General features: G+C 69.6%; 110 protein-coding genes and 2 pseudogenes (2 of these 112 only partly in view). 54 read left to right on the forward strand and 58 right to left on the reverse strand.

From position 1 onward, the window contains the following. Positions 1-983, forward strand: the 3' portion of a protein-coding gene (locus ACWDU4_RS05825; RefSeq protein WP_450112916.1) for an MFS transporter. Its footprint begins 622 nt before the window's first position; only the last 983 of its 1,605 coding nucleotides appear in the window; its start codon lies off the left edge, out of view; its stop codon occupies positions 981-983. 4 nt (positions 984-987) lie between these two features. Here the strand turns inward: ACWDU4_RS05825 and ACWDU4_RS05830 are convergent, their stop codons facing one another. After that, complete coding sequence (locus ACWDU4_RS05830; protein WP_450112917.1) at positions 988-1,923, reverse strand: ABC transporter substrate-binding protein; 936 nt, start codon at positions 1,921-1,923, stop codon at positions 988-990. 107 nt (positions 1,924-2,030) lie between these two features. Between ACWDU4_RS05830 and ACWDU4_RS05835 the strand changes: the two genes are divergently transcribed. Together ACWDU4_RS05835 and ACWDU4_RS05840 are read left to right on the forward strand one after the other, a co-directional pair. Next, positions 2,031-3,050 (forward strand): sucrase ferredoxin, encoded by a 1,020-nt coding sequence (locus tag ACWDU4_RS05835; protein WP_450112918.1) that lies wholly within the window; start codon positions 2,031-2,033, stop codon positions 3,048-3,050. 59 nt (positions 3,051-3,109) lie between these two features. After that, positions 3,110-3,322 (forward strand): DUF4287 domain-containing protein, encoded by a 213-nt coding sequence (locus tag ACWDU4_RS05840; protein ID WP_450112919.1) that lies wholly within the window; start codon positions 3,110-3,112, stop codon positions 3,320-3,322. Between the two features lie 9 nt (positions 3,323-3,331). Here ACWDU4_RS05840 and ACWDU4_RS05845 read toward each other — a convergent pair whose 3' ends face one another. Beyond that, positions 3,332-3,520 (reverse strand): hypothetical protein, encoded by a 189-nt coding sequence (locus tag ACWDU4_RS05845; protein WP_450112920.1) that lies wholly within the window; start codon positions 3,518-3,520, stop codon positions 3,332-3,334. A 272-nt stretch (positions 3,521-3,792) separates the two neighbouring features. Here ACWDU4_RS05845 and ACWDU4_RS05850 point away from each other — a divergent pair. The 6 genes and pseudogenes from ACWDU4_RS05850 to ACWDU4_RS05875 all read left to right on the forward strand — a co-directional run. Beyond that, positions 3,793-3,936, forward strand: a pseudogene (locus ACWDU4_RS05850) (SRPBCC family protein); the annotation flags it as partial. Positions 3,937-4,015: 79 nt separating this feature from the next. Next, complete coding sequence (locus ACWDU4_RS05855; protein ID WP_450112921.1) at positions 4,016-4,300, forward strand: hypothetical protein; 285 nt, start codon at positions 4,016-4,018, stop codon at positions 4,298-4,300. A gap of 2 nt (positions 4,301-4,302) precedes the next feature. Continuing rightward, positions 4,303-6,000: an alpha/beta hydrolase gene (locus ACWDU4_RS05860; RefSeq protein WP_450112922.1), complete on the forward strand. Its 1,698-nt coding sequence runs from the start codon at positions 4,303-4,305 to the stop codon at positions 5,998-6,000. Next, complete coding sequence (locus ACWDU4_RS05865; RefSeq protein WP_450112923.1) at positions 5,997-6,569, forward strand: hypothetical protein; 573 nt, start codon at positions 5,997-5,999, stop codon at positions 6,567-6,569. Before ACWDU4_RS05860 ends, ACWDU4_RS05865 begins: the two co-directional genes overlap by 4 nt. A 5-nt stretch (positions 6,570-6,574) precedes the next feature. Continuing rightward, positions 6,575-6,991, forward strand: coding sequence for a YbaB/EbfC family nucleoid-associated protein (locus tag ACWDU4_RS05870; RefSeq protein ID WP_450112924.1), 417 nt, complete (start codon positions 6,575-6,577; stop codon positions 6,989-6,991). A gap of 105 nt (positions 6,992-7,096) precedes the next feature. After that, positions 7,097-8,476: an MFS transporter gene (locus ACWDU4_RS05875; protein ID WP_450112925.1), complete on the forward strand. Its 1,380-nt coding sequence runs from the start codon at positions 7,097-7,099 to the stop codon at positions 8,474-8,476. A gap of 70 nt (positions 8,477-8,546) precedes the next feature. Here ACWDU4_RS05875 and ACWDU4_RS05880 read toward each other — a convergent pair whose 3' ends face one another. Continuing rightward, positions 8,547-8,825 carry a hypothetical protein gene (locus tag ACWDU4_RS05880; RefSeq protein WP_450112926.1) on the reverse strand — a complete coding sequence of 93 codons (279 nt, stop codon included), beginning with the start codon at positions 8,823-8,825 and terminating at the stop codon, positions 8,547-8,549. Positions 8,826-8,986: 161 nt separating this feature from the next. Next, positions 8,987-9,616: a TetR/AcrR family transcriptional regulator gene (locus tag ACWDU4_RS05885; RefSeq protein WP_450112927.1), complete on the reverse strand. Its 630-nt coding sequence runs from the start codon at positions 9,614-9,616 to the stop codon at positions 8,987-8,989. Between the two features lie 253 nt (positions 9,617-9,869). Between ACWDU4_RS05885 and ACWDU4_RS05890 the strand changes: the two genes are divergently transcribed. After that, entirely contained in the window at positions 9,870-10,682 is an 813-nt protein-coding gene (locus ACWDU4_RS05890; RefSeq protein WP_450112928.1) for a thioesterase family protein, read from the forward strand. 18 nt (positions 10,683-10,700) lie between these two features. Here ACWDU4_RS05890 and ACWDU4_RS05895 read toward each other — a convergent pair whose 3' ends face one another. After that, positions 10,701-11,492, reverse strand: coding sequence for a 3-oxo-5-alpha-steroid 4-dehydrogenase (locus ACWDU4_RS05895; RefSeq protein WP_450112929.1), 792 nt, complete (start codon positions 11,490-11,492; stop codon positions 10,701-10,703). A 191-nt stretch (positions 11,493-11,683) separates the two neighbouring features. Between ACWDU4_RS05895 and ACWDU4_RS05900 the strand changes: the two genes are divergently transcribed. After that, a complete protein-coding gene (locus tag ACWDU4_RS05900) occupies positions 11,684-13,150 on the forward strand; it encodes an O-acetyl-ADP-ribose deacetylase (protein WP_450112930.1) in 1,467 nt (488 codons plus the stop codon). On the opposite strand, the gene ACWDU4_RS05905 is transcribed toward ACWDU4_RS05900, so the two are convergent. The 3 genes from ACWDU4_RS05905 to ACWDU4_RS05915 form a co-directional block, all read right to left on the reverse strand. After that, entirely contained in the window at positions 13,147-13,623 is a 477-nt protein-coding gene (locus tag ACWDU4_RS05905; protein WP_450112931.1) for an SRPBCC family protein, read from the reverse strand. The genes ACWDU4_RS05900 and ACWDU4_RS05905 overlap by 4 nt on opposite strands. Before the next feature lie 2 nt (positions 13,624-13,625). Further along, the gene (locus ACWDU4_RS05910; RefSeq protein WP_450112932.1) at positions 13,626-13,967 is read right to left on the reverse strand and encodes an ArsR/SmtB family transcription factor; all 342 of its coding nucleotides are present in this window, start codon (positions 13,965-13,967) and stop codon (positions 13,626-13,628) included. 68 nt (positions 13,968-14,035) lie between these two features. Beyond that, the gene (locus tag ACWDU4_RS05915; protein ID WP_450112933.1) at positions 14,036-14,656 is read right to left on the reverse strand and encodes a hypothetical protein; all 621 of its coding nucleotides are present in this window, start codon (positions 14,654-14,656) and stop codon (positions 14,036-14,038) included. 196 nt (positions 14,657-14,852) lie between these two features. On the opposite strand from ACWDU4_RS05915, the gene htpG reads away from it, so the two are divergent. Next, a complete protein-coding gene (gene htpG, locus ACWDU4_RS05920; RefSeq protein WP_450112934.1) occupies positions 14,853-16,790 on the forward strand; it encodes a molecular chaperone HtpG in 1,938 nt (645 codons plus the stop codon). A gap of 60 nt (positions 16,791-16,850) precedes the next feature. Here the strand turns inward: htpG and ACWDU4_RS05925 are convergent, their stop codons facing one another. From ACWDU4_RS05925 to ACWDU4_RS05935, 3 genes are read right to left on the reverse strand one after another with little or no spacing between them, the layout of a single operon-like run. Then, complete coding sequence (locus ACWDU4_RS05925; RefSeq protein ID WP_450112935.1) at positions 16,851-17,522, reverse strand: AIM24 family protein; 672 nt, start codon at positions 17,520-17,522, stop codon at positions 16,851-16,853. A gap of 36 nt (positions 17,523-17,558) precedes the next feature. Further along, positions 17,559-18,743: a PrsW family intramembrane metalloprotease gene (locus ACWDU4_RS05930; RefSeq protein ID WP_450112936.1), complete on the reverse strand. Its 1,185-nt coding sequence runs from the start codon at positions 18,741-18,743 to the stop codon at positions 17,559-17,561. Continuing rightward, a complete protein-coding gene (locus ACWDU4_RS05935; RefSeq protein WP_450112937.1) occupies positions 18,740-19,399 on the reverse strand; it encodes a hypothetical protein in 660 nt (219 codons plus the stop codon). The genes ACWDU4_RS05930 and ACWDU4_RS05935 overlap by 4 nt, the downstream gene beginning before the upstream one ends. Before the next feature lie 143 nt (positions 19,400-19,542). On the opposite strand from ACWDU4_RS05935, the gene ACWDU4_RS05940 reads away from it, so the two are divergent. Continuing rightward, on the forward strand, positions 19,543-20,883 hold the full coding sequence (locus tag ACWDU4_RS05940; RefSeq protein WP_450112938.1) for a WS/DGAT domain-containing protein: 1,341 nt from the start codon (positions 19,543-19,545) through the stop codon (positions 20,881-20,883). A gap of 267 nt (positions 20,884-21,150) precedes the next feature. Here ACWDU4_RS05940 and ACWDU4_RS05945 read toward each other — a convergent pair whose 3' ends face one another. From ACWDU4_RS05945 to ACWDU4_RS05955, 3 genes are read right to left on the reverse strand one after another with little or no spacing between them, the layout of a single operon-like run. Then, positions 21,151-22,281, reverse strand: coding sequence for a winged helix DNA-binding domain-containing protein (locus tag ACWDU4_RS05945; RefSeq protein ID WP_450112939.1), 1,131 nt, complete (start codon positions 22,279-22,281; stop codon positions 21,151-21,153). Positions 22,282-22,327: 46 nt separating this feature from the next. Further along, positions 22,328-22,711: a nuclear transport factor 2 family protein gene (locus tag ACWDU4_RS05950; RefSeq protein WP_450112940.1), complete on the reverse strand. Its 384-nt coding sequence runs from the start codon at positions 22,709-22,711 to the stop codon at positions 22,328-22,330. A 56-nt stretch (positions 22,712-22,767) separates the two neighbouring features. Beyond that, a complete protein-coding gene (locus ACWDU4_RS05955; RefSeq protein WP_450112941.1) occupies positions 22,768-23,673 on the reverse strand; it encodes a sigma-70 family RNA polymerase sigma factor in 906 nt (301 codons plus the stop codon). Positions 23,674-23,750: 77 nt separating this feature from the next. Here ACWDU4_RS05955 and ACWDU4_RS05960 point away from each other — a divergent pair, with 77 nt between their 5' ends. The 3 genes from ACWDU4_RS05960 (at position 23,751) to ACWDU4_RS05970 (ending at position 25,719) form a co-directional block, all read left to right on the forward strand. Continuing rightward, positions 23,751-24,209, forward strand: coding sequence for a carboxymuconolactone decarboxylase family protein (locus ACWDU4_RS05960; RefSeq protein WP_450112942.1), 459 nt, complete (start codon positions 23,751-23,753; stop codon positions 24,207-24,209). Positions 24,210-24,424: 215 nt separating this feature from the next. Continuing rightward, entirely contained in the window at positions 24,425-24,994 is a 570-nt protein-coding gene (locus ACWDU4_RS05965) for a mismatch-specific DNA-glycosylase (protein WP_450112943.1), read from the forward strand. A gap of 122 nt (positions 24,995-25,116) precedes the next feature. Next, positions 25,117-25,719, forward strand: a complete 603-nt coding sequence (locus ACWDU4_RS05970) for a methyltransferase family protein (protein WP_450112944.1) — start codon at positions 25,117-25,119, stop codon at positions 25,717-25,719. A gap of 97 nt (positions 25,720-25,816) precedes the next feature. On the opposite strand, the gene ACWDU4_RS05975 is transcribed toward ACWDU4_RS05970, so the two are convergent. Continuing rightward, on the reverse strand, positions 25,817-27,514 hold the full coding sequence (locus tag ACWDU4_RS05975) for a fumarate hydratase (RefSeq protein WP_450112945.1): 1,698 nt from the start codon (positions 27,512-27,514) through the stop codon (positions 25,817-25,819). Between the two features lie 120 nt (positions 27,515-27,634). Between ACWDU4_RS05975 and ACWDU4_RS05980 the strand changes: the two genes are divergently transcribed. Next, positions 27,635-28,366 (forward strand): CPBP family intramembrane glutamic endopeptidase, encoded by a 732-nt coding sequence (locus ACWDU4_RS05980; protein ID WP_450112946.1) that lies wholly within the window; start codon positions 27,635-27,637, stop codon positions 28,364-28,366. A gap of 43 nt (positions 28,367-28,409) precedes the next feature. Here ACWDU4_RS05980 and ACWDU4_RS05985 read toward each other — a convergent pair whose 3' ends face one another. Both ACWDU4_RS05985 and ACWDU4_RS05990 read right to left on the reverse strand, forming a co-directional pair. Continuing rightward, positions 28,410-28,760, reverse strand: coding sequence for a PLD nuclease N-terminal domain-containing protein (locus ACWDU4_RS05985; RefSeq protein ID WP_450112947.1), 351 nt, complete (start codon positions 28,758-28,760; stop codon positions 28,410-28,412). Positions 28,761-28,929: 169 nt separating this feature from the next. Then, positions 28,930-29,151 carry a maltose regulon activator MalT gene (locus tag ACWDU4_RS05990; protein ID WP_450112948.1) on the reverse strand — a complete coding sequence of 74 codons (222 nt, stop codon included), beginning with the start codon at positions 29,149-29,151 and terminating at the stop codon, positions 28,930-28,932. A gap of 191 nt (positions 29,152-29,342) precedes the next feature. On the opposite strand from ACWDU4_RS05990, the gene ACWDU4_RS05995 reads away from it, so the two are divergent. Continuing rightward, positions 29,343-30,068 carry a DUF1906 domain-containing protein gene (locus tag ACWDU4_RS05995; RefSeq protein WP_450112949.1) on the forward strand — a complete coding sequence of 242 codons (726 nt, stop codon included), beginning with the start codon at positions 29,343-29,345 and terminating at the stop codon, positions 30,066-30,068. 85 nt (positions 30,069-30,153) lie between these two features. Here the strand turns inward: ACWDU4_RS05995 and ACWDU4_RS06000 are convergent, their stop codons facing one another. The 4 genes from ACWDU4_RS06000 to ACWDU4_RS06015 form a co-directional block, all read right to left on the reverse strand. Then, positions 30,154-30,645 (reverse strand): hypothetical protein, encoded by a 492-nt coding sequence (locus tag ACWDU4_RS06000; RefSeq protein WP_450112950.1) that lies wholly within the window; start codon positions 30,643-30,645, stop codon positions 30,154-30,156. Positions 30,646-30,878: 233 nt separating this feature from the next. Continuing rightward, positions 30,879-31,415 (reverse strand): nuclear transport factor 2 family protein, encoded by a 537-nt coding sequence (locus tag ACWDU4_RS06005; RefSeq protein WP_450112951.1) that lies wholly within the window; start codon positions 31,413-31,415, stop codon positions 30,879-30,881. Positions 31,416-31,455: 40 nt separating this feature from the next. Further along, a complete protein-coding gene (locus tag ACWDU4_RS06010) occupies positions 31,456-31,794 on the reverse strand; it encodes a hypothetical protein (RefSeq protein ID WP_450112952.1) in 339 nt (112 codons plus the stop codon). Positions 31,795-31,879: 85 nt separating this feature from the next. Beyond that, the gene (locus ACWDU4_RS06015; protein WP_450112953.1) at positions 31,880-32,656 is read right to left on the reverse strand and encodes an Rv1157c family protein; all 777 of its coding nucleotides are present in this window, start codon (positions 32,654-32,656) and stop codon (positions 31,880-31,882) included. Between the two features lie 270 nt (positions 32,657-32,926). Between ACWDU4_RS06015 and ACWDU4_RS06020 the strand changes: the two genes are divergently transcribed. Next, on the forward strand, positions 32,927-34,342 hold the full coding sequence (locus tag ACWDU4_RS06020; RefSeq protein WP_450112954.1) for a mannosyltransferase: 1,416 nt from the start codon (positions 32,927-32,929) through the stop codon (positions 34,340-34,342). On the opposite strand, the gene ACWDU4_RS06025 is transcribed toward ACWDU4_RS06020, so the two are convergent. Then, positions 34,281-34,574 (reverse strand): 4a-hydroxytetrahydrobiopterin dehydratase, encoded by a 294-nt coding sequence (locus tag ACWDU4_RS06025; protein ID WP_450112955.1) that lies wholly within the window; start codon positions 34,572-34,574, stop codon positions 34,281-34,283. The genes ACWDU4_RS06020 and ACWDU4_RS06025 overlap by 62 nt on opposite strands. Before the next feature lie 15 nt (positions 34,575-34,589). On the opposite strand from ACWDU4_RS06025, the gene ACWDU4_RS06030 reads away from it, so the two are divergent. After that, positions 34,590-35,006: a (deoxy)nucleoside triphosphate pyrophosphohydrolase gene (locus ACWDU4_RS06030; protein ID WP_450112956.1), complete on the forward strand. Its 417-nt coding sequence runs from the start codon at positions 34,590-34,592 to the stop codon at positions 35,004-35,006. Between the two features lie 39 nt (positions 35,007-35,045). On the opposite strand, the gene ACWDU4_RS06035 is transcribed toward ACWDU4_RS06030, so the two are convergent. Together ACWDU4_RS06035 and ACWDU4_RS06040 are read right to left on the reverse strand one after the other, a co-directional pair. After that, a complete protein-coding gene (locus tag ACWDU4_RS06035) occupies positions 35,046-35,222 on the reverse strand; it encodes a hypothetical protein (protein ID WP_450112957.1) in 177 nt (58 codons plus the stop codon). Between the two features lie 148 nt (positions 35,223-35,370). Continuing rightward, a complete protein-coding gene (locus ACWDU4_RS06040; RefSeq protein WP_450112958.1) occupies positions 35,371-36,783 on the reverse strand; it encodes an FAD-binding oxidoreductase in 1,413 nt (470 codons plus the stop codon). 113 nt (positions 36,784-36,896) lie between these two features. Here ACWDU4_RS06040 and ACWDU4_RS06045 point away from each other — a divergent pair, with 113 nt between their 5' ends. The 8 genes from ACWDU4_RS06045 (at position 36,897) to ACWDU4_RS06080 (ending at position 46,522) form a co-directional block, all read left to right on the forward strand. Continuing rightward, on the forward strand, positions 36,897-38,021 hold the full coding sequence (locus tag ACWDU4_RS06045) for a helix-turn-helix transcriptional regulator (protein WP_450112959.1): 1,125 nt from the start codon (positions 36,897-36,899) through the stop codon (positions 38,019-38,021). Positions 38,022-38,278: 257 nt separating this feature from the next. Further along, positions 38,279-40,174 carry a translational GTPase TypA gene (gene typA / locus ACWDU4_RS06050; RefSeq protein ID WP_450112960.1) on the forward strand — a complete coding sequence of 632 codons (1,896 nt, stop codon included), beginning with the start codon at positions 38,279-38,281 and terminating at the stop codon, positions 40,172-40,174. Between the two features lie 92 nt (positions 40,175-40,266). Then, positions 40,267-42,096, forward strand: coding sequence for an ABC transporter family substrate-binding protein (locus tag ACWDU4_RS06055; RefSeq protein ID WP_450112961.1), 1,830 nt, complete (start codon positions 40,267-40,269; stop codon positions 42,094-42,096). After that, positions 42,096-42,974: an N-acetyl-1-D-myo-inositol-2-amino-2-deoxy-alpha-D-glucopyranoside deacetylase gene (gene mshB / locus ACWDU4_RS06060; RefSeq protein ID WP_450112962.1), complete on the forward strand. Its 879-nt coding sequence runs from the start codon at positions 42,096-42,098 to the stop codon at positions 42,972-42,974. The genes ACWDU4_RS06055 and mshB overlap by 1 nt, the downstream gene beginning before the upstream one ends. A 75-nt stretch (positions 42,975-43,049) precedes the next feature. Next, entirely contained in the window at positions 43,050-44,426 is a 1,377-nt protein-coding gene (locus tag ACWDU4_RS06065; protein WP_450112963.1) for a glutamate decarboxylase, read from the forward strand. Positions 44,427-44,510: 84 nt separating this feature from the next. Next, positions 44,511-44,666 carry a hypothetical protein gene (locus tag ACWDU4_RS06070; protein WP_450112964.1) on the forward strand — a complete coding sequence of 52 codons (156 nt, stop codon included), beginning with the start codon at positions 44,511-44,513 and terminating at the stop codon, positions 44,664-44,666. 32 nt (positions 44,667-44,698) lie between these two features. Beyond that, entirely contained in the window at positions 44,699-45,124 is a 426-nt protein-coding gene (locus ACWDU4_RS06075) for a hypothetical protein (protein WP_450112965.1), read from the forward strand. Positions 45,125-45,217: 93 nt separating this feature from the next. Beyond that, complete coding sequence (locus ACWDU4_RS06080) at positions 45,218-46,522, forward strand: YncE family protein (protein WP_450112966.1); 1,305 nt, start codon at positions 45,218-45,220, stop codon at positions 46,520-46,522. Here the strand turns inward: ACWDU4_RS06080 and ACWDU4_RS06085 are convergent. The 5 genes from ACWDU4_RS06085 to ACWDU4_RS06105 all read right to left on the reverse strand — a co-directional run bounded on the left by ACWDU4_RS06085 (position 46,519) and on the right by ACWDU4_RS06105 (position 51,705). Further along, a complete protein-coding gene (locus ACWDU4_RS06085) occupies positions 46,519-47,199 on the reverse strand; it encodes a uracil-DNA glycosylase (protein WP_450113036.1) in 681 nt (226 codons plus the stop codon). The two genes, ACWDU4_RS06080 and ACWDU4_RS06085, sit on opposite strands and share 4 nt — an antisense overlap. 52 nt (positions 47,200-47,251) lie before the next feature. Next, positions 47,252-48,235 (reverse strand): esterase/lipase family protein, encoded by a 984-nt coding sequence (locus ACWDU4_RS06090; protein WP_450112967.1) that lies wholly within the window; start codon positions 48,233-48,235, stop codon positions 47,252-47,254. 254 nt (positions 48,236-48,489) lie between these two features. After that, a complete protein-coding gene (locus ACWDU4_RS06095; protein ID WP_450112968.1) occupies positions 48,490-49,518 on the reverse strand; it encodes an esterase/lipase family protein in 1,029 nt (342 codons plus the stop codon). A 115-nt stretch (positions 49,519-49,633) separates the two neighbouring features. Next, entirely contained in the window at positions 49,634-51,211 is a 1,578-nt protein-coding gene (locus ACWDU4_RS06100; protein ID WP_450113037.1) for a PH domain-containing protein, read from the reverse strand. A gap of 14 nt (positions 51,212-51,225) precedes the next feature. Next, entirely contained in the window at positions 51,226-51,705 is a 480-nt protein-coding gene (locus ACWDU4_RS06105) for a PH domain-containing protein (RefSeq protein ID WP_450113038.1), read from the reverse strand. A gap of 147 nt (positions 51,706-51,852) precedes the next feature. On the opposite strand from ACWDU4_RS06105, the gene ACWDU4_RS06110 reads away from it, so the two are divergent. The 8 genes from ACWDU4_RS06110 (at position 51,853) to ACWDU4_RS06145 (ending at position 61,392) form a co-directional block, all read left to right on the forward strand. Beyond that, positions 51,853-52,050: a hypothetical protein gene (locus ACWDU4_RS06110; protein ID WP_450112969.1), complete on the forward strand. Its 198-nt coding sequence runs from the start codon at positions 51,853-51,855 to the stop codon at positions 52,048-52,050. 99 nt (positions 52,051-52,149) lie between these two features. Then, on the forward strand, positions 52,150-54,819 hold the full coding sequence (locus ACWDU4_RS06115; RefSeq protein WP_450113039.1) for a bifunctional FO biosynthesis protein CofGH: 2,670 nt from the start codon (positions 52,150-52,152) through the stop codon (positions 54,817-54,819). Then, positions 54,816-55,598 (forward strand): hypothetical protein, encoded by a 783-nt coding sequence (locus tag ACWDU4_RS06120; RefSeq protein WP_450112970.1) that lies wholly within the window; start codon positions 54,816-54,818, stop codon positions 55,596-55,598. The genes ACWDU4_RS06115 and ACWDU4_RS06120 overlap by 4 nt, the downstream gene beginning before the upstream one ends. A 101-nt stretch (positions 55,599-55,699) precedes the next feature. Beyond that, the gene (fdxA, locus tag ACWDU4_RS06125) at positions 55,700-56,023 is read left to right on the forward strand and encodes a ferredoxin (RefSeq protein WP_450112971.1); all 324 of its coding nucleotides are present in this window, start codon (positions 55,700-55,702) and stop codon (positions 56,021-56,023) included. An 11-nt stretch (positions 56,024-56,034) separates the two neighbouring features. Beyond that, on the forward strand, positions 56,035-57,132 hold the full coding sequence (dapC, locus tag ACWDU4_RS06130) for a succinyldiaminopimelate transaminase (protein ID WP_450112972.1): 1,098 nt from the start codon (positions 56,035-56,037) through the stop codon (positions 57,130-57,132). A 136-nt stretch (positions 57,133-57,268) separates the two neighbouring features. Continuing rightward, positions 57,269-58,912 (forward strand): L-glutamate gamma-semialdehyde dehydrogenase, encoded by a 1,644-nt coding sequence (gene pruA / locus ACWDU4_RS06135; RefSeq protein WP_450112973.1) that lies wholly within the window; start codon positions 57,269-57,271, stop codon positions 58,910-58,912. Between the two features lie 53 nt (positions 58,913-58,965). Then, the gene (locus ACWDU4_RS06140; RefSeq protein WP_450113040.1) at positions 58,966-59,868 is read left to right on the forward strand and encodes a proline dehydrogenase family protein; all 903 of its coding nucleotides are present in this window, start codon (positions 58,966-58,968) and stop codon (positions 59,866-59,868) included. Between the two features lie 99 nt (positions 59,869-59,967). Beyond that, positions 59,968-61,392 (forward strand): acyl-CoA synthetase, encoded by a 1,425-nt coding sequence (locus ACWDU4_RS06145; protein WP_450112974.1) that lies wholly within the window; start codon positions 59,968-59,970, stop codon positions 61,390-61,392. 11 nt (positions 61,393-61,403) lie between these two features. Here the strand turns inward: ACWDU4_RS06145 and ACWDU4_RS06150 are convergent, their stop codons facing one another. Next, the gene (locus tag ACWDU4_RS06150; protein WP_450112975.1) at positions 61,404-61,841 is read right to left on the reverse strand and encodes a carboxymuconolactone decarboxylase family protein; all 438 of its coding nucleotides are present in this window, start codon (positions 61,839-61,841) and stop codon (positions 61,404-61,406) included. 147 nt (positions 61,842-61,988) lie between these two features. Between ACWDU4_RS06150 and ACWDU4_RS06155 the strand changes: the two genes are divergently transcribed. Further along, complete coding sequence (locus ACWDU4_RS06155; protein ID WP_450112976.1) at positions 61,989-63,014, forward strand: NADP-dependent oxidoreductase; 1,026 nt, start codon at positions 61,989-61,991, stop codon at positions 63,012-63,014. Continuing rightward, the gene (locus tag ACWDU4_RS06160; protein ID WP_450112977.1) at positions 63,011-63,421 is read left to right on the forward strand and encodes a YrdB family protein; all 411 of its coding nucleotides are present in this window, start codon (positions 63,011-63,013) and stop codon (positions 63,419-63,421) included. The genes ACWDU4_RS06155 and ACWDU4_RS06160 overlap by 4 nt, the downstream gene beginning before the upstream one ends. Here ACWDU4_RS06160 and kynU read toward each other — a convergent pair. The 7 genes and pseudogenes from kynU to ACWDU4_RS06195 form a co-directional block, all read right to left on the reverse strand. Next, positions 63,375-64,598, reverse strand: coding sequence for a kynureninase (kynU, locus tag ACWDU4_RS06165; protein WP_450112978.1), 1,224 nt, complete (start codon positions 64,596-64,598; stop codon positions 63,375-63,377). The two genes, ACWDU4_RS06160 and kynU, sit on opposite strands and share 47 nt — an antisense overlap. Continuing rightward, the gene (locus ACWDU4_RS06170) at positions 64,595-65,629 is read right to left on the reverse strand and encodes a hypothetical protein (RefSeq protein WP_450112979.1); all 1,035 of its coding nucleotides are present in this window, start codon (positions 65,627-65,629) and stop codon (positions 64,595-64,597) included. Before ACWDU4_RS06170 ends, kynU begins: the two co-directional genes overlap by 4 nt. A gap of 1 nt (position 65,630) precedes the next feature. Further along, positions 65,631-66,503, reverse strand: a complete 873-nt coding sequence (locus tag ACWDU4_RS06175) for a tryptophan 2,3-dioxygenase (RefSeq protein ID WP_450112980.1) — start codon at positions 66,501-66,503, stop codon at positions 65,631-65,633. 54 nt (positions 66,504-66,557) lie between these two features. Continuing rightward, positions 66,558-67,367 carry an enoyl-CoA hydratase gene (locus tag ACWDU4_RS06180; RefSeq protein WP_450113041.1) on the reverse strand — a complete coding sequence of 270 codons (810 nt, stop codon included), beginning with the start codon at positions 67,365-67,367 and terminating at the stop codon, positions 66,558-66,560. A 444-nt stretch (positions 67,368-67,811) separates the two neighbouring features. Continuing rightward, positions 67,812-68,981: pseudogene (locus ACWDU4_RS06185) on the reverse strand (DUF222 domain-containing protein); the annotation flags it as partial. A gap of 74 nt (positions 68,982-69,055) precedes the next feature. Continuing rightward, the gene (locus tag ACWDU4_RS06190; RefSeq protein ID WP_450112981.1) at positions 69,056-69,814 is read right to left on the reverse strand and encodes a hypothetical protein; all 759 of its coding nucleotides are present in this window, start codon (positions 69,812-69,814) and stop codon (positions 69,056-69,058) included. Positions 69,815-70,051: 237 nt separating this feature from the next. Further along, the gene (locus ACWDU4_RS06195) at positions 70,052-70,936 is read right to left on the reverse strand and encodes a LysR family transcriptional regulator (protein ID WP_450112982.1); all 885 of its coding nucleotides are present in this window, start codon (positions 70,934-70,936) and stop codon (positions 70,052-70,054) included. Positions 70,937-71,032: 96 nt separating this feature from the next. On the opposite strand from ACWDU4_RS06195, the gene mqo reads away from it, so the two are divergent. Next, positions 71,033-72,538, forward strand: a complete 1,506-nt coding sequence (mqo, locus tag ACWDU4_RS06200; RefSeq protein WP_450113042.1) for a malate dehydrogenase (quinone) — start codon at positions 71,033-71,035, stop codon at positions 72,536-72,538. A 14-nt stretch (positions 72,539-72,552) separates the two neighbouring features. Here the strand turns inward: mqo and mhpA are convergent, their stop codons facing one another. The 5 genes from mhpA to ACWDU4_RS06225 are packed head-to-tail and all read right to left on the reverse strand — an operon-like array spanning position 72,553 to position 78,461. Further along, positions 72,553-74,145 (reverse strand): bifunctional 3-(3-hydroxy-phenyl)propionate/3-hydroxycinnamic acid hydroxylase MhpA, encoded by a 1,593-nt coding sequence (mhpA, locus tag ACWDU4_RS06205; RefSeq protein WP_450112983.1) that lies wholly within the window; start codon positions 74,143-74,145, stop codon positions 72,553-72,555. Further along, the gene (locus tag ACWDU4_RS06210) at positions 74,142-74,501 is read right to left on the reverse strand and encodes a DoxX family protein (RefSeq protein ID WP_450112984.1); all 360 of its coding nucleotides are present in this window, start codon (positions 74,499-74,501) and stop codon (positions 74,142-74,144) included. The genes mhpA and ACWDU4_RS06210 overlap by 4 nt, the downstream gene beginning before the upstream one ends. A gap of 5 nt (positions 74,502-74,506) precedes the next feature. Then, positions 74,507-76,393 carry an acyl-CoA synthetase gene (locus ACWDU4_RS06215; protein ID WP_450112985.1) on the reverse strand — a complete coding sequence of 629 codons (1,887 nt, stop codon included), beginning with the start codon at positions 76,391-76,393 and terminating at the stop codon, positions 74,507-74,509. Then, positions 76,390-77,331 carry a fumarylacetoacetate hydrolase family protein gene (locus tag ACWDU4_RS06220; RefSeq protein WP_450112986.1) on the reverse strand — a complete coding sequence of 314 codons (942 nt, stop codon included), beginning with the start codon at positions 77,329-77,331 and terminating at the stop codon, positions 76,390-76,392. Before ACWDU4_RS06220 ends, ACWDU4_RS06215 begins: the two co-directional genes overlap by 4 nt. Next, the gene (locus ACWDU4_RS06225) at positions 77,328-78,461 is read right to left on the reverse strand and encodes a VOC family protein (RefSeq protein ID WP_450112987.1); all 1,134 of its coding nucleotides are present in this window, start codon (positions 78,459-78,461) and stop codon (positions 77,328-77,330) included. The genes ACWDU4_RS06220 and ACWDU4_RS06225 overlap by 4 nt, the downstream gene beginning before the upstream one ends. Before the next feature lie 136 nt (positions 78,462-78,597). On the opposite strand from ACWDU4_RS06225, the gene ACWDU4_RS06230 reads away from it, so the two are divergent. Beyond that, entirely contained in the window at positions 78,598-79,254 is a 657-nt protein-coding gene (locus tag ACWDU4_RS06230) for a TetR/AcrR family transcriptional regulator (protein WP_450112988.1), read from the forward strand. Between the two features lie 21 nt (positions 79,255-79,275). Here ACWDU4_RS06230 and ACWDU4_RS06235 read toward each other — a convergent pair whose 3' ends face one another. Both ACWDU4_RS06235 and dapD read right to left on the reverse strand, forming a co-directional pair. Then, the gene (locus ACWDU4_RS06235; RefSeq protein ID WP_450112989.1) at positions 79,276-80,685 is read right to left on the reverse strand and encodes an amino acid permease; all 1,410 of its coding nucleotides are present in this window, start codon (positions 80,683-80,685) and stop codon (positions 79,276-79,278) included. A 64-nt stretch (positions 80,686-80,749) separates the two neighbouring features. Beyond that, complete coding sequence (gene dapD, locus ACWDU4_RS06240) at positions 80,750-81,703, reverse strand: 2,3,4,5-tetrahydropyridine-2,6-dicarboxylate N-succinyltransferase (protein ID WP_450112990.1); 954 nt, start codon at positions 81,701-81,703, stop codon at positions 80,750-80,752. 92 nt (positions 81,704-81,795) lie between these two features. Here dapD and ACWDU4_RS06245 point away from each other — a divergent pair, with 92 nt between their 5' ends. Then, entirely contained in the window at positions 81,796-82,704 is a 909-nt protein-coding gene (locus tag ACWDU4_RS06245; protein ID WP_450112991.1) for an SMP-30/gluconolactonase/LRE family protein, read from the forward strand. An 89-nt stretch (positions 82,705-82,793) separates the two neighbouring features. Then, the gene (gene dapE, locus ACWDU4_RS06250) at positions 82,794-83,879 is read left to right on the forward strand and encodes a succinyl-diaminopimelate desuccinylase (protein ID WP_450113043.1); all 1,086 of its coding nucleotides are present in this window, start codon (positions 82,794-82,796) and stop codon (positions 83,877-83,879) included. On the opposite strand, the gene ACWDU4_RS06255 is transcribed toward dapE, so the two are convergent. From ACWDU4_RS06255 to ACWDU4_RS06290, 8 genes are all read right to left on the reverse strand, one after another. After that, a complete protein-coding gene (locus ACWDU4_RS06255) occupies positions 83,856-84,674 on the reverse strand; it encodes a sugar phosphate isomerase/epimerase family protein (RefSeq protein WP_450112992.1) in 819 nt (272 codons plus the stop codon). The two genes, dapE and ACWDU4_RS06255, sit on opposite strands and share 24 nt — an antisense overlap. Next, positions 84,671-86,398, reverse strand: coding sequence for an FAD-dependent oxidoreductase (locus tag ACWDU4_RS06260; protein WP_450112993.1), 1,728 nt, complete (start codon positions 86,396-86,398; stop codon positions 84,671-84,673). The genes ACWDU4_RS06255 and ACWDU4_RS06260 overlap by 4 nt, the downstream gene beginning before the upstream one ends. After that, on the reverse strand, positions 86,395-87,495 hold the full coding sequence (locus tag ACWDU4_RS06265; protein ID WP_450112994.1) for a Gfo/Idh/MocA family protein: 1,101 nt from the start codon (positions 87,493-87,495) through the stop codon (positions 86,395-86,397). The genes ACWDU4_RS06260 and ACWDU4_RS06265 overlap by 4 nt, the downstream gene beginning before the upstream one ends. Then, entirely contained in the window at positions 87,495-88,313 is an 819-nt protein-coding gene (locus ACWDU4_RS06270) for an aldo/keto reductase (RefSeq protein ID WP_450112995.1), read from the reverse strand. Before ACWDU4_RS06270 ends, ACWDU4_RS06265 begins: the two co-directional genes overlap by 1 nt. Then, complete coding sequence (locus ACWDU4_RS06275) at positions 88,310-90,265, reverse strand: oxidoreductase (protein ID WP_450112996.1); 1,956 nt, start codon at positions 90,263-90,265, stop codon at positions 88,310-88,312. The genes ACWDU4_RS06270 and ACWDU4_RS06275 overlap by 4 nt, the downstream gene beginning before the upstream one ends. Positions 90,266-90,445: 180 nt before the next feature. After that, positions 90,446-91,336, reverse strand: coding sequence for a shikimate dehydrogenase (locus ACWDU4_RS06280; RefSeq protein WP_450112997.1), 891 nt, complete (start codon positions 91,334-91,336; stop codon positions 90,446-90,448). After that, complete coding sequence (locus tag ACWDU4_RS06285) at positions 91,336-92,709, reverse strand: MFS transporter (protein ID WP_450112998.1); 1,374 nt, start codon at positions 92,707-92,709, stop codon at positions 91,336-91,338. The genes ACWDU4_RS06280 and ACWDU4_RS06285 overlap by 1 nt, the downstream gene beginning before the upstream one ends. 169 nt (positions 92,710-92,878) lie before the next feature. Next, on the reverse strand, positions 92,879-93,772 hold the full coding sequence (locus ACWDU4_RS06290) for a LysR family transcriptional regulator (RefSeq protein ID WP_450112999.1): 894 nt from the start codon (positions 93,770-93,772) through the stop codon (positions 92,879-92,881). 145 nt (positions 93,773-93,917) lie between these two features. Between ACWDU4_RS06290 and ACWDU4_RS06295 the strand changes: the two genes are divergently transcribed. The 9 genes from ACWDU4_RS06295 (at position 93,918) to ACWDU4_RS06335 (ending at position 100,097) form a co-directional block, all read left to right on the forward strand. Next, positions 93,918-94,613: an SDR family NAD(P)-dependent oxidoreductase gene (locus tag ACWDU4_RS06295; RefSeq protein WP_450113000.1), complete on the forward strand. Its 696-nt coding sequence runs from the start codon at positions 93,918-93,920 to the stop codon at positions 94,611-94,613. Between the two features lie 64 nt (positions 94,614-94,677). Further along, positions 94,678-95,502, forward strand: coding sequence for an LOG family protein (locus ACWDU4_RS06300; RefSeq protein ID WP_450113001.1), 825 nt, complete (start codon positions 94,678-94,680; stop codon positions 95,500-95,502). After that, positions 95,499-96,047, forward strand: a complete 549-nt coding sequence (locus tag ACWDU4_RS06305; RefSeq protein ID WP_450113002.1) for an LOG family protein — start codon at positions 95,499-95,501, stop codon at positions 96,045-96,047. Before ACWDU4_RS06300 ends, ACWDU4_RS06305 begins: the two co-directional genes overlap by 4 nt. A gap of 4 nt (positions 96,048-96,051) precedes the next feature. Then, positions 96,052-96,966: a dihydropteroate synthase gene (gene folP, locus ACWDU4_RS06310; RefSeq protein WP_450113003.1), complete on the forward strand. Its 915-nt coding sequence runs from the start codon at positions 96,052-96,054 to the stop codon at positions 96,964-96,966. Further along, positions 96,963-97,913, forward strand: a complete 951-nt coding sequence (locus ACWDU4_RS06315) for a glucosyl-3-phosphoglycerate synthase (RefSeq protein ID WP_450113004.1) — start codon at positions 96,963-96,965, stop codon at positions 97,911-97,913. The genes folP and ACWDU4_RS06315 overlap by 4 nt, the downstream gene beginning before the upstream one ends. Before the next feature lie 54 nt (positions 97,914-97,967). Continuing rightward, positions 97,968-98,288: a DivIVA domain-containing protein gene (locus tag ACWDU4_RS06320; RefSeq protein ID WP_450113005.1), complete on the forward strand. Its 321-nt coding sequence runs from the start codon at positions 97,968-97,970 to the stop codon at positions 98,286-98,288. Continuing rightward, positions 98,239-98,847 carry a DNA-3-methyladenine glycosylase I gene (locus ACWDU4_RS06325; RefSeq protein ID WP_450113044.1) on the forward strand — a complete coding sequence of 203 codons (609 nt, stop codon included), beginning with the start codon at positions 98,239-98,241 and terminating at the stop codon, positions 98,845-98,847. Before ACWDU4_RS06320 ends, ACWDU4_RS06325 begins: the two co-directional genes overlap by 50 nt. Before the next feature lie 135 nt (positions 98,848-98,982). Beyond that, positions 98,983-99,150 (forward strand): DUF3117 domain-containing protein, encoded by a 168-nt coding sequence (locus ACWDU4_RS06330; protein WP_003931055.1) that lies wholly within the window; start codon positions 98,983-98,985, stop codon positions 99,148-99,150. A gap of 113 nt (positions 99,151-99,263) precedes the next feature. After that, positions 99,264-100,097, forward strand: a complete 834-nt coding sequence (locus ACWDU4_RS06335) for a putative RNA methyltransferase (protein ID WP_450113006.1) — start codon at positions 99,264-99,266, stop codon at positions 100,095-100,097. Between the two features lie 15 nt (positions 100,098-100,112). On the opposite strand, the gene glgA is transcribed toward ACWDU4_RS06335, so the two are convergent. Further along, positions 100,113-101,291 (reverse strand): glycogen synthase, encoded by a 1,179-nt coding sequence (gene glgA / locus ACWDU4_RS06340; protein ID WP_450113007.1) that lies wholly within the window; start codon positions 101,289-101,291, stop codon positions 100,113-100,115. 131 nt (positions 101,292-101,422) lie between these two features. On the opposite strand from glgA, the gene glgC reads away from it, so the two are divergent. The 3 genes from glgC (at position 101,423) to ACWDU4_RS06355 (ending at position 106,961) form a co-directional block, all read left to right on the forward strand. Continuing rightward, positions 101,423-102,637: a glucose-1-phosphate adenylyltransferase gene (gene glgC, locus ACWDU4_RS06345; RefSeq protein WP_450113008.1), complete on the forward strand. Its 1,215-nt coding sequence runs from the start codon at positions 101,423-101,425 to the stop codon at positions 102,635-102,637. Between the two features lie 206 nt (positions 102,638-102,843). Beyond that, positions 102,844-104,121, forward strand: a complete 1,278-nt coding sequence (locus tag ACWDU4_RS06350; RefSeq protein WP_450113009.1) for a hypothetical protein — start codon at positions 102,844-102,846, stop codon at positions 104,119-104,121. Positions 104,122-104,129: 8 nt separating this feature from the next. Continuing rightward, positions 104,130-106,961 (forward strand): FtsW/RodA/SpoVE family cell cycle protein, encoded by a 2,832-nt coding sequence (locus ACWDU4_RS06355; RefSeq protein ID WP_450113045.1) that lies wholly within the window; start codon positions 104,130-104,132, stop codon positions 106,959-106,961. A gap of 45 nt (positions 106,962-107,006) precedes the next feature. On the opposite strand, the gene ACWDU4_RS06360 is transcribed toward ACWDU4_RS06355, so the two are convergent. From ACWDU4_RS06360 to ACWDU4_RS06380, 5 genes are all read right to left on the reverse strand, one after another. Then, the gene (locus ACWDU4_RS06360) at positions 107,007-107,990 is read right to left on the reverse strand and encodes a rod shape-determining protein (RefSeq protein ID WP_450113010.1); all 984 of its coding nucleotides are present in this window, start codon (positions 107,988-107,990) and stop codon (positions 107,007-107,009) included. Positions 107,991-108,133: 143 nt separating this feature from the next. Next, the gene (locus ACWDU4_RS06365) at positions 108,134-109,777 is read right to left on the reverse strand and encodes an ABC transporter permease (RefSeq protein WP_450113011.1); all 1,644 of its coding nucleotides are present in this window, start codon (positions 109,775-109,777) and stop codon (positions 108,134-108,136) included. Next, entirely contained in the window at positions 109,774-110,691 is a 918-nt protein-coding gene (locus tag ACWDU4_RS06370) for an ATP-binding cassette domain-containing protein (RefSeq protein WP_450113012.1), read from the reverse strand. Before ACWDU4_RS06370 ends, ACWDU4_RS06365 begins: the two co-directional genes overlap by 4 nt. Next, complete coding sequence (locus tag ACWDU4_RS06375; RefSeq protein WP_450113013.1) at positions 110,688-111,392, reverse strand: TetR family transcriptional regulator; 705 nt, start codon at positions 111,390-111,392, stop codon at positions 110,688-110,690. Before ACWDU4_RS06375 ends, ACWDU4_RS06370 begins: the two co-directional genes overlap by 4 nt. 140 nt (positions 111,393-111,532) lie before the next feature. Continuing rightward, positions 111,533-112,079, reverse strand: the 3' portion of a protein-coding gene (locus ACWDU4_RS06380; RefSeq protein ID WP_450113046.1) for an O-methyltransferase. Its footprint extends 65 nt past the window's final position; the window shows 547 of its 612 coding nt (coding positions 66-612); its start codon lies off the right edge, out of view — the gene reads right to left on this strand; it ends in the stop codon at positions 111,533-111,535.

Consider the following 112,079-nt stretch of genomic DNA (forward strand, 5'->3'; position numbering starts at 1 on the left):
GGGGTGCGGTGCTCTCGGTCGTGGGCATGGGCGGGATCGTGCTGGGAATTCTGGTGTGGCAGGAGGGCGGTGAGGCGGTCGCCGCGCTCCTGGTGATCGGTGCCGCGGCATTGGGCGCTCTGGCGTACTGGCTGATCCGCCGGAAGCAGCGTGGGGAACCGGCCCTGCTGGATCCGGACCTGTTCCGGTCCAAGGTTTTCCGGCTAGGCGTCACGCAGCAGATGCTCCAGCAGATCGCCCTCGGTGGCACGATGATCGCGCTGCCGATCTACCTGCAGATGGTGCTCGAGTACAACGCGATGCTGGCCGGCCTGTCCCTCGCACCGCTGTCGCTGAGCATGTTCGCGGTGGCCCTGCTCGTGGGGAAGAAGGCGGGCGATCGACCCCCGGCCGGGATCATCCGGTGGGGTTTCGTCCTGGTCACCGTCGGCATCGCGATCCTGATCCCGCTGGTGCCCAGGGCGGACTTCGGGTGGGCGCTGGTGGTGCCGCTCGTCATGGCAGGTTCGGGGCTGGGGATGCTGGTGTCTCAGCTGAACAACTACACGCTCGCCCCGATCTCGGAGGAGCGGGTCAGCGAAGCCGCCGGAACCAACTCCGCGGCCGGGTCGTTCGGGCTCTCGTTCGGGCTGGCCTTCGCGGGCGCCATCATGCTGGCGACGCTGTCGATCACCTTCACCGCGATGGCGCAGTCGAGCACCGTGCTCCCGCCCGCCGACCAACAGCGCGTGGCGAAGGTGCTCGAGGACGACGCGCAGGTCATGAGCAACGCGGAACTCGAGGCCCTGCTCGTGGGCCAGCCCCCGGCGGTCCAGGACGAGATCGTCCGCATCAACACCGACGCGCGCCCCATCGCCCTGCAGGCGGCACTGCTCGTTCCGATCGTGGCCGGCCTTCTCGGGCTGCTCAACTCGTTCCGCATGGTGCGGGAGCCGGACTCCCCGTCACCCACTGGCGGTGACGGGGAGTCCGGCGCGGCGTGACGGCTCAGTTGCTCTTGGTGGGCGCAGCCGACAGGATGCCGTCGAGGTCGGCGAGGACCGTCATGCCGCCGAGCGGGCCGACGCCGGTGATCCAGTACGACATGTCGACGACGTGCATGTTCGGGAACAGTGCCCGGTCGGTCACCACCGCGGGGACCGATGTCGGGTCGGCCGGCTTCGCGCTGGTCACCAGGACCAGGTCGGCCTTCGCCTCGCTGGCGAGTTCGGGGGACAGGTCGACGGAGATCGAGTTCTGCCAGTCACGGGGCGGGATGGTGAACCCGGCGCATTCGAGGGTGCTGCCCGCGAACGAGGTCGGGCCGTAGAGGGTCAGGACGTCCTCGCGGGGGCGGATCAGTTGCGCCGCTTTGCCTGCGGTGCCGTGCTCGGTCGCGACCTCCTCGCAGCGCGCGGTGTAGCCGTCGAGCAGCGTCTGGGCCTCGGACCCCTTGCCGAGGGCGTCGGCGACGAAGCGAACATTGTCCTGCCACGGATCGGCCTGCGACGCCATGTACACGGTCGGGGCGATCGCGGCGAGCTGGTCGTACAGGTCCGCGTGCCGGGTCTCGGTGCCGAGGATCAGGTCCGGCTTCAGTGCGGCGATCTTCTCCACGTTGGGTGCGGCGACCGTGCCGGTCAGCGCGACCGACGACGCCTTGTCGCCGAGGTATGCGGGCACTCCGGTCGCTTCGCTGAGAACCGCTGCGCCGACCGGGATCACACCCAGTGCGATGGAGGTGTCGAGGTGCACTGGTTCGAGGACCACGACGCGCTGCGGATCGGCGGGGACCTCGGTCGAGCCGTGGGCGTGCGCCACCGTGCGCACCGAGGTCGCCTGATCGGTCGAATCGTCGTCGGCACTGCCGCAGGCGGTCAGTGCCACTGTCGCGGCGAGCACGCCGATCAACACTCGACCCGCCCGCGTGGCATCCTGTCTCATTCGCACTCCTGACTGCACTCGCTGCCCCGCCCGGTCGGTGCCGCGCGGCCGCCGAAATGGCGTCCCTTAAGATTGGTAAGGCTAACTTACCGAGTGGGGGAAATGCCGTGTCTGCTCGCCCCGACGGCGCCTGCGCCGTGCCGTGCACCTCGCGCGGCCGGTCGCACGGGGCCGAATCCGACATCGACCTTGCCGCAATGGGATCGGTGATCGAGAATCCCCAGGTGAGTCGCCGGCCCGACGCGTGTTCGTGGCGGTCGTCCGCGGTCGGCGAGCCGATGGTCGCGCGCGCCACCCTCACCCGGTTGTGGGTGCTGATCGAGCATCCCGGGCCGTGGCCGAAGACCGCACCGACCGGAGTCCTGCCCGACGCCCTGCTCGACCGGATCGCGGCACTCGACGGCCCCGCCCGGCTCGTGCTGATCCGTCGCCCCCGCCGTCGGCGCGTCACCGAACCGCGCTGGATTCTCGCCTGGTCCGACGGGGTGAGCCATTGGATGCGCCAAGGGGTCGTCGCCGGCTACGAGGACCTTGCCGACCTGTCGTTCGAGACGAGCGCCGCCGGGACGGAACCGGACGTCGGAGAGGCGCGTACCAGTCCGCTGTTCGTGGTGTGCACCCACGGGAAGAAGGACGCCTGCTGCGCCGAGCTGGGCCGGCCGATCGTCAGCGCCCTGTCCGAGGTCGACGGCGCGGACGTGTGGGAGTGCACCCACATCGGAGGAGACCGGTTCGCCGCCAACATGATCGCATTGCCGGAGGGGCTGTACTTCAGCCGACTCGGCGCGGAGTCGGCACGGGCCGCGGTCCGTGACCATCTCGCCGGTCGCATGTCGCCGACCCACCTGCGGGGCCGGGCCGCGTTGCCGCAGCCGGCGCAGGTCGCCGAACACGTGATCCGGGAGGCGACGGGTGTCTTCGCCCTCGGCGCGCTCGAAAGCGTCTCTGTGGCAACCACAACCGACTCCGGCACCACGGTCGACATGCGCATCGCATCGCGGGACTTCCGCGTCGTGGTGCGGCCCGGACCGCCGGAGCAGCCGTTCCGGCACGGCTGCATACCGGATACCGCGGCCACCTGGCACCGATGGATCGTGGACAGGTTCGACGAACGCACGGTCGGATAGGCGGACCGCATGCGTCGAGGTGCTTCGCGATCGGGTCCGTTGCCCTACTGTTGGCGACCATGAGCGAGCAGGTGAAGGGACCCGCGTCGTATTTCCCGTCGATCGAGGAGAAGTACGGGCGTCCGATCGGTGAATGGCAGGCGTTGATCCGGGCCAGCGACCTGACCAAGCACATGGAGCTGGTGAACTGGCTCAAGGCCGAACACGGGCTCGGTCACGGCCACGCGAACGCACTCGTCGCGTACACGCTGAAGGAAGACGCCGCCGGTTAGGCCGTCGGGTCAGGCCGTTCGGGAGGCGCGGCCCGCGTCCGATTCCGGAGTGATCAGTTGGACGGGTGCGTCCGCGCTCATGGTGCGGATCACCGTCCGGGTCAGGCCGCGGACGGTCCGGGCCTGAAGTTCGAGCGCCGCGTCGGCTGCCGACAGGGCGATCAGCACGGGACCGCCGATCCACAACGGAATTCTCATCAACACTCCTCCTTGGGCCGAGGGACGGCCCGCCGACCCAGGAGGGGGAGGGTGGGCCGGCGAGCCTTCGCCGCTCGCGGAGGGGCGACACGACGCAACGCGAGCGTAAATGATGATCCTTAATACTCGCGAGTACCCGACCAGCGGGTATTCATGAACGGACGTCCAGACCGGCCGGTCCACTCTGTGCAGGAATCCGTCGTCGTGTCGTCGCCGGACGGCCGCGTCGGAATGGGGTTGACTCTCCGCATGGCCGCCGAAACCTTCCTCGTGGAACCACCGTCCGGTGGCAGATGACCGGCCCGAAATCGTGGTTCTTCAAGGTGTTCGGGTTCGTGATGAGCATGGACAAGATGGTCGGCAAGGACTTCGAGAGGGGCCTCGCGAAGCTGAAGGCCGTCGCCGAGGCCGCGTAGTCGCGCCCCACCCCCACAACCGGTTGCTACCCTTCGAACACTGGGGTGGGCGATCGGGGGGATCGTGGGGGAAATTCTTGTGGCCGACGTGGCGGCGTTGCGTGCGCTGGCGGCATCGTTGCGGGCGGACGCGGACACCGTCGTCGGCCTCGACCCGTCCGGGTCCTGCGCCGATGCCGCCGCCGCGATGCCCGACTCCGCGGTCGGGGCGGTTCTCGCCCGCGCGGCCGATCCGATCCTCGCCGGATACCGGCGCACCGCCGACAGGATGCGGACGATGGCGGCCACTGCCGACGACACCGCCGCCGGGTACGAGGCCGCGGATGGGGCACTGCGGGACCGGCTGAGTGGAACGGGCCCGTAGCGGTGGCCGCCACGCTGACGCAGCTGCGCCGCTGGCAACCCGGTGCCCTCGCTGTCGCCGGTGGCCGGATCGAGAGGGTGAACCGCGAGTTCGACGACACCGTGGCGCCGCTGCGGCGCCGCGTCGACGCCGCCACGACCCACTGGTCGGGATCGGCGGCGACGGCGGCGACGGCACACGTACTCGCGGCACGAGAGGTGGGCGATCACACCGGAACCGCCGTTCGGGCCGTCGCCGACGCCCTCACCGATGCGGCGGGCGCGCTCGGACCGGCGGCTGCGACTGCCCTCGCGATCGCGGACGACGCGACGATCGCCGGCTTCGCGGTCGCGGACGACGGGCGGGTCACCGCCCCGGTATTCGCCAGTGGCGTCCCCGTGCTCGATCTGCTGTTCCAGGCGCAGCTCCGGGAGCAGGCCGGGGTGCTCGAGTCCCGGCTGGCCCCCGCGCTGGACGCAGCCGGCGAGGCCGACGTCCGCGCCGCCGCCGCTCTCGCTACGGCGCTCGCCGAGCTCGACCCCGCCTCGGGCGCGGCGCCGGGTACCCGGATCGCCGCGATCCTCGACGGCCGCGCCGCCCTGCCCGACCAGCCGCGGGCCCTGCGGGACCTCTGGGCGACGCTGACACCCGCCGAGAAGGACGGACTGTTCGCCCTCGACCCGGCGATCGGCAACCGGGACGGCCTGCCCGCCGTCGACAAGCACCACTACAACTCGATCCACCTCGACGACCTGCGTGAAGGTGCCCGGGTCCGGCTCGACGACCTGGACCGGCGGCACCCGGACTGGGCGCGCGGCGAGGACGTGCCGCCGGACGAGGGAGTGGTCGACGAGCCGACGCAGCTACGCCGGCGCGAGTACGAGGACTGGTGTGAGTCGCGGGACGGCGTGGCGGACGAGGTCGCCGGTTACGACGCCGTCGCCCGACAGATCGAGGCGGGCGGTGACACGCTCTACCTGCTGGGTATCGACGACGAGGGGCGAGCGGCGATCGCCGTGAACAACCCGGACACCGCGATGAACGTCGCGACCTTCGTGCCCGGAACCGGATCGACACTGTCGGGTATCGGTGGCGACGTCGAGCGCTCCCAGAGCATGCTCGACGCCGCGAACCTGGCGGATCCCGCGGCGACAGCCGTGATCACCTGGTACGGCTACAACGCGCCGCAGAGCATCGTGCCCGACGCCGCCCTGCGAAGTTTCGCCGATGCCGGGGCGCCGCGTCTGGACGCGTTCCAGGACGGGCTGCGGGCCGCGCACGACGGTCCGCCCGCACATGCCGTGGTGATCGGGCACAGTTACGGCACCACCGTCATCGGCACCGCCGCCGCGCACGGAAGTTCGCTGGGCGTAGACGAACTCGTGTTCGTCGGCAGTCCGGGTGTCACCGTGCCGGACGTCGACCACCTACGGCTCGACGGCGTCGACCCGGCCGGCAACCATGCCAGGGTGTACGTCACCGCGGCGAAGGGCGACCCGGTGCCCCTGATCGGGGACATGTTCGGGAACGCGGCGCATGGGCCGAATCCCGCGCGCGACGCGTTCGGCGCGCAGGTGTTCGAGGGCGATCCCGGCACCCCGTGGCATCTGCCGATCCTCGGGGACATCGGCATCGACCCGGGCAGCCACAGCGACTACTGGGACAGCGGCAACCCGTCGCTCGAAGCGATGGGACGGATCATCGTGGGGCAGGAACCATGACAACACATCGGCTGCGAGCCGGGGCCGTGCTCGCGGTGCCGGCGCTTGCGCTGGCGCTGGTCGCCGGGTGCGGAGGGAACGACAGGACGGAGGACGCGGTGGAGACCGCACTGACCCGGGAGGTCGCGCAGCAGCGGCTCTTCGCGCACCTTGACGACACGCTCGCGGCGCTGCCCCCGGGGACGTCGTTGACCCGGGCGCACCCCGAACTGAGCACCGGAACCTTCGGGCCGGCGCACACCATCCCCTGCGACGACTCCAACACCGTCAGGGACGGGCAGTTGTTCCTCACCGCCACGTACTGGGTGAGCGGGGTTCCCCGGGGTGAGGCGAACCGCTACCACGACATCCTGGTGCGGTTGTGGACCGACCGGGGATGGCCCATGACGGACCGGTCCCGCACAGACACCCGCGGCGTCAACGGCGAGTCCCCCGACGGGTTCCGGCTCACCGCCGACGTCAATTCGCGCGGAGACCTGGCGGTCGCCGTCGTCTCGCCGTGTTTCCCGCGGACGGACGGTGCGCAGCCCGGCCCCGTGGCCGGTCCCGACGTCATCGAACGGCGGTGACCGGCATGGTGTCCCCGTCACCCGACGGCGAGTTGGCGGAGCTGGCCGTGACGGCGAGCCGGGTGCAGCAGGCCGTCGAGCGGGTGCGCGGGCGAGCGCACGCTCCGGACGGCGCGGTGCGTGTCGAAGCCGGGGTGGACGGCAGGATGTCGGCGTTGGACATCCACCCGGATGCACTGCACCTGGGCGCCGATCGGCTCGCGCGGCTGATCGTCGAGGTGCACGCCGCCGCCCAGGCGGAGGCGGTGGCCGCCGCCGAACCGCTCCGGGAGCAGCTGCTCACCGACCGTCGCGTGGCCCGGGTCCTCGCCCGGCTGGAGGGGCGGGGCGCACCGGAACCCGATCCGGGTCCCGATCCGGACCCCGACCGCTACTACGCCACCTTTTCGGTGTTCGGGACGGACCCGGACCGGCAGCGGTAGCACCGGGCCGTACGCTGACGGCATGGCCGAATGCCCTTGTCGCGCACGCGGCGACAGACGCCGCCACCTGGCGGAATGCGGGATCGACGAGATCGGCGTGACCCGATGAACACCGACCCGAGCACACCCGGCGCGAAGTCCCGCAGCGAGCGTCTCGACGAGCTGCCCTTCACCCGCCGCCACGGCCGGTTGCTCGTCGGGTCGGGGATCGGGTGGGCGCTCGACGCCATGGACGTCGGCCTGATCTCGTTCGTGATGGCCGCGTTGGCGGTGCAGTGGAATCTGAGCAACACGCAGCTCTCCTGGATCGGGTCGATCGGGTTCGTCGGCATGGCGGTCGGGGCGAGCCTCGGTGGCCTGCTCGCGGACCGGTTGGGCCGGCGCCAGGTGTTCGCGGCGACGCTGCTCGTCTACGGGCTGGCAACCGGTGCCGCCGCGCTGGCCGGGTCGGTGGCGGTCCTGATGGCCCTGCGGTTCGTCGTCGGACTCGGTCTCGGTGCCGAACTGCCGGTCGCGTCGACGTTGGTCAGCGAGTACGCGCCGCGAAAACTGCGCGGCCGCATGGTCGTTGCGCTGGAGGCGTTCTGGGCGGTCGGCTGGGTGCTTGCCGCGCTGATCGGCTACTTCGTGGTGCCGCTCGGCGACGACGGGTGGCGGTGGGCGCTGGCGGTCGGCCTGGTGCCGACGGCCTACGCGGTGGTGGTCCGGCTCGGGCTGCCCGAATCGGTGCGGTTCCTCGAGAGCCGCGGCCGGGACGCCGAGGCGGAGGTCGCGGTCCGGGACTTCGAAGCCGCGGCCGGCGTCGAGGCGCCGGTCTCCGCAACCGTGTCGGACGCGTCGCAACCGCCGGACACCTCGCAACCGCCCGAACCCGCGGAACCGACGGAAACACCGGTGCGCGAGTCGATCTGGTCGGCCCGGCTCCGGCGCCGCACGACCGCACTGTGGGCGATCTGGTTCTGCGTCAACCTGTCCTACTACGGCGCGTTCATCTGGTTGCCGAGCCTGCTGGTGAACCAGGGATTCGATCTGGTCAAGTCGTTCCAGTACACGCTCGTCATCACCCTCGCGCAGCTCCCCGGATACGCGGTCGCGGCGTGGCTGATCGAGGCCTGGGGCCGACGCAGCACCCTGGCGACCTTCCTCGCCGGCTCCGCGGTGGCGGCCGGACTCTTCGGACTGGCGGACACGCCCACCCAGATCGTTGCGGCGGGGATGGCGTTGTCGTTCTTCAACCTCGGCGCCTGGGGCGCCCTGTACGCGATCGGGCCGGAGCTCTACCCGACGCCGGTCCGCGGCTCGGGCACCGGAGCGGCCGCAGCCTTCGGTCGGATCGCCTCGATCCTGTCACCGCTCATGGTGCCGTGGCTGCTCGACGCCGGCGGGAACGCACTGGTGTTCACCGTGTTCGCCGTGGCCTTCGTGCTGGCCGCCGGGGCCGCGCTTGTGTTGCCGGAGCGCCGGGGCGTCGCCCTCGAGGACTGATGCCAGGAGGAGTCACCGAAACGACGGGGTTCGCTTGGCGAGGAAGGCGTTTGCGCCCTCGTTGCCGTCTTCACCGCTGAACAGCGCCGCGACGGTCCTCGCCTCGTCGTCCGGTTGGGCGGCCAGGTCGCGGCTCGACGCAGAACGTCGCGCCACGCGCCCCGATCACCGCGACCCGGACGGTGCCCTCGTCGGCTCCGCGTGCGATGCGCCAGGCGGCCTCTCGAATCGCTTGTGCCGCAGCCATGTCCAGCGCATTGCCCGACTCCCGGATCAGGGTGATCCGTGCGACGCGTCCCTCCAGCGCCCACTCCACCCGCTCGTTCATTACCTCGGACGCCGTACTCATGTTGCTTCCTCCGGTCGGCGCTGCCTCTCTGTAGGCGCACGTTACCGTCCGGTAGTTCGGTTATTCAACCCTAGGGTCGAGAAAGTTGCCGAAGGGCTGAACGGGGCGGGAGTGGGCACGGGGGTGCCCCTGCTGTTGGTGGTTCGGGTGCGGGTGATGGTTCAGGCGCGGACGAACAGTCGCAGCGCCTCGTCGACGACGGCGTCGCCGATCCGGCCGTCCGGGTCGGCGTCCGGGCGAAGCCAGATCGACGCATGGTTGAGGATGCCGTGCAGGCAGTGCAGCGCCACCGACGGATCCGGGCAGTCGAACTCGCCCGCCTCCAGTCCACGGTCGACCACGTCGCGGAAGATCTGGTCGTGGCGGTGCCGCATCGTCTTGATCGCCTCGATGTGCTCGCTCGGCCAGGGCGCGGGGAAGGAGAACAGCTTGCCGACCTCGGGGTAGAGCACGGTCAGAATGTGCAGCTGCTCGGTGACGAGCGCGCGCAGCCGGTCGGTCTCGGTGCGGCCGGCCGCGGCCTCGAGTGCCTCGCCGAGGCGCGTCAGGACATCGGTGGTGAGCTTCTCGAGTGCCGCGGAGACCAGGGCGTCCTTGCTCGGAAAGTAGTGGTAGAGAGTGGCTTTCGCGATGTCGGTGCGCTCGGCCACGTCCTCGAAGCGCATGCCCTGATAGCCGCTGCCGGACAGGATCTGCAGGGCCGCGGCGATCATCTCCGCCTTGCGCCGGTCGCGTCGGCGCGCCACCCGCCCTCCCGGAGCGGTGGCGTGCGCGTCCACGGTCGAAGTCACCGCCCGATCATAGCCGGGGGAGTGCTGGGCCAATCCTCGGCGAACGCCATCGGGGGCCGGGTGGGTGACGCGCTCCCGAGGCCGCATCGGTGCGCTTGTCGCTGGGGTTCGTCGTTTCCGGTTGTCGTCCGTCGGGACGTTCTATCGACCCGATAGGCTAGAGTTCGACCCCGGGGTCGAGAAATTGCGGATGGGTCGACACCCGACCGGACGTTCGGCCCGGATCGCAGCCACTTACCGGAAGGGGATCTCGGTGACCGATTCGACAGGACCCGGGTCCAGCTATTTCGAGCGCGTCGGTGCCCACCGTTTCGTGCCGACCGTGCACGCGGGCGGGGCCTGGGCGGACGACGAACAGCACGTCAGCCCCCTTGCCGGGCTGGTCGTGCACGAGATCGAGAGGGTGCGGGCGCAGCAGGCGCGGCCGGACCTGCTGATGAGCCGCGTCAGCTTCGACATTCTCGGGCGTATCGGATTCGAGGAGTTCGACATTCGTGTGGATGTCGTCCGGCCGGGCCGCACGGTCGAGCTCGTCCAGGCGACGGTGGACATCGGCGGCCGCTCCGTGCTGGCGGTTCGGGCATGGTTCCTGTCCGCCCAGGGCATCGCGGAGGTTGCGGGCGGTGAACCGGAACCGCTTCCGGCGCCCGAATCGCTGCCCGTGTGGTCGCTCACCTCGGTGTGGAAGGGGGGCTACATCGCCTCGATCGACACCCGGGCGGTCGGGGAACCGCGGCCCGGGCGCGCCGCCGCGTGGGTGTCCACGCCCATGGATCTCGTCGCCGGCGAGAACGCGAGTGACCTGGCGTCCTACATCGCGCTGGTCGACACCGCCAACGGCATCGCCGTCCGGCAGGATCCCGCGGACTGGATGTTCCCCAACATGGACCTGACCATCCACCTGTACCGCCAGCCGGAGGGGCGGTGGACGGGGCTCGACACCGGCGTGACCTTCGGGCGGACCGGGCAGGGGCTCACGAGTACGGTCCTGCACGACGTTCGTGGACCCGTCGGATGTGCCCAGCAGATCCTCACTGTTCGTCCGCAGCCGGAGCTGCAGGGGTGACTGAACGCGGGGCGCCCGTCACACCAGGTAGGGGACGAGGGCCTTGCGGTCGGTGGGGTAGTCGGTGAACTTCTCCTGGTACCACCGGTGGGTGGCCAGTGCCCGGGGGATCAGGTTGCCCGCGGTGATGAGCAGGATGACGACCCCGGGTAGTGCCCAGGTCAGCAGCGCGAACCCGGACCAGGCGATCAGCTCGCCGAGGTAGGCGGGGCTGGTGACGTAGCGGAAACCGCCGCCGAACGGGACCCGGTACTCGGCGGCTCCGGGATTGTGTCTGTCGCGCAGGTTGCGCACGATCGACTCGGAGCTGACCAGCAGTGCGAAGCCGCACAGGTAGACGGCGAGACCGATCAGGAACCGGGGGTCGGTCAGCCAGTCGGTGGTGTACTGCCCGAAGTAGTCGTGGCTGAAGAGTGCGCCGTTGAGGTAGCCGTGCATGGCAGTCACCAGCATGCCCATCACGATCACCGAGACGTTGAAGGTGCTGCGCTTGCCGGGCACCTGACGGATGGCGAGCGGGAAGAACCAGCCGCGGTTCGCGTAGTGCAGCAACCAGATTCCGGCGAGAACGAGGGACGCCGGCTCGAACCGGTTCGGCCCGGTCAGGTAGAAGACCAGGAACACCACGGTCGCGGGGATCTCCATCAACCACCAGCCGAGCTTGGGGTTGAGGTTGAACCCGAGGTTGGTCGACGAGAACCGCCCGTACGAACTCTGGGCGAAGAAGCCGCCGATGATCACGAACGCGGCGAACGCGAACGCGGCGGTCAGGACGGTGTCGTAGACGGTGTTACCGGTGTACCAGTGCATCGAGGTCCTTCGGTGGTGACGTCGGGCGGATCGGCCGACGAATTTGTAACGTGTTCTACCACGTGGCACGAGGGTTGGTGTCGCAATCGGTTAACTGAACAACCGGTCCCGGCGCGGGTGCTTGCGGGCAGGCGCGACCGTGACCTAGGGTTAGATCAATATTGATTTATTCTGTACGGCTAGGGGATGGCATGAACCTGACAACGCAGCAGGCCGATCGCGCGGCGGGCGTTCTGCTCGGCACCGCCGCGGGCGACGCACTCGGCGCCGGATACGAGTTCACCCATCCGGCTCCGGGGACACCGATCGACATGATCGGCGGTGGCACATTCGCCTGGGCGCCGGGAGAGTGGACCGACGACACCGCGATGGCGGTCGCGATCGCCGAGGTCGCCGCCACCGGAGCGGACATCGGCCGCGGCACCGGGCTGGACGCGGTCGCCGCGCGGTTCGTCGCCTGGTTCGACTCGAATCCCCCGGACGTCGGGAACCAGACCCGCGCCGTGCTGTCGGCGCGGCCGGGCAGCGCGGACGCCATGCGCGCCCGGGCCCGGGCGATCCCCGGACGCAAGGGCGGCAACGGTTCCCTGATGCGCACCGCCCCCGTCGCCTTGGCCCACCTCGGAGACGAGCGGGGCTGCGTCGACGCGGCGGCCGCCGTCGCGGCGCTGACCCACGACGACCCGCAGGCGATCGAAGCGTGCCGGATGTGGACGCACGCCATCCGGCACGCCGTCCTGCACGGCAGCTTCGACGGCGTCCGTGGCTACCTGAAGACCGCGCCGGCCGAGGTAGCCGCCGAGTGGGGGCCGCTGCTCGATATGTCCGAAACCGGCTCGCCCGCAGACTTTTCCAACAACGGATGGGTGGTGCACGCCCTGCAGACCGCGTGGTGGGCGATCACCTCCACCGATCCCGCCGCCCCCGACCACCTCCCGCGCGCACTGGAGGCGGCGGTGCGGGCCGGCGGCGACACCGACACCACGGCCGCGATTGCCGGTGGTCTGCTCGGCGCGCGGTGGGGTGCCTCCGCCGTTCCGGACCGGTGGCGCCGGATACTGCACGGCTGGCCCGGTTACACCGCCGCAGACCTGGTGCGGATGACCGAGGAGACGGTTGCCGACGGGCCGGCCCGGCGGTCCGGGCCGGTGATCGACGTGGTCGAGGGCGACATCACCGCGGTGCCTGCGGATGCGATCGTCAACGCCGCCAACTCGACCCTGCTCGGCGGCGGGGGCGTCGACGGCGCGATCCACCGCGCCGGCGGGCCGCGGATCCTGGCCGAGTGCCGGCAGTTGCGTGCCACCACCCTGCCCGACGGTCTCCAGGTCGGCGCCGCGGTGGCGACCACCGCGGGAAACCTGCCTGCGCAGGCCGTGATCCACACCGTCGGTCCGCGGTACTCCGGCCACGAGGACCGCTCGGCGTTGCTGCGGGCCGCGTACACCCGCAGCCTCGCGGTCGCGGACACCCTCGGGGCCGGCAGCGTCGCGTTCCCGCTGATCTCCTCGGGCGCCTACGGGTGGCCGCTCGAGGACGCGGTCCGGCAGGCCGTCGCCGCCGTCACCGGCGCGGACACCGGTGTCGAGCGGGTGCTTCTGGTCGCCTACGACCACGCGACCGCGGAACGACTGCGCCGCGCGCTGCGCGTGAGCTAGGCGGTCCGCGCCAGCAGCGCGTCGAGGGCCGCGTAGCTGGCGTTCATGCCCTCCTCCATGCCGGACCCGAGCATGCCGTCCCGGTCCTCGGCGGTGAGGAACAGCGATTCGACGACGATCTTCGTGCGTCCGTCGCCGAGATCGACGAAGTCGACGGCGTCGATGGACGCGTGGGTGGGCATGCCGTCCCACTCGAAGGAGTACACGAGCCGTTCCTGCGGGACGACTTCGCGGAACCGGCCCTCGAAGCCGTCGCTGCCGCCCTCGTGGTGCTCGACGAATCGCCAGTGTCCACCTACCTCGAGTTCCCATTTCTCCACGTCGAGGGGGTTGCCTCGACCCCACCACTGCGCGATCAGGTCCGGTTCGGTGTAGGCGGCCCAGACGCGGGCGCGTGGCGCGTCGAAGACCCGCTCGACGCGGCAGTCGCGGTCGCCGGACGTGGTGACGGCGGCGTGATGGGTGCTGGTCATGACTACTCCTCGTGGTTGGGCTCGGCCGTACGGTCGAGGAACTGTCCGAGATGGTCCAGGCGGCCGGCGAGAGCGCGGCGGTGGCGGTTGAGCCACGCGATTTCGAGGTCGAGGGGGTTGGCCCCGAGTCGGCAGTGCCGTACCCGGCCCCGCTTCTCCGTCACCACCAGCCCGGCCTGCTCGAGGAGGTGGACGTGTTTCGTGATGCCGGTGAGGGTCATCTCGAAGGCATCCGCCAATTCGGTGATCGTCGCGTCCGATCGGTCGAGGCGTTCGAGGATCCCGCGCCGGGTGGGGTCCGAGAGTGCCGCGAACGTCGCGTCGAGCGGCTGATACTGAACCATCTAGTTCAGTGTCTTTCCGAAACCTGCCCGCTGTCAACCCCTCGGGCCGACAAGCGGGCAGATGCCGATCAGGCCATCTCGGGTACGTGCAGGTGCGCGATGGCCAGTTCGAACTCGCACACCTCGAGCACGGTCGCGCCCATCTCGCGGGTGGCCGCGGCGCGCATCGACTCCGACTGCTCCCTGTTCCGGTCCATCGCCTCGCGGCTGTCGAACGTCACCGACACCACCGCGCGGCCGGCGGCGTGGTCGACCATCATGCTGGCGCTGCAGAACCCCTCGAGGTCCTCCATCATCGGAAGCGACGTCAGCTTGAACACGTCGATCGCACGTGACATGTGACCGGGCTCGAGCTTGAGCCATGCGACGCGAACGCAGGAGCCCCGGCTCGAGTGATGGTCCCGGTGCAGGGCGGCGATGTCCCAGCGTTCGACTGTGGCGGTGCCGTGGAACATCTCGGTCGCACGGTCACGCAGTTCGCGGACCGGTCCCTCGCTCGCGCGCAGCGCGTCCTCGTCCATCCAGGAACTGGTGGCGATGCAGCGGCCGCTGTCGCGGTCGACGAGGAGGGAGAGCCCCGCGCAGCCCTCGTAGTCCGCGAGTGCGGGCATGACGGTGTCGCTCATGTGCTTGATGCCGGCGTCGATGAAGGACGGGTGCGCCTGGATCGTGGTTGAACGTGCGTACACGGTCTATCCCTTCCTTGAGGCGGCGCCCCGGCGGCGCCACCGGTTGCCCCCGACCTTCACCTTCCTCCCCACCCATGCCCGAGGCAATGGGTTCGGAGCCCCCTGTTCCACTACCGGGCGGTAGGTCCGCCGACCGGGTCCTGAGCGTAAAATCCCGGCGAACATGTGCCCGTCGGCAGTCGTAAGGGGAATCGGATTGAACGCGCACACCGGAGAACGTGAGCAGCTGGAATTCCAGGCGGAAACCCGCCAGTTGCTGGACCTGATGGTCCACTCGATCTACTCGAACAAGGACTCCTTCCTACGGGAGCTCGTGTCCAACGCCTCGGACGCGCTGGACAAGGTGCGGCTGGCGGCGTACCAGAACAAGGACCTGGGCGCGGACACCTCCGACCTGCACATCGAGATCGCCGTGGACCCCGGCGCCCGCACCCTGACGATCCGGGACAACGGCATCGGCATGTCCCGCGACGAGGTCGTCGATCTGATCGGCACCCTCGCCAAGTCCGGCACCGCGGAACTACGCCGAAAGCTCAAGGAAGCCAAGGACGCCGCCGCGAGTGAGGAACTGATCGGACAGTTCGGCATCGGCTTCTACTCGACGTTCATGGTTGCCGACAAGGTCACCCTTCTGACCCGCAAGGCCGGCCAGGAGCAGGCCACCCGCTGGGAGTCCAGCGGTGAGGCGACCTACACGATCGAGACCGTCGACGACGCGCCGCAGGGCACGTCGGTGACGCTGCACCTCAAGCCCGCCGACACCGAGGACCACCTCCACGACTACACCGCCGAGTGGAAGATCAAGGAACTGGTCAAGCGGTACTCGGACTTCATCGCGTGGCCGATCAGGATGGACGTCGAACGCCGCACCCCGGCCACCGACGACGCACCCGAACAGGTCACGGTGGAGACCCAGACCCTGAACTCGATGAAGGCACTGTGGGCCAAGTCGAAGGACGAGGTCACCGAGGAGGAGTACACCGAGTTCTACCGGCACATCGCCCATGCCTGGGACGAGCCGCTCGAGACCATCCCGATGAAGGCGGAGGGCACCTTCGAGTACCAGGCGCTGCTGTTCATCCCGAAGCACGCGCCGTTCGACCTGTTCATGCGCGACGGCAAGACCGGCGTCCAGCTGTACGTCAAGCGGGTGTTCATCATGGACGACGCCGACGAACTGCTGCCCGAGTACCTGCGGTTCGTCAAGGGCGTCGTCGACGCCCAGGATCTCTCGCTCAACGTCTCCCGCGAGATCCTGCAGCAGGACAGGCAGATTCGCGCGATCCGGCGGCGCCTGACCAAGAAGGTGCTCACCACGATCAAGGAGATCCAGGCCACCCGGCCCGACGACTACCGTGCGCTGTGGGCGGAGTTCGGCCGGGCACTCAAGGAAGGCCTGATCGCCGACGTGGACAATCGCGATGTGCTGCTGCAGATCTCGTCGTTCGCGTCCACTGCGAGCGACGAGGAGCAGACCACCCTCGCCGAGTACGTCGAGCGGATGAAGGACGGCCAGAAGCAGATCTACTTCGCGGCCGGTGAATCCCGTCAGCTGCTGGAGAACTCGCCGCACCTCGAGGCATTCAAGGCCAAGGGGCTCGAGGTCCTGCTACTCACCGACCCGGTCGACGAGGTGTGGACCTCGCAGGTGCCGGAGTTCGAGGGCCTGACCTTCCAGTCCGTCGCCAAGGGCGAGGTGGACCTCGACGCGGAGGAGGACGAGGAAGCCGCCGAGGCCGCGCGCGAGGAACGGGAGAAGGACTTCGCGGACCTGCTGGGCTGGCTGACCGAAACCCTTGGCGAGCAGGTCAAGTCGGTGCGCCTGTCCACGCGGCTGACCACCTCTCCCGCCTGCATCGTCGGCGACGACTTCTCCATGTCCCCGGCGCTCGAGCGGATGTACCGGGCTTCCGGACAGCCCGTCCCGGTCACGAAGCGGATCCTCGAACTGAACCCCGAGCATCCGCTGGTGCTGGCGCTGCGCACGGCCCGGGCGGAGCGTCCCGAGGACGACGCGGCCGCCGAGACCGCGGAACTGCTGTACGGCATGGCGCTGCTCGCGGAGGGCGGCGAACTCGCCGACCCGGCCCGCTTCACCACGCTGCTCGCGAACCGGCTGGCCGCGAGCGTGTGACCGCACGCGCGGGGCCGGTCGGTGAGAACCGGCCGGCCCCGCGCCGCTGGGCCCCGGGCGTCACTGCTTGGGGATCGGAGGATGCCCTTCCGACGCCTGCACCACCACGACTCCGTCCCCGGTGAGTTCCAGCTGGTATGCCTCACCGGAACCCCGGCCGATCGCCGCGCCGAGCTTTGCGGTCTTGCGGATCCCGGACTTCAACGACGTGGACCACAGGACCGCGCTCTGCACGTCCACGTAGGTGGGCCGGTCGACGTTCAGAACGACGGGCATGCCGTACACCGTCAGCGCGAGCGTGCCACGACCGCTGAACGTGGTGTTGAACAGTCCGCCGCTGAGCATCGATGCGCCCTCGACCCGCTGGATGTCCCACTCCAGCGAACTCTCGAACGCGAGCACGTTGTCGCCGTTGACCGTCACCGACTCGTCCTCGAGTTCGACGAGGAAGATCACATCGGCGTCGCGGGCGAGGAAGACGTCACCGCTGCCGGACACCTTCATCAGCGGCATGCCCTCGCCGGTGAGTGCCTTCTTGAACAGCTTTCCGATTCCGCCGCTGCCCTGGTAAGCGAAGTCGACGTCGCCCTGGTAGGCGACCATCGATCCCTGTCGGGCGAAGAAGTGCCCGCTGGTGCCGGCCAGATCGACCTTGAGCATCCACTGGTTCTGCAGCACGAAGGTACCGGGCGCACCGCTTCGTTCGACGTTGTTCATCAGGTCACTGCGCATGTCTGGCCTCCGGGTTGGTGTGAGCGGTGAGTGGGGTCAGCGCGGTGTCGAGGGGACGCCGGCACGAATCCGCCCCACCTCTGCGCGGGCGAACTCGACGGCGGCGGTGTCCCGGCCGTGCGAGGTCGCCAGTGCGTCCGCGAGGTCTGCGACGGACTCGAGCACGTACCCGTTTCGCCTGCGGTCGCGGCGGGTGGCCCCGGATCTGCGGAACGCTCTGCGCGCCTTGTGGTCACCGCACATCGCGTCGCGTTCCGGTTCGGTGACCACTCCGTGGTCGACCTCGGGTGCGAGGACGTCGCGCATGAACTCCCGTTCTCGGGGAACGGTCATCCGGAACACCCGGACGACGATGCACAGCGCAACGACGATGACGATCGCCCACGCCGGAATCATCAGGGCGACGTTCCCCTGCACGAGGACCGCCATCGAGTTCCAGACCCCGTGCAGCAGCATCGCGGTGGCCATCAGGGTGAGCCCGCGCCCGACCTGCCGTGGTTCGGCGGGCCGGCCAAGCAGATACACCAGCCCGGCACAGAAGACGGCGCTGTAGAGGATGTGGGCGGCGACACCGACACCCATCCGCAGCCACACGGTGCTCATCGCCGCGGCGACCTGGTTGGCGCCGAACTGGGTGCCCGCCGAGTTCAGCGCGTACACGATGTCCTCGGCGATCTGGAAGCCGAGGCCGAGGAAGGCGCCCACGATGAAGCCGTCGAACGCGGTGCGGATCAGGCGCGGCGCCAACGCGATCAGCAGGACGAGGCCGATGCCCTTGGCGACCTCCTCGGTGAACGGCGCGGTCAGACCGGCACCCCAGTCCAGCGCCCAGGACTGCCCGAACGCCTTCGCGTACAGCGCGCGCAGCGCGTCGTTGGCGCCGGCGGCCAGGACCCACGTCGCTGCGAACGCACCCCAGGCGAACGCGGCGACAGCCAGTTTCACCGGTTGCCGGGCGTAGCGATCGATGTGATGGGTGAACCACCAGAAGATGGCCCCGTAGACCACGAACAGCACCACCGACACGACGATCGCGCGCCCGTACGCGCCCGCGGCGCTCGCCAACACCGTAACGAAGGTGAACACCCCGCTGGACACGAGCAGCAGGTACACCCAGAAGGCCGCGTTGCGCGGCTGGTAGAAGGTGAACGCCCGGCCCCAACCCGAGTTCTCGATCGCGGCCGCACGTCGTTCGTGCAGATCCTCGATCACGGTGGTCATCGGGTGCCCTCCTCGGTGTGTCGAATGCTCGAGATCATCTGGGCGATCTGTTCGGCCTGATGATGCTCGGTGTCCGGCGGGCCGACCGCGACAACCTCGATGCCGCGGCCCTCCACGACGAATGCCGCCAGCGCCCCGTCGAGCTTGGGGCCCGCGTAGCGTGCGACCAGTCCGCGCTCGCCGGAGTCGGTGGTGATCGCCACCGGTGCCCCGTCGATGCGGATGTTCTCGTCGAGTGCTTCGGTGGTGTCCTTGATCTGCTGGAGGAGGGCACGCGCGTCACCGGAGAAGTCACCGGTGCGCACGGTGAACGACAGGTCGCCGTCCTCGACCCTCGCGGACCGGGGGTACCCGGTGGCGGGGGCGTCACCGACCCGGACACCGGATGTGATGCCCCATCCGGCGGCGGGGACGAACGTGATGTCGCCCGCGACTGCCATCACGTCGCCGGCGACGACCCTGTCGTCATACGCGACCGCGCTGTTGATCGCGGGCAACACGGCTCCCATGACGAATGCGAGGGCGAGCACCACGAACGCCGGGAGGAACGTGGCCCCGTCCAGGCCGAGCCGGCGGCGGTCCACCGGCACCCATCTGTCCCCGGGGTCGTAGCCGCCGTGGGGCGGCGTCGAACTCGGGTGGACTCCTTGGATCATCTCGCCTCCGTGACCTGAACAGATGGCTGCAACGTTAGGCGTTGGCGGACGTTCCGTGCATTCGACACCACGCGACGGTTCGCCCACTGCATCCGGCGGGTCGGCGCGGTCCCGCGCGCTGCTATCGTCGGCCGGTGCCGCGGATGAGCGCCCCCGATGTGCAGTCGTACTGGATCTCCCACAAGATTCCCACCGACCAGTTCCTGCTGTACTGCTTCGCCGATGCCACGGCGCCGCTCACGGAGATCGGGGAGGGCGTGATCGAGCGGGCCTCGGCGGTCCCGGATCTGCGGCTGAGAGTCCGTGAGGTCCCCGGTCGTGTCGACTTTCCGCATTGGGTACCGATGGTCCCCGATGCCACGCTCGTCCGGCTGCACGAGGGGCCGACGGACTGGGACAGTTGCCGCACGGACGTGGCGGCACTGCTCACCGACCGGCTCGATCCCCTCGAATCGCCCTGGCGGCTACACCTTTTCGGTCCGGTGACCGGTGCGCCCGAGTGCGGTGACTCCCGCACCGTGGTGGCGGTGCTGCAGGTCGCGCACGCACTCGGCGACGGCCGGCGCGCGTCCGCGGCGGCCCGCGAACTGTTCGGCGCGGCCCCGCTCGTGACCGGCCCGCCCGTTGCGCCGTGGCGCCCCCGCCTCGCCTGCGCAGGGGCGGTGCTGCGCCTGCCCGTCCAGGTCGGGCAGATGCTGAGGCGGGCCCGGCCCGCCCACCTGGCCCACCGGCAACTCGAACAGGACACCGCGGCCGGACTGGTCCCGCCACCGCCCCCGAGCCGGCCGAAGCTGCCCACCAACAGCGCGCCCGACGAGCGACGCAGCATCGACACGGTGGTGGTCCCTGCGGAGTACCTGCGCGGCCCCGGAATCAGCGTCACCGTCGGCGCGATGACCGCGATCTCGCTGGCCCTGTCGCGGTACCTGGGCGAGCAGGGATCCGACCCCGGGTCCGGACCGGCCGCCGAGGTGACGGTCGCGAAGCCGGGGGAGCGATTGGCCCGCAATCACTTCCGCAACGTCTCGGTGGATCTGCATCCCGAGATCGAGGACCTCGCGCAGCGGGCCGCCGCGATCGCCACGGCGCTGCGCCTGCGCCGGATGCGCGCCGACCACCCGTCCGGCGCGGCGGAGGACCGCGCGCTGGCCGTCGTCCCCGCTCCGCTGCTGCGGCACGGCGTCGAGCACTTCGACTTCACCGCGGTGCCCGAGGAGGTCACCGGCCACACGGTGGTCTCCAGCGTCGACCGCGGCCCCGCTGACCTCGTGCTCGGCGGCGGGCGGGTGGTGTTCACGGCCGGTTTCCCGGCGCTGTCGAACTTCATGGGGCTGACTCACGGCGTACACGGCATCGGGGATCGGGTCACGATCTCGGTCGCCACCTCGCCCGCGGTGCTTGACCTGGACCGATATGTCCGTCTGCTGCGCGAGGCGGTCGGGCGGGTACACGCCGCGCTGACCGGGTACACACCCGTTCGGTGACGCTTCGAGGGCAGCGAAATCGTGGCGAACTCGCCGCCGTCCCGCTACTGTGGCCGGTGCCGGAGTTGACCCGGCGCCTGCACCAAGCGAACGGAGTCCGACATGTCGACCCTCATCTACGATGCGCTGCTTCCCTACATCGGGGACAAGACCGCTGCTGAGCTGGCCAACCTGCTGGCCGTCGGACCGTAGTCGAGTTCGGCGCCTCGGACACCCCGGGCCCGGTGGAGCGAAATGCTCCACCGGGCCCGTTCGTGTTCACACCGGTCACCGGCTCTCCGTGGCGGTGACACCGCCGAACTCCACGCCCCGGAACAGGGCGAGCGCCGCCCCCTGTTCCTCGACACCCGAATTCAACGGTTCCGCCACCGTCTGCCAGGGAGTCACCTCGATCGCCAGCCTCCGCCCAGACGTCCGCGGGCGCCACTCGCCGACGATCTCGCCGCCGACCGCGATCGCACCCGGCCGGCCGAGGGTGGGCCACAGTGCCTTGCGCCGAGCCTCGTCGGGGACGAGGAGGTCGCGATCCTTCAGCTGCAGGTACGGGTCGAACGGCCCGAGCAGGCGCACGGATCGGTCGGCCGGCGGGGCCAGCAGTGCGTCGGCGTCGCCGGCCAGAATCGACCGGGTGGTGCCCTCCACCGACACCTCCACGGTGTCCGTCGGCCAGTTCCGCGTGACGTCCTTGACCGGGGCGTCGACGTACGCGGCGACGGTCCGCGGGTCGCTCGGCCCGAGGAAGCGCAGGTATCCGCGAATGACGTCCAGGCGGGGGTCCGCGTCGGGGCCGAGACGGGCATACGGTTTCCGCCGCCAACCCGGGATGCGTTCGAGAACCGGCGGAGAGGTGCCCGGACGCAGTTCGAGTCCGGCATGCAGCGCCGCGAGCCGGAACGGCATCTCGTACACGTGGGTGGTGTTGCACGGTCGGCAGAACCGCAGGTACGGCTCGCTCATCCGGGCGGTCAGTTCCGTCGACATGACGCCCTTGACGGTGGGCTCACGCACGATGTCGCGCATCGCGTCGGCGACGGCACGCAGTGCGTCGATCGCCTGGATCCCTGCGGCCTTGAGCGGCCGGTTCGCGTCGAAGATGCGCTTGCCCGCGTCCGCCTCCGACAACGGCGCCGTCGCCACCGCCACCCCGGGCAGGTCTGCCCGGCGGTAGCAGTGCGGCGCCCCGCGCAGCGTCCACGCGAGCGCGAGGTCGCCGGGGAAGGTGTCCGGGGTGCCCCGCAGCCGCAACGCCCAGGCCGCGCCGTCCGGACCGGTGTTCTGGATGCCGAGGTCGAGCAGGTCGCAGTCGGTGGCGTCGGCGGCGACACCCGGCTGCCGGTCGAGTTGCTGGGCGTGCCAGCGATACGAGAGCACCTGCGCGCGCGTCACCTCGGTGGCCATGGCGAGAGTGTAGGAGCGGTCACCGACAGGCGCCGGGCCCCGCAGCTCAGCGGTTGTCGACCTGGTACGACTCGATCCGCTGGATCTTCCCGTCGCGAAAGTGGAAGTGGTCGCTGAAGATCCCCCGCAGTTCGCCGCCGTCCGCGAACCGGGCCTCGACGGTGCCCAGAAGAACCACGACGTCGTCCTCCTCGACCATCCGGATCACCGTCAGCGTCGGCTTGCCGGTGAACGCGTCGTTGTCGATCTCCCGGTCGAAGGCGTCCTTGCCGGTGATCGAGAAGTCGCCGGGCATCTCCCAGACGACGTCGTCGGCGAGCAGCGACAGGATCGCCTCGTGGTCGCCCGAGCGGAAACCGTCGACATACGCCGCGACGGCCCGTTTGTTGGGCGACAGCGACGGATCGGATTCGGACATCTCCGGTTCCATGACACTCCTTCGCAGGTCGTGGCGCGGTCCGTTCCATCGTGGCACCGGACGTGGCGTCACACGTCCGGTGCGGCCAAATCGATGTCCAATCCGGCGATCACTGCGGGGTCGGCGACGACGTCGAGTTCGACGATCCGATCCCCGACGATGGTGAACGTGAACACCGAGCGCGGTTGCCCGCCCGGTGCCCACGCCGCCCCGACCCTGCCGTCGACGGTGACGACCTGGGCGTGCCGGGCGCGACCGCGGAACGATTCGGCCACCGCGTGCGCACCGTGCAGCCGGGCGGACAGGGCCGGTGCACCGTGTGCCAGCGCGGCGCTTGCCGCGGTGACCGCGGCGTCGTCCGCGCGCAGCACCACGTCGGGATCGAGCAGCGCGAGGAGATCCTCGAACCGGCCCTCGCGCGACGCGGAGAGGAACGCTTCGACCACGCGACGGCGGCGGAGCCGATCGGGGTCCGGGGCACTGGCGCCCTGGACCCGGCGCCGGGCGCGGCTCGCGAGTTGCCGGGTAGCCGCGGGGGTGCGGCCCACGATCCGGGCGATCTCGTCGAACGGCACCGCGAACATGTCGTGCAGCACGAACGTCAGACGCTCGGCCGGGGTCAGGGTGTCCAGGACGACCATCATCGCGATCCCGATCGAATCGGCGAGAACCGCTTGATTCTCCGGTGACGATTCGGGGCGCGTCTCGGGTGTGGCCGGTACCGCGGGCCCGTCCAGGGCCACCTCGTGGCGTGAGGTGCGCGAGCGCAGCATGTCCAGGCAGACCCGGCTCAGCACGGTGGTGAGCCAGCCCCCGAGGTTGTTCACCGCGTCGGTGTCCGATCGGCTCAGCCGCAGCCACGTCTCCTGCACCGCGTCCTCGGCCTCGGCGCTCGAGCCGAGCATGCGGTATCCCACCGCCCTCAGGTGCTCGCGGTGCTCCTCGAAACGCCGGGCCAGAAATTCGTCGCTCATTGCTGTCACATTCTCTCGTGCCGATCCGTCAGTGCAATGACGAACACGAAACAACCTTTGTGACAGGAGCGACGACGATGCAGGCACGAATGAACAACCCCGCACTGGTCCTTCCCGGCGCCGTGGCGGCGCTGCAGGCGGTGGGGCACACGACCGAGAACACCGGACTCCCGGCGAGCACGGTGCACCTGGTGCATCTGCGGGCGAGTCAGATCAACGGCTGCGGCGTATGCGTCGACATGCATCCGAAGCTGGCGATGAAGGACGGGGAGACGGTCGAGCGCCTGTTCGCGGTGGCGGCGTGGCGGGAGTCGCCGTACTTCACCGACGCCGAACGCGCCGCCCTCGCACTCACCGAGGCGGTCACGCGGCTCGCCGATCGGCCCGACCCGGTGTCGGACGACGTGTGGGACGACGCCGCCGACCACTACGACGAGCAGCAACTGGCGGCCCTGATCATGCAGATCTCGTTGATCAACGTCTGGAACCGGCTCAACGCCTCGGTCAAGCAGGTCGCCGGGGCCAGTTGGGGCTAGGACATGTCTCCCAATCCCCGATTCGGCGCCCCCGGCGCCCAATCGCCGCCCTGCTGCGTTGTCGTCGGCGCCGATACAACAGCGGTATCGGCTTCTCCTCCGCCTTGCCGGACGACGATTGTTTCGCCAGGGGCATCCGAGAGGGATTAGGAGACACGCCCTAGGGGCAGGTCCCCCCCGCCGGCGTCGCGGACCAGGAGTGCTGTACTCGGGGAATGGGTTTCACACGCGAGCAGCTCGAGTCGTTCCGCGACGCCGAGGTGCCGGATCTGATCGGCCCCACCTGCCGGCTGCTGTTCGTCGGCATCAATCCGGGCCTGTGGACCGCGGCGACCGGTGCGCACTTCGCGCGTCCCGGCAATCGCTTCTATCCAGCGCTGCTGCGCGCAGGGATCATCGACCGGCCGATCGATCCCACCGCGGGGATGTCGAGCGCAGATCGGGACCTGCTGGTGTCCCGCGGCGTCGGCATCACGAATCTCGTTGCGCGCGCGACCGCCCGGGCCGACGAGCTGACTGCCGAGGAACTCCGGGCCGGTGGCGAGCGGCTGCGTGCGCTGGTCGCGGATGTGCGCCCACGCGTCGTCGCGGTCGCCGGCATCACCGCGTACCGGGCCGCATTCGGTGTGCGCAAGGCCGTCAAGGGGCGTCAGCCGGACGATGTCGAGGGGGCGGAGTTGTGGGTCGTGCCCAACCCGAGCGGGCTCAACGCCCACGACACCGTCGACTCCCTCGCGGTCGCGTACCGGGCGGCCGCCGTCGAAGCAGGCGTGGTCCCGGCCTGAGACACCGTCGCAGCGGCCCGCTCGGTCGGGGCCGATCGGGTTCCCGGCATCACTCGGACAGGTCGATCGACGGGGTGAATCGACTTACGCTCAGTTGATGCAGGAGCGGGAGCGGGCAGCCGGTGGCTGACCCGGGATCGGCCCTCCCACTGTTCGCGGCCGATCCGGTCGCGGCGGTGGTGCTCGCGCTCGCGTTCCTCGCCTTCCTGTTCTCCGAGTACCGGATCGGACGCACGCACCCGGATTCGGGCCCGACACGCGACGCGTGGTCGGGTGTTGCCGTGGGACTCGGGCTCGCGACGGCCTACCTCGGTGGGGCGGTGTCGAGCGTTCTGTTCCACGCCACCGTGATCACCGCCGGCGCCTGGTGGTTCTTCTGTGGCGGCCTTGCGGTGGCCGTGGCAGGACAGACGATGCGGCTGCGGGCCGTGTACGAGCTGGGGTCGTCCTTCACCTTTCGCGTGCAGACCACGCCGGATCAGCAGGTGGTCGACACCGGTCTCTACCGCCGAATCCGGCATCCGTCCTATGCCGGTGCGCTGGCGTGCGCCTTGGGATTCACTGTGGCCTACACCAATTGGCTTGCGCCGCTGACGGTGTTCGCGCTCGCCGGCGCGTACGTCATCCGCATTCCGCATGAGGAGCGGGTACTGGTCGAGGGACTCGGTGAGCCGTACCGGCGGTACATGGACCGGACGAAGAGGCTCATTCCGTTCGTGCTGTGACCCGTCGTCTCGGCCACGCGGCGCGAGTGCCGGCGAAGACGGCGAAGGCCCGGTGGAGTGAATACCCCACCGGGCCTTCGTTATTGGCTGTGTCGGTTCACAGACCGGGGCGCTTGCCGATCGTCAGCGTGACCTCGCCGGTGTGGGCGAAGAAGTCGTTGCCCTTGTCGTCGACGACGATGAACGCCGGGAAGTCCTCGACGTCGATCTTCCAGACCGCCTCCATGCCCAGCTCTTCGTACTCGATGACCTCGACGTTCTTGATGCAGTCGAGCGCAAGGCGCGCGGCCGGGCCGCCGATCGAGCCGAGGTAGAACCCGCCGTGGGAGTTGCACGCGTCGGTGACCTGCTTGGACCGGTTGCCCTTGGCCAGCATGACCATCGAGCCACCCGCAGCCTGGAACTGCTCGACGTACGAGTCCATCCGCCCGGCCGTGGTCGGGCCGAAGGAACCCGACGCCATCCCCTCCGGGGTCTTGGCCGGACCGGCGTAGTACACCGGATGATCCTTGAGGTACTGCGGCATCTCCTCGCCGGCGTCGAGGCGTTCCTTGATCTTCGCGTGCGCGATGTCTCGGGCGACGACCAGCGGGCCGGTCAGCGACAGCCGGGTCTTGACCGGGTGCTTGGACAGCTCGGCCAGGATCTCCGGCATCGGCTTGGTCAGGTCGATCTTGACCGCGGCGCCCTTGCCGGTGCCGGAGACGCCGGAGGTCTCGGCGTCGAGTTCGGTGTCAGTGACCTCCGGCAGGAACCGGCCCGGGTTGAACTCGAGCTGCTCGAGGAACACGCCCTCCGGCGTGATCTTCGCCTTCGCCTGCCGGTCCGCCGAGCAGGAGACCGCGATCGCGACGGGCAGCGAGGCGCCGTGCCGGGGGAGACGGATGACCCGGACGTCGTGGCAGAAGTACTTGCCGCCGAACTGGGCGCCGATGCCGATCTTCTGGGTCAGCTCGAAGACCTGCTTCTCGAGCTCGTGGTCGCGGAAGCCACGACCGGTCATCGCGCCCTCGGTGGGCAGCTCGTCCAGGTAGTGCGCCGAGGCGTACTTCGCGGTCTTGAGCGCGAACTCCGCGGACGTGCCGCCGACGACGATCGCCAGGTGGTACGGCGGACAGGCCGCGGTGCCGAGCGAGCGGATCTTGGCCTCGAGGAACTGCATCATCGAGTCCGGGTTCAGGATGGCCTTCGTCTCCTGGTACAGGTACGACTTGTTCGCCGACCCGCCACCCTTGGCCATGAACAGGAACTTGTAGGCGTTCTCGTGGCCCTTGTGTGTGTCCGCGTACAGCTCGATCTGTGCGGGCAGGTTGTTGCCGGTGTTCTTCTCGTCCCACATGGTGATCGGGGCGTTCTGCGAGTACCGCAGGTTCAGCTTCGTGTACGCGTCGTACACGCCGCGGGCGATCGCCTCGTCGTCGTCGCCGGGCGTCAGCACGTGCTGGCCGCGCTTGCCCATCACGATCGCGGTACCGGTGTCCTGGCACATCGGCAGCACGCCCGCGGCGGAGATGTTCGCGTTCTTGAGCAGGTCGAGTGCGACGAACTTGTCGTTGTTCGACGCCTCGGGGTCGTCGAGGATGCTCGCGACCTGCTTGAGGTGATCCGTCCGCAGGTAGTGCGAGATGTCGTGCAGCGCGGTCTCCGTCAGGAGCCGCAGCGCCTCGGGTTCGACCTGCAGGAAGGTACGCCCGTCCGGGCCCTCGACAGTGGACACCCCTTCGGTGGTCAGCAGCCGGTACTCGGTGGGATCTTCCCCGATCGGCAGCAGGTCCTCGTAGAGGAAGTCGGCCATCATCTCTCCTGGGAATCGGCGTGTGAAGTCGGGAACCAGGCTAAACCTGCAGTCCGAGCGCGCTGGAGGCGGGGATGATACGGCCGATTCCACACCCGTGGGGTCCGTACACTCGACGGGGTGCCTCACACGCTCGCCGTCCACCGCCCGCGCTTCCACGCATACCTCGATGTCGCGGTCGTCGTCGCCGTACTCGTCGGTACGAACCTGATCGCCCACTTCACCACCGTGTGGGCCTCGGTCGCGGCGGTGCCCATCTCGGCCGCGGTGCTGCTCGGTCTCGGGCGCGGACGGGGCCTCGGCTGGGCCGAACTGGGGTTGTCCCCGCGGCACTGGCGTAAGGGTGCGCTCTACGCGCTGGGCGCGGTCGCTCTCGTCCTCGTGGTGGTGGCCGTCGCCATCGCGCTGCCGTTGACCAGGCAGTTCTTCCTGAGCAACCGGTACGCGACCGTGTCCGGCGCGTTGATCGCGTCCATGATCATCATCCCGCTGCAGACGGTCATCCCCGAGGAGCTGGCGTTCCGAGGGGTGCTGCACGGAACTCTGGACCGGGTGTGGGGTGCCCGCGGCGTGTTCGCGGCAGGCTCACTGCTGTTCGGGCTCTGGCACATCGCGTCCTCGCTCGGCCTGACCAGTGGCAACCAGGGCCTGACGGGGATCCTGGGCGGCGGTGTGCTCGGTCAGGTCGTCGGCATCGCCGGCGCCGTCGCCGCCACCGCGGTCGCCGGTGTGGTGTTCACCTGGCTGCGTCGCCGCAGCGGCAGCCTGCTCGCGCCGATCGCCCTGCACTGGTCGCTCAACGGGGTCGGGGCCCTCGCCGCCGCGCTGGTCTGGCACGTGACCACTTCCTGACGGCTACGAGACCGGCCTGACGGCCACGAGACCGGCCTGACGGCTACGGCTCGCGAGCATCCTGGTGTGCGGCCTCCCGCTGTTCGGTCGCCCGCTCGACGCACCGCCGGCGGAACTCCTCCTCCTCGTCGACGATCGCCTGTGCCGCCGCCCGCTCGCGTTCGCGCGCGAAGTACACCGCCGGATGCATCCGCTGATCGGGGAGGGGGACCGGCCCGCGGGGGCGCCCCAGCAACAGCCACAGCGCCGGTCCGAACACGGGTAGCAGCGTCACCAGCAGGAGCCAAGCGGTGCGCGGCAGTGCCCGGACCTGCCACGGTGCGTGGGTGACGACATCCACGATCGGGTGGATCCAGACCAACGCGGCGATCAGCACCGACGCGGCGAACAGCATGGCGAACCTTCTTCCCCAGTACGTGCGGCGCACAGTCGGCGCCTGTCGACACGGGTCGGCACCGACAAGGCCGAGAACCCGTGTGACCCCCGCTGGGGAGGTTACGTGGTGCGTGCCGCCGCAAGACGGACTTCGTGAGGGGAACTTAGGAATTGCTCAGAATTGAGCGTCACTCCTCCAGTCGGACCCACCGTCCGAACGGTGGCGGACCCTCGCCGTGCACCTTGATCCGATGCCGAGGGTCGTCCGGTGCGATGTGCATCCACTCGTAGCCGTGGAGCACGTGTTCCTCGGTGGTGTCGCGCTTCGCGACGACGAGATCACCGTTGGGACGCTGCTCGAAGGTGAACGGGCTCTCGGGTGCGATGACCCACCATGCCTCTTTTGCCATGACGCCTCGCCGTCCTCGGGAGGTTGTGCGGCCGATCTGCCGCCGTCCGGATACGACTCGAGCCTACCGCCGATGGCGGCGGCGAGGCCTGCCCACCGTGGTTCCGGTGGGGCAGGAGAGCACGGGTGCGACTGGCAAGCACCACTGTGGTGTGGTGCAATTCACGAAACCGCTCTACGAATCGAGGCGCCGTGCAGGTATCCCGTCGCGAACTTTTCAGATACGCGGCCGTGGGGTCGGCAGCGCTCGGCGCCGCGGCGCTCGGTGCACCCGGCGTCGTCGCGGCCGCGTCCCCGGCGCGCGGCACCCTCGTCGACTACTCCGGCGGCGTCCCCGACGCCGCCGCGATTCGGGCGGCCGGTCACACCGGTGCCATCCGCTACGTCTCCGACCGCAGGCCCGAGGCGCAGTGGATGCTCGGCAAGCCGATGCGCGCCGACGAGGCGTCGGCGCTCGCCGCAGCCGGCCTCGAGGTGGTGTCCTGCTATCAGTTCGGCAAGGGCCCGACCGCGGACTGGCGCGGTGGCTTCGACGCCGGAGTCGAGCACGCCACCCGGGGCCTCGAACTCCACCGGGCCGCCGGGGGTCCCGAGGGACGCCCGATCTACGCCTCCATCGACGACAAGCCGAGCTCCGCCGACATCACGGCGATGATCGTGCCTTACATCCGCGGCTGGGAGTCGATCGTCGGGGCCGAGAACACCGGTGTCTACGCGAACTCCGGCACCATCGACCGGCTGCTCGACGCGGGCGCTGGGGCCTACTTCTGGCAGCACGACTGGGGGACCCCCGAGGGCTACGTGCATCCCGAGGCGCACCTGCACCAGTTCGAGATCGACGAACGCGCCGTCGACGGTGTGGGCATCGACCTCAACGCCATCCTCAAGCCCGACTACGGGCAGTGGTCGCTGGCCTGACAACCGGTTCGGGTCGGCGCACCGGCGGGCCGGTTCGTGAGCCCGCCGGCGAGCCGGTTGGTCAGCCAGCCGGCGGGCCGGCCAGTCAGCAGAGTGGCTTGGCGATGTCGTAGATCCGTTGGGCCTGCTCAGGTGTGGCCTTGGTGCCGTTGTTTCCCGCTCGGACCTCGAGTTCCGACACCACGGTCGCCTCGTCGACACCGGCGTCGATGGCGGCGCAGGTCTGGGCGTAGATGTCCTCGATCGCCGAGTCGTCACGGCCCTCGGCCAGGCTCGGGTACGCGGCCTTGAAGGCGGTCGTGAACGTGCCTGCCTTGACGGTGTCGACCGCACCCTGTGCGCGGGTGACGAGGCTGCCTGCGGCGGACTGGGCGGACGAGATGGCGCCCTGGGCGGCGCTCTGCGCCGAGGTGATGGCACCCTGCGCGGCGCTCGCCGCGGACTCGACCGCGGACGAGGCGCGGTCCAGGGCTCCGGTGGGCGTCGTGGTCGTGGACTCGTTGTCGTTGTTCGACGTGCACCCCACCAGGGCAAGTGAAATGGCAGAGGCGGTCAGAACTGCAGCTGCGATTTTCATGGGTCGAGCGTAGACCCCGAAGTAACGGGAAGCGCGGAGGTTTACGACGTACAGAACAGACGCGTCGTCACCGACGACCAGATCATGGAGGTCAGCCGATGGAATTCATCATCAATCTTCTGTATGCCGTTGCAGCCAACATCTACGACGGTGTCTCCGCTGGATCGAGCAGCAGTGGCGGGGAGACCCCGAACCCCTGAGTCGGGGTCGTCCCGGCCTGCTTCCGGTCGTCGTCAGCCGCCGATCTTCGCCAGCCACTGCCGGGCCTCGTCCGGCAGTGCGTCGGCGGATTCGGCGGCGCGGCACCACTTCTTGGCCATCTTCAGGAACTTCATCGGGTTGTAGACGTCCTCCTCGCACGACCAGAGTCCGTCCCCGGCGTAGTGCAGGATCGTCAGGTTCGACGCCCCGTGTGTGGACCCGTCGCCGGGGTCGCACATCGGGTTGTCGATCTCGCAGATCACCCACCCGCGCTGCTCGTCGATCGTGTACCAGAGCGCTGGGAAGGCGGTCATGTGGTTGCCGGGGAAGCTGTTCATCGTCCGGATGATCCAGGGGCGGATCTCCTCGCGGCCGGTGAAGTTGCCGTAGGCGTGCTCGATGTACGTCGCGTCCTCGGTGAACATGTCGGCGAACAGGTTCCAGTCGCCGGTCCGCTTCGCCTGCTCGACCGTGCGCTGGTAATCGGCGAACGCCTGCTCCAGCTCGTCGCGTGTCCAGCGGCCGTTCGCGGACGGGGTGGTGGCGGTGTCGTTGCCCGACAGGGTCACATGTCCTCCGTGGTCTTCTGCCGAAACCGCTTGCTGCGGATCAGGTTTGGGTGTGCGCCAGCGGTGAGCGCGCGAGTTCGGGCTCCTCGGCCAGTACGTGCAGAGGCCGCTCGCCGGGCTCGCCGCCGTCGGTCCGCCAGGACAGAACCGACCAACGCGACAATCCGGACAGAGCCGAGCCGAGGCTGGCGAACGAACCGGAGGACAGTGCGGAACCGGCGGACCCGATGGAGCCTATCGACAGGATCGAGCCGACGCTGCCGATCGAGAGAATCGAATACGCGGACCCGATGGACAGGATCGATCCCTCCGAGCGGATGGACAGGATCGAGCGCCGGGACCGGACGGATTTGATGGAATTCCGACTGGGGGAGGCCATTCCCCGGTTTACCACGGTGGCAGCGAATACAGAAGGACCCCTCGCCGGGCGAGGGGTCCTTCCGAGGATTTCGGGCTGTCGGACGTCAGGGGACGTAGACCGTGCCGACCGTCGGCAGGAAGCTGCAGGTGGCCGGTGCGGCGCCCTCGACCTCGGTGGTGAGGCCGCCGGAGACCACGGCGAGCACGCGGCCCTGGCCGGTCTGGGCGATCGCCGAGAGGGTTGCCGGGCCGTCCGGGTTGATCTGGGACGCGGTCGTCAGTGTGGCGCGACCGGTCTTCGGGTGGTCGATGTTGACCCAGTCGACGACCAGCGGGTTCGGCTGCTCCGCGGTGGCCTTGCTGGTGCCGAGCGCGGTGAACACGAATCCGGCCTCGCCGGCCTTCGGTCCCGGTGGGGGCAGGTGCGCGGGGCCGGGGACGGCCAGGGCCGCGCCGACCGAGTCGGACTTGCCGCCGATGCAGCCCTTGCCGATGGTGGGGTAGAGGAACTGGGAGATGACCGGGCCGCTCTCCGGGGGGAGCTCCGGTCCGCCGCCGCCGCTGCCGTCCAGGAACGTGATGACGCGCTGCAGGGTGGACTTGGTCTCCGGGGGCAGGTTCGACGCCTCGAGCAGGGCCTTCGCCTGGGCGAGGAGATCGGCCTGCGGGTTCGCGACATCGGTCACACCGAGCTCGATCGGGCCTGCGGCCGCACCGACGATGGCCGGGGCGAGCGAGGCGAGGGCCTCGATGTCCAGGCCCGCGGGGATCTGGGGAACCGCGGGAGCGGGCTCGGCGGAGGCGGTCGCCGGTAGCGCGACCGCGGCAGCGGTAATCGCCAGCGCGATGATCGATATGCGCGTTCCTCGCGTACGAAGCACGGTGTCCCCATCCTTGTTGTCAAGCGTCGGCGCCGGAGCAGCCGACTGGCCCGGCAGGCCCCTCGGTGTCAAAGGGTCACTCTATGCAGGGCATCTGGCGTTGTACAGCGTTTCGTAGGACCGTCCCGTCGGTTGGCGATGGGGCGGTACTCCCGCGGCAGTGTAATCACTCCGCGGTGTGGCGATCCCGACATTGTGGTGTGGCGATGCTGACAGCCCGAACTCTAACGTGTGACTCAAGTGAACAGTGGGGTTGTTGATGCAACTGTTATGCGCGCTGATCGCCCGTCCGAGGTGCGGCCGGCGGCTGCCGTAGGCTCGCCGACGACCATGCGGGATTCGGCCCGCAGGCCCGCGATCAGCAGGCACACGAACTTCCAGGAGAATTCCAGCACCGTGTCCGAGACGACCCCCGCGCCCGCGGTCCGCACCCCCCGCACGGGACCCCGGGTCGAGCGGGTGCTGCGCGCGGCGCCACTGCTCCTTCTCGTCTCTGTCCTGGTTCGGATGGCGTGGGCCTTCCTGACCCCCAACGGGATGAACCTGGTCGACCTGCGGGTGTACGTCGACGGGTCGGCGGCACTGCTGCGCGGTGACCTGTACGACTTCACCTACTCGGAGCTGACCCCCGACTTCCCGCTGCCGTTCACCTACCCGCCCTTCGCTGCGATCGTCTTCTTCCCGCTGCACTATCTGCCGTTCGGGGTGGTCGGTGTGCTGTGGCAGCTCGCGACGATCGGTGCGCTGTACCTGCTGATCCGGATGAGTCTCGAGCTGCTGCTCGGCGCCTCGACGTCCTGGACGCGGGGGCTCGACCGGCGCTGGACGTCGATCGCTCTCCTGTGGACCGCGGCCGGGATCTGGACCGAACCGGTGCGCACCACCCTCGACTACGGCCAGGTCAACGTGTTCCTCGCACTCGGGGCGATGGTGGCGGTGCGCTCGACCCGCTGGTGGCTGGCCGGTGGCCTGGTCGGCTTCATCGCCGGGATCAAGCTGACGCCTGCGGTCACGGGCGTGTACTTCGTGCTGCGCCGGCGGTGGAAGGCCGCGGTGTTCTCCGCCGTCGCGTTCGCAGGAACGGTCGGCCTCAGCTACCTCCTGGTCGGGGCCGAGGCGCGCACGTACTTCGAGCACCTGCTCGGTGACGCCTCGCGGATCGGTCCCGTCGGTTCGGTCTGGAACCAGTCGCTGCGCGGCGCGTTGAGTCGCGTCGCCGGACACGACGTCGGCAACGGGTGGGTGTGGCTGGCCGCGATGGCGGTCGCGGCGCTGCTCGCGTGGCTCGCCTGGCGCTCCCTCGGACGCGACGACCTGCTCGGCACGCTGGTGATCGTCCAGCTGTTCGGGCTGCTGCTCTCGCCGATCTCGTGGTCGCACCACTGGGTGTGGCTGATTCCGATGCTGATCTGGTTGGTGCACGGGCCGGTGGCGGATCTGCTGGGATCGAAGATCCTCGCCGGATTCTGGCTGGTCTCCACTCTCGTCGGAGTCCCGTGGGTACTGAGCTTCTTCCAGGACTCGATCTGGCTGATCTCGCGGCCGGGGCTGCTGGCGTGGCTCGGTGCGGTGGACGTCGTCGGGACGTTCGCCTTCTACCTTTGGGTGACCTACGCCGGTCGGCTCAGCCGCCGGTCGGAGCCAGCCGATCGATCTCCCGGGCCAGCGCCACGTCCAACTCCGTGATTCCGCCCTTGAAGTGCGTGGAGCAGCTGAAGGTGACCTTGCGCCAGCGGATGTCCATGTCGGGGTGGTGATCGCGCGCCTCGGCGGCTTCGGCGACCCGGTCGACGAGGGCGATCGCGTCGGGGAAGGTGGGCAGTTCGACGGTCCGGACGATCGCCGCGCCCTCGCGCCGCCACTGCGGCAGGTCGGCGAGGGCGGCGGTGACCTCGGCGTCGGTGAGCAACTCGGCCATGGTCATGATGGTCCCATGCACACGGGCCTCGGGGACAGGGATCGGCGGCGCGAGGTGGCCGCGGCCGCGCTGGTCGACGCGGGCCGGCTGCTGCTCGCGCAGCGGGTCACCCCACCGGAACTGGCGGGCAGGTGGGAACTGCCGGGCGGCAAGATCGAGCCTGGGGAGACGCCCGCGGAGGGGCTGCGAAGGGAACTGCGTGAGGAACTCGGCGTCGAGACCGCCGTCGGCGCGCGGATCGGAGTCGATGTGCCACTGCCGAACGGGATGGTGCTGCGGGCCTACGTGGTGGAACTGAAGTCGGGTGTGCCTGCGGCACTCGAACACGCCGCGGTGCGCTGGGTCGACGCCGGCGGCCTGGCCGCCGCCGACCTCGTGCCCAACGATCGCGCGTGGCTGCCGGAGCTGCTCGCCCTGCTCGATCCGCGGTAGGTCCCCGACCCGCGGTGGTCCCGGCACGTGGAGGTGGGCTCAGGCGGCGCGGGCCTTCTTGAGCCCCTTCTTGAGTTCCTTGCCGGTGGCGCCCTGGTTCTCGAGCTTCTTCATTCGCATGATCACGACCGGGCACTTGACGCACCGGGTCTTGCTGCGGCAGCACTTCTTCTTCGGTTTCAGGCTCGACACGTTCTTCGCCTTGACCTTGCCCATCGGCGTCCGAGCCCTTCCGCTTCGACAACGAGGATCTCCCCGCGGAAGGTTAGCGTAACCTCAGTCGCCGCGGCCCGTGGGTGGTCGGCCCCCGACGGGTTCCCGGCCACCCACGGGGGTGGGACACCACCGCGGACGATGTGACCGCTCAGCGGCCGTGGACCGGGTGGTTGCCGCGGATCACGTACGACGGATCGACTGCGGCCTTCAGTCGGCGCAGCGAGTCCATGGTGGACGAGTCGAACGCGCGCTCCAACGACTCGTCCGGTCCGAGCAGCGTCGGGACGGTCGGACCCGCGGACCAGGGAGCGAGCTCGTCGAACAGAATCGCCATCGCCTGCGCCGCGGCGGCGAGCAGTTCGGGCACGGGTGCGAGGGTCAGCGTCATCACCGCGAACTCGGCACGGTCTCGCCGCAGGTCGACCGCGCCGGCACGGCCCGACCGCGCCGCGCCACCCAGATGACGGAACTGGATCTGGGTGAGCGGGAGCAACCCGGCCGTGCCGGTCCGTTCGACCACGAGATCGATGACGCCCTCGTCGAGCGCGGTGAGCAGCATCGACGAGTGCACGCCCGGGGACGGGTCGGTCGGCTCCTCGCAGATCGCGCCGACGTCACCGGGTTGCAGCGGCCGGGTCGTGTCGCGCAGGACGGTGCCCGCGGCGCGGACCGGTGCCAGGTGAGCCGCCAGCGCGCCATCCGAACCCAGCAGCACCGTGTCGACGAAGCAGAAGGACTGCCCGCGGATCTCGTCGGGCAACTCCGGGATCGGCGGGAAGTGCATGATCGACGCCCACACGGACAGTTCGTCCGGAGCGCTCACGGTGAGGGCGGACACGGCGCGCAGCACCGATGCGGCGTCGGTGGCGGGGAACGCCAGTCGCCCACCGGTGATCTCGGGCGCTGGGAACAGGTCGATCTCGACGGCGGTCACGATGCCGAACTCGCCGCCCCCGCCGCGCAGCGCCCACATCAGCTCGGGGGATTTGTCGTCGCTGATCCAGCGGTGCACGCCGTGCGCGTCGACCAGTTCCACCGCCGACAGCGACCCCGAGCCCGGTCCGAACGGACGGGTGAACCACGACAGGCCGCCGCCGAGGCAGAAACCGACAACGGAGACATCGGGATTCGAGCCGACCAGTCCGGTCAGGCCGGTGCCGTCGAGCGCGGACTGCAGCGCACCCCACTTCACGCCCGCGCCGACGCGTGCGGTCCGTGCGGTGGTGTCGATCCAGATGTCGTCGAGGGCCGAGGTCCGGATCAGCAGCGTGTCGTCGAGGGCCCGGTTCGCGCCGTGGCCGCCGGGCTGCGCGGTCACCCGCACGTGGTTGGCGGCGGCGAAGCGGACGGCCTCGACGACGTCGGCGGTGGTCGCGGCGGTCACGACCGCGGCGGGTCGTTGGGTGATGCTCACGTTCCACGCCTGCGCCACCGTCGCCCAGTCGGGGCTGTCCGGCAGGTCCAGCCGGCCGTCGAGGTCGGCGGCGAGCCGGTCCCACGGGACGGAAGCCAGGCGGGCCCGGGAGCGGTGGGTGTCGAGGTCGATCGGTGTGGATGTCATGGCCGAAAGCGTGCGGCGCCGCGACCGCCCGGAACATCCCCCGGGACGGGGCACGTGTCACCCCAGACTTCTGGGGTGTCGGAAACGGGCGAGGCGCGGGAGAATTCGACGCCATGGCGACCATGCGCGCGGAAACGGTCCGCTCCCGGCTCGACGCTCTCTCGCGGGCCGGTCAGAACTGGCAGGATTTCGGTCACGGCGCGATGGAGATTCTCACCAAGGCCGTGCCGTTCGACGCGGCGTGTTTCGGCACGATCGATCCGGCGACCTCGATGGTGACCGGGTCGGTCAAGGCGGGACTCGACAACCCGTGCGAGGTCGAGTTCGCGTACCACGAATACGTCGAGGACGACGTGAGCCTGTTCAGCGACCTGGCCCGCAGCAACGTCGGCGTGAGCATCCTGCACGAGGTGACCGGCGGCGATCCGCGGCGCAGTTCCCGCTTCCGTGAACTGTTCGAGCCGATGTTCGACCTCGGGCACGAGATGCGGGTGATGATGCGGACCGGCGGCGACGTCTGGGGCGGGCTGGCGATCTACCGAAGGGCCGGGGGCAGCGGGTTCAGCCCGGCCGAGGCCGACTTCATCGACGGCCTGACGGGGATACTCGCAGTCGGGGTGCGGGCCGGACTGATCGCCGACGCCGCGCCGGGCACCGATGTTGTCGGCGCCGAGAACGGGCCCGCGGTGCTCACCTTCGATCACGAGAACACCCTGTGCCAGGCCACGCTCGCCGCGCAGGTACGGGTGGAGGAACTGGGAGGGGATCTCTGGACGGACCTCCCGCAACCGGTGGTGGCGACGCTGGCGGGGGCTCGGGCGCTCGCGACCGGCCGGAGCTCCGCGGTGCCGCGCGTGCGCGTCCGCTCACGGACGGGGCAGTGGCTGGCCGTGCACGCCGCCCCGCTCGCCGGGCGGGCGGGTCACCCGATGCAGGTCGTGGTCACGATCGAACCGGCCGGCGCGCCCGAGGTGGTCCCGCTGGTCGTGGCGGCGTTCGGGCTCACGCCTCGGGAACGGGACGTCGTGGACGGGGTGCTGCGCGGGGCGAGCACCGGCGAGATCGCCAAGGCGCTGCACCTGTCGCCGTACACGGTGCAGGACCACCTCAAGGTCATCTTCGACAAGGCCGGCGTCTCGAACCGCAAGGAACTCACCGCACGGGTGTTCTTCGACCACTACGCATCGCGTAAGAATTCCCGCCTGGGGCCGTCCGGATGGTTCGTGTCGGAACCCTGACGGTGACCGTGTCGCAGATCACTATCCCCAGGTCAGCGGTGGTTGCGGCGGGCCGCGATGTGGGGGATCGGGGCGCGAGCGGGTAGGGTGTTCGCTGGCCGCAGTCCCTGCACCGGCGCGGATGTCGTGATCGTTTCGCACGACGTTCGTTGTGCCCGGGGGTCGCGAATGGGAATCACGCATGCGCGTAGCGGCAGCCAGAAGCCGTACGACGCCAAATTCGTGTGGCCCCGTCAGCAGCCAGGAGAACGCCCCGCGTGAGCACCACCAATTTCCGTAACGTCGCCATCGTCGCGCACGTCGACCATGGCAAGACCACCCTCGTCGACGCCATGCTGCGCCAGTCCGGCGCCTTCGCCGAGCGCGCCGAGCTGGTCGACCGCGTCATGGACTCCGGTGACCTCGAACGCGAGAAGGGCATCACCATCCTCGCGAAGAACACCGCTGTTCATCGCCACAACCAGGACGGCACCGTCACCGTCATCAACGTCATCGACACCCCCGGCCACGCCGACTTCGGCGGCGAGGTCGAGCGCGGCCTGTCCATGGTCGACGGCGTCGTCCTGCTCGTCGACGCGTCCGAGGGCCCGCTGCCGCAGACCCGCTTCGTTCTCCGCAAGGCGCTGTCCGCGTCGCTGCCGGTCATCATCGTCGTGAACAAGACGGACCGCCCGGACGCCCGCATCGAAGAGGTCGTCACCGAGGCGCAGGACCTGCTCCTCGACCTGGCATCCGACCTCGACGACGAGGCCGCCGCGGCCGCCGAGGCGCTGCTGGACCTGCCGGTCCTGTACGCGTCGGGCCGCGAGGGCAAGGCGTCGATGAACCAGCCGGAGAACGGTCAGGCCCCCGACACCGAGAACCTGGACGTGCTGTTCGACGTGCTGATGGAGCACGTGCCTGCACCCAAGGGCGACGCGTCCGCACCGCTGCAGGCGCACGTCACCAACCTCGACGCCTCCGACTTCCTGGGCCGCCTCGCGCTGGTCCGTATCCACAACGGTGAACTCCGCAAGGGCCAGCAGGTCGCGTGGATGCACGCCGACGGAGTCAAGAACGTCAAGATCACCGAGCTGCTCAAGACGGTCGGCGTGAGCCGCGAGCCCGGTGAGGTCGCGGTCGCAGGCGACATCGTCGCGGTCGCCGGCATCCCGGAGATCATGATCGGCGACACCCTCGCCGACACCGAGAACCCGGTCGCGCTGCCGACCATCACCGTCGACGAGCCCGCCATCTCCGTGGTCATCGGCACCAACACCTCTCCGCTCGTGGGCCGGGTCAAGGGCCACAAGCTGACCGCGCGCATGGTCAAGAGCCGCCTGGACTCCGAGCTGATCGGCAACGTGTCGCTGCGCGTCCTCGACATCGGCCGCCCGGACGCCTGGGAGGTGCAGGGCCGCGGCGAGCTGGCGCTGGCCATCCTCGTCGAGCAGATGCGCCGCGAGGGCTTCGAGCTGACCGTGGGCAAGCCGCAGGTGGTCACCCGTCAGGTCGACGGCAAGCTGCACGAGCCGTTCGAGGAGCTGACGATCGACACCCCCGAGGAGCACCTCGGCGCGATCACCCAGCTGCTCGCGAACCGCAAGGGCAAGATGGTCCAGATGACCAACCACGGCACCGGCTGGGTCCGCATGGAGTTCATCGTCCCGTCGCGCGGCCTGATCGGGTTCCGCACCGACTTCCTCACCGAGACCCGCGGCACCGGCATCGCCAACGCCGTCTCGCACGGCTACGCCCCGTGGGCGGGCGAGATCCGCGCCCGCCACACCGGCTCGCTGGTCTCCGACCGGAGCGGCACAGTGACGCCGTTCGCGATGATTCAGCTGTCGGACCGCGGCACGTTCTTCGTCGACCCGGGCGCCGACACGTACGAGGGCATGGTCGTGGGCATCAACCCGCGTGCCGAGGACCTCGACATCAACGTCACCAAGGAGAAGAAGCTCACCAACATGCGCTCGGCGACCGCCGACGTCACGGAGACCCTCGCGAAGCCGATCGAGCTGACGCTCGAGTCCGCGATGGAGTTCTGCGCCGGCGACGAGTGCGTCGAGGTCACCCCGGAGGCGATCCGCGTCCGCAAGGTGCACCTCAACGCGACCGAGCGCGCCCGCGAGCGTTCGCGCGCGAAGTCCCGCGACAAGGCCGCGCTGTAGAGTTGCGCTTCGCGTCTGTGAGTGATCTGCACCCTCATCGGGGTGGAGATCACTCACGGGCGGCGCAACCGCACACACGAAGGGACGGGTGAGTGCGAGGGATTCTGTCGATCGCGACCGCACTGGTCGCCGGTCTCGCTCTCGCGGGCTGCACGGCGAATCCGCCGCCTCCGGTGGAGAGCACCGACAGCCCGAAACCCACCACAACGGTCACGACGAAGAACACCGTCGTGGTCTCGATCGACGAGATCGGGCAGGGTTTCAACCCGCACCTGCTCTCCGACCAGTCGCCGGTGGGCGCGGCGGTGACGTCGATGGTGCTGCCGAGCCCGTTCCGGCCGGTCCCGAGCCCGACGGTGCCGGGCGGTACGGACTGGGTGCCGGACGAGTCGCTGCTGGTGTCCGCGGACGTGACGTCGCAGGACCCGTTCACGATCACCTACCAGCTCCGCAACGAGGCGCAGTGGTCGGACAGCGCGCCGATCGCCGCGGAGGACTTCCGGTACCTGTGGCAGCAGATGGTCAGCCAGCCCGGCGTGGTCGATCCCGCCGGATACGCGCTGATCGACGACATCGCGTCGTCGGCGGGAGGCAAGACCGTCACCGTCACGATGCGGGCCCCGTACCCGGCGTGGCGGGAACTGTTCACCGACCTGCTGCCGTCGCATCTGGTGAAGGACACCCCGGGCGGGTTCGCGCGCGGCCTGTCCGAGAACATCCCGGTTTCCGGTGCGCAGTTCCACATCAAGAGCGTCGACCGGGGACGCGACGAGATCCTGCTCGAACGCAACGACCGGTTCTGGGGCCGGCCCGCCACCCCCGATCAGATCCTGATGCGGCGCGGCGGCTCGAACGCGCAGCTCACCGACTCGATCCGGGCCGGTGACGCGCAGGTGGTGCAGGTGCGTGGCGCGGGCTCCCTGCAGTGGCAGCTCGCGGCGGTTCCGGGCGTGCGGTCCGGGACCACTTTCCAGCCGCGGGTGCTGGACCTGACATTCAACGGCCGCACCCCGGCCGTCGCGGACCAGCGGGTGCGCCGGGGCCTGCTCGGCCTCCTGAACACCGACCTGCTCGCGTCCGTCGGAACCCCGTCGGGTGCGAATGCGACGGTCGCCCGGGCGCAGGTGCTGGCACCGTCGGCGCCCGGCTACGTGCCGACCGCGCCCCCCGCCCCCACCCGTGAGCAGGCTCTGGGCCTGCTCGCCGAGGCGGGATGGGTACTGGCACCGGCCGATCCGGAGGCGCCGGCACGGCTGGTCCGCGACGGCGTCCCGCTGACGCTGACGATCGGCGCGACCCAGGGAGACGACACCGCGATCGCTGTCGCGAACACCGCGGCCGACCAGCTACGTGGTGCGGGGGCGCAGGTCACCGTCACGACGATGCGGGCCGAGGAACTGTACGGTCGCGCGCTGGTCGACGAGCGGGTGGACGCGGTCGTCGGCTGGGCGCGCGCGGGCGCGGACCCGGCGACGGCGCTGGCGTCCCGATACGGTTGCCCGCCGCCGGCGGCGCCGGAAGCGGTCGAGGAATCCGACGAGGCGAGTGGTGCGGAGCCCGGGGTGACGGCCTCGGAGACTCCGGACACGTCGGTCGCCGAGGCGCCCGCCCCGACCACTGGGGAGGAGGCCGGCGACACCACCGAAGTGGTGCCGAATCCGGCTGCGCCGAGCAATGTTTCGGGATTGTGCGACCCGGGCCTGCAGCAGGGGATCGACGACGCGCTGCGTGGCGTCGGCGACGTCGGGCAGCTGATCGCCCACGCCGAGCCCCGGCTGTGGGAGCTGGCCGCGGTGCTGCCGGTGCTGCAGGACACGACGGTGGTTGCCGCCGGGCCCGACGTGGAAGGGGTCTCGCTCGCCGGGGCGATCGAGGTCGGCATCTTCAGCGATGCCGCGGACTGGTCGAGGAAGCAGAACTGATGACGGACGAACGGCCGCGACTGCTGCTGGTGCACGCCCACCCCGACGACGAGACCCTCACGACCGGCGGCACGATCGCCCGGTACGCCGCCGAGGGTGCCGAGGTGACCGTGGTGACGTGCACGCTGGGCGAGGAGGGCGAGGTGATCGGCGACGCCTGGGCGGAGCTGGTCGCCGACCGCGCCGACCAGCTCGGCGGGTTCCGGATCCTCGAGCTGACGACCGCGCTCGGCCGGCTCGGGGTGGCGCAGCCCCGGTTCCTCGGCGGCGCGGGACGCTGGCGGGACTCCGGCATGGCCGGTACCCCGGCGGCGGCGAATCCGCGGGCCTTCGTGAACGCGGACCGTGCCGAGGTGGTCGACGCACTCGTCGCGGTGATCCGCGAGCGGCGTCCGCAGGTCGTGATCTGCTACGACCCGCGGGGTGGCTACGGGCACCCGGACCACATCCGGGTGCACGAGGTGGTCACCGCCGCCGTCGAGGCCGCGGCGTCGCCGGACGGCACCGCGGCCGGTGAACCGTGGAACGTGGCGAAGCTGTACTGGACTGTCACCGAGGCGACCTCGCTGACCGAGGGGCTCGAGTGCATCACCGAGATCCCGGAGTCCTGGCGGCTCCCGGAGCCGGGTGAGCTGCCCTGTGTGCCGGACGAGCAGGTGACGACCGTCGTCGACGTCCGCGCCCAGCTGGCGGCGAAGGTGGCTGCCTTCGAGGCGCACGCCACGCAGGTGACGGTGTCGCCGACGGGTACCGAGTTCGCGCTGTCGAACAACATCGTGCAGCCGATTCCGGTGGACGAGCACTACGTGCTGGCGCGCGGCGTGCTCGGTGAGGTCGGTGCCGACGGTCGCGAGCACGACCTGTTCTCCGGCGTGTGATCGTCCGGTTCGCGGGTTAGGCTGAGGTCGGTTTTCCGCAGTGTGTGAGCTTCACCCACGAAGGGACACGAACCGATGGCGCTGCACCGGGTCGGCGATCGCGCCGATATCGTAAACGACATCTACTCGACGCCACTCAGTGAGGCAGTTCTCCCGAAATATCAAATGCCGCAAGGATCTTCGGATCCCCGGATCGCCTATGCGCTGATTCACGGCGAACTGGCCCTCGACGGCAACTCCTCGCAGAATCTCGCGACTTTCTGCTCGACGTGGTCCGAGGACGAGGTGCACCGGCTGATGAACGAGTGCCTCGACAAGAACATGATCGACAAGGACGAGTACCCGCAGACCGCGGAGATCGAGTCCCGGTGCGTGCACATGCTCGCCGACCTGTGGAACTCGCCGGACGGGCGCACAACCGTCGGATGCTCGACGACGGGCTCCAGCGAGGCCGCGATGCTCGGTGGCCTGGCGCTCAAGTGGCGGTGGCGGGAGCGGCGCCGAGCCGAGGGCAGGGCGACCGACCGGCCGAACCTGGTGTGTGGTCCGGTGCAGGTGTGCTGGGAGAAGTTTGCCCGCTACTTCGACGTCGAACTGCGGCAGGTGCCGCTCGAGGAGGGCGCCACCGGGATGCGTCCGAATCAGCTGCGGGACTACGTGGACGAGAACACGATCGGCGTCGTCGCGATCCTCGGTGTCACCTACACCTGCGACTACGAGCCGGTCGCGGAGATAGCCGCCGCGCTGGACGCGATCGAGGCCGAGCACGGCTGGGACATCCCGGTGCACGTCGACGCCGCGAGTGGCGGCTTCATCGCGCCGTTCGTTCAGCCGGAACTGGTGTGGGACTTCAGGATCGATCGGGTGGCGTCGATCAATTCGTCCGGCCACAAGTACGGTCTGGCACCGCTCGGCGTCGGGTGGGCCGTGTGGCGCAGCGCCGACCTGCTGCCGGAGGACCTGGTGTTCCGGGTCAGCTACCTCGGCGGCGACATGCCGACGTTCGCGCTGAACTTCTCCCGTCCGGGCGGTGAGATCGTCGCGCAGTACTACCTGATGTTGCGGCTCGGCAGGGAGGGCTATCGCCGGATCCAGCAGGCATGCTCGGACACCGCCCAGTACCTCGCCGGCCGGATCCGGGGGATGGGGCCGTTCACCATCCTCTACGACGGCACGGGTGGCCTGCCCGCGGTCTCGTACACGCTCACCGATCCGGCGACCGCCGGGTTCTCGCTCTACGACCTGAGTGACGCGTTGCGGCTGCGGGGGTGGCAGGTGCCGTCCTACCCACTGCCGCCGCACCGGGAGGAAACCGTGATCCAGCGTGTGCTGGTGCGGCACGGCGTCTCTCGTGACGAGATCGCGTTGCTCGCCGGCGACATCGAGGCGGCGATCGCGCGGCTGCGTGACGGCACCCCGGACGACAGCGAGCGGACCGGCTTCCATCACTGACCGCGAACGCGTGACCCGCGGCGCCCGCCGCGCCTAGGCTGTGATCCACGTCATGGTTTCCGGGGTGGGGCTGGAGGTACGGGTGTGAACTGGAGCGTGCAGAACCAGATCGTCGCGTTCGTCGACTCGTTGCGGCCGAACTCGCAGATGCACCACGAGATGTACATGAACGCGCTCTACGGGTTCGTGGACATGCAATCGCACCTGCTGACGATGCTCGGGTACCCGCCGGTGCCCTGACGCCGGGTGCCCGGCGCCTACGATCTTCAGTCATGACCGTCGGCCCCGTCTCCGCCTCGCCCGTCGCCGGACGCGGCATCCTCGACCGCTTCATTCTCGTGCTGCTGGTCTTCGACGGGTTCCTGACCGCGATCCTGGCGGTGCTGTTCCTGCCCGCTCGGCTTGGCTCGGCGCCGTTCCCGGTGAGCGTGCTGGCGGCGGCGGTGGTGAACGTCCTGCTGGTTCTCGGCGCTCGGACGGTGACCGACCGGCCCGGCCGGTACGCGCTGCCGCTCGCGGGGTGGTTCGTCGGGTTCCTGGTGTGCATGGTCGGCGGACCCGGCGGCGACTCGCTGCTGCTCGCCGACTGGCGGGCGCTGTTGCTGCTCGTCGGCGGTCTGGTTCCGCCGATGGTGCTGCTGTTCAAGTGGAGCGCCGACGCGGCGGTCGCGCGCGGGCAGGCGGCCCGCGCCCGCTGACCCCGGGGTCGCCCGACCGGATTCGCGATTGTTCCTCCGCACCTCGGGGGTGCCTGCTAGCGTGCCGCCGACATCGGGACGAGGAGGGCACACGTGGGGACAAGGTGGTTGGCCGGTCGCGGGATCACACGGGCGGCGACGATCGCCGTCTGCGCGCTCGGCGCGGTGGCGGGTACGGCGCAGGCGGCTCCCGCGCCCGCCGGACTGACGGAGGTGCTCTTCGTCGGCAACAACTGGGAGGGCACCGCGGATGTCGTCCAGTCGACCGGCGCCTACTCGAAACTCGGTCGCGTCAACATGATCCCGGACAAGCAGGAGCGCCTGAACGAGATCTACGCCAACCCGATCAAGCTGGGGTACTTCCTCGGAATCCGGGAACTGGTCGGCGAGGGGCACGACCAGTACGTCGACGACATGTACACCACCCCGGACGGAACCGCGGTCGTGGCGTCCCGCCCCAGTTTCGCCGACGTCGTCTCGATCGATCTCACGACCGGGAAGGTCAACTGGCGATTTCCGGTGTCCGGCTACCGAGCCGATCACATGGCGGTGTCCCCGGACGGCACCCAGGTGGCGGTGTCGGCGTCGACGAGCAATACCGTCCACGTGCTCGACATCCGCACCGGGCAGCAGATCGGATCGTTCCGGACCGGTGACAAGCCGCACGAGAACGTCTACACCGACGGCGGACGGTACCTGTGGAACATGGCGATCGGAGACGTCAACACCGCAACCGACGCGCCGGAGCAGGACGACACCAAGGGTGACCGCAAGATCACCGTTGTCGACACCGCGACCTGGCAGGTCGTGAAGGTGATCGACATGCGCGACCGGCTCGACGCGTTCGGCCGCGACGACCTCTCCGACTCGGTGCGCCCGGTGGCGTTCAGCCCCGACGAGGGCACCCTGTATTTCCAGGTGTCGTTCTTCAACGGTTTCGTCGAGTACGACGTCGCCTCGGACAAGATCACCCGGATCAAGGAACTGCCCAAGAACCCGGCCACCAACCCCGACCGCACCACCTGGGTGAACGACTCTCGCCACCACGGCATGTCGATCAATCCCGACGGCAGCAGGCTGTGCATCGCCGGGACGATGGACGACTACGTGACGACCGTCGACACCGCGACGCTGCAGGAGACCCCGACGGTCCCGGCGGGCAAGCCGTACTGGGCGACGGTGAACGGCGACGGCACGCACTGCGTCATCTCCGAGAGCGCGAACGACACGATCAGTGCGATCGACTTCGCGACCGGGCAGAAGGTGGCGACGGTGGAGGTCGGGGACCATCCGCAGCGGGTGCGCCTCGGGCATGTCCCGGCAGGCTGGACGGGTACTCCCGGACCGGACCCCGAGGGCGGCGGCTCCCTGGACGGGCTGGGCAGCAGCGGCTCCTAGGGGAGCAGTCCGGCCGCGTGCCCGGCGTCGCGCAGGACCTCCTCGAGCATCGCCGGGGTCAGCCGGCCGGTGAAGGTGTTCTGCTGGCTGACGTGATAGCAGCCGAACAGGTGCAGGGGGCGTTCCCCGGCGAGCTCGACGTGCGCGCCGTGCCCGAACTTCGGGCGCGGTCGTGGCACCGTCCACCCGCCCGCGGTGAGGGCGGGAAGCAGTGCCTGCCAGCCGAATCCGCCGAGTACGACCACTGCCCGCACCGTCGGGGTCAGGAGTCGTAGTTCCTCGTCGAGCCACCGGCGGCAGGTGTCGCGTTCGGCGGGGGTCGGCTTGTTGTCCGGTGGAGCGCAGTGCACCGGGGCGGTGATCCTGGTGCTGCGCAACACGAGTCCGTCGTCTCGTCGGACGGCGGTCGGCTGGTTCGCCAGTCCGACGGCGTGCAGCGCCGCATACAGCACGTCCCCGCTGCGGTCGCCGGTGAACATCCGCCCGGTGCGGTTCGCGCCGTGCGCGGCCGGGGCCAGTCCGACGATCAGCAGTGCGGCGTCCGCCGGGCCGAATCCGGGAACGGGTCGCCCCCAGTATGTTTCGTCGCGAAAGGCGGCACGCTTCTCGGCGGCGGCCTTCTCCCGCCAGGCGACCAGTCGCGGACAGCGTCTGCAGTCGACGAGTTCGGCGTCCATCGCGGCGAGGGTGCCCTGGGCTTCCACGGGTCCGACGCTACCCGGGGGGTGCTCAGCAGGGGGGAGTGCCGGGCAGTGTCGGGTCGAGTGCCCTGCGGACGAGGAAGAGCGCCGCTCCGTCGTCGAGGAGGCCGGTGGACGAAGGTATGCCGGGGAGGACCCTCGAGTGTGAGATCGCGAGGTTCGGGTTGCCGCAGGCGTCCTGAACCGTCGTCTGCTGGACGGACCTTTCGGTCCCGGGAGCCGGATTCAGGAACGAGCTCTCGAACGGCAGGATGCGATCGTCTTTCGTCGATGCGATGACGGTGTACTCGATCCCCGGGAGCGTCTCCGGTCCGGCATTGAGTTCGGCCAGGAATCGTGACCCCGGAGTCTGCTCCTGGATGGCGATCGCGTGGCCCAGGAGCGTGCCTGCGGCCGGAATGTTCCCCCAGGAAGTGGTTCCGTGGTTGCTGGGTCCCAGCGTGACCAGCGTGTGCACCACGTTGTTCGCGGGGTTCGCCGGGTCGGCTCCGCCCTCGGCGAGGAGGTAGCGTCGGGCCATCGTGCCGCCCTGGGAATGCCCGACCACATCGACCTGCGCGGAGCCGGTCTTCTCCCGAACCGCGTCGATGAACCGGGCGAGCTCCTTGGCCGACTCCACCATCGAGCCGAAACCCCACCCGCTCGGTCCCGGGATGCCGGCGATCCACATCGAGGGTGCGTATCCGTAGTTCAACGCGAAGACGCAGTAGCCGTCGGCTCGGAGCGACTGGACGAGCGGTCCGGGCAGGTTCGGATTCTCCAGGTTGCCCCAGGTCTCCTGCATCGGTACTCCGGTGCCGTGCACGAGCACGACCGGCCGGGGATGTCGCGGCGACGGCGTGCAGTCCTCGTTCGCGCCCGGCAGGTTTCCCTGCGCTTGCTTCGGCCCGAGGGCGCGGCCCGGGGCCGCGGCCTGGGCCGAGGCGGTCGCCGTGGGGACGATCGTGGTACCGACGACGAAAGTTGCGATGGCCGCGACGGTCGTCGCGGCCACGCGGAGTCGGTATGTCACGCGAGTGCTCCTGAGAAGTGATCGTGAAACGGTGCCGCCGTCATCTTTAGCAGTACTAATGATTAGGTGCCAGAGGGAGCGGTGTTTCGTCGATCACTCTTCATCGCCCGCGGTCGCGGCTCAGCCGACGAGGTGGGCGTGGACTCAGGAGGTGGGCGTGGACTTGCGCCTCACGGTCCCAGCCGTCGCCCGCGCCGGGGCGACCGCCAGGATGCCGCGACTTTCGATGAGTCCGACGCCACCCGGGGCGGCGCTCAGCAGGGGGGAGTGCCGGGCAGTGTCGGGTCGAGCGCCTGGCGGACGAGGAACTGGGGGACCGGATGGTCGAGCAGTCCGACCGAGTTGCCCAGACCGGGAGGGAAGTACCTGGCGTGTGAGACCGCCAGGTCGGGGTCGCCGCACACCTCCTGAACCGTCATCTGGTGGACGGATTGTTCGGTGCCGGGAGCGGGAAGGAGAAACGAACTCTCGTAAGGGAAGACTCGGTCGTCCTTCGTCGTCGCGATGACGGTGTACTCGATCCCAGGGAGTGTCTCCGGCGCGGCATTGAGCTCGGTGAGGAATTCCGAGCCCGGCGTCTGCTGCTGACCGGCGATCGAGGCACCCGCACGCTTGGCGTCGGCCGGATTGTCGGCCCAGAAGGTCGTTCCGTGGTTGCTCGGCCCGAGGCTGACGAAGGTGTGCACCTTGTTGTTCGCGGGATTCGCCGGGTCGGCCCCGCCCTCGGCGAGCAGGTACCGGCGGGTCAGGGGACCGGCCTGGGAGTGTCCGACGACATCGACCTGTGTGGAGCCGGTCCGCTCGCGCACCCCGTCGATGAAGTCGGCCAGGTCCTTCGCCGACTCTGTGATCGAGCCGTGCCCCCACCCGCTGGGTCCGGGGATGCCGGCGACCCACGTCGAAGTGGCGTAGCCGTAGTTCAACGCGTAGAGGCAGTACCCGTCCGCGCGAAGCGCTTCGACCAGCGGTCCAGGCAGGCTCGGATCGTGCACGTTGCCCCAGGTCTTCTGCATCCTCAGCGCGGTGCCGTGGACGAGAACGACCGGGCGCGGATGCTCCGGAGACGGCGTGCAGTCCTCGTTCACTCCCGGCAGTACGCCCTGTTCGTGGGGTTGGCTCATCACGGACCCCGTGACGTTCTTGAACGACTCGACGAACTCCGTTGCGGATGACCCTGTCGAGGACTGGGCGGAGACCGTCGCCGTGGGGACGATGGCGATACCGAGGGCGACGACCGCGACAGCCGCGATGCCAGTTGTGGTGGACCGTAGCCGGTTGGTCACGCGAATACTCCTGAGAACGATCGAGGATGGCGGAATGGTGCAGGGGCCATCTCTATCAGCCTCTGGCAGTTCCGCGCGGCAGAATCCGGCGAACCGGTCACTCGCGGTCTCGGTGTCACCGTTCGCGGCGCGGAACTCCGGTGCTGTTGGTCCAGATGTCTCCTGCCCCCGGCGTCACCGTCTCGATCAGTGTCCACGCCCGCTCGGCGGACATGTCCAGGACGTCGTAGTGCCCGGCGCCTGCCGGGGTCGCCGCGACCACGGTGGCCACGCCTGCACGTCGCTGGAAGAACGTCTGCCGCACCGTCCACCCCACGATCCCGTTCGCCTCCAGGGCGTGCCTGCTGCGGTCGAGGGATCCGTGACGGGTGACGAGCCACCCCGGCGGCGTGGCGTGGCCGAGTCCTCGGTACCGGTCGTGGGCGAGTCCGGCCGCGGCGACTGCGAGCACCGCGAGCACCGTCCACACCGGCCATCCGATCGGGGCGCCGGCCGCGGCCGCCACCCCGGCCACGGCGGCGAGCGCGGCCACCGGGACCAGCGCCCGGGTGTAGCGGCGGCGGCGGGCGGCCGCACCGTGCCGAGTCAACGGGACCGTCGCCGTCGCCGGTCCCGTGCCGCGCAGCACGAGGGCCTCCATCCGCTCGGCCTCACCGCGCGGGGCCTGCGGCAGCAGCATCGAGGAGTGCTGTTGCCCGGCGGAAATGCCGGTCATCACCGCGTCGAGGCGGGCTGCGCCGGCCAGGCGCAGCAGGAGGGGCTCGCGGAGGCTGGTACCGCGCAGGCGCGCGCGATCGAGGGTGGTCTGCCGGGTGCGGAGCAGTCCGTGGCTGACGTGCAGCACGTGCCCGTCGTCGGTCACCCGCAGGTCACCGAATGCCAGCAGGTAGCGGACGCAGGCGAGCGCACTGGCCACCGCGAGCAGCGCGACGAGTCCGATCGTCACCACGGTGACGACACCGAATCCGAGCAGCCAGTTCAAGCCGTTCTCGACCGTGTCGGAGGTGGTGAGGCGCTCACTGAAGCCGTACTGGAACACGACGCCCGCGGCGGCGGCGACGGTGAGCACGCCGGTGGTCGACAGTGGTGCGTAGCGCACCCACGACGGCGACCAGTGCGCGATCTCGACCGCCGGGGCGGGCGCCGCGGTCGCCTCGTCCTGGGCGGCGGCGGCCGCCGGGTCCGGGTGCCGGGCGAGCAGCAGTGCCTCACGCAGCGCCGGAACCAGCCGGGCGTCGAGGGCGTTGAGTTCGAACCGGGTCGAATCGCCTGCCCGCTCGGCTCGTTGCCCGGTGCCGATCCGGACCACGGACAGGCCCAGGATCCGGTGCAGCAGACCGGCTTCCACGTCCACCGAGCGTATCCGGTTGCGCGGAACGGAGAGCAGCTTCTTCTGGAACACCCCGGTCCGTAGCTGCACGTGCACCGGGCCGATCCGGTAGCTGGTGGTCAGCCAGCGTGCGATCGCGTACGCCACCAGCACCGTCAGGGCGATCAGCCCCCACGCATGGTTTCCGCTCTGACTGCCGACGACCACCGAGGCCAGCAGTACCGGAAGGAGCTTGACCGCCTCGTTGACGGGATGCACCAGCAGCATCCGCCTGTCCAACCGCAGCCAGGGCTGATCCTGCTCGGCGGCCAGCGCCTCGGGACCCGAGTCCTCCGGCGGCGCGGTGCCAGGGGCAGGCGGCATCGGGTGTGCACCGGTCACGTCGCGTCTCCCACGTTGCGGCCCGCGATCTCGGTGAGCCGGGTGACGGTCGCGTCGGCGACGGGAGAGTCGAGCGCAGTGATCGTCACCGCACCCGCCGACGACGCCGTGGTCACCGTCACCGTCGCCAGTCCCAGCATCCGGTCGATCGGCCCGCGCTCGGTGTCGACGGTCTGGATCCGCGAGATCGGCGCGATGCGGCGTTCCTGGGTGAACCAGCCGGTCCGTGTGTACACGGCGGTGTCGCTGATCTCCCAGCGGTGCACCCGGTAACGCCATCCGGGGACGATCGTCACGTGCACCAGCGCGGCGGCCGCCGTCACCAGGAACACGACGATGTGAGGCCATGTCGTCCACTCCCGGGCCACGAATCCCCACACCACCTGCGCCGCGAAGACCGGAATCCAGATCAGGACCGCATTGATCGCCCACAGCAGCGGCGCCCGTCGCGACGGCCGCCACTGCGGGTCGGACATGGTGACGAGGGAGGTCGGGGGAGTGCTCACCCCTTCACCCTGCCCCACCGGGCGGCGCGGCGCGGCGCCCGGCCGGGCGTGTCCGCCGAACCCGTGCACGGGGTGGGAAGTGGCCTAGCCTGGAATCAGCGGCGGAAGGAGCGTGGCGTGGAACGAACCGAGAACCCCATGTTCGACGGCGAGATGACGGACGCGGACCGTGCTGGTCAGGCGGACCCCGTCCTGCCGGAGGACGAACGCGAGCACTCGCCGGACCTCGAGACCGTCGGCACCAAGGAGGTCAACGTGGCCGACGCGGTCGAGCAGGCGCGCGACGTACCCGACGACGAGGAGTACCCCCGCTAGCGGACAACCTGCTGTGGCGCATGTCTCCGGAGATGGCGCATGATCGACGGCGTGACTGTTGACGACCACGCCTCTCCCACGATGTTGCCTGCCCCGACCATGCCGGCCTCGATCCCGGCGGCGTCACGGGAATTGCCGGCACCGCCGGCGTCGCGGGAATTGCCGGCACCGCCGGCGTCGCGGGAATTGCCGGCACCGCCGGCGTCGCGGGAATTGCCGGCACCGCCGGCGTCAGGGGAATTGCCGGCACCGCCGGCGTCGGCGATGCGGCGCGCGCTCCGTCGGGCCCGGGACGGCGCAACCCTCAACGTCGACGAGGCGACCGTCCTGCTGCACGCGCGTGGTGCCGATCTCGAGGACCTGTGCACCTCGGCGGCCCGGGTCCGTGACGCCGGACTCGAGGCGGCGGGCAGGCCGAAGACGGTCAGCTACTCGCGCAAGGTGTTCATCCCGCTGACGAGGCTGTGCCGCGACAAGTGCCACTACTGCACCTTCGTCACCGTGCCCGGCAAGCTGCGGGCCGAGGGACACGGGATGTACCTGGATCCGGACGAGGTGCTCGACATCGCCCGCCGCGGCGCCGAACTCGGCTGCAAGGAGGCGCTGTTCACCCTCGGTGACCGGCCCGAGGAGCGGTGGCCGGAGGCGCGGGAGTGGCTCGAGTCCCGCGGCTACGACTCCACGCTCGACTACGTGCGGGCGATGTCCATCCGGGTGCTCGAGGAGACCGGCCTGCTGCCGCACCTGAACCCGGGCGTGATGAGCTGGGAGGAACTCTCGAGGCTCAAGCCCGTCGCGCCGTCGATGGGGATGATGCTCGAGACGACGTCGACCCGGCTGTTCACCGAGAAGGGGCAGTGCCACCACGGCAGCCCCGACAAGGATCCGGCGGTGCGGTTGCGGACCCTGACGGACGCGGGCCGGCTCTCGGTGCCGTTCACCACCGGTCTGCTCGTCGGGATCGGCGAGACGATGACCGAGCGGGCCGAGACGATCATGGCGATCCGCAAGTCGCACAAGGCGTTCGGTCACGTCCAAGAGGTGATCGTGCAGAACTTCCTGGCCAAGGACGACACCGCGATGCGGGACACGCCCGATGCCGGGATCGAGGAGTTCCGAGCCGCGATCGCGGTTTCCCGTCTGGTGCTCGGCCCGGCGATGCGGATCCAGTCGCCGCCGAACCTGGTCTCCGGTGACGAGTGCCTGGCGCTGATCGCGTCCGGTGTCGACGACTGGGGCGGTGTCTCACCCCTGACCCCGGACCACGTCAACCCGGAACGGCCGTGGCCGAACCTCGACACGCTCGCCGCGATCACCGCGGAGGCCGGATACACGCTCGTCGAACGAACCGCCGCGCAGCCGCAGTACGTCCTCGCCGGGTCCCCGTGGATCGACCCGCGAATCGCCGGGCACGTGCAGGCGCTCGCCGACCCCGACACCGGCATGGCCCGCGCGGACGCGATCCCGACCGGCCTGCCGTGGCAGGAGCCGGACGAGATGTGGGAGTCGAGCGGCCGGATCGACCTGAACACCGGGATCGACACCGACGGCCGCAACACCGAGACCCGCAGCGACCTGGGCAGCGCGTTCGGAGACTGGGAGACCGTCCGTGAGCAGGTGCTCTCGCTCAGCGCGCCGCAGAAGGTGGACTCGGACGTGCTGACGGCCCTGCGCAACGCCGAACGCGACCCGGCGGGCTGCTCCGACGACGACTACCGCGCGTTGGCGACCGCCGACGGCGCCGGGCTCGAGGCGCTGGTCGCACTCGCCGACAACCTGCGCCGCGACACCGTGGGCGACGACGTCACCTACGTGGTGAACCGGAACATCAACTTCACCAACATCTGCTACACCGGCTGCCGGTTCTGCGCGTTCGCGCAGCGCAAGGGCGACGCGGACGCGTTCACGCTGTCGGCGAAGGAGGTCGCGGACCGGGCGTGGGAGGCGCATGTCGCCGGCGCCACCGAGGTGTGCATGCAGGGCGGCATCGACCCGGAACTGCCGGTCACCGGATACGCCGACCTGGTGCGCGCGGTCAAGGCGCGGGTGCCGTCGATGCACGTGCACGCGTTCAGCCCGATGGAGATCGTCAACGGCGCCTCCCGCGGCGGGCAGTCGGTGCGGGACTGGCTGACCGAACTGCGTGCCGCCGGCCTGGACACCATCCCCGGCACCGCCGCCGAGATCCTCGACGACGAGGTGCGCTGGGTGCTGACCAAGGGCAAGCTCCCGACGAGCACGTGGATCGACGTGGTCACCACCGCCCACGAGGTGGGCCTGCGGTCCAGTTCGACGATGATGTACGGGCACGTCGACCAGCCGCACCACTGGGTCGGGCACCTGAACGTGCTCCGCGGAATCCAGGACCGCACCGGAGGATTCACCGAGTTCGTGTTGCTGCCGTTCGTGCACCAGTCGTCCCCGCTGTACCTGGCCGGGGCGTCCCGGCCGGGACCGACGATGCGCGACAACCGTGCCGCGCACGCCCTCGCCCGGGTGATGCTGCACGGCCGCATCCCCAACATCCAGACCAGCTGGGTCAAGCTGGGCATCGAGGGCACCCAGGCGATGCTGCAGGGCGGCGCCAACGATCTCGGCGGCACCCTGATGGAGGAGACGATCTCCCGGATGGCCGGCTCGCAGCACGGTTCGGAGAAGACCGTCGCCGAGCTGCGGGCGATCGCCGAGGGCATCGGCCGGCCGGCCCGGGAGCGTACGACCGGATACGCGGCGACAACCGGTGACGGGGTGAGGGCGGTGGTGTCATGAGCGAGAGCGATCCGATCGGGGATGCCCGCGTCGTCGCAGTGCTGGACCGGGCGGCGTGGGGTGTGAACCCGGTGCTGGATCTGGCGTCGGCGGACCCGTTCGGGATCAAGGCCCGTACTTTCGTCCCGCCCGCTCCGGGCGGCGGACCCGTCGACCGCGTGCTCGACGGGGTGGCCTGGCTGCTCGACTTCGCGGAGGTGCCCGGCACCGCGTCGTGGGAACGCGCAGGCGACGAACGGCGGGCCCGGTGGTGGCTGACCCGGCTCGGGCTCCTCAACACCGTCGTCGTGGCGTTTCCCGGTGTGCTCGGCCCGGTCGCCAAGAAGCTGCCTCTGCAGGACCTGCTCGGCTTCGCAAATCAGACGCTGGTGCTGATCGCGGTGGCCCGGGAGCTCGGCGTCACCGACCGGACGGCGCAGGTGGATCTGCTGGCCTCGGTGCTCTGCAACCGGGAGATCGACGCCAGGACCCTGCTGTCGCGGGAGGAGCAGGACCGGCCCGAGGAGTCGCGGGGCTGGCGACCCCTCGCGGCGCTGGGTGGCATGTGGTCGACCGCGCGGGTGCTGCGGGCGATCCCCGACGAACTGCACAAGCGTCCGCAGCCGTCGCGGCCGTGGCGCGCCCTCGGGAACCTGCCCCTCGTCGGTGCGATCGCCGACTACCTGGGCGAGCGTGGCGCCCTGTTCGACGCCGCGGTCCAGGGCAAACGGTGGGTCGACGGGCACACCGTGCGAACCGCGGTCGCGGGTAGCGGAGCACGGGGAACGACCACCGTCTGAGGGCACCCTAAGCCGGTGCTCGTCTCCGGCAGGGGTGATACTGGTAACCCTGGTGCGCGACGTGCGCCCGGTAAGAGGTCCGTGTCAGAAAGGCAGCGGCAGTGCCCTACACGATTGCAGAACCGTGCGTGGATGTGCTCGACAAGGCGTGCATCGAAGAGTGCCCCGTCGACTGTATTTACGAGGGTGGCCGCATGCTCTACATCCACCCCGACGAGTGCGTGGACTGCGGCGCCTGTGAGCCGGTCTGCCCGGTCGAGGCGATCTTCTACGAGGACGATGTCCCGGACCAGTGGAACGGCTACGTCTCCGCGAACGTCGACTTCTTCGTCGAACTCGGTTCGCCCGGCGGTGCCGCCAAGCTCGGCAAGGTCGACTACGACCCGCCGTTCATCAAGGCGCTGCCGCCCATGGGCGAGCACTGAGGTCTTCGAACGTGCCACGTAACGCCGTCTCGCGCGGTCTGCCCGACTTCCCGTGGGATTCACTCGCCGACGCGAAGGCGAAGGCGCAGTCCCATCCGGACGGGATCGTCAACCTGTCCGTCGGCACTCCGGTCGACCCGGTCGCACCTCTGATCCGCGACGCGCTGGCGTCGGTGTCCGAGGTTCCCGGGTATCCGACCACCTGGGGCGAGCCGTCGTTGCGTGAGGCCGCGGTCGCGGCCCTGGCGCGGCGCTACGGCGTCACGGGCATCGACCCGGCGGCGGTGCTGCCCGCGATCGGCACCAAGGAGATGATCGCCTGGATGCCGACCCTCCTCGGGCTCGGTCAGGGCGATCTGGTGGTGATTCCCGAGGTCGCGTACCCGACGTACGAGGTGGGTGCGCTGCTCGCCGGCTGTCGGGTGCTGCGCGCGGACGGACTGACGCGGCTCGGGCCGGAGAAGCCCGAGTTGATCTTCATCAACTCCCCGTCGAATCCGACGGGCAAGGTGCTCGGCATCGACCACCTGCGCAAGGTCGTCGAGTTCGCCCGCAGCCGCGACGCGATCGTCGTGTCCGACGAGTGCTACCTCGGGCTGACGTGGGAGGCCGAGGCGTACTCGGTGCTCGACCCGCGGGTCTGCGACGGCGACCACACCAACCTGCTGGCCGTGCACTCGCTGTCGAAGACGTCGAACCTTGCGAGCTACCGGGCCGGGTTCGTCACCGGCGATCCGGCGCTGGTCGCGGAACTGCTCGAGGTTCGCAAGCACTCCGGCATGATCATGCCGCTGCCGGTGCAGGCCGCGATGACCGCCGCGCTGAAGGACGACGCACACGAGAACGAGCAGCGCGAGCGGTACCGTCGGCGCCGCGAGATCCTGCTGGGCGCCGTCCGCGGTGCCGGATTCACCGTCGACAACTCCGAGGCCGGCCTGTACCTGTGGCTGACCCGCGAGGAGGCGTGCCGCGACACCGTCGACTGGTTCGCCGAGCGCGGCATCCTGGTCGCCCCCGGCGACTTCTACGGTCCCGGCAGCCGCCGCCACGTGCGGATGGCACTGACCGAGACCGACGAGCGCATCGCCGCCGCCGCCTCACGCTTGTAGCAGCTTCGCCGCTCGTGCGCGGTGTGCGAATCCTCGGACTCGCCCACCGCGCACGAGAGCGGCAGGCGCCTTACGCTGGATCTCAAGTTCCTCGGCGACCGGGGTGCCCGGTCGCCACTTCGGGGCAGGAGGCAGCATGGACGCCGTCACCGGGGTTCCCTCGCCGGTCAACGAACCGGTCCACTCGTACGCTCCCGGTAGCCGCGAGCGCACGATCCTCGTTTCCGAACTCGCCGAGCTGGCCGGTGCCCCCGTGGACCTGCCGCACGTGATCGGCGGGGTGCACCGGATGGGTCGCGGGGAGCGGATCGACGTGGTGCAGCCGCACCGCCGGTCCGCGGTGCTCGGGACGCTCACCGATGCCACCCACGAGGACGCCGACGCCGCCGTGACCGCCGCGGTCGCCGCGGCCCCGGGCTGGCGGGCGCTGCCGTTCGACGAGCGGGCCGCGGTGCTGCTGCGGGCGGCGGATCTGCTGTCCGGGCCGTGGCGGGAAACCCTCGCTGCCGCAACGATGCTCGGGCAGTCGAAATCAGTGCAGCAGGCCGAGATCGACGCGCCGTGCGAGCTCGTCGACTTCTGGCGGTTCAACGTGCACTTCGCGCGGCAGATCCTCGCGGAGCAGCCGATCTCGGGCCCCGGGGTGTGGAACCGGATGGAGTACCGGCCGCTCGAGGGCTTCGTGTACGCGATCACGCCGTTCAACTTCACCGCGATCGCCGGGAACCTGCCGACCGCGCCGGCGCTGATGGGCAACACGGTGGTGTGGAAGCCGTCGCCCACCCAGACGCTCTCCGCCTACTGGACGATGAAACTGCTCGAGGAGGCCGGGCTCCCACCGGGCGTGATCAACCTGGTCACGGGGACCGGCCCGGCGGTCTCGGACGTCGTACTCGGAGATCCGCGGCTGGCGGGGATCCACTTCACCGGCTCGACTCGCACCTTCCAGCACCTGTGGCGGGAGGTCGGCGCGAACATCTCCCGCTACCGCGGCTATCCGCGGCTGGTCGGGGAGACCGGCGGCAAGGACTTCGTCGTGGCGCACTCGTCCGCGAACCCGGACGTGTTGCGCACGGCCCTGATCCGCGGCGCGTTCGAGTACCAGGGGCAGAAGTGCTCGGCCGCCTCCCGCGCCTACGTGCCCCGCTCGGTGTGGGACGAGATGGGCGAGGACTTCCTCGCCGAGGCCGACGAACTCTCCTACGGCGATGTCACGGACCTGTCGAATTTCGGTGGCGCACTGATCGATCGGGCCGCCTACGAGAAGAGCGTCGCCGCGATCGAACGCGCCCGTGGTGCCGCGGGCGTCAAGGTCGCCGTCGGTGGCACCTGCGACGACGCAGTCGGCTGGTTCGTCCGGCCGACCGTGCTGCTCGCCGACGACCCGGGTGACGAGGCGTTCGCCACCGAGTACTTCGGCCCGATCCTGTCCGTGCACGTCTACGACGACGCTGCCCCGGAGGCGTTCGAGGACCTGCTCTCGGTGGTGGACCGGACCGCACCGTACGCGCTGACCGGGTCGGTCGTCGCGGACGATCGGGCCGCCGTCGAGAAGGCTTCGGCGGCACTGCGGTTCACCGCGGGGAACTTCTACATCAACGACAAGCCGACCGGGGCTGTGGTGGGGCAGCAGCCGTTCGGCGGGGCGCGGGCATCGGGCACCAACGACAAGGCGGGGTCCCCGCTGAACCTGCTGCGGTGGACGTCGGCGCGCACGCTCAAGGAGACGTTCGTGCCGCCGACCGATCACCGCTACCCGCACATGGGGCCGGAGACGTGACCGTGGTCAATCCGCTACGGCCCGCGATCCTGGCCGCGGCACGCTCGCCCCGGATGAAGGCGGCCATCACCCACGCTCCCGGCACCCGGTCGCTGGTCACCCGGTTCGTCGCCGGGGAGTCGAGGTCCGACGCCCTCGCCGTCACCCGTGAGCTGCTTGCGTCGGGTCGGTCGGTCAGTGTGGACCACCTCGGCGAGGACACCATCGACCTCGGGCAGGCCCGGGCCGTCGTCGCCGAGTACCGGGCGCTGCTGCGCGAACTCGGCGACCTGCCGCAGGTGGGTGATGCGGAACCACGCCGGCTGGAGGTGTCGGTCAAACTGTCCGCGCTCGGTCAGGCCCTGCCGTCCGGCGGAGAGCAGGTTGCCCTCGACCACGCCCGCGAACTGTGCGAGGCCGCGAAGGCGGCCGGGGTGTGGATGAGCGTCGACGCCGAGGACCACACCACCACCGACTCGACGCTGGCGATCGTCACCGCCCTCCGCGCCGACTTTCCGTGGCTCGGGGCGGTGCTCCAGGCCTACCTGCGGCGCACCGAGGGTGACTGCCGCGACCTCGCCGGGCCGGGGTCGCGAATCCGGTTGTGCAAGGGCGCATATCGCGAACCTGCGTCGGTGGCCTTCCAGAGCGCTGCAGAGGTCGACGCGTCCTACCGGCGATGCCTGACCGTCCTGATGGACGGTCACGGCTACCCGATGGTCGCCTCCCACGACCCGGCGATGATCGAGGCAGCGGGGGAGGAGGCGCGCCGCGTCGGACGAGGCGCCGACGAGTTCGAACACCAGATGCTGTACGGCATCCGGGACGTCGAGCAGCAGCGGCTCGCCGACGCCGGGGCACGGGTGCGGGTGTACGTCCCGTACGGCGGACAGTGGTACGGCTACTTCATGCGCCGCCTCGCCGAACGTCCCGCGAACCTGACGTTCTTCATGCGTCAGCTGGTGAGCCGGGACTGACGGGCATGTGAGACGTGCCCGCCGGCGGGCATGTGAGACGCGCCCGCGGGCGGGCATGTGAGACGCGCCCGCGGGCGGGCATGTGAGACGCTGGCGGGCGTGCTGCTGCGTTCGCTGAACCCCCTCGCCGTCGCCCAGGGCGACGATGTGCCCGACGCCGTGCGGATCGACGGTCACACCCTCTCCCGTAGCGACATCGTCGGCGGGGCAGGCGCGCTGGCCCGCCGGATCGCCGGCGCGAGGCGGCTCGCGGTGCTGGCCGAGCCGACGGCGTCGACGGTCGTCGCGATCGTGGCCTGCCTGTTCGCCGGCGTCACCGTCGTGCCCGTGCCCCCGGATTCCGGCCCGGCCGAGCTCGAGCACATCCTGACCGACTCGGGCGCGCAGGCATGGCTCGGCAAGGCACCGGAGGGCGGTGACATTTCGCCGAGTTCCCGGGCAGGCACGCTTCCGGTGATTCCGGTGCGGCTGCACGCCCGCGACTGGCACGGCCACCCGGAGCCCGATCCGGCGTCGATAGCATTCGTGCTCTACACCTCCGGCACCACCGGCGCCCCGAAGGGGGTGCTGCTGTCCCGCCGGGCCATTGCCGCGGGCCTCGACGCGCTCGCGCAGGCCTGGCAGTGGACCGAGAAGGACACCCTCGTCCACGGACTGCCGCTGTTCCACGTGCACGGACTGATCCTCGGTGTGCTCGGACCGCTGCGTGTCGGCAGCCGCCTCGTGCACACCGGCAAGCCGACGCCCGCCGCATACGCGGAGGCGCGCGGCAGCCTGTACTTCGGGGTGCCGACCGTGTGGTCCCGGATCGCACTGGACGAGGAGTCGGCGCGGGCGCTGTCCGGGGCGCGGCTGCTGGTCTCGGGGAGTGCACCCCTGCCGGTGCCGGTGTTCGAGAAGCTGTCCACGCTGACCGGCCTCACCCCCATCGAGCGGTACGGGATGAGCGAAACGATGATCACCCTGAGCACCCGCGCCGACGGCGAACGCCGCCCCGGGTGGGTCGGCCTGCCCGTCGAGGGCGTGCAGACCCGCATCGTCGGAGAGGACGGCGAGCCGGTCCCGCACGACGGCGAGTCGATCGGCGGACTCCAGGTGCGCGGTCCGATGCTGTTCGACGGCTACCTGAACCGGCCCGATGCCACCGCCGAATCCTGGACCGAGGACGGCTGGTTCGTCACCGGAGACGTCGCCGCGATCGACGCAGGCGGATTCCACCGGATCGTCGGCCGGGCGTCGACGGACCTGATCAAGTCCGGGGGCTACCGGATCGGTGCCGGTGAGGTGGAGACCAGCCTGCTCGGGCACCCGAGCGTCGAGGAGGTCGCGGTGGTCGGTCTGCCCGACGACGACCTCGGGCAGCGGATCGTCGCCTTCGTCGTCGGCGAGGACGTCGACCCGGACGCGCTGATCACGCATGTCGCCGCGGAGCTGTCGGTGCACAAGCGGCCGCGGGAGATCCGCGTGGTCGACACGCTGCCCCGCAACGCCATGGGCAAGGTGCAGAAGAAACTGCTGAGCTGACTCGGGCCCGGTCAGGGCGCGACGGGATAGTGGCTGGTGATCGCGACCCGGTTCCACGCGTTCATCACCACGGCGAGCCAGCTCACCGCCGAGGCCTGCGCGTCGGTCAGGGACCCGTCGTCCCAGGCACGATCCTCCGGCACCGTCAGCCGGGTGACCTGCTCGGCCAGTGTCAGGGCGGCCCGCTCCTGCGCGGTGAAGTACTGCGACTCCCACCACGCCGCGAGCACCGCCAGACGGTCGGCCGTTTCCCCCTTGGCGACGGCGTCACGGGTGTGCATGCGCAGGCAGAACGCGCAGCCGTTGATCTGCGCGACCCGGATCTTGACCAGTTCCGCCAGGAGCGGATCCAGCCCGGCCTCCAGCGCCGCGGCGTCGGCCTGCTCACTGAGGGCGGTCAGCTGCTTGTATGCGGCCGGATGCTGCTTGCTCAGGTTCACGGAACTCATCGTCTTCCTTCCCTAAAGGATCGGCGACCGGGGCGATCGGCGATCGGCGACCGGGCGATCGGCGAGCGTGGGAGCGGCGAGTTCGAATCGCGATCGACCAGCGAGTCTCGTACATCTCCCGGTGGCGGCGGACTAGCCTCGACAGACATGAGCCTGCCTGCAGAGAACACTCGCATTGTGCTCGCCTCCCGCCCCGTCGGCGAGCCGAAGTCGTCCGATTTCCGGGTCGAGTCGGTGCCGTTGCCCGCGCCGGCCGACGGTCAGTTGCTGCTCGAAACCCTGTACCTGTCGCTCGACCCGTACATGCGCGGCCGGATGAGCGACGCGGAGTCGTACGCCGACCCGGTCCCCGTCGACTCGGTCATGGTGGGAGGCACCGTGTGCCGGGTGCTCGCCTCCAATGCCCCCGGATTCGCTGTCGGCGACGTGGTGTTGTCGTTCTCCGGATGGCAGACCCATTCCGTCGAGGACGCCTCCCACGTCCGCAAGCTGGACCCCGCCGCGGCGCCGGTCCGGACCGCGCTCGGCGTGCTCGGCATGCCCGGGTTCACCGCATACGCGGGTCTGCTGCAGATCGGCAAGCCCAAGGCCGGGGAGACCGTCGTCGTCGCGGCGGCCACCGGCCCGGTCGGGTCCGCGGTCGGGCAGATCGCGAAGATCAAGGGCGCCCGCGCGGTGGGGATCGCCGGCGGCCCCACCAAGGTCGCGCACTTGCGGGAGCTGGGCTTCGACGCGGCGATCGACCACCGCGCACCCGATTTCGCGGATCAGCTCGCTGCGGCCTGCCCCGACGGCATCGACGTCTACTTCGAGAACGTCGGCGGCGCCGTGTGGGACGCGGTGCTGCCGCTGCTCAACACCTACGCGCGGGTTCCGGTGTGCGGCTTGGTTGCCCAGTACAACGCCACCTCCGCGCCCGCCGGTCCGGACCGCGCCCCGGCCCTGATGGGCCGCATCCTCACCAAGAGCCTGACCCTGCGGGGCTTCATCCAGTCCGAGTTCGTCAAGGACCACTACCGGCACTTCCTCGCCGAGATGTCGGAGTGGGTGCGCGACGGACTCGTGAAGTACCGGGAGGACGTCGTCGACGGGCTCGAGAACGCTCCCGACGCGTTCATCGGGATGCTCGGCGGGAAGAACTTCGGGAAGCTGCTGATCAAGGTGGCGGAATGACGCACACCGCGGGCGAACACCCGCACCCGACCATCGGCCCCCTCGACGCCGCGGCGTTCCTTCTGGAACTGACGATGCTCACGATCCTCGCGCTCGCCGGCGCGGCCGTCGGCGAAGCCACGCCCGCCCGGATGGCGGCCGCCGTCGCGTTGCCGGTGATCGCGGCCGGAATCTGGGCGGTGTGGATGGCGCCGACCGCCACCCGCCGGCTCTCGAACCCGCGCCGCCTGGCGGTGCAGGTACTGCTGTTCGCGGTGACCGGGGTACTCGCGTCGGCGTTCCTCTCGCCGTGGGTGGGGGGAGTGTTCTTCGTGGCCGCGACAGCCGTGTTCGGAACACTCGCCCGGCGGGAGTCCCACGTCAGCCGAGCCGGCGCAGTTCGTCGGCGATCGCCCGCACCCCGGTGAGCACCTCGAGGTAGGAGGTGCTCAGCGGGCTCGGGCCCAGCCGCAACCCCTCGGGCGCACGGAAGTCGGGGATCACGCCGCGATCCCACAGCCGCGGCAGCATTTCCCGGAACCGGGGATGGTCGATGGTGACGTGGCCGCCGCGCCGGGAGGCGTCGAGAGGGGAGGCGATCCGCACCTCGGGGAGCAGGGTGCGGGCCAGCTTGAGGGTGTACTCGGTCAGGCGAATAGATTTTGCGCGCACGGCGGTGATGCCCACCCGGTCGATCAGGTCGATCGTCGACTGCATGGCGATCATCCCGAGTATCGCGGGGGTTCCGCTGATCACCTGTCGAATCCCATCGGCGGGAAGGTATCCCGCCGCCATTTCGAACGGGTCCCGGCGCCCCATCCAGCCCCAGATCGGTTGCCGGAAGTCGCGCTGGTGTTCGGTACGGACATAGGCGAACGCCGGTGATCCCGGACCGCCGTTCAGATACTTGTAGGTGCAGCCGACGGCGAAATCGGCTCCCCAGCGGTCCAGTTCGACGGGAACGCTGCCCACCGAATGGCACAGGTCCCACAGGATCAGCGCACCGGCGTCGTGTGCCGCCCGCGTGATCGCCTCGGCGTCGGCGAGGAATCCCGACCGGTACGCGACGTGACTGAGCACCACCAGCGCGGTGTTCTCGGTGATGGCCTCGCGGGCGGTGCCGGGCTCGACCCCGGCAGCGGGATCGACGGTGATCCAACGCAATTCGAGTCCGAGCTCGGCCGCGATGCCTTCGAGGACGTAGCGGTCGGTGGGGAAGTTGTCGGTGTCGAGGACGATCTCCGTGCGTCCCGGCCGCATCGCCAGCGCACCGCGCGCGAGCTTGTACAGCAGCACCGTCGTCGAGTCGCCGACCGTCGTCTGCCCCGGCGCCGCACCGAGCGTCACCCGCCCGAGCCGATCGCCGATGGTGATCGGCAGGTCGAACCACTGCTCGTCCCAGCCGCGGATCAGCCGGCCGGACCACTGCGCGACCGCCTCCGCGATCGCCTCGGTGGCCGCGATCGTCGGCCGGCCCAGCGAGTTGCCGTCCAGGTAGGACACTACGTCGGAATCGTCGACGCCATGGAAGCGGGCGCGGAAGTCCCGAAGTGGGTCGGCGGCGTCGAGTGCTCGCGCGGTGTCCGTGAGATCGTCGGTGCTCAACGCAGGTCCTCCTCGAGGTCGGCGGCGGTGGCGACGCGGGCGCCGGTCAGCCAGTGCGCGAATTCGGTGTCGTCGCGCGGAGGGATGCCCGGAATCCGGCACACGCGCTGCGGTCCCGCGGCGAACCGCGACGCGGCGTCCCCGTCGATCAACGCGGTCAGCACGCCGGACCGGTCCAGTCCGGCCGACTGCAGGGCCAGCACCTCGGATGCGTTGACCCCGAGCGGAAGATTCCCGTTGCCGAGGTCGGTGCCGTAGCGGACGCGCCCCCCCGCGGCGTGGAAGCGGCGCAGATTGTCGACGGCGACCTCGAGGTCGCGGCCGTGGTGGATGTCGAGTGTGCTGGTCCAACGCTGCGACCGGGCCGCGGCGCGCACCACGTCGTCGTCGAGGCGTTCGGTCCACGGGGTGTGGGCCAGCACATCGACGCCGGCCGCGAGCGCACGTCCCGCCTGCCCGGCTCCCTCCGCGTGCACGACGACGTCGCGGCTGAGCCGATGCGCCGCTGTCACGACCGCTGCGAGGGTGTCGTCGTCGAGTACCGGGCCGGCCGCCGAGTTCAGCGTGACCTTGACGAAATCGGCTCCGGCGCAGACCTGTTCGTTCACCGCCCTCGCGGCGTCATCGGGTCCGGACACCTCGCGCACCGATCCCTCCGGTGCCCACGGCCGGTCGCTCGGATAGCCGCCGGGCGCAGTGAGGAACTGCCCGGCGAACCGGATACGCGGCAGTCCCGCGGGCGGGACGCCTGCGGTCCGGCGCCACGCGGCCGCAGCGTCGAGCCGTGCTCCGAGGTCGTACACCTCCTCGAGCCCGCCCGCGAACAGGGCCGCCGCATCGACGAGTTCGAGGTGGACGTGGGCGTCCCGGAACCCGGGGAACACGGTGCCGTCGAAGGTCAGGTCCGCGGCCGGGTCGGCGGGGTGATCCGGTGCGGCGGGCAGCATGCGGCCGCCGCGCAGGGTGAACCGGGTGGGCCCCATCCACTGTCCGAGCCACGCCTCCCGCACCGCGACCGTCGGGGTGCCCATCTCACCGCCCGACCTCGGTGCGGACCGCGAACAGTTCGGGGAAGAACGTCAGGTCGAGGGCGCGCTGGAGGAATTCGACACCGCTGGATCCGCCAGTGCCGGGCTTGGTGCCGATGATGCGCAACACCGTCCGCAGGTGCCGGAATCGCCACAGCTGGAAGTTCTCCTCCAGATCGACCAGTTCCTCGAACGACTCGTAGGCGGCCCAGTGGTCGTGCGGGTGCTCGTAGACGTCCCGGATGAGCGGCAGCAGGTTCGGGTCGAGTGTGTACGGGGAGCGCACGTCCCGCCCCAGCGTGGACTGCGGGACGGGGAGGCCGGTGCGGTGCAGGTACCGCCAGAACTCGTCGTACAGGCTCGGTTCCGCGAGCAACCGGGACAGCAGTGCGTGTGCGGCCGGGTCGGACTCGAACACCGCCAGCATCCCGGGGTTCTTGTTCCCCAGGACGAATTCGACGGCGCGGTACTGGAACGACTGGAATCCCGACGCGTTGCCGAGGAACCCGCGAAATTCCGAGTACTCGGTCGGGGTGAGTGTCGCGAGCACCGACCACTGCTCGGTCAGTGACTTCTGGATGTGCTTGACGCGGGCGATGCACTTGAGCGCGACCGCGATGTCGTCCTGTGCCAGAGCTGCTTTCGCCGCGTCGAGTTCGTGCAACGTGAGTTTGAGCCACAGTTCACTGGTCTGGTGGGCGATGATGAACAGCAGTTCGTCGTGGTGCGCGGGGACGCTGACCGGGTGCTGTGCGCTCAGCAGCGTACCCAGGTCGAGGTACGAGCCGTAGCTCATCCGGTCCGTGAAGTCCGTGACGATCCCCGGCTCGATGGGTCGGATGTTCTCCCCGTCTGCGTTCACACCTCGGTCGCCCATGCTCCGACACTGCCGTACCCGGTGCGCCGCGTCCAGACCAGACGAGGTTGCGTCCTACTTCGTGTCGCGGAACACCGGCTCGCGTTTCTCCCGACGGGCCAGCGTCGCCTCCTCGAAGTTGTCGGTCATCAACCGGATCATCAGCTGGCCGAGGCCCTCCTGGTTCATGTGCTGCGCCAGCGACGACGCGTCCAGACTCGACCACAGCGTCCGTTTGGTCAGCTCGACACCCGGCCGGGAGAACCCGGCGATGCGTTCGGCGAGGGTGAAGGACTCGTCCAGCAGGTCCTCCGGCGCGGTCAGCCTGGAGACGAGGCCGATGCGGTCCGCCTCGGCGGCGTCGACGTCGCGGCCGGACAGCATGATCTCGAATGCCCGGGACGAGCCGATCGCGCGGGGCAGGAGATAGCTCAGGCCCAGCTCGCTGGCCGTCAGGCCGTTGTTGATGCCGGCGGCGCGGAAATAGGCCTCGGTGGACGCGATGCGGATGTCCGCGGCCAGTGACAGGCAGAAACCGCCACCGATTGCGGCACCGTTCACCGCGGCGATCATCGGCTGATGCATGCGGCGGATCGCGAGCACCACGTCGTCGAGGATCTCCATCGCCCGCAACGCGACCGACGGCCGCGTGAGGCCGTCGATGTGTGGGGGAGAGCCCGCCGATGCCTGGTCCGCGCCGGAACAGAAGCCCCGCCCGGCACCGGTGAGCACGACCGCGCGCACCGAGTTGTCGTTGCTGATCGACTCCAGGGATTCCTTGAGTGGAACCATCACGTCGAACGCCATCGCGTTCATTCGCTCCGGACGGTTCAGCGTGACCAGCGCGACCTGCTCGCGTGGCCGCTCGACGAGGACGAAGCTCACCTGGCACTCCTGCTGGGTACGGGGCAATCGGTTCGCCGACCCTACGTCGAACAGTCCTCGCCAATGGTGCGGTTGCCGGAAACTCGCAGTTCCGCAGGCCGGTGGTCCTGTCCGGTGGTGGTCAGATCTGCTGATGTCAGGTGCGCCGCCGTCGCCCATCTCGTTTGTCCTCTGTGCCCAGCGCCGCCGATGCTCGCGCAGTTCTGCGTCGCGGCGGGCGCGGTGGCGCGCCAGCGCGGCGGCGAGGATGTCGTCGAGGTGGTGCCGCTGATTCACCCGGGGTGTGCGGGTGGGGTCGATGTGCGGTGGTGGGATCCATTCGGTGCGGCCGGCGCGGCCGGTGGTTTCTGCCGCGGTGCGGGTCTGCCAACCACCGGGCCCGTCGTGCACGAAGGCATGGCAGTGATCACATGCCAGATCCAAGCCCTCGATGTCGGTGCGGCCACCCCTGTTCCATTCGGTCAGGTGATGTACTGCCGTCATCGAAGCGGGTGAGTCGCAGCCGGGTCGGGTGCAACCACGGGACGCAGCGATCAGCGCCAACCGCTGGTCCGCGGATGCCAGCCTCTTCGCCCGGCCCAGATGCAGCGGCCGGCCATGGTGGTCGAAGAGCGTGAGCACTGGGTGTGCGTGTTCGGCCATGCGCAGCGCATCGCGGATCGGGACGAGTCCACCGGTGGCGGTGGTGGCCACCCCGGATGCCTCTTCGACCTGCCGCACGGACATCGTCAGGATCGTGGTGACGGGCAGTCCCCGATGACTACCCAACACCCCGGACGAGAGCAGGTGCCGTAGCGCGACTTTCAGTGCGTCGTGGTTGCGTTGCACGGCGGTCCGGGTGTCTCGGGCGGCGGCTTTCGCCAGCGCCGTTCGGTCGAGGGTGTCGGATTCGATGTCGCCGCAGGGTGATTCGGGGTCGTCGGGGTTGTTCATGCCGGGGCGGGCGAGTTTCGCGAGGACCGGATCGAGCAACGCCTTCGTTTCCGGATCCAACAGCCCCGAGATCGGTGTCATGAGATCGGTTCCCTGTTTCCCGATGCGCAGGCCGCGGCGGCGTCGGCGGTCCTTCTCATCGGGACTGTCACCGTCGGGCTTCAGGTGCGCGAGCAGGTGCACGCCGACCTTTGTGACGTCTTCGGGTGGCATGGTTCGGGCGGCGTCGGACAAGATCTTTTCCGCCACGGCGATCTCGTCGGCGCCTGTGCCGTGGGGGATCTTGCGCATGGTTTTCGCGATCGCCGCGACGTGATCGGGCCCCACGTCGCCGTCATGAACAGCGCGGGCGGTCACCGGCAGGACCGGATCCTGATCGTCGCCGCCCAGGGTGTGCCATGTCCCAACTTTGTTCGCGCCCTTGACCCGTCGGGCGGCGTCCGCGCCGGAGATCCGCAGGGTCTGGGTGAGGAATTCGTTCACCGATCGGCAGTGCAGATTCCCGGGAATGGACCGCTCCACCGCTTCGACGATCAGCCGGTGCCCGACTGCGGACGCCTTCCGTAGCGATACTTCCATCCGCTGCAGCGTGTCGATGACCTCGTTGTCGGTGAGTCCGGTCACCGGGTCGGCGAGCAGGCCGTCGATGGCGGCGGCGAGCGCTGTCAGGTGTTCGTCCATCTGCTCGTCACCCCCCCCGTGACTCGAACTGATGTTCTAATCATCGTGGATGGTGGCGTCGTTTGCCAGAACCTTTATGCAGGTCGGTGACGCGGCTGTGGCAACGCTGTGGGCCGACCGCAGCCACGCCCTGTCGTCCCGCTGTTGCGGGTCAGGTCGTGGTTGGGGGCACCGAATCGACCGGCCTTCCTCCTGTCCGTGTGCCGCGGGGTAGGTCGTGACGTCAGTTGTCGAAGGATGTCGAGACGTGGCGCGTGAGCGCAGTCGCTTCTGGCTCTGTGGCTCAGGTCTACGTCAACGCGGAGTGAACGAGCGATCGGCGTGTGGCGCGCCGTGAACGTGTCCGTGGCTTGCGGGCGGTGCTGCTTGACGCCGGAGCGACTTGGGTCGCGGTGGCGTCCCAGCGGATCTCGGCCTCGAACAGATCCGGATGAGCTGTGGGTCAGAGACGGAAACTCCTCGTCGGCATTGCGGCTTGCGACGTCCCAGAGGAGAAGGTCGCCGTTCTCGCTCCAGCCGAAGACTTCGAGTCGTTCGGCGAGGTCCCAGCTACCGTCGGGCTCGATCATCCAGTCGAATTCCTCCTCTTCGCCGTCGCGGAAGACCGTGTGGAAGTGCTCGGTGAGGTTCGCTGCACGGGCCCGCCCATCTGCGAAACCGGGTTGCACGGGCGGGTAGATGAGCCACGGGCCGAACGTGCGGGCCCAGCCGCAGGAGCGAACAAACTCGCGGTAGCTCTGGGGGTACCCGCCGCCGTCCGGGAAACGGAACGAATCGAGTGCCTCGAAGTCGACATGCTCGAACGAGGGGGATTCGGGCGCGGGGACACTCATGACTCGATTATGGGTTGCCGGAGTCACGCCCCTGGAGCCGGATGGAGTGAAGGCGGCGACCGTCGGTCCCACACCACGAACACGACGCGTTCGTGTCCGGACACTGCAGAGATCCGGCAGTAACTCTCGCCCGACATCGGACGCCGGTCGACCGTAGGCATCGCAGGTAGAGTCCAGGATCGCCTCGAACCGCGCTGGTTGAACCAGCGTTTCGCTGATCTTCGCTGCAGGTCGACATCAGGCGAAGTGGCGGAGGAGGAAGCTGCTGAGGCGTTGGGTGGGGGGTGCTTCGGCTGTGGCACCCCAGGCGAGGGTGACGTCTCTGCGGTATCGGGAGCCGGTCAGTGGCAGCTCCGTCAGTCCCTGAGGTATTCGTTCGTCGTGTGGGAGTAGTGCGATTCCGAGGCCGCGGTTGATCAGTTCTCGGATGGTGGCGAACTCGGTGACTTCGAACGCGATGTCTGGTACGAATCCTTGTTCGTGGCACCAGCTCTCGGTGAGCTGCCGGAGGTTGTAACTTGGCGGGTTGGCGATGAAGGTCTCGTTCTTCAGATCCGCGAGTTGGACGTGTCGCGCCGTCGCGAGCCGATGATTGTCGGGCACCACCACCTGGATCTGCTGGGTGCCGATGCGTACGTGGTTGAGTCGCTCGGGTGCGGGGATGACGATCGCCAGGTCGAGTTCGCCCGCGAGGAGATCCGCGCTGAGTGCTGAGCCGTGTGCTTGTTTGAGAAGCACTGTGATGCCGGGGTGGTGATGGCGGAACGCGGCAAGTAGGTCGGGAATGCGGCCGGATCCCATCGTCAGGGGAAACCCGAACCGGACGGTCCCGTGGTCGGGATCGGCTTGTCCGGTCACTTCGTCGATCGCCAGATCCAGTTGGCGTAGCGGCTCGCGTACCTGCCGTGCCAGGCGTTCGGCTGAGTCGGTGAGGCGGACGGCCCGGCCGTCGTGGATGAGCAGGGGGACCCGCAGCTCCTCTTCCAGAGCGTGGATCCGCCGACTCATCGATGACTGAGGCACACCGAGGGCTGCTGCGGCCTGGGTCATGTGACCGTTGTGCGCGGCCAGTTCAACGAGTGCCCGCAGCTGTGGAGCCAGCCGAATTGTCCACTGATCCATATTCGGATTGTAATACCGCATTCATTCATTGGACGGAACGACCTTGCCGGGCGAATCCTGAGAGCACTGATCCTCTACCTCGGGAGCGTGCGTCAGATGGGCAAATCGTCGAACACCGTGCCGGGCTCGTGCGACGAGCCCGATGCCGATGTCATCCTGATCGGCGGCGGAATCATGTCCGCGACCCTGGGATCGATGCTCGCGATTCTCGAGCCCGGATGGCGGATTGTATTGCTGGACAGGGCGGCCGGGTTGGCCACCGAGAGCAGCGGTCCGTGGAACAACGCAGGCACCGGACACAGCGGGTTCTGCGAACTGAACTACATGCCCGATCCGGCAGATGGACGCAAGGCATCGACGATCGCGGAGCAGTTTCACCTCAGTCGCCGATGGTGGGCCCACCTCGCGACCAAGGGTCTATTGGTCCCGGACACCTTCATCCACACCACGCCGCACATGGATGTCGTCTTCGGGCGACATGACATCGACTACCTTCGGCGACGGTTCGAGACGTTGACGAGCGATCCGCTGTTCGACGGGCTGGAGTACAGCGAAGACCCCGCCAGCATCAGCGAGTGGGCGCCTCTGATGGCAGAAGGGCGGACTCGTGACGAGCCGATGGCAGCCACCCGCCATCCCGGCGGTACCGATGTCGACTTCGGCGCTCTGACAGAGGGATTGATCCGTATCGTCACCGACGCCGGTGGGCAGGTACTGCTCGGGCACGAGGTGCGCGCGCTGCGCCGGTCACCGGACGGGTCATGGGTTGTCGGTGGGAACGCAAGTAGTGGCAGGTTCGAGCTGCGTGGGCGACGGGTGTTCGTGGGAGCAGGCGGAATGGCGCTGCGTCTGCTGCAGCGCGCTCGCCTTCCCGAAGTACGCGGGTACGCAGTGCTGCCGGTCGGGGCCGCCTTCTTCCGCTGCTCGGAACCGGACGTCGTCGCCCGCCATGAGGCGAAGGTATACGGCCAGGCGGCGATCGGAGCGCCGCCGATGTCCGTGCCTCACCTCGACAGGCGGTTCATCGAGGGAACCGAGCACTTGATATTCGGCCCCTACGCGACCTTCAGCACCAAGCTGCTCAAGGCCGGCCGACCGACCGACTTCTTCGCCACGCTGCGATGGCACAACCTCCACGTCATCGCGGCAGCGCTCATCCAGAACCTGTCGCTGGTGCGCTACCTGATCGGCGAACTCGCTGCGAGACCTCGAAGGAAGTTCGCCAAGCTGCAGCGCTTCTACCCGAAAGCGGACATCCGCCAGTGGGACCTGGTTCCCGCCGGGCAGCGCGCGCAACTGGTCACGCCGGACCGTCGCCGCATCGGCGTGATTCAACAGGGAACCGAACTCGTTGTGGGAGGAGGCGGGACCATCGCGGGCCTTCTCGGCGCCTCACCCGGGGCGTCGACGGCAGTGCCGATCATGCTCGAACTGCTCCAGCGGTGCTTCCCGGACCGGTGGCAAACCTCCTGGAGCGGCCTCATGGATGAGGCGATACCGGGGCACTCCGCAACCGCGAACCGGGATACCGCCACCTGGAAAGAGTCGGTCGATTCAACCTCTCTCGCACTTGATCTCGAGACGAGGAACGGCGACCGATGAGGAATGCCGCTGAGCTACCGCGTCAACGAGCCGGATGTGCGGTAGAGGTCGGGGCGCCCGCCCACTCCGACCGAGAAACCGTCTCGACCCGCCTGCGCGGTGAACGTCGGCAGCGTCGTGTACAGGCTCGACAGCGACCGCCCGGCGCGCATGACGGTCCGGTCGGGTCGGACGACGGCGGCGGTCACGTGGCCCCGTGCCAGCCAGTGGGCGAGGTCCGATCCGGCCGGTGCCCGCAACACGACCGCTCCGCGACGCTCGATCTCGTAACGCTGGCCGTCGGTGGGCTCGATCGACGTCACCACCACGAACCGATCGGGTGCGGCGTCGTCGAGGCGTCGACCGTCGGTTCCGAGAACCGGGTTCGGACAGAGGGTTCCGGCCAGTCCGCGGCGGAGTCCGCCCCGATGGACGAGGGCTGATGGCCGCAGTGCCGGGGTGACACCGTCGGTGATCTTCGCACCCAAGGTCGGGATCCTCGCGGTCAGAGGGGCAAGTCGTCGACGCACGGAGTCGCCGAACTCGCCGCCTTCGGTCATCGCCCATCCCATGGCCACGGCGAGTCGAATCATGGAGGTCGCGTGAGGTTTTCGCTCCTGCTGGTAGGTACCTAGGCAGGTGGGGGACAGGGTGTCGGCGAGGACGCCGGCGAGCTTCCAGGTGAGGTTTGCGGCATCGCGCAGTCCGGCGCCCATCCCCTGGCCGATGAACGGCGGAGTCAGGTGGGCCGCGTCACCGAGCAGGAACACCCGCCGGTCGCGCCACCTGTCGGCGACCTGGGCGCGGAAGGTGTATTCAGCGACCCGAACGAGTTCGAGTTCGGTCGCGTCCACCCCACCGGTCCACGGTGCGATCAGCGACCGCAGGCGGTCGAGGGTCGAATAGTCCTCTGCGCTTTCGCCTGGGAGCAAGCGGAACTCCCACCGGTATCGCAGTTCGCCGATTCTCATGTACGTCGCCGCCCGGACCGGGTCGCAGACCTGGTGCACGCCTTCCCAATGGCCGAGGTCGCTGTCGGTCGCGATGTCGACGACGAGCCAACGCTGCTCGAATCCCAGGTCCTCCATCCGGGAACCGATGGACGACCGCACGATGCTGTTCGCGCCGTCGCACCCGAGAACGTAGTCGGCGTGGACGAATTCGCGCACACCGCCGGCACGATCGGTGAACTCGACGCGGACACCGCGGCGAGTGTGCACGACGTCGGCGACCTCGACATTGCCACGGAGCGTGATGTTCTCGTGGCGGTCGAGTCCCGAGCGCAGCAGCCGCTCGAACTCCGGTTGGTCGAACATGTTGGCCTGCGAAAAGCCATGTGCACCGGTGGCAGCGCTGCGCCGGAACTCCGCCAACACGGCCCGGTCCCGATCGACCAGACGCAGACCCAGCCCGGGACGGGAGATGCGGGCGAACTCCTCGGCGAGGCCGAGGCGGGCGACGATCCGGTACACCTCGTCGTCGAGGTGCACCGCGCGCGGCTGCGGATAGACGTCTTCCCAGCGGTCGAGCACCAGGCACTCGACTCCGTGCCGGGCCAACAGCGTCGCCGCCGTCAGCCCGGCCGGGCCGGCACCGACGATGACCACGGGATACGTCGAGGCTGTCACGACGCCACCACGGACACGAGAGCGACCACGCAGGTCAGGGCCGCGGCACCCACGACGATCGCGGGAGCCATCTCCTTTGCGCCGTCGCCGGCGCGGGCGTGGGCGATCAGCGCGCCCGCGAGCAGCAGTACGAATCCCGCTGACGCGGCCAGACCCACCGCAGGCACGGCCAAGCCGACGAGAAGCCCTACCGCACCGGTCAATTCGACGACACCGAGCCTGCGGTAGGAGTCGACACCGAAGCCGACGTGGGCAGCACGTTCACGCATCGGTGGGACGGCGGCGACCTTCGCGGACCCGAGTACCGCGAACACCACGGCGATCAGGACGGACAGGACCGGCGCGAGAAGTTTCATGCCGTTCACGGTCGTTCCTCGATTCGCCAGGAGACCGGGTACCCGTCGAGTACCGCCTTCACCGCGGCCGGATCCGTGTCGGGTGCCACGGTGACGGCGACGACGACCGCACCGTCCTCGATGACGCTCTGCACGTCCTCGACGCCGGCAATGTCCCGGAGGGCGAGTGCGGCGACGCGGCGCGCGGCATCGGCACGCAGGGCCGGCTTGTACGGTTTGCCCACGTCGGTCACGGGGAGGGCATCCGTCACGGTCACCGACTTCGGGGCGGCAGCCGCTTCGGTGACCCGCTCGGCGGCCCAGGTGAGCAGTTCCCTCTCGCTCACGTCGCCGCCGGGCACCAGGGTGACGTAGGCGACCGGGATCTCGCCGGAGTGTGGGTCCGGAGACGCCACCGCGGCCGCGCCCGTGACGGCCGGATGGTCCAGAAGTGCGTCCTCAATCACCGCCGGGTCGATGTTGTGGCCGCCGCGAATGATCAGGTCCTTCGCCCGGCCGGTCAGGTGCACGAAACCGTCGGAATCGACGCGTCCGAGGTCGCCGGTGTCGAGCCACCCGTCGACGAGGGCGCCCAACCCGTCCAGCACGAACCCGGAGGTGTCCAGGTCGACGACGTAGCCGGCGAAGACGGTGGGACCGCTGATGGCGATGGTGCCGGCCTCGCCGGACGGAAGGTCGGTCCAGCGGCCGCGGTCGTCGATCCGGACCGCCTTGAACTTCTGGTACGGCATCCGCTGTCCGACCGACCCGTGCCGCGGTGCATCGGAGAAGCTGCGAGCGCTGGCGCACGTCGCCTCGGTGAGCCCGTAGCCCTCGAGCAGCGGGACGCCGGTGCGTGATTCGAATCCCGCCCGCACGGCGGCGGGCAGCATCGACGCCCCCACCATGCACGCGCGCAGGCTGGAGATGTCCGCGTCGACGGGGCAGTGGGAGAGCACGGCGTACACGGTCGGCACCGCGCTCATCGTGGCGATCCGATAGTGCTCGACGATCTTCCAGAAGGCGCCGTACACGGCGGGATCGCGGTAACCGGCAGGCCCGGCCCACACCACGGCCTGCCCGCGCAGCAGCGGTGCCAGGACGGTAACGACGAGGGCGTTGACGTGGAACAGTGGCAGGCCGGCGAAGATCTTCGAATCCTCGTCGAGCACCGAGTTCGCCGCAATCATCCACGCATTGGCGACCTCGTTGGCGTGGGTGTGTGCGGCCAGTTTCGGGGTGCCGGTGGTGCCCCCGGTGTGGAACAGCGCGGCCAGGTCGGCCGAGGCGGGCACGGTGCCGGCGAACCGGGTGTGGTCGAATCCCGCCGCAGCGTCCGCGAGGTGAGCGACCCGCACGCCGTCGATCGGGGGTAACTCCGCGGTCTCGGCCACGCCGGTGGGGCGAAGGACCAACAGGGTATCGACGGCGCCGGTTGCGGCAATCTCGCGTGCCGTCGCCCATGCCGTGGCGTCGAGTTCGGGGCCGGCGCAGATCAGCAGGCGCGCACCCGACCGGCGTAGCAGTTCCCGGATGTGACCGGGGGACAGGCCAGGATTGATCGGTGCTGCGATACCCGCCAGTTGGGACGCCAGCGTCGCGGTGATCAGCTCGTCGCAGTTCGGCGACAGCAGGGCGACGGCATCGCCGCGCCCAACCCCGGTGTTGTGCAGCAGATTCGCCGTCCGATGGACGTCGGCGAGCAGCTCGGCGTGCGTGCGCTCCGCGGGTTCACGCCACCGGGTCGCGTCCGGCAGGCAGATCAGGGCCGGGCGCTGCGGCCACAGCTTCGCGGCGCGAGCCAGTAGGTGGTAGGTCGATGCCGGCAGTTCGCGATCCGCGAGCGGGACCTCCTCGATGGCGGCGAGGTCGCCGGGATGCGCGTAGGTCGGCCACAGGAGGGCGTCGCTCATCGGGCGTACCTCACTCGCGTCCGCTGGGTTCCGAGGTCCAGCTTGCCGTCCTCGGTGGCGATCGCCAGCTCGAGGATGTCACCGTCCTTCAGGTACTTGGGGTTCTTCGCCTGGGTCTTGAAGAAGCTCTTCCATTTCACCGCAGGCGGCAGCAGCGAACCGATGATCTCGATGGGCTTCGGGGGTGCCGTCAGCGCGGTGCCGCCGGGTGTTCCGGTCAACACCAGGTCGCCTGCGTCGAGTCGCTGGAATCGCGTCAGCGTTTGCAGGGCCTGCACGGGCCGGTAGATCATGTCCGCGCCGACCATCATGTCCTGGCGGACCTCACCGTTCACTCGCGTCGTCAGGCGCAATTCGGTGAAGCACGAGAAGTCGCCCTCCTCCAGCAGGACCAGCACCGGCCCCGTGGGGGTGAAGGTCGGGTACGACTTGGCCTCGTAGAACTGGGTTTTCGGCAGCTGAATGTCGCGGGCGGAGATGTCGTTGGTGATCACCAGTCCGGCCACGAAGTCGGCGACGTTGGTGTCGTCGATGGTGGTGCCCACGGGAATTGGCGCACCGACTACGAGCCCGATCTCGACCTCGTAGTCGAGGAGGCGGACGTGCTCGGGTTTGACCACGTCGGCGAAGGGACCACTGATCGATCCGGACGCCTTTCGGAAGAAGGTCAGCGGAACGGTCGCGGGGTTCATCCCCGAATCCTTCACGTGGGACGCGTAGTTGGTCATCTGCGCCACCACTCGGCACGGTGCGGTGATCGGTGAGAGCAACTCCAGGGTCTCGACGGGGACGGACTTTTCAGCGGTCGCGGCGGCCTCGATCGCGGCGCGGTCGCGCAGGAGTTCGGCGGTGGTGGTGGCCGCGGTGTCGATCTCGGCGGCGCCGTCGGGGGTTTGCACCCACCAGCTGTCGGCGGTGCGGAGGACGGAAATGCTCATGTCGAGGCAACTTTCAGTAGGCCGCGGAGGCGTTGGACATCGAATTCGTTGTCCTCGCGGAGCGAGGAGATCATCGCGCGGAGTTCGACCAGGGACTCCCGCCCGGGGGCGATGCCGAGGAAGTCCTTCGTGGCCGGTGGCCCCCACTGGGCGAGCCCCGTGGCGCTCATGGGCGCCCACCCGGGCTCGAGGGTGCTGTCGAACAGGTCGCCGTCGCTGAAGTGCTCGACCAGGAACCCGTCCGGGTCGCGCCAGTAGTCGAAGATCTGGCTTCCCTGGATGTGCCGGCCGATTCCCCACGAGCGCCGGTAGCCGTGGTCGAGCAGGTACTGGCCGCCCGCGGCGACCGCGTCGAGGTCGCAGACCTGGTAGGCGGAATGCACGTAGCGGTTCGAGGGCCCGAGGGTCAGGGCGAGTGTGTGGTGGTCGGTGGCGACGGTGCCGCGATCGCAGCGGATGAAGCTCATCACCGGCCCGCGTTCGCGCTGGCCGGGGTAGTAGAGGAAGTCGCTGACGATCAGCCCGAGGTGCTGCAGGTACCAGTTCAGCGTCTCCAGGTACCGGGTGCTCTGTAGGACGACATGGCCGAGGCGCTCCACCCGCGCGGGCTCGCGTGGCGGTCGCTGGGTGCTGTTGGTGCGCAGGGCCCGATGTCCGACGTTGAGCACCTGCGGTCCTTGGCCGGGCAGTTCCTGCAGCGAGCGCATTCCCGCGACCACGCGGACCACTGTGCCGCTCGGATCGGTGAGATCGACGGCCACCCCGCCCACGCTCTCGGGTAACGGCCGGACGGTATGGCCGGTCGCCTCCGCCAGGCGCCCGACGTCGGCGGCGTCGTCGGCGGCGAACGCTGCGCCCACGAAGGACGACCGAGCGCCCCTGCGAATGATCACGCAGGGCGCCCCCGCGTCGGTGCCGCGCAGGTGCAGTTCCTCGGCGGTGCGGACGGTTGTCGCGAACCCGAAGGCGCGGGCGAAGGCCTCCGCGGCGACCAGGTCGGGCTTCTCGAATTCCAGCCAGGCCAGGTCGCGGACCTTGACGACCGGATTCGCTGCTCGACCGGGGTGTTCGCCGCGGAGGGCTCCCCGGTCGCTGTGTACGTCGGTGTGGGTGCCGGAACGGTCACTCATCTGTGCTCCTCCTCACATGATGACGATATCGTCACTTACGACTAATTCGTCAGTCAAGAGGTTCTGACGAAATCGTCAGAATTGAACGCGAATGCTAGGTTGGGCTGGGTTCCGCCACAGCAGATGGAGACGCGTCATGGCCGACGGCAGCGACGAGAAGACGAGCCGTCTCGAGCGGCGCAAGGCGCGCACCCGCGCCGCGCTGATCCGGGCCGCTCAAACCTTCATTGCCGAGGGCACGCCGAACGTCCCCGTGCTCGAGATCACCCAGGCCGCCGACGTGGGGATGGGATCGTTCTACAACCACTTCGAGAGTAAGGAGCAGCTCTTCCAGGCGGCCGTCGACGACGCGTTCGAAGCGCACGGCGACCTGCTCGACCGGCTGACCGGGGACATCGAGGACCCGGCCGAGGTGTTCGCGCAGGCATTCCGGCTGACCGGGCGACTGCACCGGATCCAGCCCGAACTCTGCCGGGTCCTACTGGCCAACGGGTCGGCGCTGATCACGTCCGACCACGGTCTGGCGCCGCGCGCCCTGCGCGACATCGAGGCGGCAACCGCCGCAGGGCGTTTCACGGTCCGCGACCCGCAAGTTGCCCTGGCCCTCGCGGCGGGCGCGGCGATCGGTCTCGGGCAGCTCCTGCACGATCAGCCCGACCGCGACGACGCCGAAGCGACAGACCAGATGACCGAGGACGTCCTGTGCGCGTTCGGGCTGCCCGCGGAGGAAGCCCACCGCATCTGTCGGCGGCCGCTTCCCGACGTCGCCGCCGTCGCCGGGTCGGCCGCCTGACGCCTACGGACGGCGTTCCCGTCAGGCCGGGGTCGGCGCCTGCCCTCTGCGCCGCCGTGCGTTGAGCACCGACAGCCCGGCGATGACCAGGGTCAGGATCGCAGTGGAGATGAGCTGCTTGCGGGCGTCGGCGTCGGTGAGCATCAGCACGATCAGCCCGCCGAGGGCGGCGAGGGTGAGCCAGCTCAGGTAGGGGAAGCGCCACATCTTGACGGTCAGCCTGCCCTCGGCCTCCAGGCGGCGACGCAGCCGCAGTTGCGCGACGACGATGAAGATCCACACCACCAGCAGCGCGGAGCCGACGGCGTTGAGCAGGATCTCGAGCAGCGAGTCGGGCAGCAGCCAGTTCAGCAGAACCGACACGAACCCGAAGAACACCGACACCAGGACCGCGTTCGTCGGCACTCCGGTGGGGGACAGTTTCGACAGCGCGGCCGGGCCGTCACCGTCGCGGGAGAGGGCGAACGCCATCCGGGAGGTGCCGTAGACGTTGGCGTTGAACGCCGACAGCAGCGCCACCACGACGACGAGTTCCATGAACCCCGCGACATACGGGATGTGCGCCTGGTCGAGCACCGCCACGAACGGGCCGCTCTCCAGTTGCTCCGAGTTCCACGGCAGCACCAGCACCATGATCGCGATCGAGCCGAGGTAGAAGACGCTGATCCGCCACACCACGCTGCGCACCGCGGACGCGATGGATCGTTCCGGGTTCGTCGACTCGGCGGCGGCGATGGTGACGATCTCGATGCCGCCGAACGCGAACGCAACCACCAGCAGTCCCGCGGCGACGCCGGCGAAACCGTTCGGCATGAAGCCGCCCTCGTGGAACAGGTTCGTGGTGCCGACCGGGTCGGTGTCGGGCAGCAGCCCGAACACCAGCAGCACGCCGATCACCAGGAACGCGACGATCACGGTGACCTTCAGTGCGGCGAACCAGAACTCGAACTCGCCGAAGTTGCGGACCTTCGACAGGTTCACCACCGCGAAGAAGGTCACGAACACCAGCGCCACCACCCATTGCGGGATGCCGGGTAGCCAGCTGTTGACGATCGCGGAGGCGCCGGTGATCTCGGCGCCGAGCACCATGATCAGCATGAACCAGTACAGCCACCCGAGGGTGAAGCCGGCCCACTCGCCGATGCCGATCCGGGCGTAGTGGCTGAACGAGCCCGATGCCGGGATCGCGGCACCCATCTCACCGAGCATCCGCATCACCGCGATGACGATGATGCCCGCGATGACGTACGAGATCAGGACCGCCGGCCCGGCCTTGGCGATGCCGACGCCGGTGCCGAGAAACAGCCCCGCTCCGATCGCGGACCCGAGGCCCATCATCGTCAGATGACGGACCTTCAGGCCGTGGCCGAGGTGGGAGGTGTCCCCCAATCCGGTTGTGGTCGGAGTGGGCTGTTCCTCGGAGTACTTCATGAATCCAGTCGTTCGGGTCTAGGTCGTACGGATGTCGGACGTACGGGTTTGAGGCCTACGGGTGTCAGTCGTTCGCGTGCAGTGCCGCGTTCAGTTCGATGCCGCTGCCCGACTTCGCGACCACCTCGACACCACCGGTGACCGAGTTGCGGCGGAACAGCAGGTTGGATCGACCGCTGAGGTCCTTGGCCTTGACGACGGTGCCGTCCGGGCCGGTGACCTTGGTACCGGCCGTGACGTAGAGGCCTGCTTCGACGACGCAGTCGTCGCCGAGCGAGATGCCCAGGCCGGAGTTCGCGCCGAGCAGGCAGCGCTTGCCGACGGAGATGACCTCCTTGCCGCCACCGGACAGGGTGCCCATGATCGAGGCGCCGCCACCGACGTCCGAGCCGTCGTCCACGACCACGCCGCCGGAGATGCGGCCCTCGACCATCGAGTTGCCGAGGGTGCCGGCGTTGAAGTTCACGAAGCCCTCGTGCATCACGGTGGTGCCGGACGCCAGGTGGGCGCCGAGGCGGACCCGGTCCGCGTCCGCGATGCGAACGCCGGACGGGACGACGTAGTCGACCATGCGCGGGAACTTGTCGACGCCGTACACGGTGACCGCGCCGCGGGCGCGCAGCTTGGCGCGGACCAGTTCGAAGCCGTCGACGGCGCACGGACCGAAGTTGGTCCACACGACGTTGGCGAGCAGGCCGAACACGCCGTCGAGGTTCAGGCCGTGCGGCTGCACGAGTCGGTGCGAAATCAGATGCAGGCGAAGGTAGGCGTCGTGTGCGTCGACGGGGGCGGCGGACAGATCGGCGATCGAGGTGCGGACGGCGACCTGCTTGACGCCGCGACCGGCGTCCTCGCCGGTCAGCGCGGCCAGCTCGGCCGGGACGTCGGCCCCGTCGAGGACGACGGTGCCGGTCTCGGCGGCCTCGCCGAGCGCGGGCTCCGGGTACCAGGTGTCGAGGACGACCCCACCCGTGGTCACGTTTGCGATACCGACTGCGGTAGCTCCCTGAATGCTCACGGGCACCCAGGCTACCGGCCGGGCAGCTGAACCAGCACAGCCGCCTACCTCGTGTAACGCTGTAAAGGACCCGACCGAGGGAAGGCGTGGCCATGCGAGGAACCAGGATCCGACTCGTCGTCGCCGCTGCAGCGCTGGCCGCGGTCGCGGGAACCGTCTCGGCGCCGGCAGTGTCAGCCGCTCCCGCCTGCCCGGACAGCCGGTCGCCGGTGCTCGTCGGCAGTGTGCCGGGCGCGGTCCTCGAGGGGGCGGCCGTCGACGGAGCCGGTCGCCTGTACGTCACCGACCTGGTCTCGGGTCGGGTGTTCCGTCTCGACGCGCCCGGCGCCCCCGCGGTGCCGATCGCGACCGTCCCCAGCGGCGGCGCGGGGGCGCTTGCCTGGGCGCGGGACGGCTCCCTGCTCGTCGGATACGGCGCCGACGCGCGGGTGCTGACCGGGGACGCCACCCGCTCGGCGGGCATCGTGGCCGTCGACGTGAACACCGGCGCGATGCGTCCGTTCGCGTCCGGACTCAGCGCCGCGAACGGGATGGCCGTCGCCCGGGACGGGACGGTCTACGCCACCAACGACTTCGGCTCACTGGTCGGCCGAGTGCTGCCGAACGGGGTGGTGCAACCGGACTGGGCGGTGCTGCCCAGCGCCAACGGCGCCGCGCTCAGCGCCGACGACCGGTACCTGTACGTGTCGCGGACCTTCAGCAATCCGGGGGTGAGCCGGATCCCGACCGCGAACCCCGCCGCCCCGGAGTCGGTGGTCACGTTCACGGGCGGGGACGCCTTCGCCGCACCGGACGGACTGGTGCTCGACCCGCAGGGCCGCCCGGTCGTCCCGACCGACGTCTCCGGTCAGATCCTGCGCGTCGACGGTCCCGACCGGTTCTGCGTCCTCGCCTCCGGGCTGCCGCTGTCCAGCGTCGTGACCTACGGCAACGGCGACGCCGGCTTCTCGGCCGGGCGGCTGTTCCGCGCAGGCTTCGACGGCGCGATCTATGCGGTGTAGGCGCTTCGCGTCGTGAGTCCTTTTGGTCCACCGGCGGGCCGAAAGGACTCACGGGCGGCGCGGCCGCCTAGGCTGGGCGGGTGACTGCGCTGCCGTATCTGGACCTGCACGCCGACCCGATCGATCTGACCGCCGCGCTCGTGGACATTCCGAGCGTGTCGAAGGACGAGGCACTGATCGCGGACGCCGTCGAGTTGGCGCTGCGGGAGCAGACCATCGGCTTCGAGGTGACACGCAGCGGCAATGCGGTCCTGGCCCGCACCAACCTCGGGTTGCCGAGCCGGGTGATGCTCGCCGGGCATCTCGACACCGTCCCGATCGCCGACAACGTGCCGAGCCGTCGGGAGCGGGACTCCGCGGAGGGCGACGTGCTGCACGGGTGCGGCACCGTCGACATGAAGTCGGGGGACGCGGTCTTCCTGCACCTGGCCGCGACCATCGAGGACCTCGCGCACGACCTGACCCTGGTCTTCTACGACTGCGAGGAGATCGCCGCCACGTACAACGGCCTCGGCCGGATCGAACGGGAGCTGCCGGACTGGCTGCAGGCCGACGTGGCGGTGCTCGGTGAGCCGTCCGGCGGCTTCATCGAGGCCGGCTGCCAGGGCACGCTGCGGGTGCGGCTGACCACCTCCGGGGTGCGCGCACATTCGGCCCGATCGTGGCTGGGCGACAACGCGATCCACAAGTTCGCCCCGCTGCTGCAGCGGCTGTCCGACTACCAGCCGCGGTCGGTGGACATCGACGGCTGCGTCTACCGCGAGGGACTGTCCGCTGTCCGCATCGCCGGTGGAGTGGCAGGCAACGTGGTGCCCGATGCCGCCGAGATGGACGTGAACTTCCGCTTCGCGCCCGACCGCAGCGTCGCGCAGGCCGTCGACCACGTGCGAGAGGTGGTCGACGGGTTGGGGCTCGGGTTCGAGGTGACGGACAGTTCGGCGGGGGCGCTGCCGGGACTGTCGGCGCCTGCCGCTGCCGAGCTGATCACCGCGGCGGGGGGCCGGTTCCGGGCCAAGTACGGCTGGACCGACGTGTCCCGCTTCGCGGCGCTCGGCATCCCGGCGGTGAACTACGGCCCCGGCGACCCGAACCTCGCGCACAAGCGGGACGAGCGGGTGCCGGTGAAGCAGATCACCGACGTGACCGCGGTACTACGGGGTTACCTGAGCAACTAGCACCTCGCGGGTCGCGGCGACGAGACGGTCCAACCAGGGGCCGGTGCCCGCCGCGCGGCGCAGCGGCTCGTTCGGCAACTCGATGCTGATCGGCAGATCGGCAGGCAGCGTCGCCCAGATGTCCGCGAGCGCGATGCCACCGGTGCCGGGGACGAGGCGTTCCTCGCGGGCGTGCCGGATCAGTTCCGCGTCGTCGGTGGGCGACGGCACGGAGCCGTCGCACATCTGCGCGTAGTGCAGCCACTCGCGCGGAATGGCTGCCAAATCGTCGAGGGTGGTTGCCGACCGGGCGACGTGCAGCGCGTCGACGAGCACGCTGCGTCCCGGTCCGTCGGCCTGCGAGACGATCTCCACGGCCGCCCTGGCGTTCGGCACCGCCGTCCACGGCATGAACTCGAGGCTCGCGACGATCCCGTACCGCCCGCACAGCTCGGCGAGCAGGGCGTACGAGTCGGTCAGCCGTGCGCGGTCGGGGTCGTCGCCGCCGACCAGGACGGCCTTCGCGCCGAGTCGCGCGCCGGCCTCCAGCAGGGGGACGTGGTGCGCGGGGTCGAAATCCGCACCGATCCGGATGATTTCGAGATCGAACACGTCGACCGGTGAGTCGGCCAGTCGGCGGAGCAGGGCGTCGAGCGCGGCCGGGTCCTCGTGCAGTGGGTACGCCGTGGTGCCGGGTGCGGCCGGCAGCAGCCGGATGCCGATGGTGTCGAAGCCGTGCCGCTCGGCGAGGTCCACCTGCTCGAGTGGTGCCGTGTCGAGGACGGTCAGGGCGGCCAGACCCAGCTTGGCGGTCACTTGTTGTCTCCTGTGGTGGTGGCGAGCGCCCGGCCGGTGAGAAAGCCGAAGGTCATCGCGGGGCCGAGGTTGATGCCGCCGGACGGGTAGTGACCGCCCATCACCGACGACTGGTCGACACCGACCGCGTACAGGCCGCTGATCGGCTGGTTGGCCCGGTCGAGGACGCGGGACCGCGCGTCGGTGACGAGTCCGGCGAAGGTCCCGAAGCTGCCGGGCAGCACCTTGACCGCGTAATACGGTCCCTTCTCCAGCGGCGCGAGCGACGGGTTCGGCCACGGGTTGTCGTAGTCGCCTGACCCCTTCGTGAACGGTGTTGTGCCGCGCTCGAACTCGGGGTCGACGCCAAGGCGGGCGCCCTCATTGAACGCGGTCACGGTCTTCTCCAGTCCGTCCGCGTCGACGCCGATCTTCTCCGCCAGCTCGCGGAGCGACTCGCCGCGGGTGAGATAGCCGGACTGCACGTACGGGAACAGCGGGATCGGGAGCGGCTTGGCGAAGCCGAGCGGGAGATAGCGCATGTACCGGGAGTCGGCGATCAGCCAGGAGCACACCTCCTGGCCCTCCGGCACCCCCTGGATCATCGCGAGCGTGTAGTCGTGGTAGCCGAGAGCCTCGTTGACGAAGCGGCGACCGTCCGCGAGAACACCGATCGCGCCCGGCTTGCCGCGGTCGAGGATGTGCGGAAAGACGCCCTGCTTTCCGTTGCGGTACTTCACGATCGACACTGGACAGTAGGCGACCGGGGAGGCGACGCCGTCGTCGAGGCGCCCACCGACCGACTCGCCGAGGGAGATGCCGTCGCCGGTGGTGGTGGACGGGGTGAGTGTCCAGTGCTCGCGGCCGGTGGGGGTGCGCGGGAACAGCTCACGAACCCGATCGATGTCGTGCGTGAAGCCACCGGTCGCGAGCACCACACCCCGGTGGGCCGAGACGGCGTAGGCGCCGTCCGGGCCGTCGAGCCGGATCCCGGTCACTGCACCGGAGACGTCGGTGGTCAATGCTGTGGCTGCGGTGTTCACCCTGATCTCGACACCCGCGTCGAGGGCCGAGCGCAGCAGCCGACCGACCAGGGCGGTGCCGTTGACGAGCTGCTGTCCGCGCCGCTTGGTGGCCAGGTCGATCATGTGCCGGGTCACGCGGACACCGCAGTGCACGAAGGCCTTCGCAGACCGGGTGGAGTGCAGGAACGCCTGCAGGTCCGGTCCGGCCATGATGCCCATGCCGAGGAACGAGGTCTCGTACAACTGGCGGCGCAGCAGCTTCGCCACGTCCGGGCCCAACTTGCGCAGGCTCGCCGGTTTCGGGCCGACCGAGCGGTGCCCGGTGCCTGCGCCGGGAGTGTCGCCGTGGATGTCGGCGATCTTCACGCCCGGTGTGAACTGCAGCGCGGTCTTCTTCTCGAAGAACTCCACCATCTCCGGTGCGCCGTCGAGCAGGGCGTCGACCTTCGCGGGGTCGAAGTTGTCGCCGAGTCGGTTCTCGAGGTAGGTGCGGGGCAGGGAGCGGTCCTCGTGGACTCCGTCGGCATGGGCGAACATGTTGCGCGGAGTCCACATCCAGCCACCGGACCACGCGGTCGCGCCGCCGCACACGTCGGCTTTCTCGACCACCAGGACCGAGGCGCCGCCGTGGGCTGCCGCGATCGCGGTGGACAGGCCGCCCGCGCCGGAACCTACGACGACGACGTCGTAGGTGGGGGTGGTGGGTGCGTCGGGGTTCATCGGTTCACTTTCGTTGTGACTGGTATGGATGCCGCCTGAAGGTCCACGACTCGTCCGGTGCGGGAGGACTCGTAGATGCCCGCGACGATCGCGAGGGATGCGCGGGCGTCGCGTCCTGTGACAGCGGGTTCGCGTCCGGCGAGGACGGCATCGGCGAAGTCCTGCACCTGGAGTGTGTGGAAGTCGGTCAGGCCCGTGTTGACGTCCGCGACGTCGAGGTTCGCGTGGATGTCGGGGGAGTACGGCGAGCCGAGGGCGAGTTCGCCCGGGGCGGTCCAGATCTCGTTGACACCCTCGCGGCCCTCCGGAAACTCGAGGACGCTGGCGATCGCTCCGGAGGCGCCTACGACGGTGACACGGTTGCCGAGGTTGTGGTTCGCGCCGGTGGTGGCGGTGATCGTGGCGGTCGCGCCGGAGGCGAACGCCACGACTGCCGAGGCGCTGTCCTCGGTTTCGATGTGCTCGCTGTGGGTGTGGGTGCGGATGAACCCGCTGACCTGGGTTGCCTCGCCGAGGAACCACTGCAGCATGTCGATCTGGTGCACGGCCTGGGTCATCAGCACGCCGCCGCCGTCGGTGTCCCAGCGACCGCGCCACGCGTCGGCCGAGTAGTACTCCGACGAGCGGTGCAGGATCACCGACACCTCGCCGAGGGTCGGTGTGCCGAGGCTGCCGTCATCGATCGCCGCCTTGATCCGGCGGGCGGCCGGCCAGAATCGGCGCTGGAACAGCACCCCGAACGTGATGCCGGCACGGTCGGCGGCCTCGATCATTCGGTCGGCCGCCGCGACGTCCACCGCGATCGGCTTCTCGCACAGCACATGTACGCGGGCCGCGGCCACGGCAAGCACGACCTCCTCGTGCACCGGATGCGGTGTGCAGACGGTGCAGGCGTCGAGTCCGAGTGCGATCAGGTCGTCGACGGTGCGTACCGCGTTCGCGATTCCGTACTCGGCGGCGAAGGCGCGGGCCCGGTCGAGGTCGAGGTCCGAGCAGCCGACCACGTCGACGCCGGGTACCTGCTCCAGGGCGCGTGCGTGGTTGCCTGCGATCTTGCCGCAGCCGACGATGCCGACCCGAAGTGTGGTGACGCCCATCAGAAGTGCTCCTCCGTCTCGACGTCCCGGACCGCGGACTCTCCGCGGTCCAGCCCGTTCAGCGCGGCCAGATCGGAGGCGCTGAGAGTGGCGCGATGCGCCGCCAGGTTCTCGGCCTGCCGAGCGGGATTCGCGGACCGGACAACCGGAACCACACCCTGTGCGAGGTGCCAGGCGAGCACCACCTGGGCCGGCGTTGCGCCGATGCGTTCCGCGATGTCGACCACGACGGGGGAACCGAGCACGTCGCCGCGACCGAGTGGACTCCACGACTGGGTGAACACCCCGAGCGCCTCGTTCGCTTTCCGGACCGGGATCCGGGCGAGCGACGGGTCCATCTGGATCTGGTTGACGGCCGGTGCTTCCCCGGTGTCGGCGACCACTCGTTCGAGGTGGTGGCCGAGGAAGTTGGAGACGCCGAGGTACCGGACCAGGCCCGCGTCCCGGCACGCCAGCATCGCCTCGAAGGTCGCGGAGTAGCGGTCGATCCGCGGTAGCGGCCAGTGGATCAGGTACAGGTCGAGCCGGTCGAGTTTCAGGTTCTCCAGGCTCCGCTCCAGCGCGCCGCGGACGTCGCCCGACACCTGGTCGTTGCCCCGGATCTTCGTGGTGACGAACAGATCGTCGCGCGGCAGGCCGGACTCGGCGAGCGCGACGCCGACGGCGTCCTCGTTTCCGTAGATCGATGCGGTGTCGATCAGCCGGTAGCCGGCCTCGATGCCGCTGAGCACCGACCGGGTGGCGTCGGCGCCGGTGAGCGGCCAGGTGCCGAGACCGATCGGGGGCATGGCCTGCCGCATCCCGGACTCGCGGATCATGCGTGGGCTTCCTCTCGGGATGCCGCCGCTGCGGCGGTGATCGCCTTCGCGGCGGCGGCCGCGGTGACGACCGCCGCGTGGATGGAGCCGCCGTCGCCGCTGGCGTCACCGACGGTGTGGACGCCGAGTCGCGGTGCGAGCGAACGCAGGTCGGCGAGCAGGTCCACACGCGGCTCGACGCCCTGTGAGACGAGCAGTTCGCCCGGCGCGGGCACCTCCCGTTCGACGCCGTTGGTGGAGATCACCAGGGTGTCCGCCGTGATCTGCTTGACGATCGACGACAGGTGGGTGGTCAGGTTCTCGCTGGCCGCGAGCCGGGGCAGCAGCACGATCTTGCCGCGGCGGCCGACGTCGTGAGCGATGGTTTCCTGCGGGCCGACCATGACGACCTTCGTGCCGAGCTGCAGCAGGTCGTCGGCGACTGCAGCGGCCTCGCGGTCCGCGCCGAAGAACGTGATCGCCTCCGGCGCAGGGTCACCCGACCGCAGGAACTCGCGGACGTCACGGATCCGGCGGCTGTCGGACCCCGGGGCGTCGAGGGCGGGGCCGCGGCCGCCGGTCGCCAGCACGATCGCGTCGAAGTCGCTGTCGGCCAAGGTCGCGGCCTGGACGCGGATTCCGGTGTGCGTGGTCACGCCCAGGTCGGTGAGCTCGTCGAGGTACCAGTCGACGATCCGGCCGTACTCGGGGTACTCGTGCAGTCTCGATGCCTGCGCGAAATCACCACCGAGGCTTTCTCTTTCGTCGTACAGATCGACCCGGTGCCCGACCGCGGAGAGCTCGCGCGCAGTAGCCATCCCGGACGGGCCGCCGCCGACGACCGCGACGCGGACCGGCACCTCGGCCGGGGCGGTCGGCTGCTGCGTCTCGCGTCCGACCCAAGGGTTGACCGAGCACGGGATCTCGCCTCCCGCGAGGCTGTCGATGCAGTAGTTGCAGGCGATGCAGGGGCGGTATCGGCCGCCGTCGATCGCGCGGTTCGGGAAGTCAGGGTCCGCGTGCAGCGTTCGCGCCATGGACACGAAGTCCGCCTGCCCCGACGCGATGATCCGGGCCGCGACGTCCGGCGAGCTGATCCGTCCGGCGACGCCGATCGGCAGGTCGAGGTCCCGCTTGTACGGCTCCGAGTAGGGCGCCAGCAGGCCGCGCTCCCATTCACCTGGTTGGATGATCCACTGCCCGGATTCGTAGTTGCCCGCCGAGACGTCGAGGAAGTCGAGCCGGTCGGTGTGGATCGCGTCGATGCGCGCCCGGGTGGTCTCCTGATCGAGGCCCCCCTCGACGGCCTCGAATGCCGAGAACCGCAGTCCCAGAACGATGTCCGGCGCATGTTCTTTCACCGAGGCGATCACCCGGTTCACGAACAGGGTCGGGTCGGCCCACTCGTCCTCACGCTTGTTGTAGGCGGGGGAGAGGAACTGGTGAATCAGGTAGCCGTGGCCGCCGTGCAGCGAGATCACGTCGACGCCCGCCTGCCTGCAGCGGGCCGCGGCCTCGCCGAAGCACTCGATGATGTGCTCGATGTCGTCGGGCTCGAGCTGTTCGGGCATCTCGCCGCCGACGACGTGACACGGGATCGGAGTCGGGGCGACCGGCACGAATCCGCTGACCGCGCCCTGTGCGGTGCGGCCGCCGTGGTTGAGCTCGACGCCGACCAGGGCGCCGTGGGCGTGCACCGCCTGTGCCATCCGTGCGATCCCGGGGATGCGTTCGTCGACGTCGACGCCCATCTGCCGGATACGGCCCTTGCCGTCCGCGCGGACGTAGCTCGCCTCGGTGAAGACGAGGGCCGCGCCACCGGCGGCGCGGCGCGCGAGGTAGTCGATGTACCGGTCCGTCATGGTGCCGTCGAACTCGCAGTAGTTGCGTTCCATCGGCGCCGACACGAAGCGGTTGCGCATCCGCAAACCACCCAGGTCGAGTGGCTCCGCGAAGGGCGGTGTGGAGGTCATCGTCGTCACTCCTGACAATCACGAAATCAAGAAGAGGCTGTGGTCGCGTCACGTCCGTCGACTGGAGCGACGGGGGCCACACGATCCACTTTGCATGGGCTTGGCGACAGAATCAACGCAAGATTATGCGTATTTCAGTCTTGGTTAATGCGTGCGTCGATCCTGCCGCCGAGCCGGCGGTCAGAGGCCGGCCGCCACCTGCTGGTCGGTGAGCAGGTCCGCCAGGTGGGCGCGCATGCGCGTCCGGTCGGCCGACTGCCCGGTGAGCAGGTCGAACGTGTCCGCCGCCTGCGCGACGAGCATCTGCCCGCCGTCGAGGACTGCGCATCCGGCCCGCTCCGCGGCGGCCAGCAGCTCGGTCCTGATCGGCCGGTACACCACATCCGCGACCCACAATCCGGCGTGCAGCGCGGCGGGATCCACCGGGGTGCCCGGGTGGCCTACCATCCCGATCGGGGTCGCGTTGACCAGACCGGTGCACCGGTCGAGGCCCGCAGCGATCTCGTCGAGCGAGACCGTGACCGCGACGGTGCCGGGGAACGAACTCGACACCCGGTTGCAGACGTCCGCCGCGCGAGCCGGATCCGCGTCGGCGATCCGTAGTTCCGACACCCCCGCCGACGCGAGCGCGTAGGCGACGGCCGACCCGGCGCCACCGGCGCCGACCAGCTGTACCGTGCCCAGGTCCGCGCCCGCCAGTCCCCTGCGAAGTCCCGCGAGGAACCCACTGTGGTCGGTGTTGTGGCCGATCAGCCGGCCTCCGGAGACGACGACCGTGTTCACGGCGCCGAGCAGTCCGGCGTTGTCGGAGAGGTCGTCGAGTGCGCCGATCACCTCCTGCTTGCACGGGTGGGTGACGTTGAACCCCGTCCAGCCCTCTGCGGCGAGCCGGTGCAGGAGCGCGCCCGTCTCCCCGACGGGAACAGCGTGGTCGTCGAGGTCGATCAGCTCGTACCGGTAGTCGGCGAGACCGAGTTCGGACGCCTCCCGTGTGTGCAGGCGCGGCGACAGGGACGTCGCGATACCTGCTCCGACGAGTCCGATCCGGTGGGTGCGGCCGTTGACTGTCATCAGACGTCGCTCCCGACGAGCTCGCGGGAATCGGCGGTCGCGCGCTTCTGTGCCTCGCGTCCCGCCGGCTCGCCGAGCAGTTCGGTGGGGGTGCGGTGCGTCTCGGGACCGCACATCGCCGCGGCCGCGGCAACGACCGCGAAGCCGAGGCACATCCATGCCACCGGGGTCCAGTTGCTGGTGTCGCCCGAGGAGATCGCCTGCGCGATCGCCGGTGTGAAACCGGCCGCGAGAAGACCGATCATGAGGCTGACCGCCATGCCGGTGTAGCGCACCTTGGCGGGGAACTGCTCCGGGAAGTAGGCGGGGTAGATACCGTTCGGCATCGAATAGAAGAAGCCGATCAGCACGATGCCGGATGCGAACACCAGCGGGACGCTGGCGGTGCCGATGGCGTGGAAGAACACGAACACCATGGCGCCGGAGCCGATGGCGCCGAACACGAACAACGGCTTGCGGCCGATCCGGTCGGCGAGCATGCCGAACAACGGCTGGGACAGGACGGAGACGAAGTTCGCTGTCGCGATTGCCCAGAGCATCGTCTGTCGCTCCATGCCGGCGACGTTGACCGCGTAGGCGAGTGCGAACACGTTGACGATCGTGTTGATCATGGCGAACGTCGAGCTCACGGCGACCCGCAGGACGGTCATCCCGTGCGATCGGAAGATCTCGACGACGGGAATGGCGACGACGTCGTCGTTCTCCTTGATCTCCTCGAAGACCTCGGGCTCTTCGAGCTGACGACGTAGCCACAACGCGACGACGGTGACGACGATGCTGGCCCAGAACGGGACCCGCCAGCCCCACGAGTAGAGGTCCTCGTCCGGAAGCGAGGCGACCGGAATGAACACCAGGCTCGAGATCACGATGCCGAACATGATGCCGCTCATGGTGAATGAGGTGAAGAACGAGCGGCGGTCGGCGGGGGCGTGCTCGAGGGTGAGCGAGGACGACCCCGGCGACTCCCCGCCGGCGGACAGGCCCTGGAGCAGCCGCAGCAGCACCAGGATGATGGGCGCGGCGATGCCGATCGTCTGGTAGGTCGGCAGGCAGCCGATGACGAACGTCGAGACGCCCATCATCAGAAGGCACGCGAGCAGTGCGTTCTTGCGTCCGAACCGGTCGCCGAGGTGACCCCACATCACCGCGCCGAGCGGGCGGGCGATGTAGGCGACGCCGAGGGTTCCGATCGACAGGAGGGTCGCGGTCGCGCCGTCGCCGGGGAAGAAGATCTTGCCGAACACGAGAGCGGCAGCGGATCCGTAGATGAAGAAGTCGTAGTACTCGAGCGTGCTGCCGAGAAAGCCCGAGATCGCGGCGCGGCGGGCATTCGGATTCGAGCGTCCGCCGGTGGGCTCAGACGTGCGTGGCATGGGTGGTCCTTTCGTCCCCAGGAAACCGGCGGTGCAGGCGCGAATCGCGCCACGTCACTCGATCGTGATCCGTCTCACAACTGCCGGCAGGGGGAGAGCCTGTCACGCCCTACTGTGGCGAGTCCAACACCGAATAAGTCTGAAATAAAGATCGATCACATCTCAATCTTCAAACCGGGGTCGGTAGGATCTCCAGCGAGGTCTCGAGAGTCACGCGCAGTGCGTCGGACATGCCCTTCGTGGACCAGGCGATGCCGTGGTTCATGTAGAAGGGTTCCCCGCTCAGTGGCACGAAAACTGTTCCCGGGGGAAGGATTTCGTTGAGCCCGGAGGTCATCAGTGCGATGCCCACCCCGGAGGCCACGAGCATGAGGATCATGAACGGATCGGTGATCTCCTGCACGATGCGCGGGCGGAACCCGGCGTCGAGGCAGGCCCGCATCGCGGTCTCCTGCAGGCTCGATCCGGCGGACAGTGGCGTCGTGACGAAGCCTTCGTCGGCCAGGTCGTGCAGCTCGATCTCGGATGCGCCGGCCAGTCGGTGGTCCGCTGGGAGGATAACGCCGAACGGTTCGCGACGGATCAGTCGGGTGTGCACCGCGGCGGACTGTACGGGTAGGCCGACGAAGGCGAGGTCGAGGGCGCCGCTCTCGAGCTGGACGACCGCGTCGCGGGTCATGATCCGGCCCACCAGGGACAGCTCGATGTTCGGGTAGCGCTGCCGCAGGGCGCGGGTCAGTGGTGGCAGTGCCCGGTGGTTGAGGACGCCGGTGAAGCCGATTCGGACGTGCCCGTACACGCCCCCGGTCGATGCCCGAGCGGCCTGTCGTGCGGTGTCGACATTCTCGAGGAGCTGGTAGGCGTGCGGCAGGAACGCGTGACCGGCCGCGGTGAGCGCGACGTTGCGGGTGCTGCGCTCGAACAGTGGGACGTCGAGGTCCTTCTCGAGTTTGCGGATCGTCTGGCTCAGTGGCGACTGGGCCATCTGGAGCCGGGCGGCGGCACGACCGAAGTGCAGCTCCTCGGCCACCGCGACGAAGGCGTGGACCCAGCGGATCTCCATGGCTGCTTTCTCTTTTCGTTGTTCGGTGTGGCTTGACGTGTGTGCGCCAAGCTATATATGCAGTAAGTGCACACAGTTAAAGTCCGATTATGTGCAATATCAATATAAATGGTGCGACTTCCGCACACAATGGGCAGGAGCGAACATGGCAGCGACGTATCCCGAGGGTGTGACCGCGCTGGTCACCGGTGGCGCGAGCGGGATCGGGGCGGCCTGCGCGACGCTGCTCGCCGAGGCCGGGGTGCGAGTGGTCACCGCGGATGTCGCCGGCGGCGCCGACATCCACCTGGACGTCACCGACCCGGCGGCGGTCGAGCGGGTCCGCGCCGACCTCGGGCGGGTCGACATCCTCGTCAACAGTGCCGGAGTGGTGGGGCCGTCCGCCCCGCTCGTCGAGGTCGACCTCGAGCAGTGGCGGCGCACCTTCGCGATCAACGTCGACGGCACATTCCTGATGTGCCGCACCTTCGTGCCCGGGATGGTGGCCGCCGGCTGGGGTCGGATCGTGAACCTGTCGAGCATCGCCGCCAAGGACGGCAACCCGACCCAGAGTGCGTACTCGGCGTCGAAGGCGGCCGTGATCGCGTTGACCAAGTCGCTCGGCAAGGAACTCGCCACCACGGGTGTGCTGGCCAACGTCGTCGCCCCGGCCGCAGTGCAGAGCCCGATGAACGCCGATACCGACCCCGCGATCCTCGCTCGCTCCCAGTCGCTGACTCCGATGGGGCGGATGGGACGCCCGGAGGAGATCGCCGAACTCGTCGGCTGGTTGTGCTCGGACGCCGTCAGCTTCTCCACAGGGGCGGTGTACGACGCCAGCGGAGGACGTGCCGGCTACTGACCCCGAGCACCCGTCTCCACCGGCCCGGGCGAGCGGCCCGTCGGGCAGCGATAGCCTGGGCCGCATGGCACCGGACAAGACCCCAGGACGACCCGCGAAGCGCAGCACCGGAAAGCGGGCCAGCGCATCGGCCCAGCAGCGCGGACCGGTGCAGCTGCGCCGCGACCGCAAGACGGGTCCAAGCACCGCAGATCAGCGTCTTCTCGACCGGCGCGGGCCGGTGGACTGGGTGCACACCGATCCGTGGCGGGCGCTGCGCATCCAGAGCGAGTTCGTCGAGGGGTTCGACGCCCTGGCGGAGGTGCCGCGCGCGGTCGCCGTGTTCGGTTCGGCTCGCACCGCGGAGGAGCACACCGACTACGAACTCGGCCGGGCGCTCGGTGCCGCGCTGGCCGAGGCCGGCTACGCGGTGATCACCGGTGGCGGCCCCGGCGTGATGGAGTCCGCCAACCGCGGCGCGTGCGAGGTGGGCGGGTATTCCATCGGCCTCGGTATCGAGCTGCCGTTCGAGCAGTCCCTGAACGACTGGGTGGACCTCGGCATCAACTTCCGCTACTTCTTCGCCCGCAAGACGATGTTCGTCAAGTATTCGCAGGCGTTCATCTGCCTGCCCGGCGGCTTCGGCACCCTCGACGAACTGTTCGAGGCACTCACGCTCGTGCAGACCAACAAGATCACCCGGTTCCCGATCGTGCTGATGGGAACCGCCTTCTGGGGTGGGCTCGTCGACTGGATTCGCACCACCCTGGTGGCCGAGGGCAAGATCGCGGCTGCCGACGTCAAGCTCATCCACGTCACCGACAGCGTCGAGGAAGCCGTCCGCATCGTGATGGAGTCCCAGCTCGGGGAGGTCGTGGTCGAACCGCGCGAGGAGGTCGACGAGTGGTGACCGCCCGCCCGATCGCGGTCTGCGTGTACTGCGCGTCCGGTCCCGTCGACGTGTCGTTTCTCGCGCTCGCGTCCCGTCTCGGTGCGGAGATCGGGCGCCGGGGTATGCATCTGGTGTCCGGCGGCGGCAACGTGTCGATGATGGGCGCGGTCGCCGAGTCGGCCCGCAGGCACGGGGCCAAGACGATCGGGGTGATCCCGAAGGCGCTGGTGCACAGGGAGGTTGCCGACGTCGACGCCGACGAGCTGATCGTCACCGACACAATGCGTCAGCGCAAGCAGGTCATGGAGGACCGGGCCGACGCGTTCATCGCGCTGCCCGGCGGGATCGGGACCCTCGAGGAACTGTTCGAGACGTGGACCGCCGGGTACCTCGGCATGCACGACAAACCGATGGTGCTGCTCGATCCGGTCGGGCACTACACCGGGCTGCTGACGTGGCTCGACGGGCTGCGCGCAGGGGGCTTCGTCCAGCAGCGTGCCCTCGACGCCCTGCTGGTGACCGAGGACGTCGATCGGGCGCTCGACGCGTGCATGCCACTATGAAGCCATGACCGACATCACCCGAGCGGAGCCCGCGCAGCGGCGCGATTCGCCGTCGCCCTCGCCGACCCTCTGTGGCCGACCCGTGGCGACCGATCGGGCCCTGGTGATGGCGATCGTCAACCGGACCCCGGACTCGTTCTACGACCGCGGCGCCACCTTCAGCGACGAGGCGGCGATGGCGGCGGTACAGCGTGCCGTCGACGAGGGTGCCGACCTCGTCGACATCGGTGGAGTCAAGGCCGGGCCGGGCGACGAGGTCGACGCCGCGGAGGAGATCCGCCGCGTGGTGCCGTTCGTCGAAGCGATCCGGGGCCGGTACCCGGACCTGATCATCTCGGTGGACACCTGGCGCGCCGAGGTCGCGAGGCTGGCGTGCGCGGGCGGCGCCGACCTGATCAACGACACCTGGGCGGGCGCCGACCCGGACCTGGTGGCGGTGGCCGCGGAGCTCCGGGCGGGCTACGTCTGCTCGCACACCGGCGGTGCGGTGCCGCGGACCCGGCCGCACCGGGTCCACTACGCCGACGTCGTCACCGACGTCCTCGACGAGGTGGTGCCCGCCGCGGAACGAGCCCTTGCGTTGGGGGTGCCGAGGGACTCGATCCTGATCGATCCGACCCACGATTTCGGCAAGAACACCTTCCACGGGCTCGAGTTGTTGCGACGAATGGACGATCTCGTTAAAACCGGGTGGCCAGTGCTGATGGCGCTGAGCAACAAGGACTTTGTCGGGGAGACTTTGGGAGTGGAACTCGCCGAACGGTTGGAGGGCACCTTGGCAGCGACAGCATGGGCCGCCGCGCGGGGCGCGCGGGTCTTCCGAGTGCACGAGGTCGCTTCCACTCGCCGGGTCGTGGACATGATCGCCGCGATCGTCGGCACCAGGGCCCCGGTGCGCACGGTGCGGGGGCTGGCATGAGCGCCCCTGCGCCGGCGGCGCGATCCCGGTCCGACGCGGCCGTGCGGGTGTGGTCGGAGGCGAACAGCTGGGACCACCCCGACTGGACCGTCGCCGAACTGGAAGCGGCGAAGGCCGGGCGCACCGTCTCGGTGGTATTGCCCGCGTTGAACGAGGAGAAGACCGTCGCGGCGGTGGTGGACACGATCCATCCTCTGCTCGGCGGTCTGGTCGACGAGCTGATCGTGCTGGATTCCGGGTCGACCGACGAGACCGCGGACCGCGCCGCGGCCGCAGGCGCCACCGTGGTCAGCCGCGAGCAGGCCGTCCCCGAACTGCCTCCCGTTCCGGGAAAGGGCGAGGTGCTGTGGCGTTCGCTGGCCGCGTCCACCGGTGACGTGATCGCGTTCGTCGACTCCGACCTGATCAATCCCGACCCGGCCTTCGTTCCGAAGCTGCTCGGGCCGCTGCTCACGGTCGACGGCATCCACCTGGTCAAGGGCTACTACCGGCGGCCGCTGCGGGTCGGTGGGACCGAGGACGCGAGCGGCGGCGGCCGGGTCACCGAACTGGTCGCGCGGCCACTGCTGGCGGCGCTCCGGCCCGAGCTGACCTCGGTGCTGCAGCCCCTCGGCGGCGAGTACGCCGGCACCCGGGAACTGCTGTCCGCGGTCCCGTTCGCGCCGGGCTACGGTGTCGAGATCGGGCTGCTGCTCGACACCTACGACCGGCTCGGACTCAGCGCGATCGGCCAGGTCAACCTGGGTGTGCGCAAGCACCGCAACCGGCCGCTGGTCGAGCTCGGCGTGATGAGCAGGCAGATCATCGGGACCATGCTGCGCCGGTGCGGAGTGGAGGACTCCGCGGCCGGTCTGACGCAGTTCCTCGCCGACGGCGACTCGTTCCTGCCGGTGACCACCGACGTCTCCCTCGTCGACCGGCCCCCGATGAACACCCTGCGGCCGTAACGACGCCCGGCCGTCGTGAGCCGTGCTGTCGGTGAGTCGTGACAGTATCGGGGCATGTTCACGGTCCTGCTCTACCTGCTCGTCATGGCCCTGGTCGGTGGGGTGCTGTTCCTGGTGGCGTCCGCTGTGTTCGGCCGCGGTGAGGAGATGGCGCCGCTGCCTCCCGCGACCACCGTCACCGCGCTGCCGGTGCGGGACGTGACCGGAACCGACGTGCAGGACTTGCGGTTCCAGCAGGTGCTGCGCGGATACAAGGCCAGCGAGGTGGACTGGGCGCTGGACCGGCTCGGGGCCGAGATCGACTCGCTGCGTGCCCAACTCGCCGATGCCCGGGCCGCGGCCGCCACCCACGAGGGCGGGACGCGCGGTGAGTGACGATCGGGTCCGGTGTCCGTGGGCGGTCGACGCGCCCGGGTCCACGCTGTACCGCGACTATCACGACCAGGAGTGGGGCACACCGCTGCACGGCCGGGACGCGCTGTTCGAACGGATCTGCCTCGAGGCGTTCCAGTCGGGCCTGTCGTGGATCACCGTTCTGCGCAAGCGGGAGGCGTTCCGCACCGCATTCGCCGGGTTCGACGTCGAAGCGGTCGCGGCGTTCGGACCGTCGGACGTCGAGCGGCTGCTCGGCGACGCAGGCATCGTCCGTAACCGGGCCAAGATCGATGCGGCGATCGGCAACGCCCGGGCGGTGCTCGCGCTGACCGACACCGATCTCGACTCGCTGCTGTGGTCGTTCGCGCCGCCGCCACGCCCGAACCGGGTGACGACGGTGGACGAGGTTCCCGCGGTCACTGCGGAGTCCACCGCGCTGGCCCGCGAGCTGAAACGCCGCGGATTCCGTTTCGTGGGCCCTACCACGGCATATGCTCTGATGCAGGCGACCGGAATGGTGGACGATCACATCGCGGACTGCTGGGTTCCGCGGCGCTGAGGGTGCGCCCTCGGGCGTGCATCGGAGGGCGCGAAACGTGACTCAGCTTTCCGGCATTTGTTGCGATAGGGAAGAATGGATGCGTGCGCCCGGCAAAAGTCCGGGCGACGAGGTACAGATCTGGAGGGAGCAGGAATGGCGGCCATGAAGCCCCGGACCGGGGACGGTCCCCTCGAAGCAACCAAAGAAGGACGGGGCATTGTCATGCGCGTCCCGCTCGAGGGCGGAGGTCGGCTCGTCGTAGAACTGACCCCGGAGGAAGCCGCCGCGCTCGGCGACGAACTCAAGGGCGTCACCAGCTAAATCCCTCGTGCAGTAACCGAAGCACCCGGGCCCCGCGTCGCCACCCGGCGGGCGGGGCCCCGCGCTGGGTGCGGTCGGGAACCGCCGGAGACGTAGGAAGGAGGGCGGCGCGGATGCTGAACGACGCGCTTGCCCTGCTGTGCTGCCCGCACTGCGGCGGCGACCTCGACGAGTCCGACCGGATGTTGCTGTGCGATCGAGGGCACAGCTTCGACATCGCCCGGCAGGGGTACGTGAGCCTGCTGTCGGGGGCCTCGAAGATCACCGGCGACAGCGCCGAGATGATCGCGGCGCGGGCCGAGTTCCTCGACGGCGGCCATTTCGATCGGCTCCGTACCGCGGTCGCGGACGCGACCGTCGCGGCCGGGGTCGACGATCCCGCGGTCCTCGAGGTCGGGGCGGGCACCGGGCACTACCTGGCGACCGTGCTCGACGCGCTGCCCGGCGCGCCGGGTCTCGGGGTGGATGTGTCCAAGGCCGCGGCGCGCAGGCTGGCTCGCAGCCACCCCCGGGTGGCGGCGGTCGTCGCCGACATCTGGACACAACTCCCGGTGCGGGATCACGTGGTCAGCCACGCCCTGTCGATCTTCGCGCCCCGCAACGCCGCCGAGCTGCGGCGGGTCCTGCGCGCGGACGGCGAACTGGTGGTGCTGACCCCGACGGAGCGGCATCTGCGTGAGTTGGTGGACCTGCTGTCGATGGTGCGGGTCGACGAGAACAAGACCGAGCGCCTCGGCGCGGCCATGGCCGGGCACTTCGACCGGGTGTCCCGCGTCGCGGTCGAGTATCCGATGTCGTTGACGCACGCCGCGGCCGAGCAGCTGGTCGCGATGGGCCCCTCGGCGCGACACCTGGCCGAGAGCACCCGGGCGGCGGCGATCGGGGCGCTGCCCGAGCCTCTGACGGTCACGGCGTCGGTGACGGTCAGCCGCTACCGGCCCCTGTAGGTCTGTCGGGCAGTTCTATCGAGCGCGGTATCCGTCGATTGCCGCCTGGTAGACGTCCAGGGTCTGCCGGGCGATCTCGGTCCAGGAGAACTCGGCGATCGCGCGTTGGCGGCCCGCCCGGCCCATCGCGACGGCACCCTCCCGATCGGCGCACACCTCGTTCACCGCGACTGCCAGTGCCGCTTCGAATGCCTCCGGCTCGTAGGTGTTGTGGTGCACCAGTCGGCCCGTCACCCCGTCGTCGACCACCTCGGGGATGCCGCCGACGTCGGAGGCCACCACGGCGGTCTCGGTGGCCATTGCCTCGAGGTTGACGATTCCCAGCGGCTCGTAAACCGATGGGCACACGAATACCGTTGCGGCGGAGAGGATCTTCCGCAGTTCTGCGGTGGGCAGCATTTCTCGGACCCAGTGCACGTCCCGGCGGACCGACGACAGCTCGGCGACGGCGCGAGCGGTGGACTCGGCGATCTCCGGGGTGTCGGGCGCGCCCGCGCACAGCACCAACTGGATGTCGGGGTCGAACCGGTGCGCCGCCGCGATCAGGTGTCCAACGCCCTTCTGCCGGGTGATCCGGCCGACGAACACCGCCAGCGGTCGCGCCGAGTCGACCCCGAGCTCACGCAGCACCGGCGATGTCCATGGATCGTCGTCCGGATACCACACGTCGGTGTCGATTCCGTTGCGCACCACGTGCACTCGGCTCGGGTCGACGAACGGGTACGCGTCCAGCAGATCGGCGCGCATCCCGGCGCTGACCGCGATGATCGCGTCCGCGTGCTGCACCGCGTTGTGCTCGGACCACGACGAGACCCGGTAGCCGCTGCCCAGTTGTTCCGCCTTCCACGGCCGCCGGGGTTCGAGCGAGTGCGCGGTGAGCACGTGGGGCACCGCGTGCAGCGCGCCGGCCAGGTGCCCGGCCAGTCCCGTGTACCAGGTGTGCGAGTGCACGACGTCGACGCCGGTCGCGGCCGCCGCCATCCGCAGCTCCGCCGACAGGACCCCCAGCGCGGGATTCGCCGCCGCCAGCGCCGGATCGGGCTGGTGCACCTGTGCGCCCTCGCGGGCGGCGCCCATGCAGTGCACGTCCACCGCGCACAACCGGGCGAGCTGCGCGACGAGCTCGGTGACGTGGACACCTGCTCCGCCGTAGATCTCCGGTGGGTACTCCCTGGTCATCATCGCCACGCGCACCGGCTAAACGTAACCGTCGGGCCGGGATCGGGCCACCGCACGGCGCAGCCCCGGGCATGGTCTCCATCACGGGCCCGGTCTCGGGCGTGGTCTGGCTGGCGAGGGCACACGGTGGCCGATAAGTTGGCAGGGTGAGGAGCCAGCCGCATGTGCTTGGAATCGTGCTCGCCGGCGGCGAGGGGAAGCGTCTCTACCCCCTGACCGCCGACCGGGCCAAGCCCGCCGTCCCGTTCGGTGGTGCCTACCGGCTCATCGACTTCGTGCTCAGCAATCTCGTCAACGCCGGCTATCTCCGGATCTGTGTGCTCACCCAGTACAAGTCGCACTCGCTGGACCGGCACATCTCCCAGACATGGCGGCTGTCCGGGTTCGCGGGGGAGTACATCACCCCCGTGCCGGCGCAGCAGCGGCTCGGACCGCGCTGGTACACGGGCAGCGCTGACGCGATCCTGCAGTCGCTCAACCTCGTCTACGACGAGGACCCCGAGTACATCGTCGTGTTCGGTGCCGACCACGTGTACCGGATGGATCCGGAGCAGATGGTCCAGCATCACATCGAGTCCGGTGCGGGCGTTACCGTGGCGGGGATCCGGGTGCCGCGCAGCGAGGCGTTCGCGTTCGGCTGCATCGACTCCGACGAGTCGGGCCGGATCACCCAGTTCCTGGAGAAGCCCGCGCACCCACCCGGCACGCCGGACGACCCGAATGTGACGTTCGCGTCGATGGGCAATTACGTGTTCACCACGAAGGTGCTCGTCGACGCGATCCGCGCCGACTCGGAGGACTCGAACTCCGACCACGACATGGGTGGGGACATCATTCCCAAACTCGTGCGCGAGGGGGCCGCGCACGTCTACGACTTCGCGGACAACGTGGTGCCCGGCGCCACCGACCGCGACCGTGGTTACTGGCGGGATGTCGGGACCATCGACGCCTTCTACGACGCGCACATGGACCTGGTGTCGGTGCACCCGGTGTTCAACCTCTACAACCGGCGCTGGCCGATCCGGGGCGCCGCCGAGAACCTCGCACCGGCGAAGTTCGTCCAGGGCGGGCTGGCGCAGGAGTCGATCGTCGGGTCGGGCTGCATCCTGTCCGCGGCCACGGTCCGCAATTCGGTGCTCAGCTCCAACGTGATGGTCGACGACGGCGCCACGGTGGAGGGCAGCGTGCTGATGCCCGGTGTCCGGATCGGCAAGGGTGCCGTGGTCCGGCGGGCGATTCTCGACAAGAACGTCGTCGTCGGTGAAGGTGAGATCATCGGTGTGGACATCGAGCGGGATCGGCAGCGGTTCGCGGTCAGCAGCGGTGGCGTGGTCACCGTCGGCAAGGGTGTGTGGATCTGATACCGATCCCGCGCCTGGGTCGTCTCGGATGAGTAACGGCCGTTCCGCGTTTGCATCGGTCTTGGTTTAATTGGAATGCTCAGAGGCGTAAAGGGTTTCAGGGGTCAAGGTTCAAGAATGGGTAAGCCCTAGTCGAGGGTCTACGGGCCACGGGTTCCGGTCCGCTCGCACACCCGCGTAGGGGCCGCAGAGTGCCGGGGTGCCCGATGATCGAAGCAGTGCCAGAGCTTTCGTCGAGGAATGAGTTGCCGCGGGCCGGGTCGCCGAGAAACGCGTCGCTGCCGCCGGGACCCGAACCCCCCGAACCGCCCGACGAGCCCGCCGGTGGCGGTGAGGTCGACGTTCGCACCCTGCTCGCGGTGGCGCTGTTGACGCCGGCGCAGGCAGCGTTGCTCATCGGCGATGTGACCCGCCAACTCGCTGGGGGGCGCGGACGGTTTCTCGGCGATCGTTCGGTGACGGTGTCGTGCGAAGGGCAGCTCACCATCGCCGACGCCGACGCCGACGCCGACGCCGACGCCGTCGGTGCCGGTACCGGGCCGGAGGCGACCTCGGCGGCGGCGCGGGTGCTGCGGGCGATTGCCGCCGCATGTCACGACGAGGCGTTCGCCCAGCGGGTGGACGAATCGATCGCTGGAGCAACGGACCTGCCCGACCTGTTACGTCGCGTGTCCGGCGCGGTCGGCCTCGACCCGTCCGCCGCCGTCCACCTCGACCCGTCCACCACGGATCGGACGCGCCACCAGATCGCCAAACTCGTCGCGGCGGCGCGCGGATCTCTCGGCGAGGGTGGGGCCGACCCGGTCCCCGGCGCGCCGGTGCCGGCCCCGGCGGGCGAGGCGGCCGGAGCGTCCCTCGCCCCGGCCGGCTGGCTTCCCCCGGTCGAGAATCCGTGGCATCGCCGGAAGTGGCGGCTCTCGAAGCGGCAGGGCATCGTCGCGGTCATCGCGATCGGGCTGCTCGCCGTAGCGGTGTGGAAGGCACCCGGAGCGTGGACGCAGATGCGGCTGGGGTGGGACACCCTCCTCTCGTCCGAGAGTGAGCAGGCGCAGGATCAGATCCGGCCGGTCTCGCCGCCGGTACCGGACACCCCGGCGCCGGCGGCGGGATCCGCGGCGGCTCCCGTCGACACCGGTCTTCCGGGCAGCGCGGGTCCGATCACGGGTGTCACCGCCACCTTCGCCAATGGGAATTGCGCTGTGGGACAACAGTGTGTCCTGCGCGTCGACGTCCGCGTCGATCCCCGGGCGAACGTCCCGGCGGTGACCTGGAAGCTGGCCGTGTACGACCGCTGCTCGGGTGCGGTCCACCCCGGCGCCGACGTCACGATGCCCGTGCCGAGTGGCGAGCAGGAGGTGTACGGCATCGGGAGCGTCGCGGTTCCGGCCGACACGGCCGTCGCCATCGCCGCGCTCACCAGCGCCCCGGCCGCCGCCGCATCGGATCCGGTGTACGTTCCCGCCGAGAACGCGACCTGCCCGTGAGAGCCTCCGTGCAGGCCGGTAGGCGCGAGTTCGATCCCTGGCTGGTCGCGGCGGCGGTCGTCCTGGTGGTGCTCGGCCTGCTCAACCTGCTGTCGACGGGCATGACGTCCTACGCGCTGCGGCATGCCGCCTTCGCGGTGGTCGGCCTCGGCGCGATGTGGGTGACGTCCCGGATGCGGGTGGACCGGCTTCGCCGATTCGGGTGGATCCTCTACGCCGCCACGGTCCTTCTGCTCGTGGCGGTACCGCTGGTCGGTGTCGCGACCAAGGGCGCGCAGCGGTGGCTGGACCTGGGCGTGTTCACCGTGCAGCCGTCCGAACTGGCCAAACTGGCCCTGATTCTGGTGCCCGCCGCCATCCTCGCCGGGGGATACACCCTCGGCCGATTCGCCGGTGTCCTCATCACGGCGAGTGTTCCCATCGGCCTCGTCGCCCTCCAACCGGACCTGTCCACCGCCGTCGTGCTCGTCGCGATCGTGATGCTCATGTTGATCCTCGCGCGGGTGCCGTTGCTGCCGCTGGCGCCGCTGTTCGCACTCGGGGTCGCGTCGATCCCGCTGGCCGTGCTGTTCCTGCGCCCGTACCAGCTGGAGCGGATCCACGTGTTCCTGTCGAACAGCGCCGATCCCCAGGGGTCGGGATGGGCGGCGTGGCAGGCCGACATCGCGATCGGCAGCGGCGGACTGTGGGGACTGTGGCGGCAACCGCAGTATGCGCTCCGGGCCGAGTACCTTCCGGAATCGGAGCACGACCTCGCCTTTGCGAGCCTCGTGTACGGGTGGGGGCTGGTCGCAGGGCTGGCGGTGGTGATCGCCTCGTCGATCATCGTGTGGCGTGCCACGGTCGCCGCGCGGACCGCGCGGACCCGGGAGGCCGCACTCGTCGCCGCGGGCGTCGGCGGGTTGTTCGGTGTGCATGCCGTCGTCTCGATCGCGCAGAGCCTGTCGCTGCTGCCCCACACCGGCATGCCGATTCCACTGTTCAGTTACGGCGGTACGGCAGCGGTCATCGGCTTCGTCGAGATCGGTCTGGTCCTCGCGGTGCGCCGCGACGGTGTCGCACGGCCGCTGTGGGCCTCCCAGCCCCGTCGCAGGCGGCTGCCGCGCGGCGTGTCGGTCGGTGCCGTGACCGTCATCGCGTCGCTCGTCGCGATGACGGGGGTCGCCTGGCACCTGCAGAGCGATCGGGGTGCGGAGTTCCGGCAGATGAGTGACGGGCAGCTGATGCGGTGCATCCGCCTGCCTGCCGAGCGTGGTCAGATCCTCGACCGGAACGGGGTCCCGCTCGCGGTCAACGTCCCGGAGTACACCGTCTCCGTCGTTGCCCGCATGTTCGACGACAACAACGCCGAGGTACGTGGCGAACTCGCCGCGCTGCTCGGGATCACCCCGGACCAACTCGCGGACACCCTCCGCGCCGCGGGCGGCGAGGTGGAGGCGGTGCTGGCGAGGGTCGGGCCGGAGCGGGCCCAAGCCATCGTGGACGCCCATGTGCCGTGGGTACTGGTCTATCCGACCGGACGCAGGCAGTACCCACAGGCAGCGACCCTGGCAACCGTTCTCGGATACGTCGGGGTCGCCGACGCCGAGGACATGCAGACCTGGCCACAGCTTGCGCTCGGATCACGAGTAGGCAAGGCCGGGCTCGAGAAGCAGTACGACGCACTGCTCCGCGGCATCGACGGCAGCCAGTGCGTGTACGTCGACCCGTCGGGCCAGCCGGTGGCCACCGCCGCGCGGGTGGATCCGGTGCGCGGGCACGACCTGCGCCTGCATCTCGACAGTGCGATGCAGCAGGTCGCAACCGATGCCCTTGCCGCCGCGGTCCGTTCCAGTGGCGGCGACCTCGGCGCGGCGATCGTGATGGACGCCCGCACCGGGGCGGTGCTGACGATGGCGAGCGTGCCCGGATACGACAACAACGTCTACGGTCCACCGGTCGACGCGGCCGCGCTGGCAGCGCAAACCCAGATGCCGGGCCCAGGACGCATGCTCAACCACGCGTTCCAGTCGGTGGCGCCACCCGGCTCGACCTTCAAGATCGTTGTTGCCTCGGCGAACGCCAAATACGACGTGGTGCCGCCGGACCAGAAGCTCGCGGGCGGCGCCTCGTACACCTATGGTGGCCACACGTTCGCGAACTGGCAGCCGATGGGTCCGAACAGCCTGATCGGGGCGATCCAGTGGTCGGACAACGTGTACTTCTACCAGCTTGGTGAACGACTCGGCCCCGAGCGGATGGCCGCGACCGCCGACGAGTTGGGGGTGGGCCGCCCGTCGGGGCTGGACATGCCGGGTGAGGCCGAAGGTTTCCTCGGCACACCGGAATCGGTCGCCGCCATCGGCGGAACCTGGTATCCGGGGTCGACGCTGCTGATGGGCATCGGTCAGGGCACCGTCACCGCGTCGCCGGTGCAGGTGGCGCGCTGGACGGCCGGTATCACCACCGGCGCGACAGTCACCCCCCAGCTCGCGGCGTCGTACGGGGAGGGCGAGGGCTGGCCCATTCCCACCGCGGAGCCGCATCGGCTGTCCTTCGCGGACAGCCTGGGACCGGTGCGTGCGGGGATGCGGGCGTCGGCCGCCGCCGGTACCGCCGGCCAGTTGGCGAGTCTGCCGGTGCCTGCCGCCGCCAAGACGGGCACGGCGGAGGATCCGTCGGCGCCCGGCGAGGGGCTGAACGCCTGGTTCTCCGCGGTGCTGCCCTACGACGCGCCGGAGGTCGTCGTGTCGGTCCTGGTACGTGGTGGCGGATTCGGTTCGGCAACAGCAGGTCCCGTGGTCAAGAAGCTCCTCGAGCTCTACCTCGCGCAGACCCGCGGGGCCGCGCCGGGCCGCTGACGAGGAGCTGCAGGCCCGAGTTCCGGAGGCTCGAGTGCTGAAGGCTCAGGCGCTGTAGGCGGCGACGACCTCGGGGTGGTCGAGGCAGGCGGTCGCGCCCTCGGCGACGCAGGTGAGCGGGTTCTCTGCCACCTTCACGCCGACGCCGAAATGCTCTTCGAGCAGCTGGGGGAGACCGCGCAGCATCGATCCGCCGCCGATGGCCAGGAGCCCCTCCGACATCACGTCCCCGATCGCCTGGGCGGGAAGGTCGTCGAGGCAGGTGGCCAGGGTCTGCACGATCTCGGTGATCGCCGGCCGCAGCGCGTCCTCGATCTCCTTGCTGTCGAGGGTGACCAGGCGCGCGTGCCCCGTCACGGGGTCGATGCCCTCGACGACGAGCGCCTGGCCCTCGTCGGGAACGCCGATCTTGGCGTGTTCGGCAGTGAGGTCGCCGACGATGATCTTGTGCTCGGTCCGCAGGTACTGCCGCAGCACGTCGGTCAGGTGATCGCCCGCGAGGCGGCAACTGCGATTCGACAGGATGCCACCGAAGCAGAACGCGGTGATTTCCGAAGTGCCGCCGCCTATGTCGACGACGAGGTGGGCGCGTGGTTCCATTGGGTTGATCCCGCATCCGAGCGCGCCCGCGACCGGTTCCGGTATCAGGCCGACCTTGCGCAGACCGGACTCGTGCCCGACCTCGAGAAGTGCGCGGCGCTCGAGTGGTGTGGCGCCGGCGGGCACCGCCATCACGCCCTTCGCGCGCGGGCTGTACCGCCGGTGCGGGGCGGCCTGGTTGAGAACGGCGGAGACGAACGTTCGCGCCGATTCGAGGTCCGCGACCACTCCGTCGCGTACGGGGCGCACCGACGAGACCCCGACGGGCGTGCGGCCCAGCAGGTTCCGTGCGTCCGCACCGATCGCGAGGGCGTGATCGAGATCCTTCGCTTTCACCAGCATGAACGATGGCTCGTTCAGGACGACGCCGTCATCGGGTGTGCCGACGACAGTGTTTGCGGTTCCGAGATCGATCCCTAGTCCACGCACGTCAGCCTCCGAAAGGGAGTGGAGTGAGACGCATCACATCGTACGCAGTACCACCGGGATTCGGTCGACTTTGCGGTGAGCGGTCGCAGCCCTTCGGGCCCGTCGAGGGGCGCCTTCGGGCTCACCAAGGGCCGCCTCCGGCCTCACCGCAGGTCGCGACGGCGGAAGGCTGCGAGTCCCACCGCGATCAACGCGACGTCGATCAGCAACATCCATCCGAGCGGGATGAACGAGAACGCTGTGCCGGGAACCCGCTGTGCGTGTGCGAACGGTTCGAGGTCCAGCAGCCACTGCGGGAACCCGGAGATCGAACCGAGCAGGAACAGTGCCACGAAGCCGACCAGGACTCCCCAGGCGACCGTGGCGTAGCGAGGCGCCAGTCCGAACAATGCGACGGTCGCTCCGGCGAGCATCCAGATCGCCGGAAGCTGCATCAGCGCCGCGGCCATGACGCCGGGCAGCTTCCCGGTGACGTCGCCGGCGGCAGCGCCGTAGGTCAGGCCGGCGACCAGGCCCGCCGCCACCATGGCGACCGCAGGCCCGACGACCGCGAGCAGGAGATGACTTGCCACCCAACGGGTGCGACCGACGGCTCCGGCCAGGACGGTCTCGGCGTGCTGGGCCTCCTCCTCGCTGTGCAGGCGCAGTGCCGACGAGATCGCCAGCGCGGCGGCACCGACTGCGAGCATGGTGAAGGCGATCGCGATGAACGAGTCCTCCAGCGCCTGTGTTCCGCCCATCCGGCTGACGATTTCCCGCACGGTCTCGTTGTCGCCGATCTCGTCTCCGATCCCGTGCACGACACTGCCGATCAGCAACGCGTACAGGCAGATTCCGATGGTCCAGGCGACCAGCGAACCGCGCTGGAGCCGCCAGGACAGGCCGAACGGCCCGGCGAGCGCGGGTGCCGCGGTCGGTGGGCCGAGTCGCTCGGCGATCAGGCCGGCGCCGACATCCCGCCGGCGCAGCAACGCGTACGCCGCCGCGGTGAGCACGATCGCGGCCGTCAGGTGCAGCAGCAGCACCCACCAGCGGTCGCCCGCGTACGGGCGCACCTGCAGCGACCAGCCCAGTGGTGAGAGCCACGACAGTACGCCGGAGCCGGCGTCGCCGACGGCGCGCAGCGCGAACGCGGCGCCGAGGGCTCCGAATGCGATCCCACGCGCGGTGCGGGCACTGGGACTGAGCTGGGCTGCCACCGCGGCGACCGCCGCGAAGACGATGCCCGACGCGGTGAGCGCGATGCCGAACGCCAGCGAGCCGGACCGTGGGACATCGGTGCCGAACAGTCCGGCGGTGCCGATCAGTCCGGTTGCGATGGATGCGCCGAAGGCGACGATCAACGCGGCCGTCAGTCCCGCATAGCGGCCGACCACGGTGGAGTCGAGCAGTTCGGCGCGACCCGACTCCTCCTCCATTCGGGTGTGCCGGATCACGGTGAGGATCACCGCTACCGCGATCAGGGTGTGGAAGATGCCTGCCTTCCAGATGCCGACCGCCCCGAGGCTGTCGTTGTAGATCTCGCCGTACATCGCCCGCTGCGCGGGGCTGCCCATGATCGAGGCCGTGAACGCGGCGCGCTGCGCCTCGTCTGGGTAGATGCTCGCGATGGAGCCCACGTACACCGTGGACAGCGGGATCGAGAGCAGCAGCACCCACAGCGGCAACACGATCCGGTCGCGGCGCAGGTACAGCCGCAGCAGCCCGAGGGTGCCCGTGAAGTTCGACGTCGCGGTCCGGGGCGGCCCGGCTCCGCGGCGGCCTCCGGTGAGGGTTGCGGTGCTCATGCCCTCACCTTCTCCCCGGTGGGTTCGGGTCCGTCGATCTCGTAGTGGCGCAGGAACAGCTCCTCGAGGGTCGGAGGCTTGCTGACCAGGCTGCGCACGCCGGCGTCGCCCAGTACGCGGATCAGTTCGCCGAGGTGTTCGCTGTCCACCTGGCAGTGCAGGGTGTGGTCCTCGACGGTGACGTCCGCGAGACCCGCGATGCGGCTCAGATCTCCCGGATCGCCCAGCAACTCGGCACTGATCGAGGTCCGGCTGAGGTGTCGCATGTCGGCCAGGGTGCCGCTCTCGACGGTCCTGCCTGCCCGGATGATGGTCACCTTCTGGCACAGCGCCTCGACCTCGGAGAGGATGTGGCTGGACAGGAGAACGGTGACACCGCGGGCGGACGCCTCGGTCACGCACTCGCGGAACACCTGTTCCATCAGCGGGTCCAGGCCCGAGGTCGGCTCGTCGAGCAGCAGCAGCCGCGCGTTCGACGACAGTGCCGACACCAGTGACACCTTCTGCCGGTTGCCCTTCGAATAGGTGCGGGCCTTCTTCCGTGGATCGAGGTCGAACCGGTCGACGAGTTCGGCGCGCCTCTGCTCGTCGATGCCGCCGCGCATCCGGGCGAGCAGGTCGATGGTCTCGCCGCCGGACAGCGACGGCCACAGCGTGACATCCCCTGGGACGTAGGCGATGTCACGGTGCAGCGCGACCGAGTCCGTCCACGGGTCGCGGCCGAGTACCCGGGCGTGTCCGGATGTCGCCTGCAGGATGCCGAGCAGGATGCGAATGGTGGTGGATTTTCCCGAGCCGTTCGGGCCGAGGAACCCGTGGACCTCGCCCTCACCGACCGTGAGGTTCAGGCCGTCGAGTGCGTGGGTGCGCCCGAAGTGCTTGTGCAGGTCGCGGACTTCGATGATTCCAGTCATCGATTCTCCCGGTGGTGTGTGTTGTCGACGGGTGGGTCCTCGGCGCGCTGGTCGACCATCGCGTCCAGGAAGGTGGTGTCGGTGAACAGGCCCTCGGTGTAGAGCTCGAGGGCGGGGAACATGATCTCGTCGGTGAGCTCGCGAATGGCGCGACCCCAGTCGACGGGTCCGTCCTGGTCTTCCCTCATCTGCAGGAAGAGCACGGTGCTGCCCAGCGACTGCATGGCCAGGTAGCGGGCGCGAGCGGCCGGATCCCGGCTCGGTCGGAGGGTGCCGGCGGCCACGCCGTCGGCGAGATACTGCTCGGTGGTGGCGACGATGTGATCGAACATGGACCGTGCCAGCTCCCCGCCGGACTGATAGCTGCGGACGAGATACGCGACCAGGGGCGCGTACTCCTCGACGTCGGCGAGCTGTTGCAGCAGACCGGCCGCGCTCGGCCGGGTCAGCGACTCGGTCTTGGCAGCCCGGATGGCCGCGAGGACGTACTCGTCGCACGCCTCGCGAAGCCCGTTCTTGGAACCGAAGTGGTGGTTGACCAGGCCGGGGGACACGCCGGCGGCCGCCGCGACCTCCCGCACGCCGGTGCGGAAGCCCCGGTCGCCGAACACGACGATCGCCGCGTCCCTGATCCTGGCCCGGGTGGTCAGATCCCGGTCCGGGATGCCGATGGTGGCGAATCCGTCCATGGCTGAACGCATGGTCAATACGCTAAACGTGTGTTCAACCCGGAGGCAAGGGTTGTGCGCGTCAAGGAGTCGTCAAAAGCGCCGAGTCGTCAAAAGCGCGCCGCGTCCGTGCCGCGTCCGCGCGGTGTCGGACGTGGCCGGCGAAACCGCGGTCAGCTGCGAGATGCGCAGAGCAGTCCGTCGCCGACGGGAAGCAGCACCTTCGTCAGCCGGTCGTCCTCGGCGATGGCCCGGGCGGCCGCGCGCACGGCGAGCGTCGTGGTGTCCCGTGCGGCAGGGTCGGCGACCCGGCCGCCGAGCAGGGCGTTGTGGAACACGATCACTCCACCGGGACGGAGCAGGCGCACACCCTGCTCGACGTAGTGCGGATGGTCGGCAGGCGCGGTGTCGACGAACACCAGGTCGTACGAGCTGTCCGCGAGCCGCGGCAGCACGTCCAGGCCCCAGCCGTTGATCAGGCGGGTCCGCCCCGGTGCGATCGCCGCGGACCGGAACGCCTCCTTCGCGGCCCGCTGGTGCTCGGGCTCGGGATCGATGGTGGTGAGTACTCCGTCCGGGCGCATCCCGTCGAGCAGCCACAGGCCGCTCACACCGGCGCCGGTGCCGATCTCGACGACGGTCCGGGCGCCGAGCATCTGCGTGAACAGGCTCAGCAGCGCGCCGACCGACGGCGGAACCGGGTCGGCGCCGAGATCCTCG

Source organism: Rhodococcus sp. NPDC003348 (assembly GCF_053589375.1).

Bases quoted from the DNA above. Each gene is read 5' to 3' on its own strand.
- ACWDU4_RS05895 (WP_450112929.1), bottom strand. From the start codon at position 11,492: ATGCACTGGTACACCGGTAACACCGTCTACGACACCGTCCTGACCGCC.
- ACWDU4_RS05930 (WP_450112936.1), bottom strand. From the start codon at position 18,743: ATGACCACCGTGATCGAGGATCTGCACGAACGACGTGCGGCCGCGATC.
- ACWDU4_RS06350 (WP_450113009.1), top strand. From the start codon at position 102,844: ATGATCGAAGCAGTGCCAGAGCTTTCGTCGAGGAATGAGTTGCCGCGG.
- ACWDU4_RS06075 (WP_450112965.1), top strand. From the start codon at position 44,699: ATGACCGTCGGCCCCGTCTCCGCCTCGCCCGTCGCCGGACGCGGCATC.
- ACWDU4_RS06040 (WP_450112958.1), bottom strand. From the start codon at position 36,783: ATGACATCCACACCGATCGACCTCGACACCCACCGCTCCCGGGCCCGC.
- ACWDU4_RS06105 (WP_450113038.1), bottom strand. From the start codon at position 51,705: ATGTCCGACCCGCAGTGGCGGCCGTCGCGACGGGCGCCGCTGCTGTGG.
- ACWDU4_RS05830 (WP_450112917.1), bottom strand. From the start codon at position 1,923: ATGAGACAGGATGCCACGCGGGCGGGTCGAGTGTTGATCGGCGTGCTC.
- ACWDU4_RS05960 (WP_450112942.1), top strand. From the start codon at position 23,751: ATGCAGGCACGAATGAACAACCCCGCACTGGTCCTTCCCGGCGCCGTG.
- ACWDU4_RS06150 (WP_450112975.1), bottom strand. From the start codon at position 61,841: ATGAGTTCCGTGAACCTGAGCAAGCAGCATCCGGCCGCATACAAGCAG.
- ACWDU4_RS05990 (WP_450112948.1), bottom strand. From the start codon at position 29,151: ATGGCAAAAGAGGCATGGTGGGTCATCGCACCCGAGAGCCCGTTCACC.
- ACWDU4_RS05985 (WP_450112947.1), bottom strand. From the start codon at position 28,760: ATGCTGTTCGCCGCGTCGGTGCTGATCGCCGCGTTGGTCTGGATCCAC.
- ACWDU4_RS06365 (WP_450113011.1), bottom strand. From the start codon at position 109,777: ATGAGCACCGCAACCCTCACCGGAGGCCGCCGCGGAGCCGGGCCGCCC.
- ACWDU4_RS06230 (WP_450112988.1), top strand. From the start codon at position 78,598: ATGGCCGACGGCAGCGACGAGAAGACGAGCCGTCTCGAGCGGCGCAAG.
- ACWDU4_RS06115 (WP_450113039.1), top strand. From the start codon at position 52,150: ATGCCGGCCTCGATCCCGGCGGCGTCACGGGAATTGCCGGCACCGCCG.
- ACWDU4_RS06260 (WP_450112993.1), bottom strand. From the start codon at position 86,398: ATGAACCCCGACGCACCCACCACCCCCACCTACGACGTCGTCGTCGTA.
- ACWDU4_RS06225 (WP_450112987.1), bottom strand. From the start codon at position 78,461: ATGAGTGACCGTTCCGGCACCCACACCGACGTACACAGCGACCGGGGA.
- folP (WP_450113003.1), top strand. From the start codon at position 96,052: ATGACCGACATCACCCGAGCGGAGCCCGCGCAGCGGCGCGATTCGCCG.
- ACWDU4_RS06210 (WP_450112984.1), bottom strand. From the start codon at position 74,501: ATGAAACTTCTCGCGCCGGTCCTGTCCGTCCTGATCGCCGTGGTGTTC.
- ACWDU4_RS05840 (WP_450112919.1), top strand. From the start codon at position 3,110: ATGAGCGAGCAGGTGAAGGGACCCGCGTCGTATTTCCCGTCGATCGAG.
- ACWDU4_RS06195 (WP_450112982.1), bottom strand. From the start codon at position 70,936: ATGGATCAGTGGACAATTCGGCTGGCTCCACAGCTGCGGGCACTCGTT.
- ACWDU4_RS06025 (WP_450112955.1), bottom strand. From the start codon at position 34,574: ATGGCCGAGTTGCTCACCGACGCCGAGGTCACCGCCGCCCTCGCCGAC.
- ACWDU4_RS05975 (WP_450112945.1), bottom strand. From the start codon at position 27,514: ATGGCCGACTTCCTCTACGAGGACCTGCTGCCGATCGGGGAAGATCCC.
- ACWDU4_RS06160 (WP_450112977.1), top strand. From the start codon at position 63,011: ATGACGCACACCGCGGGCGAACACCCGCACCCGACCATCGGCCCCCTC.
- pruA (WP_450112973.1), top strand. From the start codon at position 57,269: ATGGACGCCGTCACCGGGGTTCCCTCGCCGGTCAACGAACCGGTCCAC.
- ACWDU4_RS06220 (WP_450112986.1), bottom strand. From the start codon at position 77,331: ATGAGCATTTCCGTCCTCCGCACCGCCGACAGCTGGTGGGTGCAAACC.
- ACWDU4_RS05880 (WP_450112926.1), bottom strand. From the start codon at position 8,825: ATGAGTACGGCGTCCGAGGTAATGAACGAGCGGGTGGAGTGGGCGCTG.
- ACWDU4_RS05945 (WP_450112939.1), bottom strand. From the start codon at position 22,281: ATGGCCACCGAGGTGACGCGCGCGCAGGTGCTCTCGTATCGCTGGCAC.
- mqo (WP_450113042.1), top strand. From the start codon at position 71,033: ATGGGCAAATCGTCGAACACCGTGCCGGGCTCGTGCGACGAGCCCGAT.
- ACWDU4_RS06295 (WP_450113000.1), top strand. From the start codon at position 93,918: ATGGCAGCGACGTATCCCGAGGGTGTGACCGCGCTGGTCACCGGTGGC.
- ACWDU4_RS05900 (WP_450112930.1), top strand. From the start codon at position 11,684: ATGAACCTGACAACGCAGCAGGCCGATCGCGCGGCGGGCGTTCTGCTC.
- ACWDU4_RS06245 (WP_450112991.1), top strand. From the start codon at position 81,796: ATGCGAGGAACCAGGATCCGACTCGTCGTCGCCGCTGCAGCGCTGGCC.
- ACWDU4_RS06335 (WP_450113006.1), top strand. From the start codon at position 99,264: ATGCTGAACGACGCGCTTGCCCTGCTGTGCTGCCCGCACTGCGGCGGC.
- ACWDU4_RS05925 (WP_450112935.1), bottom strand. From the start codon at position 17,522: ATGCGCAGTGACCTGATGAACAACGTCGAACGAAGCGGTGCGCCCGGT.
- ACWDU4_RS05875 (WP_450112925.1), top strand. From the start codon at position 7,097: ATGAACACCGACCCGAGCACACCCGGCGCGAAGTCCCGCAGCGAGCGT.
- ACWDU4_RS06285 (WP_450112998.1), bottom strand. From the start codon at position 92,709: ATGCCACGCACGTCTGAGCCCACCGGCGGACGCTCGAATCCGAATGCC.
- ACWDU4_RS06325 (WP_450113044.1), top strand. From the start codon at position 98,239: ATGCCCGGGCCGCGGCCGCCACCCACGAGGGCGGGACGCGCGGTGAGT.
- ACWDU4_RS05965 (WP_450112943.1), top strand. From the start codon at position 24,425: ATGGGTTTCACACGCGAGCAGCTCGAGTCGTTCCGCGACGCCGAGGTG.
- ACWDU4_RS06085 (WP_450113036.1), bottom strand. From the start codon at position 47,199: ATGGACGCCGAACTCGTCGACTGCAGACGCTGTCCGCGACTGGTCGCC.
- ACWDU4_RS06375 (WP_450113013.1), bottom strand. From the start codon at position 111,392: ATGCGTTCAGCCATGGACGGATTCGCCACCATCGGCATCCCGGACCGG.
- ACWDU4_RS06010 (WP_450112952.1), bottom strand. From the start codon at position 31,794: ATGGCCTCCCCCAGTCGGAATTCCATCAAATCCGTCCGGTCCCGGCGC.
- ACWDU4_RS06120 (WP_450112970.1), top strand. From the start codon at position 54,816: ATGAGCGAGAGCGATCCGATCGGGGATGCCCGCGTCGTCGCAGTGCTG.
- ACWDU4_RS05950 (WP_450112940.1), bottom strand. From the start codon at position 22,711: ATGGAACCGGAGATGTCCGAATCCGATCCGTCGCTGTCGCCCAACAAA.
- ACWDU4_RS06030 (WP_450112956.1), top strand. From the start codon at position 34,590: ATGCACACGGGCCTCGGGGACAGGGATCGGCGGCGCGAGGTGGCCGCG.
- ACWDU4_RS06275 (WP_450112996.1), bottom strand. From the start codon at position 90,265: ATGACCTCCACACCGCCCTTCGCGGAGCCACTCGACCTGGGTGGTTTG.
- ACWDU4_RS06330 (WP_003931055.1), top strand. From the start codon at position 98,983: ATGGCGGCCATGAAGCCCCGGACCGGGGACGGTCCCCTCGAAGCAACC.
- ACWDU4_RS06020 (WP_450112954.1), top strand. From the start codon at position 32,927: ATGCGCGCTGATCGCCCGTCCGAGGTGCGGCCGGCGGCTGCCGTAGGC.
- ACWDU4_RS06170 (WP_450112979.1), bottom strand. From the start codon at position 65,629: ATGGGCACCCCGACGGTCGCGGTGCGGGAGGCGTGGCTCGGACAGTGG.
- ACWDU4_RS05865 (WP_450112923.1), top strand. From the start codon at position 5,997: ATGACAACACATCGGCTGCGAGCCGGGGCCGTGCTCGCGGTGCCGGCG.
- ACWDU4_RS06140 (WP_450113040.1), top strand. From the start codon at position 58,966: ATGAAGGCGGCCATCACCCACGCTCCCGGCACCCGGTCGCTGGTCACC.
- ACWDU4_RS05905 (WP_450112931.1), bottom strand. From the start codon at position 13,623: ATGACCAGCACCCATCACGCCGCCGTCACCACGTCCGGCGACCGCGAC.
- ACWDU4_RS06280 (WP_450112997.1), bottom strand. From the start codon at position 91,336: ATGACAGTCAACGGCCGCACCCACCGGATCGGACTCGTCGGAGCAGGT.
- ACWDU4_RS06265 (WP_450112994.1), bottom strand. From the start codon at position 87,495: ATGGGCGTCACCACACTTCGGGTCGGCATCGTCGGCTGCGGCAAGATC.
- ACWDU4_RS06315 (WP_450113004.1), top strand. From the start codon at position 96,963: ATGAGCGCCCCTGCGCCGGCGGCGCGATCCCGGTCCGACGCGGCCGTG.
- ACWDU4_RS06035 (WP_450112957.1), bottom strand. From the start codon at position 35,222: ATGGGCAAGGTCAAGGCGAAGAACGTGTCGAGCCTGAAACCGAAGAAG.
- ACWDU4_RS05940 (WP_450112938.1), top strand. From the start codon at position 19,543: ATGAGCGCCCCCGATGTGCAGTCGTACTGGATCTCCCACAAGATTCCC.
- ACWDU4_RS06290 (WP_450112999.1), bottom strand. From the start codon at position 93,772: ATGGAGATCCGCTGGGTCCACGCCTTCGTCGCGGTGGCCGAGGAGCTG.
- ACWDU4_RS06235 (WP_450112989.1), bottom strand. From the start codon at position 80,685: ATGAAGTACTCCGAGGAACAGCCCACTCCGACCACAACCGGATTGGGG.
- ACWDU4_RS06300 (WP_450113001.1), top strand. From the start codon at position 94,678: ATGGCACCGGACAAGACCCCAGGACGACCCGCGAAGCGCAGCACCGGA.
- ACWDU4_RS05870 (WP_450112924.1), top strand. From the start codon at position 6,575: ATGGTGTCCCCGTCACCCGACGGCGAGTTGGCGGAGCTGGCCGTGACG.
- ACWDU4_RS05935 (WP_450112937.1), bottom strand. From the start codon at position 19,399: ATGATCCAAGGAGTCCACCCGAGTTCGACGCCGCCCCACGGCGGCTAC.
- ACWDU4_RS06065 (WP_450112963.1), top strand. From the start codon at position 43,050: ATGGCGCTGCACCGGGTCGGCGATCGCGCCGATATCGTAAACGACATC.
- ACWDU4_RS06175 (WP_450112980.1), bottom strand. From the start codon at position 66,503: ATGGGCGACCGAGGTGTGAACGCAGACGGGGAGAACATCCGACCCATC.
- ACWDU4_RS06000 (WP_450112950.1), bottom strand. From the start codon at position 30,645: ATGAAAATCGCAGCTGCAGTTCTGACCGCCTCTGCCATTTCACTTGCC.
- ACWDU4_RS06155 (WP_450112976.1), top strand. From the start codon at position 61,989: ATGAGCCTGCCTGCAGAGAACACTCGCATTGTGCTCGCCTCCCGCCCC.
- ACWDU4_RS06100 (WP_450113037.1), bottom strand. From the start codon at position 51,211: ATGCCGCCTGCCCCTGGCACCGCGCCGCCGGAGGACTCGGGTCCCGAG.
- ACWDU4_RS06320 (WP_450113005.1), top strand. From the start codon at position 97,968: ATGTTCACGGTCCTGCTCTACCTGCTCGTCATGGCCCTGGTCGGTGGG.
- ACWDU4_RS05910 (WP_450112932.1), bottom strand. From the start codon at position 13,967: ATGGTTCAGTATCAGCCGCTCGACGCGACGTTCGCGGCACTCTCGGAC.
- ACWDU4_RS06190 (WP_450112981.1), bottom strand. From the start codon at position 69,814: ATGAGTGTCCCCGCGCCCGAATCCCCCTCGTTCGAGCATGTCGACTTC.
- mshB (WP_450112962.1), top strand. From the start codon at position 42,096: ATGACGGACGAACGGCCGCGACTGCTGCTGGTGCACGCCCACCCCGAC.
- ACWDU4_RS05845 (WP_450112920.1), bottom strand. From the start codon at position 3,520: ATGAGAATTCCGTTGTGGATCGGCGGTCCCGTGCTGATCGCCCTGTCG.
- ACWDU4_RS06370 (WP_450113012.1), bottom strand. From the start codon at position 110,691: ATGACTGGAATCATCGAAGTCCGCGACCTGCACAAGCACTTCGGGCGC.
- ACWDU4_RS06215 (WP_450112985.1), bottom strand. From the start codon at position 76,393: ATGAGCGACGCCCTCCTGTGGCCGACCTACGCGCATCCCGGCGACCTC.
- ACWDU4_RS05955 (WP_450112941.1), bottom strand. From the start codon at position 23,673: ATGAGCGACGAATTTCTGGCCCGGCGTTTCGAGGAGCACCGCGAGCAC.
- ACWDU4_RS06045 (WP_450112959.1), top strand. From the start codon at position 36,897: ATGGCGACCATGCGCGCGGAAACGGTCCGCTCCCGGCTCGACGCTCTC.
- ACWDU4_RS06270 (WP_450112995.1), bottom strand. From the start codon at position 88,313: ATGATCCGCGAGTCCGGGATGCGGCAGGCCATGCCCCCGATCGGTCTC.